Source organism: Streptomyces verrucosisporus, assembly GCF_017114865.1.
GTDB classification, from domain to species: Bacteria; Actinomycetota; Actinomycetes; order Streptomycetales; family Streptomycetaceae; genus Streptomyces; species Streptomyces fenghuangensis.
The window spans coordinates 1-114,791 of record NZ_JADEYH010000010.1; the positions used below are offsets into that span (position 1 = coordinate 1).

Annotated in this window: 95 protein-coding genes, 4 tRNA genes and 2 pseudogenes; 34 read left to right on the top strand and 67 right to left on the bottom strand. The window is 72.5% G+C overall.

Annotated features, from left to right (window positions below; genetic code table 11):
* Nucleotides 1-208: 208 nt before the first annotated feature.
* A pseudogene (locus IQ279_RS28795) lies at nucleotides 209-300 on the top strand (SAM-dependent methyltransferase); the annotation flags it as partial.
* A 332-nt stretch (nucleotides 301-632) separates the two neighbouring features.
* Here IQ279_RS28795 and IQ279_RS13175 read toward each other — a convergent pair.
* Both IQ279_RS13175 and lepA read right to left on the bottom strand, forming a co-directional pair.
* Entirely contained in the window at nucleotides 633-2,522 is a 1,890-nt protein-coding gene (locus IQ279_RS13175; RefSeq protein ID WP_206348730.1) for an AMP-dependent synthetase/ligase, read from the bottom strand.
* Nucleotides 2,523-2,910: 388 nt separating this feature from the next.
* On the bottom strand, nucleotides 2,911-4,788 hold the full coding sequence (lepA, locus tag IQ279_RS13180; protein WP_206348731.1) for a translation elongation factor 4: 1,878 nt from the start codon (nucleotides 4,786-4,788) through the stop codon (nucleotides 2,911-2,913).
* A gap of 221 nt (nucleotides 4,789-5,009) precedes the next feature.
* Here lepA and rpsT point away from each other — a divergent pair, with 221 nt between their 5' ends.
* Complete coding sequence (gene rpsT, locus IQ279_RS13185; RefSeq protein WP_206348732.1) at nucleotides 5,010-5,276, top strand: 30S ribosomal protein S20; 267 nt, start codon at nucleotides 5,010-5,012, stop codon at nucleotides 5,274-5,276.
* A gap of 266 nt (nucleotides 5,277-5,542) precedes the next feature.
* On the opposite strand, the gene holA is transcribed toward rpsT, so the two are convergent.
* On the bottom strand, nucleotides 5,543-6,535 hold the full coding sequence (holA, locus tag IQ279_RS13190) for a DNA polymerase III subunit delta (protein ID WP_206348733.1): 993 nt from the start codon (nucleotides 6,533-6,535) through the stop codon (nucleotides 5,543-5,545).
* Nucleotides 6,536-6,646: 111 nt separating this feature from the next.
* On the opposite strand from holA, the gene IQ279_RS13195 reads away from it, so the two are divergent.
* A complete protein-coding gene (locus IQ279_RS13195) occupies nucleotides 6,647-6,892 on the top strand; it encodes a hypothetical protein (RefSeq protein WP_206348734.1) in 246 nt (81 codons plus the stop codon).
* A gap of 27 nt (nucleotides 6,893-6,919) precedes the next feature.
* On the opposite strand, the pseudogene IQ279_RS13200 reads toward IQ279_RS13195, so the two are convergent.
* Nucleotides 6,920-7,458, bottom strand: a pseudogene (locus IQ279_RS13200) (DinB family protein).
* A 127-nt stretch (nucleotides 7,459-7,585) separates the two neighbouring features.
* Between IQ279_RS13200 and IQ279_RS13205 the strand changes: the two are divergent.
* Entirely contained in the window at nucleotides 7,586-8,056 is a 471-nt protein-coding gene (locus IQ279_RS13205) for a pyridoxamine 5'-phosphate oxidase family protein (protein WP_206348735.1), read from the top strand.
* Between the two features lie 70 nt (nucleotides 8,057-8,126).
* Here IQ279_RS13205 and IQ279_RS13210 read toward each other — a convergent pair whose 3' ends face one another.
* The 4 genes from IQ279_RS13210 to IQ279_RS13225 all read right to left on the bottom strand — a co-directional run bounded on the left by IQ279_RS13210 (nucleotide 8,127) and on the right by IQ279_RS13225 (nucleotide 13,879).
* On the bottom strand, nucleotides 8,127-10,679 hold the full coding sequence (locus IQ279_RS13210; protein ID WP_206348736.1) for a ComEC/Rec2 family competence protein: 2,553 nt from the start codon (nucleotides 10,677-10,679) through the stop codon (nucleotides 8,127-8,129).
* Nucleotides 10,676-11,335: a ComEA family DNA-binding protein gene (locus IQ279_RS13215; RefSeq protein ID WP_307792337.1), complete on the bottom strand. Its 660-nt coding sequence runs from the start codon at nucleotides 11,333-11,335 to the stop codon at nucleotides 10,676-10,678. Before IQ279_RS13215 ends, IQ279_RS13210 begins: the two co-directional genes overlap by 4 nt.
* A gap of 693 nt (nucleotides 11,336-12,028) precedes the next feature.
* The gene (locus tag IQ279_RS13220; RefSeq protein WP_206348738.1) at nucleotides 12,029-12,907 is read right to left on the bottom strand and encodes a DegV family protein; all 879 of its coding nucleotides are present in this window, start codon (nucleotides 12,905-12,907) and stop codon (nucleotides 12,029-12,031) included.
* A 177-nt stretch (nucleotides 12,908-13,084) separates the two neighbouring features.
* A complete protein-coding gene (locus IQ279_RS13225) occupies nucleotides 13,085-13,879 on the bottom strand; it encodes a tetratricopeptide repeat protein (protein ID WP_307792338.1) in 795 nt (264 codons plus the stop codon).
* A 281-nt stretch (nucleotides 13,880-14,160) separates the two neighbouring features.
* Here IQ279_RS13225 and IQ279_RS13230 point away from each other — a divergent pair, with 281 nt between their 5' ends.
* Both IQ279_RS13230 and IQ279_RS13235 read left to right on the top strand, forming a co-directional pair.
* Nucleotides 14,161-15,597 (top strand): FAD-binding oxidoreductase, encoded by a 1,437-nt coding sequence (locus IQ279_RS13230; RefSeq protein ID WP_206348739.1) that lies wholly within the window; start codon nucleotides 14,161-14,163, stop codon nucleotides 15,595-15,597.
* 45 nt (nucleotides 15,598-15,642) lie between these two features.
* A complete protein-coding gene (locus tag IQ279_RS13235; protein ID WP_206348740.1) occupies nucleotides 15,643-16,881 on the top strand; it encodes a (Fe-S)-binding protein in 1,239 nt (412 codons plus the stop codon).
* 70 nt (nucleotides 16,882-16,951) lie between these two features.
* On the opposite strand, the gene leuS is transcribed toward IQ279_RS13235, so the two are convergent.
* Both leuS and IQ279_RS13245 read right to left on the bottom strand, forming a co-directional pair.
* Nucleotides 16,952-19,840 (bottom strand): leucine--tRNA ligase, encoded by a 2,889-nt coding sequence (gene leuS, locus IQ279_RS13240; protein WP_206348741.1) that lies wholly within the window; start codon nucleotides 19,838-19,840, stop codon nucleotides 16,952-16,954.
* A gap of 298 nt (nucleotides 19,841-20,138) precedes the next feature.
* A tRNA-Ala gene (locus tag IQ279_RS13245) sits at nucleotides 20,139-20,211 on the bottom strand.
* Nucleotides 20,212-20,496: 285 nt separating this feature from the next.
* Here IQ279_RS13245 and IQ279_RS13250 point away from each other — a divergent pair.
* Nucleotides 20,497-21,918 carry a glycosyltransferase 87 family protein gene (locus IQ279_RS13250; protein WP_241028072.1) on the top strand — a complete coding sequence of 474 codons (1,422 nt, stop codon included), beginning with the start codon at nucleotides 20,497-20,499 and terminating at the stop codon, nucleotides 21,916-21,918.
* Here IQ279_RS13250 and IQ279_RS13255 read toward each other — a convergent pair.
* The 7 genes from IQ279_RS13255 to IQ279_RS13285 form a co-directional block, all read right to left on the bottom strand.
* Complete coding sequence (locus IQ279_RS13255; protein ID WP_101254268.1) at nucleotides 21,897-22,130, bottom strand: hypothetical protein; 234 nt, start codon at nucleotides 22,128-22,130, stop codon at nucleotides 21,897-21,899. The two genes, IQ279_RS13250 and IQ279_RS13255, sit on opposite strands and share 22 nt — an antisense overlap.
* A gap of 275 nt (nucleotides 22,131-22,405) precedes the next feature.
* Nucleotides 22,406-22,478, bottom strand: a tRNA-Ala gene (locus IQ279_RS13260).
* 177 nt (nucleotides 22,479-22,655) lie between these two features.
* Nucleotides 22,656-23,297: a histidine phosphatase family protein gene (locus IQ279_RS13265; protein WP_372445128.1), complete on the bottom strand. Its 642-nt coding sequence runs from the start codon at nucleotides 23,295-23,297 to the stop codon at nucleotides 22,656-22,658.
* A gap of 8 nt (nucleotides 23,298-23,305) precedes the next feature.
* The gene (rsfS, locus tag IQ279_RS13270; protein ID WP_206348743.1) at nucleotides 23,306-23,731 is read right to left on the bottom strand and encodes a ribosome silencing factor; all 426 of its coding nucleotides are present in this window, start codon (nucleotides 23,729-23,731) and stop codon (nucleotides 23,306-23,308) included.
* Nucleotides 23,732-23,912: 181 nt separating this feature from the next.
* Nucleotides 23,913-25,787 (bottom strand): LCP family protein, encoded by a 1,875-nt coding sequence (locus IQ279_RS13275; protein WP_206348744.1) that lies wholly within the window; start codon nucleotides 25,785-25,787, stop codon nucleotides 23,913-23,915.
* Between the two features lie 13 nt (nucleotides 25,788-25,800).
* Complete coding sequence (gene nadD, locus IQ279_RS13280) at nucleotides 25,801-26,430, bottom strand: nicotinate-nucleotide adenylyltransferase (RefSeq protein WP_206348745.1); 630 nt, start codon at nucleotides 26,428-26,430, stop codon at nucleotides 25,801-25,803.
* A gap of 55 nt (nucleotides 26,431-26,485) precedes the next feature.
* Entirely contained in the window at nucleotides 26,486-26,641 is a 156-nt protein-coding gene (locus tag IQ279_RS13285; protein WP_206348746.1) for a hypothetical protein, read from the bottom strand.
* A gap of 140 nt (nucleotides 26,642-26,781) precedes the next feature.
* On the opposite strand from IQ279_RS13285, the gene IQ279_RS13290 reads away from it, so the two are divergent.
* Nucleotides 26,782-27,888, top strand: coding sequence for a M48 family metallopeptidase (locus IQ279_RS13290; RefSeq protein WP_206348747.1), 1,107 nt, complete (start codon nucleotides 26,782-26,784; stop codon nucleotides 27,886-27,888).
* On the opposite strand, the gene IQ279_RS13295 is transcribed toward IQ279_RS13290, so the two are convergent.
* From IQ279_RS13295 to proB, 5 genes are all read right to left on the bottom strand, one after another.
* Nucleotides 27,866-28,966 (bottom strand): SCO2583 family membrane protein, encoded by a 1,101-nt coding sequence (locus tag IQ279_RS13295; protein WP_206348748.1) that lies wholly within the window; start codon nucleotides 28,964-28,966, stop codon nucleotides 27,866-27,868. The two genes, IQ279_RS13290 and IQ279_RS13295, sit on opposite strands and share 23 nt — an antisense overlap.
* A gap of 113 nt (nucleotides 28,967-29,079) precedes the next feature.
* Nucleotides 29,080-29,787: an SCO2584 family spore wall biosynthesis protein gene (locus IQ279_RS13300; RefSeq protein ID WP_206348749.1), complete on the bottom strand. Its 708-nt coding sequence runs from the start codon at nucleotides 29,785-29,787 to the stop codon at nucleotides 29,080-29,082.
* 114 nt (nucleotides 29,788-29,901) lie between these two features.
* Complete coding sequence (locus IQ279_RS13305) at nucleotides 29,902-31,179, bottom strand: glutamate-5-semialdehyde dehydrogenase (protein ID WP_206348750.1); 1,278 nt, start codon at nucleotides 31,177-31,179, stop codon at nucleotides 29,902-29,904.
* 92 nt (nucleotides 31,180-31,271) lie between these two features.
* The gene (locus tag IQ279_RS13310; RefSeq protein ID WP_206348842.1) at nucleotides 31,272-31,676 is read right to left on the bottom strand and encodes a DUF8830 family protein; all 405 of its coding nucleotides are present in this window, start codon (nucleotides 31,674-31,676) and stop codon (nucleotides 31,272-31,274) included.
* A gap of 265 nt (nucleotides 31,677-31,941) precedes the next feature.
* Nucleotides 31,942-33,060, bottom strand: coding sequence for a glutamate 5-kinase (proB, locus tag IQ279_RS13315; protein WP_206348843.1), 1,119 nt, complete (start codon nucleotides 33,058-33,060; stop codon nucleotides 31,942-31,944).
* A 250-nt stretch (nucleotides 33,061-33,310) separates the two neighbouring features.
* Between proB and IQ279_RS13320 the strand changes: the two genes are divergently transcribed.
* From IQ279_RS13320 to IQ279_RS13330, 3 genes are all read left to right on the top strand, one after another.
* Nucleotides 33,311-34,471 (top strand): acyltransferase family protein, encoded by a 1,161-nt coding sequence (locus tag IQ279_RS13320; RefSeq protein WP_206348844.1) that lies wholly within the window; start codon nucleotides 33,311-33,313, stop codon nucleotides 34,469-34,471.
* Nucleotides 34,472-34,715: 244 nt separating this feature from the next.
* Complete coding sequence (locus tag IQ279_RS13325; protein WP_206348751.1) at nucleotides 34,716-35,897, top strand: CDP-alcohol phosphatidyltransferase family protein; 1,182 nt, start codon at nucleotides 34,716-34,718, stop codon at nucleotides 35,895-35,897.
* A 364-nt stretch (nucleotides 35,898-36,261) separates the two neighbouring features.
* Nucleotides 36,262-38,325, top strand: coding sequence for a CDP-glycerol glycerophosphotransferase family protein (locus IQ279_RS13330; protein ID WP_206348752.1), 2,064 nt, complete (start codon nucleotides 36,262-36,264; stop codon nucleotides 38,323-38,325).
* A gap of 103 nt (nucleotides 38,326-38,428) precedes the next feature.
* Here the strand turns inward: IQ279_RS13330 and obgE are convergent, their stop codons facing one another.
* From obgE to IQ279_RS13365, 7 genes are all read right to left on the bottom strand, one after another.
* The gene (gene obgE, locus IQ279_RS13335; RefSeq protein WP_206348753.1) at nucleotides 38,429-39,874 is read right to left on the bottom strand and encodes a GTPase ObgE; all 1,446 of its coding nucleotides are present in this window, start codon (nucleotides 39,872-39,874) and stop codon (nucleotides 38,429-38,431) included.
* Between the two features lie 229 nt (nucleotides 39,875-40,103).
* Complete coding sequence (rpmA, locus tag IQ279_RS13340; RefSeq protein WP_206348754.1) at nucleotides 40,104-40,361, bottom strand: 50S ribosomal protein L27; 258 nt, start codon at nucleotides 40,359-40,361, stop codon at nucleotides 40,104-40,106.
* A gap of 14 nt (nucleotides 40,362-40,375) precedes the next feature.
* Nucleotides 40,376-40,699, bottom strand: coding sequence for a 50S ribosomal protein L21 (gene rplU / locus IQ279_RS13345; protein ID WP_093654483.1), 324 nt, complete (start codon nucleotides 40,697-40,699; stop codon nucleotides 40,376-40,378).
* Between the two features lie 255 nt (nucleotides 40,700-40,954).
* On the bottom strand, nucleotides 40,955-45,061 hold the full coding sequence (locus IQ279_RS13350) for an Rne/Rng family ribonuclease (RefSeq protein ID WP_443742660.1): 4,107 nt from the start codon (nucleotides 45,059-45,061) through the stop codon (nucleotides 40,955-40,957).
* 252 nt (nucleotides 45,062-45,313) lie between these two features.
* Nucleotides 45,314-46,060 (bottom strand): TIGR03936 family radical SAM-associated protein, encoded by a 747-nt coding sequence (locus IQ279_RS13355; protein ID WP_206348756.1) that lies wholly within the window; start codon nucleotides 46,058-46,060, stop codon nucleotides 45,314-45,316.
* 152 nt (nucleotides 46,061-46,212) lie between these two features.
* A complete protein-coding gene (locus IQ279_RS13360) occupies nucleotides 46,213-46,809 on the bottom strand; it encodes a GNAT family N-acetyltransferase (RefSeq protein WP_206348757.1) in 597 nt (198 codons plus the stop codon).
* 85 nt (nucleotides 46,810-46,894) lie between these two features.
* Nucleotides 46,895-48,067 carry a helix-turn-helix domain-containing protein gene (locus IQ279_RS13365; RefSeq protein ID WP_101254282.1) on the bottom strand — a complete coding sequence of 391 codons (1,173 nt, stop codon included), beginning with the start codon at nucleotides 48,065-48,067 and terminating at the stop codon, nucleotides 46,895-46,897.
* A 757-nt stretch (nucleotides 48,068-48,824) separates the two neighbouring features.
* On the opposite strand from IQ279_RS13365, the gene tgmA reads away from it, so the two are divergent.
* The 4 genes from tgmA (at nucleotide 48,825) to IQ279_RS27985 (ending at nucleotide 51,595) form a co-directional block, all read left to right on the top strand.
* A complete protein-coding gene (gene tgmA, locus IQ279_RS13370) occupies nucleotides 48,825-49,136 on the top strand; it encodes a putative ATP-grasp-modified RiPP (RefSeq protein ID WP_206348758.1) in 312 nt (103 codons plus the stop codon).
* Entirely contained in the window at nucleotides 49,133-50,083 is a 951-nt protein-coding gene (gene tgmB, locus IQ279_RS13375; protein WP_206348759.1) for an ATP-grasp ribosomal peptide maturase, read from the top strand. Before tgmA ends, tgmB begins: the two co-directional genes overlap by 4 nt.
* Complete coding sequence (tgmC, locus tag IQ279_RS13380) at nucleotides 50,080-51,204, top strand: ATP-grasp peptide maturase system methyltransferase (RefSeq protein WP_206348760.1); 1,125 nt, start codon at nucleotides 50,080-50,082, stop codon at nucleotides 51,202-51,204. The genes tgmB and tgmC overlap by 4 nt, the downstream gene beginning before the upstream one ends.
* A gap of 94 nt (nucleotides 51,205-51,298) precedes the next feature.
* Nucleotides 51,299-51,595: a DUF6087 family protein gene (locus tag IQ279_RS27985; protein WP_256462260.1), complete on the top strand. Its 297-nt coding sequence runs from the start codon at nucleotides 51,299-51,301 to the stop codon at nucleotides 51,593-51,595.
* A 274-nt stretch (nucleotides 51,596-51,869) separates the two neighbouring features.
* Here IQ279_RS27985 and IQ279_RS13385 read toward each other — a convergent pair whose 3' ends face one another.
* The 16 genes from IQ279_RS13385 to IQ279_RS13460 all read right to left on the bottom strand — a co-directional run bounded on the left by IQ279_RS13385 (nucleotide 51,870) and on the right by IQ279_RS13460 (nucleotide 70,781).
* Entirely contained in the window at nucleotides 51,870-52,724 is an 855-nt protein-coding gene (locus IQ279_RS13385) for a hypothetical protein (protein ID WP_206348761.1), read from the bottom strand.
* Entirely contained in the window at nucleotides 52,705-53,577 is an 873-nt protein-coding gene (locus IQ279_RS13390; protein WP_307792340.1) for an aldo/keto reductase, read from the bottom strand. Before IQ279_RS13390 ends, IQ279_RS13385 begins: the two co-directional genes overlap by 20 nt.
* 29 nt (nucleotides 53,578-53,606) lie before the next feature.
* Complete coding sequence (locus tag IQ279_RS13395; RefSeq protein ID WP_206348763.1) at nucleotides 53,607-54,794, bottom strand: cupin domain-containing protein; 1,188 nt, start codon at nucleotides 54,792-54,794, stop codon at nucleotides 53,607-53,609.
* A gap of 14 nt (nucleotides 54,795-54,808) precedes the next feature.
* On the bottom strand, nucleotides 54,809-54,946 hold the full coding sequence (locus IQ279_RS13400; protein ID WP_165869562.1) for a hypothetical protein: 138 nt from the start codon (nucleotides 54,944-54,946) through the stop codon (nucleotides 54,809-54,811).
* A 295-nt stretch (nucleotides 54,947-55,241) separates the two neighbouring features.
* A complete protein-coding gene (locus IQ279_RS13405; protein ID WP_307792352.1) occupies nucleotides 55,242-56,090 on the bottom strand; it encodes a helix-turn-helix domain-containing protein in 849 nt (282 codons plus the stop codon).
* Nucleotides 56,072-56,581, bottom strand: a complete 510-nt coding sequence (locus IQ279_RS13410; protein WP_101257424.1) for a DUF6879 family protein — start codon at nucleotides 56,579-56,581, stop codon at nucleotides 56,072-56,074. The genes IQ279_RS13405 and IQ279_RS13410 overlap by 19 nt, the downstream gene beginning before the upstream one ends.
* Before the next feature lie 426 nt (nucleotides 56,582-57,007).
* Nucleotides 57,008-58,936 carry a TIGR03960 family B12-binding radical SAM protein gene (locus IQ279_RS13415; RefSeq protein WP_206348764.1) on the bottom strand — a complete coding sequence of 643 codons (1,929 nt, stop codon included), beginning with the start codon at nucleotides 58,934-58,936 and terminating at the stop codon, nucleotides 57,008-57,010.
* 158 nt (nucleotides 58,937-59,094) lie between these two features.
* Nucleotides 59,095-60,288, bottom strand: coding sequence for a rod shape-determining protein RodA (gene rodA, locus IQ279_RS13420; protein ID WP_206348765.1), 1,194 nt, complete (start codon nucleotides 60,286-60,288; stop codon nucleotides 59,095-59,097).
* Nucleotides 60,285-62,399 (bottom strand): penicillin-binding protein 2, encoded by a 2,115-nt coding sequence (mrdA, locus tag IQ279_RS13425; protein WP_206348766.1) that lies wholly within the window; start codon nucleotides 62,397-62,399, stop codon nucleotides 60,285-60,287. The genes rodA and mrdA overlap by 4 nt, the downstream gene beginning before the upstream one ends.
* Before the next feature lie 34 nt (nucleotides 62,400-62,433).
* Nucleotides 62,434-63,144 carry a rod shape-determining protein MreD gene (gene mreD / locus IQ279_RS13430; protein ID WP_206348767.1) on the bottom strand — a complete coding sequence of 237 codons (711 nt, stop codon included), beginning with the start codon at nucleotides 63,142-63,144 and terminating at the stop codon, nucleotides 62,434-62,436.
* A 9-nt stretch (nucleotides 63,145-63,153) separates the two neighbouring features.
* Nucleotides 63,154-64,161, bottom strand: a complete 1,008-nt coding sequence (gene mreC, locus IQ279_RS13435; RefSeq protein ID WP_206348768.1) for a rod shape-determining protein MreC — start codon at nucleotides 64,159-64,161, stop codon at nucleotides 63,154-63,156.
* Between the two features lie 126 nt (nucleotides 64,162-64,287).
* On the bottom strand, nucleotides 64,288-65,307 hold the full coding sequence (locus tag IQ279_RS13440; RefSeq protein WP_206348846.1) for a rod shape-determining protein: 1,020 nt from the start codon (nucleotides 65,305-65,307) through the stop codon (nucleotides 64,288-64,290).
* Between the two features lie 284 nt (nucleotides 65,308-65,591).
* Nucleotides 65,592-66,005, bottom strand: a complete 414-nt coding sequence (ndk, locus tag IQ279_RS13445) for a nucleoside-diphosphate kinase (protein WP_206348769.1) — start codon at nucleotides 66,003-66,005, stop codon at nucleotides 65,592-65,594.
* Nucleotides 66,006-66,112: 107 nt separating this feature from the next.
* Nucleotides 66,113-66,454 carry a DUF4233 domain-containing protein gene (locus IQ279_RS13450; protein ID WP_206348770.1) on the bottom strand — a complete coding sequence of 114 codons (342 nt, stop codon included), beginning with the start codon at nucleotides 66,452-66,454 and terminating at the stop codon, nucleotides 66,113-66,115.
* A gap of 6 nt (nucleotides 66,455-66,460) precedes the next feature.
* Nucleotides 66,461-68,020: a bifunctional tetrahydrofolate synthase/dihydrofolate synthase gene (gene folC / locus IQ279_RS13455; RefSeq protein WP_206348771.1), complete on the bottom strand. Its 1,560-nt coding sequence runs from the start codon at nucleotides 68,018-68,020 to the stop codon at nucleotides 66,461-66,463.
* A 103-nt stretch (nucleotides 68,021-68,123) separates the two neighbouring features.
* Entirely contained in the window at nucleotides 68,124-70,781 is a 2,658-nt protein-coding gene (locus tag IQ279_RS13460; protein WP_206348772.1) for a valine--tRNA ligase, read from the bottom strand.
* Between the two features lie 132 nt (nucleotides 70,782-70,913).
* Between IQ279_RS13460 and IQ279_RS13465 the strand changes: the two genes are divergently transcribed.
* Both IQ279_RS13465 and IQ279_RS28650 read left to right on the top strand, forming a co-directional pair.
* Complete coding sequence (locus IQ279_RS13465) at nucleotides 70,914-71,576, top strand: hypothetical protein (RefSeq protein ID WP_307792341.1); 663 nt, start codon at nucleotides 70,914-70,916, stop codon at nucleotides 71,574-71,576.
* A gap of 26 nt (nucleotides 71,577-71,602) precedes the next feature.
* Entirely contained in the window at nucleotides 71,603-71,821 is a 219-nt protein-coding gene (locus tag IQ279_RS28650) for a hypothetical protein (RefSeq protein ID WP_307792342.1), read from the top strand.
* A gap of 97 nt (nucleotides 71,822-71,918) precedes the next feature.
* On the opposite strand, the gene clpX is transcribed toward IQ279_RS28650, so the two are convergent.
* The 5 genes from clpX to IQ279_RS13490 all read right to left on the bottom strand — a co-directional run bounded on the left by clpX (nucleotide 71,919) and on the right by IQ279_RS13490 (nucleotide 76,601).
* A complete protein-coding gene (clpX, locus tag IQ279_RS13470) occupies nucleotides 71,919-73,214 on the bottom strand; it encodes an ATP-dependent Clp protease ATP-binding subunit ClpX (protein ID WP_206348773.1) in 1,296 nt (431 codons plus the stop codon).
* A gap of 180 nt (nucleotides 73,215-73,394) precedes the next feature.
* Nucleotides 73,395-74,081, bottom strand: a complete 687-nt coding sequence (locus IQ279_RS13475) for an ATP-dependent Clp protease proteolytic subunit (RefSeq protein ID WP_093654454.1) — start codon at nucleotides 74,079-74,081, stop codon at nucleotides 73,395-73,397.
* A 64-nt stretch (nucleotides 74,082-74,145) separates the two neighbouring features.
* Nucleotides 74,146-74,748 (bottom strand): ATP-dependent Clp protease proteolytic subunit, encoded by a 603-nt coding sequence (locus tag IQ279_RS13480; RefSeq protein ID WP_206348847.1) that lies wholly within the window; start codon nucleotides 74,746-74,748, stop codon nucleotides 74,146-74,148.
* 253 nt (nucleotides 74,749-75,001) lie between these two features.
* Entirely contained in the window at nucleotides 75,002-76,426 is a 1,425-nt protein-coding gene (gene tig / locus IQ279_RS13485) for a trigger factor (protein WP_206348774.1), read from the bottom strand.
* 98 nt (nucleotides 76,427-76,524) lie between these two features.
* Nucleotides 76,525-76,601, bottom strand: a tRNA-Pro gene (locus IQ279_RS13490).
* A gap of 113 nt (nucleotides 76,602-76,714) precedes the next feature.
* Here IQ279_RS13490 and IQ279_RS13495 point away from each other — a divergent pair.
* A tRNA-Gly gene (locus IQ279_RS13495) sits at nucleotides 76,715-76,785 on the top strand.
* Between the two features lie 81 nt (nucleotides 76,786-76,866).
* On the opposite strand, the gene IQ279_RS13500 is transcribed toward IQ279_RS13495, so the two are convergent.
* On the bottom strand, nucleotides 76,867-77,061 hold the full coding sequence (locus IQ279_RS13500; protein WP_206348775.1) for a hypothetical protein: 195 nt from the start codon (nucleotides 77,059-77,061) through the stop codon (nucleotides 76,867-76,869).
* Between the two features lie 502 nt (nucleotides 77,062-77,563).
* On the opposite strand from IQ279_RS13500, the gene IQ279_RS13505 reads away from it, so the two are divergent.
* Nucleotides 77,564-78,793, top strand: coding sequence for an acyltransferase family protein (locus tag IQ279_RS13505; protein ID WP_206348776.1), 1,230 nt, complete (start codon nucleotides 77,564-77,566; stop codon nucleotides 78,791-78,793).
* Nucleotides 78,794-78,809: 16 nt separating this feature from the next.
* On the opposite strand, the gene IQ279_RS13510 is transcribed toward IQ279_RS13505, so the two are convergent.
* Complete coding sequence (locus tag IQ279_RS13510; RefSeq protein WP_206348777.1) at nucleotides 78,810-79,568, bottom strand: endonuclease V; 759 nt, start codon at nucleotides 79,566-79,568, stop codon at nucleotides 78,810-78,812.
* Entirely contained in the window at nucleotides 79,561-80,715 is a 1,155-nt protein-coding gene (locus IQ279_RS13515) for a PP2C family protein-serine/threonine phosphatase (protein ID WP_206348778.1), read from the bottom strand. The genes IQ279_RS13510 and IQ279_RS13515 overlap by 8 nt, the downstream gene beginning before the upstream one ends.
* 114 nt (nucleotides 80,716-80,829) lie before the next feature.
* On the opposite strand from IQ279_RS13515, the gene IQ279_RS13520 reads away from it, so the two are divergent.
* On the top strand, nucleotides 80,830-82,059 hold the full coding sequence (locus IQ279_RS13520) for a GNAT family N-acetyltransferase (RefSeq protein ID WP_206348779.1): 1,230 nt from the start codon (nucleotides 80,830-80,832) through the stop codon (nucleotides 82,057-82,059).
* Nucleotides 82,060-82,106: 47 nt separating this feature from the next.
* Here IQ279_RS13520 and IQ279_RS13525 read toward each other — a convergent pair whose 3' ends face one another.
* The 3 genes from IQ279_RS13525 to IQ279_RS13535 are packed head-to-tail and all read right to left on the bottom strand — an operon-like array spanning nucleotide 82,107 to nucleotide 84,076.
* Nucleotides 82,107-82,943, bottom strand: a complete 837-nt coding sequence (locus IQ279_RS13525) for an Fpg/Nei family DNA glycosylase (protein ID WP_206348780.1) — start codon at nucleotides 82,941-82,943, stop codon at nucleotides 82,107-82,109.
* Nucleotides 82,944-82,952: 9 nt separating this feature from the next.
* A complete protein-coding gene (locus IQ279_RS13530) occupies nucleotides 82,953-83,441 on the bottom strand; it encodes a ribose-5-phosphate isomerase (RefSeq protein WP_206348781.1) in 489 nt (162 codons plus the stop codon).
* Between the two features lie 26 nt (nucleotides 83,442-83,467).
* On the bottom strand, nucleotides 83,468-84,076 hold the full coding sequence (locus IQ279_RS13535) for a biotin transporter BioY (protein ID WP_206348782.1): 609 nt from the start codon (nucleotides 84,074-84,076) through the stop codon (nucleotides 83,468-83,470).
* Nucleotides 84,077-84,390: 314 nt separating this feature from the next.
* Between IQ279_RS13535 and IQ279_RS13540 the strand changes: the two genes are divergently transcribed.
* Entirely contained in the window at nucleotides 84,391-85,827 is a 1,437-nt protein-coding gene (locus IQ279_RS13540; RefSeq protein WP_206348783.1) for an amino acid permease, read from the top strand.
* Nucleotides 85,828-85,944: 117 nt separating this feature from the next.
* Here IQ279_RS13540 and IQ279_RS13545 read toward each other — a convergent pair whose 3' ends face one another.
* Entirely contained in the window at nucleotides 85,945-86,592 is a 648-nt protein-coding gene (locus IQ279_RS13545) for a mycothiol-dependent nitroreductase Rv2466c family protein (RefSeq protein WP_206348784.1), read from the bottom strand.
* A gap of 226 nt (nucleotides 86,593-86,818) precedes the next feature.
* Here IQ279_RS13545 and pepN (IQ279_RS13550) point away from each other — a divergent pair, with 226 nt between their 5' ends.
* Both pepN (IQ279_RS13550) and IQ279_RS13555 read left to right on the top strand, forming a co-directional pair.
* Entirely contained in the window at nucleotides 86,819-89,431 is a 2,613-nt protein-coding gene (gene pepN / locus IQ279_RS13550) for an aminopeptidase N (protein WP_206348785.1), read from the top strand.
* Nucleotides 89,432-89,533: 102 nt separating this feature from the next.
* Complete coding sequence (locus IQ279_RS13555) at nucleotides 89,534-90,610, top strand: hypothetical protein (RefSeq protein ID WP_206348786.1); 1,077 nt, start codon at nucleotides 89,534-89,536, stop codon at nucleotides 90,608-90,610.
* 10 nt (nucleotides 90,611-90,620) lie between these two features.
* On the opposite strand, the gene IQ279_RS13560 is transcribed toward IQ279_RS13555, so the two are convergent.
* From IQ279_RS13560 to pepN (IQ279_RS13570), 3 genes are all read right to left on the bottom strand, one after another.
* Complete coding sequence (locus tag IQ279_RS13560; protein ID WP_206348856.1) at nucleotides 90,621-90,779, bottom strand: hypothetical protein; 159 nt, start codon at nucleotides 90,777-90,779, stop codon at nucleotides 90,621-90,623.
* A gap of 166 nt (nucleotides 90,780-90,945) precedes the next feature.
* Nucleotides 90,946-91,104 (bottom strand): hypothetical protein, encoded by a 159-nt coding sequence (locus IQ279_RS13565; protein WP_206348787.1) that lies wholly within the window; start codon nucleotides 91,102-91,104, stop codon nucleotides 90,946-90,948.
* 243 nt (nucleotides 91,105-91,347) lie between these two features.
* On the bottom strand, nucleotides 91,348-93,927 hold the full coding sequence (gene pepN / locus IQ279_RS13570) for an aminopeptidase N (protein ID WP_206348788.1): 2,580 nt from the start codon (nucleotides 93,925-93,927) through the stop codon (nucleotides 91,348-91,350).
* A gap of 120 nt (nucleotides 93,928-94,047) precedes the next feature.
* On the opposite strand from pepN (IQ279_RS13570), the gene IQ279_RS13575 reads away from it, so the two are divergent.
* From IQ279_RS13575 to IQ279_RS13585, 3 genes are all read left to right on the top strand, one after another.
* A complete protein-coding gene (locus IQ279_RS13575) occupies nucleotides 94,048-94,638 on the top strand; it encodes a DUF1203 domain-containing protein (RefSeq protein ID WP_206348789.1) in 591 nt (196 codons plus the stop codon).
* Nucleotides 94,639-94,669: 31 nt separating this feature from the next.
* Entirely contained in the window at nucleotides 94,670-95,416 is a 747-nt protein-coding gene (locus IQ279_RS13580) for a Clp protease N-terminal domain-containing protein (protein WP_206348790.1), read from the top strand.
* Nucleotides 95,417-95,715: 299 nt separating this feature from the next.
* Nucleotides 95,716-97,431: a TIGR03767 family metallophosphoesterase gene (locus IQ279_RS13585; RefSeq protein ID WP_206348791.1), complete on the top strand. Its 1,716-nt coding sequence runs from the start codon at nucleotides 95,716-95,718 to the stop codon at nucleotides 97,429-97,431.
* Nucleotides 97,432-97,467: 36 nt separating this feature from the next.
* Here IQ279_RS13585 and IQ279_RS13590 read toward each other — a convergent pair whose 3' ends face one another.
* The gene (locus IQ279_RS13590) at nucleotides 97,468-98,115 is read right to left on the bottom strand and encodes a hypothetical protein (RefSeq protein WP_206348792.1); all 648 of its coding nucleotides are present in this window, start codon (nucleotides 98,113-98,115) and stop codon (nucleotides 97,468-97,470) included.
* 211 nt (nucleotides 98,116-98,326) lie between these two features.
* On the opposite strand from IQ279_RS13590, the gene IQ279_RS13595 reads away from it, so the two are divergent.
* Entirely contained in the window at nucleotides 98,327-99,496 is a 1,170-nt protein-coding gene (locus IQ279_RS13595; protein WP_206348793.1) for an endo-1,4-beta-xylanase, read from the top strand.
* A 150-nt stretch (nucleotides 99,497-99,646) separates the two neighbouring features.
* Here IQ279_RS13595 and IQ279_RS13600 read toward each other — a convergent pair whose 3' ends face one another.
* On the bottom strand, nucleotides 99,647-99,907 hold the full coding sequence (locus tag IQ279_RS13600) for a hypothetical protein (protein WP_241028064.1): 261 nt from the start codon (nucleotides 99,905-99,907) through the stop codon (nucleotides 99,647-99,649).
* A 389-nt stretch (nucleotides 99,908-100,296) separates the two neighbouring features.
* Here IQ279_RS13600 and IQ279_RS13605 point away from each other — a divergent pair, with 389 nt between their 5' ends.
* Nucleotides 100,297-101,478, top strand: a complete 1,182-nt coding sequence (locus tag IQ279_RS13605; RefSeq protein ID WP_307792343.1) for a methyltransferase domain-containing protein — start codon at nucleotides 100,297-100,299, stop codon at nucleotides 101,476-101,478.
* An 80-nt stretch (nucleotides 101,479-101,558) separates the two neighbouring features.
* Here IQ279_RS13605 and IQ279_RS13610 read toward each other — a convergent pair whose 3' ends face one another.
* A complete protein-coding gene (locus tag IQ279_RS13610) occupies nucleotides 101,559-102,317 on the bottom strand; it encodes a lytic polysaccharide monooxygenase (protein WP_206348794.1) in 759 nt (252 codons plus the stop codon).
* A gap of 648 nt (nucleotides 102,318-102,965) precedes the next feature.
* On the opposite strand from IQ279_RS13610, the gene IQ279_RS13615 reads away from it, so the two are divergent.
* The 4 genes from IQ279_RS13615 (at nucleotide 102,966) to IQ279_RS13630 (ending at nucleotide 105,858) form a co-directional block, all read left to right on the top strand.
* Complete coding sequence (locus tag IQ279_RS13615) at nucleotides 102,966-103,337, top strand: beta/gamma crystallin domain-containing protein (RefSeq protein WP_206348795.1); 372 nt, start codon at nucleotides 102,966-102,968, stop codon at nucleotides 103,335-103,337.
* Nucleotides 103,338-103,713: 376 nt separating this feature from the next.
* A complete protein-coding gene (locus IQ279_RS13620) occupies nucleotides 103,714-104,658 on the top strand; it encodes a hypothetical protein (protein ID WP_241028065.1) in 945 nt (314 codons plus the stop codon).
* Nucleotides 104,659-104,824: 166 nt separating this feature from the next.
* Nucleotides 104,825-105,673, top strand: a complete 849-nt coding sequence (locus IQ279_RS13625) for a helix-turn-helix domain-containing protein (protein ID WP_206348796.1) — start codon at nucleotides 104,825-104,827, stop codon at nucleotides 105,671-105,673.
* Nucleotides 105,652-105,858 carry a DUF397 domain-containing protein gene (locus tag IQ279_RS13630; protein WP_206348797.1) on the top strand — a complete coding sequence of 69 codons (207 nt, stop codon included), beginning with the start codon at nucleotides 105,652-105,654 and terminating at the stop codon, nucleotides 105,856-105,858. Before IQ279_RS13625 ends, IQ279_RS13630 begins: the two co-directional genes overlap by 22 nt.
* 295 nt (nucleotides 105,859-106,153) lie before the next feature.
* On the opposite strand, the gene IQ279_RS13635 is transcribed toward IQ279_RS13630, so the two are convergent.
* The 3 genes from IQ279_RS13635 to IQ279_RS13645 are packed head-to-tail and all read right to left on the bottom strand — an operon-like array spanning nucleotide 106,154 to nucleotide 109,024.
* Nucleotides 106,154-106,453, bottom strand: a complete 300-nt coding sequence (locus IQ279_RS13635) for a hypothetical protein (RefSeq protein WP_206348798.1) — start codon at nucleotides 106,451-106,453, stop codon at nucleotides 106,154-106,156.
* A gap of 10 nt (nucleotides 106,454-106,463) precedes the next feature.
* Nucleotides 106,464-108,722: a 4-alpha-glucanotransferase gene (gene malQ, locus IQ279_RS13640; protein WP_206348799.1), complete on the bottom strand. Its 2,259-nt coding sequence runs from the start codon at nucleotides 108,720-108,722 to the stop codon at nucleotides 106,464-106,466.
* A 38-nt stretch (nucleotides 108,723-108,760) separates the two neighbouring features.
* Nucleotides 108,761-109,024, bottom strand: a complete 264-nt coding sequence (locus IQ279_RS13645; protein WP_093849159.1) for a hypothetical protein — start codon at nucleotides 109,022-109,024, stop codon at nucleotides 108,761-108,763.
* A gap of 465 nt (nucleotides 109,025-109,489) precedes the next feature.
* On the opposite strand from IQ279_RS13645, the gene IQ279_RS13650 reads away from it, so the two are divergent.
* The gene (locus IQ279_RS13650; protein WP_307792344.1) at nucleotides 109,490-112,717 is read left to right on the top strand and encodes a beta-N-acetylglucosaminidase domain-containing protein; all 3,228 of its coding nucleotides are present in this window, start codon (nucleotides 109,490-109,492) and stop codon (nucleotides 112,715-112,717) included.
* A gap of 53 nt (nucleotides 112,718-112,770) precedes the next feature.
* Here the strand turns inward: IQ279_RS13650 and IQ279_RS13655 are convergent, their stop codons facing one another.
* The gene (locus tag IQ279_RS13655; RefSeq protein ID WP_206348800.1) at nucleotides 112,771-113,316 is read right to left on the bottom strand and encodes an HNH endonuclease; all 546 of its coding nucleotides are present in this window, start codon (nucleotides 113,314-113,316) and stop codon (nucleotides 112,771-112,773) included.
* A gap of 215 nt (nucleotides 113,317-113,531) precedes the next feature.
* Here IQ279_RS13655 and IQ279_RS13660 point away from each other — a divergent pair, with 215 nt between their 5' ends.
* Entirely contained in the window at nucleotides 113,532-114,656 is a 1,125-nt protein-coding gene (locus tag IQ279_RS13660; RefSeq protein WP_241028095.1) for a mechanosensitive ion channel family protein, read from the top strand.
* Nucleotides 114,657-114,791 lie beyond the last annotated feature (135 nt).

The following is a 114,791-nucleotide window of genomic DNA, read 5'->3' on the forward strand; positions in this document are numbered from 1 at the left end:
GGGCGTCCCGCCCAAACGCACGGAGCGGTAACGCACGGCCCTCGTCGGGCTCCCCGCGGGGCTCCCGCCTCCGTGCCACTCAGGCGTCAACTCGCCTTCTCCCGGAGGCAGTCGGATTACGTTGTGCGACGACCGTCGCCGTGGTCCGTGACAGAAGGCCCCTCCCGTGAGCGCCCCCCCGCACGCACCCGAACCGCAGGCGCCACCCGTGATCGACACAACGGTGCCGCACGTGGCGCGGATCTGGAACTACTGGCTGGGGGGAAGGACAACTACGAGGTCGACCGCGCGGTCGGCGACGGCACCGACGTCATTCACGGCGAGCGGTCGGACAGGATCGTGGAGGTGTGGAACTCCTCCGGCAACGCACCGCTCGTCCTGCGCGGCCCCGAGCGGATCGCCTCCCTCGACGGCCTGGAGCCGGTGGAGCCCGGGGTGGTGTCGTGCAACCGCTGGCGGCCCGGCCCCGCGCGGGGAGGCGGGCCCGGGGAGGACGAGGAGGTCGACGCCTTCTGCGGCGTGGGCGCGCAAGCCCTGGGCGCACGGCTCGCCCGAAGCCCGGAGGTGAAGGGCCGGGGACGCCGCACCGCGGGCGCTCCCCGGCCCTTCCGGCCCGTTCCGGGCCCCGGACCTCACGACTCGCGGGCGCCCTCGTACATCTCCTCGATCAGGTGGCCGAACTTCTTCTCCACCGCGGGCCGCTTCAGCTTCAGGCTCGGGGTGAGCTCACCGTGCTCGATGTCCAGATCGCGCGGCAGGATCCGGAACTTCTTGATCGTCTGCCAGCGCTGGAGACCCTCGTTGAGGCGCTGGACGTAGCCGTCGACGAGCTTGTGCACCTCGTCGGAGCCGACGACCTCCGCGTAGCTCCTGCCGCCCATCCCGTGCTCCTCGGCCCAGCCCATGATGGTGGGCTCGTCGAGCGCGATGAGCGCGGTGCAGTAGTTGCGGTCGGCGCCGTGCACCAGGATGTTGGAGACGTAGGGGCAGACCGCCTTGAACTGACCCTCGACCTCGGCCGGGGCGATGTACTTGCCGCCGGATGTCTTGATCAGGTCCTTCTTGCGGTCGGTGATCCGCAGGTAGCCGTCCTCCGACAGCTCGCCGATGTCGCCGGTGTGGAACCAGCCGTCCTCCTCCAGGACCTCGGCGGTCTTCTCCGGCAGCCTGTGGTAACCCTGCATGATGCCGGGGCCGCGCAGCAGGATCTCGCCGTCCTCGGCGATGCGCACCTCGGTGCCGGGCAGCGGCTTGCCGACCGTGCCGGTACGGTACGCCTCGCCGGGGTTGACGAAGCTGGCGGCGCTGGACTCGGTGAGGCCGTAGCCCTCCAGGATGTGGACGCCGGCGCCGGCGAAGAAGTAGCCGATCTCCGGGGCCAGGGCGGCGGAACCCGAGACGCAGGCGCGCAGTCTTCCGCCGAAGGCCTCGCGGAGCTTGGCGTAGACGAGCTTGTCGGCGACCGCGTGCTTCATCCTCAGGCCAGCGGGCGCGGAGGCGGTGCCGGTGCGGCGGAAGTTGTCCTGGGTGACCTTGGCGTACTCGCGTGCGACCCCGGAGGCCCACTTGAAGATCTTGTACTTGGCGCCGCCGCCGGCCCGTGCCTTGGCCGCGACCCCGTTGTAGACCTTCTCGAAGATCCGGGGGACGGCGGCCATGTAGGTGGGCCGCACGACCGGAAGGTTCTCGATGATCTTGTCGACCCGGCCGTCCACGGCGGTGACGTGGCCGACCTCGATCTGGGCCGCGGTGAGCACCTTGCCGAACACGTGCGCCAGCGGCAGCCACAGGTACTGCACGTCGTCGGCGCGGACCAGTTCCGTCGCGGCGATGGCCTTGGCCATGTAGGACCAGGCGTCGTGCGGCAGCCGTACGCCCTTGGGCCGGCCGGTGGTGCCGGAGGTGTAGATCAGGGTGGCGAGCTGGTCGGAGCGCAGGGCGCCGACGGTCTCCTTGACCGCCTCGGGGTGCTCCTCGAGGTACGCCTCACCGCGCTTGCGCAGCTCGTCCAGCGACAGCACCCAGCCCTCCGGGTCGCCCTCGGCGGCCACGGCGCCCTCCGCCTCGATGACGACGACGTGGGCGAGGTCCGGCAGCTCGGCGCGGCGCTCGCGGGCCTTGGCGAGCTGCACGGCGTCCTCGGCGATCAGCACACGGCTCTCGGAGTCGGCGAGGATGTAGGCGGTCTCCTCGGCGTTGGTGCTGGGGTAGACGGTCGTGGTGGCCGCTCCGGCGCACAGCACTCCCAGGTCGCACAGGATCCAGTCGGCCCGGGTGCCCGAGGCGATGGCGACCCGCTCCTCGGGCCTCACCCCCAGGTCCATCAGGCCCGCGGCGATCGCGAAGACCCGCCGCGCGGCCTCGCCCCAGGTGTAGGAGCGCCACTCGTCCGGGCCCTTGCCCGAGGCCGGGGGCACGGGATAGCGGTACGCCTCGCCGTCCGGGGTCGCCTCGATGCGCTCCAGGAAGAGGTTCGCCACCGAGGGCGGACGGTTCTGGATCAGGGACTGGTTGTCGCTCACAACATCCTCCGGGGCCCGCGACGGTGCAGGGGGGTGGCTCCAAGGCTCGGTCCACCGCGAGTACTGGGGTGGGGAAAAGATGGAACGGTTCAGTGCTGTGCGTACTGCTCTGTGCGTATTGAGTGACTCGCGAGTAACAACCGAGCGGGCGATCAGCCTAAGGCGGAAGGTCCCGCCTTGAAAGAGCTTGCACATCGCCTACGTGAAGCCGTGACCTGTGCGATACATACACCACATACACCGCCGCCCGCCCTCGCGCCCGCGCACGGACCCGCACGTGTGAGGGCGCCGGTACGGCCCGCGCGGGCCGTACCGGCGCCCTCACGGACGCTCCGTCCTGCGGCTTCCGCCCACGGACCGGCCCGTGGGCGGGCCCGTGGGGCGGGCCCTACTTCTTGCCCTTGGCGTCGCCGCCGCCGTCGGAGTCCGAGGAGAGCGCGGCGATGAAGGCCTCCTGCGGGACCTCCACCCGGCCCACCACCTTCATGCGCTTCTTGCCCTCCTTCTGCTTCTCCAGCAGCTTCCGCTTGCGGGAGATGTCACCGCCGTAGCACTTGGCGAGCACGTCCTTGCGGATGGCGCGGACGGTCTCGCGGGCGATGACGCGCGAGCCGATGGCGGCCTGGATGGGCACCTCGAACTGCTGCCGGGGGATGAGCTCGCGCAGCTTGGAGGCCATCCTGACCCCGTAGCTGTACGCCTTGTCCTTGTGGACGATCGCGGAGAAGGCGTCCACCTTGTCGCCGTGCAGCAGGATGTCGACCTTGACCAGGTCGGCGGTCTGCTCGCTGGTCGGCTCGTAGTCGAGCGAGGCGTAACCGCGGGTCTTGGACTTGAGCGCGTCGAAGAAGTCGAAGACGATCTCCGCCAGCGGAAGGGTGTAGCGCAGCTCGACGCGGTCCTCGGACAGGTAGTCCATGCCCAGCAGGTTGCCGCGCCTCGACTGGCACAGCTCCATCACGGCGCCGACGAAGTCGTTCGGGGTCAGCACCGTCGCGCGGACGACCGGCTCGTGCACCTGGGCGACCTTGCCCGTCGGGTACTCGCTGGGGTTGGTGACGATGTGCTCGGTGCCGTCCTCCATGTCCACGCGGTAGACCACGTTGGGCGCGGTGGCGATCAGGTCGAGCCCGAACTCGCGCTCCAGACGCTCGCGGATGACCTCCAGGTGCAGCAGGCCGAGGAAGCCCACGCGGAAGCCGAAGCCGAGGGCGGCGGACGTCTCCGGCTCGTAGACCAGCGCGGCGTCGTTGAGCTGGAGCTTGTCCAGGGCGTCGCGCAGCTCGGGGTAGTCCGAGCCGTCCAGCGGGTACAGGCCGGAGAACACCATCGGCTTGGGGTCCTTGTAACCGCCCAGCGCCTCGGTGGCCCCCTTGGAGAACTGGGTGATGGTGTCGCCGACCTTGGACTGGCGCACGTCCTTCACACCGGTGATCAGATAGCCCACCTCGCCGACGGACAGGCCGTCGGAGGGCAGCATCTCGGGGCTGTTGGTGCCGATCTCCAGCAGCTCGTGGGCAGCGCCGGTGGACATCATCTGGATGCGCTCACGCCTGGAGAGCTTGCCGTCGACGACCTTCACATACGTCACGACGCCCCGGTAGGCGTCGTAGACCGAGTCGAAGATCATCGCGCGGGCGGGGGCGTCCGCGACCCCGACCGGGGCCGGGACCTGCCGCACGACCTCGTCCAGCAGCGCGTCGACGCCCTCGCCGGTCTTGGCGGAGACCTTCAGGACCTCCGACGGGTCGCAGCCGATGAGGTGCGCCAGCTCGGCGGCGAACTTCTCCGGCTGGGCGGCCGGGAGGTCGATCTTGTTGAGGACGGGGATGATCGTGAGGTCGTTCTCCATCGCCAGGTAGAGGTTGGCGAGCGTCTGCGCCTCGATGCCCTGGGCGGCGTCGACCAGGAGGATGCACCCCTCGCACGCGGCCAGCGAGCGGGACACCTCGTAGGTGAAGTCGACGTGCCCGGGGGTGTCGATCATGTTGAGGATGTGGGTCGTCCCCTTCGCCTCGCCCTCGGTGGGGGCCCACGGCAGGCGGACCGCCTGGGACTTGATCGTGATGCCGCGCTCGCGCTCGATGTCCATGCGGTCGAGGTACTGGGCGCGCATCTGGCGCTGCTCGACGACACCGGTGAGCTGGAGCATCCGGTCGGCGAGCGTCGACTTGCCGTGGTCGATGTGCGCGATGATGCAGAAGTTGCGGATCAGCGCCGGGTCGGTACGGCTCGGCTCCGGCACGTTCGATGGGGTCGCGGGCACGCAGGGTCCTGTCGGGTCATGGCTCGGATCGGTACGTCTCCCCCATCGTCCCATGAGTGGCGCTTACGGTCCGGTTTGGGAGCCGATCAGGCCTGCTGGTACTCTGACCGACTGTGTCTCAACGCCCTCGCGCGGGGCCCGGCGCGCGGACGGATGCGACGGGACCGCACGGGGAGACGGGGCACGGAATCACACCTCATCACACCCGAGAAGGCTCTTTCGTGGCGAACATCAAGTCCCAGATCAAGCGGATCAAGACCAACGAGAAGGCCCGCCAGCGCAACAAGGCGGTCAAGTCCGAGCTGAAGACCGCGATCCGCCGCACCCGTGAGGCGATCGCCGCCGGTGACGCCGAGAAGGCCGCCGAGGCCGCGCGCCTGGCCGGCAAGAAGCTCGACAAGGCCGCCAACAAGGGCGTGATCCACAAGAACCAGGCCGCCAACAAGAAGTCGGCGCTGGCCCAGAAGGTCTCCGCTCTCAAGGGCTGAAGCCCCCGGGCCGCCGTCTGACGGCCCGCCCCGGCGCCGACACGGAACCCAGCGGACCCTCTCACCGCTCCGTGCCGGCCCACCGCGCCGCACACGGCCTGCGTTCGCCACGCGGGTGCGGCGCACCGAGAAGTCACAGGTCTGGAGCCTGACGCGTACTGCCTGCCGTGATCCCCCACGGCGGGCAGTACGCGTTCCATGCACGCTTCCTGCGCGCCGCTTCCCGCGCACTGCTTGCCCGCGGGCTCCCCTCACACCGCTCCGCCTCAGCGGGAGCGGGCCGCACGGGCGATGGTGATGACGGCCTTCTCCAGGGCGTACTCCGGGTCGTCCCCACCGCCCTTGACCGCCGCGTCGGCCTCGGCCACCGCACGCAGTGCCGCCGACACCCCGGCCGCCGACCAGCCGCGCATCTGCTGGCGGACCCGGTCGATCTTCCACGGCGGCATCCCCAGCTCACGGGCCAGATCGCCGGGACGCATCCCGCGCGGGGCCGACATCAGCCTGCCGATGCCCCGCACCCCCTGGGCCAGGGCGCTGGTCACCAGCACCGGGGCCACACCCGTGGACAGCGACCAGCGCAGCGCCTCCAGCGCCTCGGGCAGCCTGCCCTCCACCGCCCGGTCGGCGATGGTGAAGCTGGACGCCTCGGCGCGCCCGCTGTAGTAGCGGGCCACGACCGCCTCGTCGATGGTGCCCTCGACATCGGCGGTGAGCTGGGAGCAGGCGCCGGCCAGTTCGCGCAGATCGCTGCCGAGGATCTCCACCAGGGCCTGGCAGGCCTCCGGTGTCGCCGAGCGTCCGGCGGCGCGGAACTCGCCGCGCACGAACGCCTGCCGGTCGGCGGGCTTGGTCATCTTCGGGCAGGCGACCTCGCGCGCGCCCGCCTTGCGGGCGGCGTCCAGCAGCCCCTTGCCCTTGGCGCCGCCCGCGTGCACCAGCACCAGGGTGATCTCCTCGGCCGGGGAGCCCAGATACGCCTTGACGTCCTTGACCGTGTCGGCGGCGAGGTCCTGCGCGTCCCGGACGACCACGATCTTCCGCTCGGCGAACAGGGACGGGCTGGTCAGCTCCGCCAGCGTGCCGGGCCGCAGGTCGGCGGGGGCGAGTTCACGCACGTCGGTGTCGGCGTCGGCGGCCCTGGCCGCGTCGATCACCTGGCGCACCGCGCGGTCGAGCAGCAGATCCTCCTGGCCCACCGCGAGCGTGACGGGGGCGAGGGGGTCGTCGGTCGAGGACTTCCTGGTTTTACCGGCCATCGCGCACCAGCATCCCACGAGCCGCCGACAGTCCCGGCCGCGCCGGGGTCGCCGTCGGGGCCGCCGGGACCTGTCCGCGGACCGCTCCGGCGGCTGTCGCACAATGGCGCGGTGGACGACGTACGACACATCCTGGTGCTCCCCGACCGCGACGCCGCACAGGAGGTGGCCGAGGAGGTCGCCGAACGGCTCGGGCTGGCCGAGGAGCCGCGGCCGGTCCGCGAGGCGCTGGCGGGCGAGGACGACGCGGAGGACGCCCAGTGGCTGGTCGTCCTCGACGATCCGGGCGGCGCGTACGACCCGGCCGGACTGGACGCCCTCGCCGCCGAGTACGACGGCTGGCTGGAGCGGGACTGAGGCCGGCGGGTGCGGGCTGGGCGGCCCTCAGTCGCGGGACGCGGCGCGCGGCATCCGGAGCCGGCCGATCTCGGCGGCGTTCTTCATGAGCTCGGAGTTCACCCGGGCCACCGTGTCGGCGACGGTGTACCCGGAGCCGTCCGGCCACGGGAAAGGGGCGGCGGCGTCCAGGTCTGCCCCGGTGAGGCCTTCCAGCACCTCCAGCCAGTGCGTGCGCAGGCCGCGCAGCCACTCGACGGCGGCCTCCCCTCGCCCGGCCAGACGGCATCGCCGCGCCCGCGCGGCGTCCGGCCCCGCGCATGGTCGGCCGCCGTACCCCACCACCAGCCGATGTGCCGGCTCAGCCAGGCGATCGTGGGGACCGGGGACGGGGTCGGGCTCGGTGTCCGCCCAGTCCGGCACCCACTTCCCCTCCGCGTCCGGGCGGACCGTCCAGCACTGCCGGGAGCCGGTTCCCAGAGGAAGTCCCCGGGCTCCAGGCGCTCCAGGCGCTCCAGGCGGTACTCGAACAGTGCCCAGGTCAGGTCGGGCTGCCGGCGCAGCAGGTCGCGTCGGGATGCGGTCACCGTCCGACTCCGGCACACCACGGCCCCGGCCGGAAACGGTTTGTCCGGGCGGTGGGCGGGAGTAGGGCGTGCGGCCCAGGACGTCCGCCCGATGTGCCGGGCCTCGCCGCCGGTTAGCGTCCGGCGCATGACGGCCCCTCACCCGGCTCCGCGTACGGCGGAGCAGCGCAGACGCGATGTCCTGAAGCGGCTGGAGGAGGACGTGGACGTCTGGGTGTCCACGGTGAATCCCGACGCCACCCCCTGTCTCGTGCCTCTGTCCTTCCTCTGGTCCGAAGACACGCTGCTGATCTCCACCCGTGCCTCCCGGCCCACCGTCCGCAACCTGCGGGCGGTGGGCCGGGAGGCACGGGCGCGGGTGGCGCTGGGGCACACGCGGGACGTGGTCCTCATCGACGCCCGCGCCGAGATCCTCGACCCCGGTGAGCTGCCCGGGCGGGAGGCGGACGCGTTCGCCGCGAAGCTGGGCTGGGATCCGCGTGGGAAGTCCGGATGGGTCTACCTCCGGCTGCGGCCGGAGAGGCTGCTGGCCTGGCGCGAGGAGAACGAACTGGCCGGCCGGGAACTGGTGCGCGACGGTCGGTGGCTCACGCGCTGACGGGCCTTCGGTGAGGGAGGCGGAGCGGGGAAACGGCCCTCGCCGCGCCGATGCCCTCCCCAACGCGCCGTCAGCCCGCTGCGACCACCGTGCCGTCCGCGGTGACGGCCAGGGAACCGTGGGTGTCGGTGCGCGCAACGGCGGATCCCAGGGCGTGCAGTCCGGCCAGGACCTTCGGAGACGGGTGGCCGTAAGGGTTGTCCTCCCCGCAGGAGACGAGGGCGACGCGGGGGCGCAGCCGCTCCAGCAGGACCTGGTCCTGGTGGGCCGAGCCGTGGTGGGCCACCTTGAGGACGTCCACCGCGGGCAGGTCGGGGTGTGCCTCCAGCAGGCCGCGCTGCGCCGGGGGTTCGAGGTCTCCGGGGAGGAGGACGGTCAGGCCGGCCGCGCGGACGAGGAGGGTGACGCTGGCGTCGTTGGCGTCCTCGCCCGAGGTGGAGGGTGGTCCGGGTGGCGGCGGCCGGCGGGGCCAGAGCACCTCCCAGGACAGGTCGCCGATCCGGCGCCGCTCCCCCGGCCCCGCCCCGATCACAGGCACTCCCGCGCGGGCCGCATCCCGTCGTACCGCCGCCGCCTGCCCGGCCGGCTCACTCCGGGAGGTGGTCTGGATCGCCCCGACCGCACGGCCCCGCAGCACCCCGGTCAGCCCGGCGACGTGGTCGGCGTGGAAGTGGGTGAGCACCAGCAGGGGGACGGTGGTGACGCCAAGGGTACGCAGGCAGCGGTCCACCGTCTCCGGCTCGGGGCCTGCGTCGACGACCACGGCCGCCCCCTCCCCGGCCGCCAGCGCCAGCGCGTCGCCCTGGCCCACGTCGCAGACCGCCAGCCGCCAGCCCGGCGGCGGCCAGCCGGTGAGCGGGCGGATCAGCGGGGCGGGGCGCAGGACCGCCAGTGCCAGCAGTGCGGCGCAGGCCGCGCACAGCCACCGGTGCCGCGCCAGGTGACGGGCCGCCAGGACCGCCGCCGCGGTGAGGGCGGCCAGCAGCAGTGCGCCGGCCCAGCTGCCGGGCCAGTCGATCTCGGCACCGGGCAGGGAGGCCCCCGCACGGGCGATGGCGGCGACGGCCCCGGTGGGCCAGCCCGCCAGCCGGGCCAGCACCTCGGCGAGCGGCGGTGCGAGGGGCGCGGTGACCAGGGCGGCGAAGCCCAGCACGGTGGCGGGCGCGACCAGGAACTCGGCCAGCATGTTGCACGGGATCGCCACCAGGCTGACGTGGGCCGCGAGGACCGCGACCACGGGCGCGCACACCGCCTGCGCCGCCGCGGCCGCCGCCAGCGCCTCGGCGAGCCTCCCCGGCGTCCCCCGGCGGCGCAGGGCCTCGCTCCAGCGGGGGGCGACGGTGAGCAGCGAGCCGGTGGCCAGGACCGAGAGGATGAAGCCGAAGTCGCGGGCCAGCCACGGGTCGTAGAGCACGAGCAGCAGTACCGCGGCGGCCAGGGCCGGCAGCAGGGACCGCCGCCGTCCGGTGCCGATCGCCACGATGGTGATCAGCCCGCAGGCCGCCGCCCGCAGCACACTGGGCTCGGGGCGGCAGACCACCACGAAGGCGAGGGTGAGCAGCGCCCCGGTGACCGCGGTGGTGCGCAGCGACATCCCCAGCCGGGGCGCCATGCCCCGGCGTTCGGCGCGTACGGCCCTGCCCGGCGGCCCGATGAGAAGCACCAGCAGGATCGCGAGGTTCGCCCCGCTGACCGCCAGCAGATGGAGCATGTCGGCGGCCCGGAAGGCGGCGTCGAGGTCGGCCGGGATGCGCGAGGTGTCGCCGACGACCAGCCCCGGCAGCAGTGCCCGCGCGTCCCCAGGCAGCCCGTCGCTGGCCTCCCGCAGCCCGGAGCGCAGGTCTCCCGCGATGCGCTGGGGAGCCGTCGGCTCCGCGGTCACCGTGGGCGGTCCGCCGGTGCTCACTCTCAGGACGGCGGCGATGTCGCGGCCCCCGGCACCGTCTTGAGGTGGCAGGAGCCGGGCCCGGAGCCGCAGCCGGGTGGTGGGCAGCAGCTCGAGCCATTCCGCCGGCGGTCCGGCCGCCGAGTCCGTACCCCGTACCAGGAGAAGCACCGGCGACCGGGTGGCGGTCACCGTGCCGTCGGCGGTGGTGACGCGCAGGGCCTCGGCCCGCAGTATCACCGTGCCCGCCGTCTGCTCCGAGCCGCGTACGCGGGGCCGGACCACGCGCGGATCGCCGGTGACGGCCACCTCGGCGGTGACGTGCGCGTACTGCCGGGCCGCCGCAGGCAGGGGGCCCCGGTGCAGATCGGCCGCGTGCGCCGCGGCCACCCCGCCGCCGGCTGCGGCGCACACCAGTGTCATGGCGACGGCCGTACGCCCGCCTCCCCGCACCCCGCCCCGGCCCCGGCCCCTGGCCAGGCACGCCGCCGCGCCGAGGAGGCACAGCGCCACGCCCGCGACGGCCGCGCCGCCCGGAGTGCCCAGGGCCAGGGCCGCCGCACCCCAGGCGGCCAGCGCGGGCGGCACCAGCCTCAGGTCGGCCGGGCCATCCTGGCGCGGCTCCGCCGCCCCCAGCCGGCGGCCGGCGGCGGAGTGGACCGCCGACCGGGCCGTCGCGTGAGCCGCCGCACGATCCGTCGTACGGCCCTCCGCGCCCGTCCGCGTGTTCGCGGTCACGGTCCGACCAGCGGCTTCAGCTCGGCGTAGCGGCGTTCCCCGATTCCACTGACCTCGCGGAGCTCCTCGACGGAGGAGAAGCCGCCGTACTCGGTGCGGTGGTCGATGATGCGCTGGGCCATCACGGGCCCGATGCCGGGGAGTGTGTCGAGTTGTTCGGCCGTGGCGGAGTTGAGGCTGACCGGTCCGCCCGCCGCCGCTTCCGCTCCGGCCGCAGCGGGCGGGCCGGGGGCGGCCGCCGCGGTGGGGGGTGCCCCGACGACGATCTGCTCGCCGTCGGCCAGCGGCCGGGCCCGGTTGAGGCCGTGGAGATCGGTGCCCGGCCGGACACCGCCCGCGGCCCGCAGAGCGTCGGCCACCCGTGCGCCGGCCGGCAGCCGGTGGACCCCGGGCCTGCGGACCTCGCCCGCCACGTCCACCAGCAGCGCCCCTCCCCCGGCGCCCGCGCCGAGGGCCGTGCCCGCGGCCGCCGCGGGCGCCGGGGCGGAGGAGTGCGCCGAGGCGGAGGCCGGGGAGGGCACGGGGGTCGAACGGGAGGCCGGCTCCACCGGCGGTGCCTGCACCACCTGCGGGCGACCGCCCCAGAAGTGGTGTACGGCGAAGCCGAGGGCCACGGTCAGGGCCAGGGCGAGGGCGGCCAGCGTGCGCGGTTCCACTCCGCATCGCGTACGCACCCACAGCGGCAGCCTGTCCCGTACGGCCTCCGCCAGCCGTGCGCGCCGGGACGCGTCCACGGGAGCGGGCCCGGGACCTGGACCGGGGCCGGGGCCGGGACCTGCGTCCGGCCCGGTTCCGGAAGCAGGAGCGGGCATGGGCACGGAAGAGGGAGCAGGCGTCGGCGCGCTGCCGGGAACGGGACCGGAGGCGGGAACGGAGCCGGCCTGGCGCGGCGTCGGCGCCCGCTCAGCCGTCCGCCCCTGCGGGTGCACCGCCGCCAGGCGGTCGGCCCGTGCCTGCCGGACCGCGTCGCGCGCGGCCGTGATGGCCTCCGTCCGCGACAGCGGGGCGGGCGTTCCGCCGGTGTCCGGCCCACCCGGTTCCGGCCCCGGCCCGGGCACCGGTTGAGTGCTTCCGAGCAGCGCGTCCGCGCGGGCCCGCAGGGGCGCCGCCTCGGCGGCCCGCCGGATCTCCCGCCGGCGCCCGCGCCGCCCCGCGTACGGGACGGCCGAACCGGGGCCCCGGTGGCGGCCGGGGCCTGCCGCCAGAGGGCGCAGGGGCGGGCGGACAGAAGGGCGGGAGGCGGAGGTACGGGGGGCAGGGGTGCGTGATCGCAGGCGCGGTGGGGTGCTCATGCCGCCGACGGTAGGCAGGAGTTCCCGCCCTGTCCGGCCACGGCTTCTCTCCGTGGACTACCCGCCGGTTGTGGACAACCGCGTCACCTGTCGGAGTGACACCACGACGCCCAGCAGCCCCGGCCCCGTGTGTGCGCCGATGACCGCCCCCACCTCACTGACGTGCAGTTCCCCGAGCCCGGGCAGCCGGGCGCGCAGCCGCTGCGCGAGCTGGTCGGCACGGTCCGCGGCCGACAGGTGGTGGACGGCGACGTCCACCCCGGCGTCCCCCGCCCGCTCCGCCACGATCTCCTCCAGGCGGGCGATGGCCCGGGAGGCGGTGCGGACCTTCTCCAGCATGCCGATACGGCCGTCCTCCAGCTCCAGCAGCGGTTTGACCGCCAGGGCCGAACCCAGCAGGGCCCGGGCCGCGCCGATACGGCCGCCGCGCCGCAGGTACTCCAGGGTGTCCACGTAGAAGAAAGCGGAGGTCCCCTCGGCCCGCTTCCGGGCCGCGGCGACCGTCTCGTCCAGCGTGCCGCCCGCCTCGGCGGCCTCGGTGGCGGCCAGGGCGCAGAAGCCCAGCGCCATCGCCACCATGCCGGTGTCCACCACCCGCACCGGCACGGGTGCCTCCCGCGCGGCGGTCACGGCCGCGTCGTAGGTGCCGGAGAGCTCGGCCGACAGATGGAGGGAGACGATGCCCTCCACCCCCGGCTCCCGCGCGATGGAGCGGTACACCTCGGCGAACACCTGCGGGCCGGGACGGGAGGTGGTGACGGACCGCCTTTTCCGCAGGGCCTCGGCCAGCGATCGGGCGGAGAGCTCAGTGCCCTCCTCCAGCGCCCGGTCGCCCAGCACCACGGTCAGCGGCACCGAGGCGATGCGGTGGTGTTCCAGTGCCACCTGCGGCAGGTAGGCCGTGGAATCGGTGACGATCGCGACATGGCGGGACATGGGGCGGAGATTACCGGGCCTTTCCTCGCCGCGGTGAAGCGAGCGGTGCGCCGCGGTCCGCGGTGCGGCGGCCCGCGGCCCGGAGGTTCACTCAACGGACTTTCGCGGTGGTGCGGTTCGGGTGTTGGGGTCGGGCCCGGCCGCCCGGACGGCCGGCCGGGGCGGACCGTTCCGGGTTCACGAGGCGCTCTGCGGGCGCCCCTTGCCGAAATCCGGTCCGAAGTCCGGGCCGAACTCCTTGGTGAAGTCGGTGCCGAAGTCCGCCGTGTGGTCCTGCGGACCGCCCTTCGGGCCCTCGATGCCCGGTGCCCGCGGGGCCCGCGGGGCCCGCGCTCCGGGGGCGTCCGCCGCGTTCGGGCTCTCCTCCGGACTCTGCGCGTCAAAGGCAGTCCCGGGGGCCGCGGCCCCGGAGGCGCTCCCGGAAGCCGGGTCCGTCCAGTGCCGCAGCGCGCCCGCCTCGATCTCGATCTGCTCGCTCAGCGAGGCCAGTCCGTCCTCGTCGTGCCGCCGTGCCCGGTCCTGTGCGGCGAAGCGCAGCGAGTCGGCGGAGGCGCGGATGCGGCCGGCGCGCTCTCGCGCGTCCGGGAGCCGGGCGGCGATCCGGCCGCGGTCCGGCTCGCGCTCCATCAGCAGCCGCAGCTCGCCGTCGAGCTGGCGGGCGTGCTCTTCGAGCCGGTCGAGCAGGCCGGCCGCCTCGCTCAGCGAGGGGTCGTGCCGGGATCCGGTCTCCAGTGCGCGGCGTGTGCTGTCCAGGGAGCCGCGCAGCTCCAGCCGCACCCGGGCCAGTTCGCCCACCGGGCCCGGCTGGGCGCTGCGGGCCTTGAGCGTGGTCTCCTCCACGGTGCGGCGCACCTGCTGCCCCGTCCGCTCCACGCCGCGCCTGACCGCCCGCACGGTCTTCACCGTGGCGATCGCCCCGAGGACGACGAAGAGCACGAAGAGGAAGGCCAGCAGACCGATGACGAACTCCACAGCTCCCGCTCCCTCGTCGGCCGGTGTGCCGCCGCCCTCCAGCAGCCCGGAGGGGGCGGTCGTCCTCCCAGGGTAAACGTGCGGAGCCGGTCCCGGGTTCCGGCGGGCCCGGAGTGCCCCCCGCATCCGTCCCGTAGGGGGCCCGGCGGTCTCCCGGTCGTTTCCCGGCCGCTTCCCCGGGCACTGCCCGGTCCTCCTCTTCTCCTCGCCTCCTCGCCGCCGTCCGCCCGCTGGTCTACCGTCGGTCCACGCCCGTAGTCGGACTGGATGGTGGTGCGCCGATGCACACGCACGCGGAGACGGGCCCGGCCGGACGCCGGGCCGGGGAACCGGCGGGGAGTCCGCCGGGCGGTCCGGCCGGGGATCTGGCCGCCATCGTGGGGCGTGACCACGTCAGGACCGACGACGGGGCGCTGGCCGCCTACGCCCGCGACGCCACCCCCCTCTTCCACGCGCGGCCGCAGGCCGTGGTGCTGCCCGGCAGCACCGAGGAGGTCGCCGCGGTCCTGCGGTACGCCACCGAGCGGGGCGTACCCGTCGTACCGCGCGGCGCGGGATCCAACCTGTGCGCCGCCACCGTGCCCCTGCGCGGCGGCATCGTCATGGTGCTCACCCGGCTCGACCGGATCCTGGAGGTCAGCCCCGCCGAACTGCTGGCCCGCGTCCAGCCCGGGGTGACCACCGCCGCGCTGGCGGACGCGGCGGCGCGCGAGGGCCTGCTGTACGCCCCCGACCCCGGCAGCCGGACCGTCTCCACCGTCGGCGGCAACGTGGCGACCTGCGCCGGCGGCCTGCGCGGTCTGAAGTACGGCGTCACCCGCAACCATGTGCTCGGCCTGGAGGCCGTCCTGCCCACCGGGGAGGTGATCCGCACCGGCGGCCGGCTGTGGAAGGACGTGGCCGGCTACGACCTCACCCGGCTGCTGACCGGCTCCGAGGGCACCCTCGCGGTGATCACCGAGGCCACCGTGGCCCTGCTGCCCGCTCCCGAGGAGACCGGTACCGGAGTCGCCTACTTCGACTCGCTCGCCGACGCCTCCCGGGCCGTCGCGGCCGTCATCGCCGACGGGATCGTCCCGGCCACGCTGGAGTTCCTCGACCGCAAGTGCGTCTCGGCCGTCGAGGAGTTCGCCGGGCTCGGCCTGCGGCGGGACGCCGGGGCGCTGCTGCTCTTCGGCGACGACGGCTCCGGGCGCACAGTGGCGGGCACCCTCGCCCGTATCGGGGAGGTGTGCGAGGGTTCCGGGGCCCTGGAGGTCACCCTCGCCGAGGACGTCGCCCGTGCCGACGCCCTGCTCGCCGCCCGCCGCTGCTCGCTCCCGGCGCTCTCCCGGCTGGGTTCGCTCACGATCCTGGAGGACGCGACCGTGCCGCGCCACCGGCTCGCCGAGATGGTGGACCGCATCGACGAGGTCGCCGACCGCCACGACCTGCGGATCGCCACCTTCGGGCACGCCGGGGACGGCAACCTCCACCCCACCTGTGTACTCGATCCCGACGACGGTGAGGGGGCCGACCGCGCCCACCGGGCGTTCGCCGAGATCTTCGCGGCCGCCATCGCCCTGGACGGCACCATCACCGGCGAGCACGGAGTGGGCGCCGCCAAGCTGCCCTACCTCGCGGACCGGATCGGGGACGACCAGGTCGCCCTGCTGCGCCGTATCAAGAAGGCCTTCGACCCGGCGGGCATCCTCAACCCGGGAAAGCTCGGATCCTGACTTCCTCCCCGCCCGACGGCGGGGGCGTCCACGGAAGGACTCCCGATGACCGACTCCGCACCCCGTCCCGCGCCCGGCCCCGTCCCCGTACCCGCGCCCGGGCAGGGCGAAGGGCTCGGCGTGTTCGACAGGACGCTGCTCGACCGCTGCATCTCCTGCGGCTTCTGCCTGCCCGCCTGCCCCACCTACGCCCTCACCCGCCAGGAGCCCTCCTCCCCGCGCGGCCGTATCACCCTGATGCGGGCGCTGGAGTCCGGCGACCTCACCCCGGATGACCCCACCCTGGTCGAGGAGTCGTCGTTCTGCCTGGGCTGCCGGGCCTGCGAGCCGGTCTGCCCGGCGGGCGTGGAGTACGGGCAGCTGCTGGAGCAGTGGCGCGACCACCAGTGGCAGGGGCGCGACCGGCCCCTGATCGCCCGCCTGCTGATGGCCGTGGTGTCCCGGTCGTGGCTGCTGCGCCTCCAGGGGCTGGTACGGCGCCACGCCCGGGACCGCCGCCACGCCCGGGACCGCCGCTCCGCCCGGGACCGCCGTCCCGCGCACGGGGAGCGGGGGCAGCCGGTGTCGCTGATGCTGGGCTGCGTCGAGCGCGGGCTGTACCCGTCCGTCTCGCGCGCCGTGCGCGAACTGCGGCCGGAGGTCGCCGTCCCCGCCGGGCAGGGCTGCTGCGGCGCGCTGCACGCCCACAACGGCGACTCCGCCGCCGGGGCCGGGATGGCCCGCGCGCTGGGCGAGCGGCTGCCCGGCACCATCGTGACCACTTCCGGCGGCTGCGCCGCCCATCTCGCCCACCACCTGGGCCGCGACCGGGTCAGGGAGCTGAGCGAGTATCTGGAGCACACCGGTCACCGGCCCCGGGGCCGGGTCACGGTCGGCGGCCGTCCGGCACGGGTCGCCCTCCAGGACTCCTGCCACCTGCGCAACGGCCTGGGCGTGGCCCGCCCGCCGCGCGAACTCATCGCCGCGGTGGCCGACTACGTCGAGCTGCCCGGCGCGGGCGGCTGCTGCGGCGCCGCCGGCACGTACGCGATGCTGCGGCCGGACGACAGCCGGGCCGTGCTGGACCCGAAGCTGGAGGCGCTGCGGAAGCTGGACGTGGACTACGTCGTGGCGGTCAACCCCGGCTGTCTGCGCCAGCTGGGGCAGGGGCTGCGCCGTACGCGCTCCCGGACGAAGGCCGTGCACCTGGCCGAACTGCTCGCCATGGCGGCGCGGTCAAAGCCGGAGACCACGCCGGTGACCGAGCCCGGCCCGGGAACGGGTACCGGACCGGCGGCGGACTGAACGCACACGGCGGCGGGGCCGCGTCATGCGGCCGCGGCCCCGCCGCCGCATGACGCGGGTGCCCCGCAGGTCAGGCGGGGACGACGTTCACCAGCTTCGGCGCCCGCACGATCACCTTGCGGACGCCCGCCCCGCCCAGCGCGCCGACGACCGCCGGCTCGGCCAGCGCCCGCGCCTCCAGGTCGGCCTCGGAGATGTCCGGGGCGACCTCCAGACGTGCCTTGACCTTGCCCCGCACCTGCACGACGCAGGTCACCGTCTCGTCCACCACGTACCGCGGATCGGCCACGGGGAAGTCCTCGTGGACGACGCCGGTGTCGTGGCCCAGCCTGCGCCACAGTTCCTCGGCGATGTGCGGGGCCAGCGGCGCGATCAGCAGCACCAGGTGCTCGGCCACCGAACGCGGTACCTCACTCAGCCGGGTGACGTGGTTGTTCAACTCGGTGATCTTCGCGATGGCGGTGTTGAAGCGCAGGCCCTCCATGTCCTGCCGCACCCCGTCGACCGCCTTGTGCAGCGCGCGCAGGGTCTCCTCGTCCGGCTCGGCGTCGACGACCGTGACCTCGCCCGTCGCCTCGTCGACGACGTTGCGCCACAGCCGCTGCAGCAGCCGGTACTGGCCGACGACCGCGCGGGTGTCCCAGGGGCGGGAGACGTCCAGCGGGCCCATCGCCATCTCGTACAGCCGCAGGGTGTCCGCCCCGTACTCGGCGCAGATCTCGTCCGGGGTTACGGCGTTCTTCAGGGACTTGCCCATCTTGCCCAGCGCCCGGTCGACCTTCTCGCCGTCGTACCAGTAGGCGCCGTCGCGCTCGATCACCTCGGCCGCGGGCACCGCGATGCCGCGGGAGTCGCGGTAGACGTAGGCCTGGATCATGCCCTGGTTGAACAGCTTGTGGAACGGCTCGGCCGAGGAGACGTGACCCAGGTCGTACAGCACCTTGGACCAGAAGCGGGCGTACAGCAGGTGCAGCACGGCGTGTTCGGCGCCGCCGACGTACAGGTCCGCTCCGCCGGTGGGCATCCCCTCGCGCGGGCCCATCCAGTAGCGCTCGATCTCCGGGTCGACCAGCTTCTCGCCGTTGTGCGGGTCCAGGTAGCGCAGCTCGTACCAGCAGGAACCGGCCCAGTTGGGCATGGTGTTGGTCTCGCGGCGGAACCTGCGCGGGCCGAGTCCGTCGCCCAGGTCCAGGGTGACGTTCACCCACTCCTCGTTCCGCGACAGCGGGGTCTCGGGCTCGGTGTCGGCGTCGTCGGGGTCGAAGGTGCGCGGGGAGTAGTCCTCGACCTCGGGCAGTTGCAGCGGCAGCATCGACTCGGGCAGCGCGTGCGCCACTCCGTCCTCGTCGTAGACGATCGGGAACGGCTCGCCCCAGTAGCGCTGGCGGCTGAACAGCCAGTCGCGCAGGCGGTAGTTGACGGTGCCCTCGCCGATGCCGCGCTCGGTCAGCCACTCGGTCGTCCGGGCCTTGGCCTCGGTCACGCCCAGACCGTCCAGCGACACCTCCACACCGGTGGAGTTGACGATGGCGGCGTCGTAGGAGGAGAAGGCGTCGTTCCAGGTGGCCGGGTCGGTGCCGCGGCCGTCGGTCGGCTCGACCACGCAGCGCATGGGCAGTTCGAAGGCGCGGGCGAAGGCGAAGTCGCGGCTGTCGTGCGCGGGGACGGCCATGATCGCGCCGGTGCCGTAGCCCATCAGCACGTAGTCGGCGATGAAGACGGGGATCCGCTCGCCGCCCGCCGGGTTGATGGCGTAGGCGCCGGTGAAGACACCGGTCTTCTCCTTCGCTTCGGCCTGCCGCTCGACTTCCGACTTGGCGGCCGCCCTCTTGCGGTACTCCGAGACCGCCTCGGACGGTGTGGAGTGACCGCCCGTCCACACCTCGCGGGTGCCCTCGGGCCAGGCGTCGGGGACGATCCGGTCCACCAGCTCGTGCTCGGGCGCCAGCACCATGTACGTGACCCCGAACAGCGTGTCCTGACGGGTGGTGAAGACGGTGATCCGCTCGCCGGACGCCTCGCCGCCGGCGCCCTCGACCGGGAACTCGATGCGGGCGCCCTCGCTGCGGCCGATCCAGTTGCGCTGCTGCAGCTTGATCGCCTCTGGCCAGTCCAGTGCGTCCAGGTCACGCAGCAGCCGCTCGGCGTAGGCGGTGATGCGCATGTTCCACTGGCGCAGCTTGGCCTTGAAGACAGGGTAGTTGCCGCGCTCGGAGCGGCCCTCGGCGGTGACTTCCTCGTTGGCCAGGACGGTGCCCAGGCCGGGGCACCAGTTGACCGGCGCGTCGGAGGCGTACGCCAGGCGGTACCCGCCCAGTACGTCGGCCCGCTCGGCCTCGCTCAGCTCACTCCAGGCCCGGCCGTCCGGCGTGGGGCGGGCGCCGGCCTCGAACTGCCCGGCCAGTTCGGAGATCGGCCGGGCCCGGCCGGCCTCCTCGTCGTACCAGGAGTTGAAGATCTGCAGGAAGATCCACTGGGTCCACTTGTAGTAGTCCGGGTCGATCGTGGCGAAGGACCGGCGCTGGTCGTGGCCCAGGCCCAGCCGCCGCAGCTGGACCTTCATGTTCTTGATGTTGGCCTCGGTGGACACCCGCGGGTGGGTGCCGGTCTGCACGGCGTACTGCTCGGCGGGCAGGCCGAAGGCGTCGAAGCCCAGGGTGTGCAGCACGTTGTGGCCCGTCATGCGCAGATAGCGCGCGGTGACGTCCGTGGCGATGTAACCCAGCGGGTGCCCGACGTGCAGCCCCGCGCCCGAGGGGTACGGGAACATGTCCATGATGAAGCGCTTGGGGCGGGCGACGGTCTCCGGATCGCCGGCCAGGTCCCCGGTGGGGTTGGGAGCCTCGTACACCCCGCGCTCGTCCCAGAAGTCCTGCCAGCGCGCCTCGATCTCCGCGGCCAGCGCGGCCGTGTAGCGATGGGGGGCCGCGTTCTCCGCGGCGGCGGTGGTCTCGCTCATCGTCCTCTAAGCTCCATCGGTCGTCGTCTGCCTGCGGAAGGGCTCACGGCCCGGAAACGAAAAGACCCCTCGCACAGGAGGGGACGCCGCGCTGATTCCGACCTCACCGGAACCGGGACCGGAGGGTCGGCGCTGGTTCAGCGCGGCCCGCTAAGCAGAAGGCGTACGGCACGCATGCCGTCAGGGTACCGCAAGGCGCCTTCCCGCTCCCGCGGCCGTCCGGGGCCCGGGCCGTGCTCGGACACGGCCCGGACAGACGGAAGCGGGCCGTCCTACCGGACGGCCCGCTCTCCCACTGTGGAGCTAAGGAGAATTGAACTCCTGACCTCTTGCATGCCATGCAAGCGCTCTACCAACTGAGCTATAGCCCCTTGCTTCCTCCGCTGCGGTCCCCCGCGGCGGCGATGCCTACTGTACACGCCCGTGAGCGCCCTTCGCCAAATCCCATAACGGGTAGGTCACGGCCGTCCGGGTACTGTCGTACTCCCACGCCCGTACACAGCCGCCCGCCGCGTCCGGGCAACCGGCCACGCCCGCGCGCACGTCCACGCACACGGCCGGCCGTGGAAGGTCCCGACCGCCCCGCCCGACCCGACGACCGCCACCGCCACCGCCAGGACCGTCACCCCCAGGACCCGGAGCCGCCCGTGAGTACGCTGCAGTTGACCGCCGACCGCCGGTTCCCCGCGGCGCGGGCGTATCTGCTGAAGCGGTCCACACGGCTCGCCGCGGTGTTCTGCCTGCTCTCCTTCACCGCCTTCCTAACGGCCCAGAGCGCGGCGAACGTCTCCATGATCGACCTGATGGTCTACCGGGCCGAGGGCTGGACGGCCCGGACCGGCGGCGACCTGTACGCGATGCGCGCCACGCACGCCGAACTGCCCATGACGTACCCGCCGTTCGCCGCGCTGCTGTTCATACCCCTGACCCTGGTCGACGTGCCGACGATGCGGCTGCTGGCGACCGGGGCGAACCTCGTCCTGCTGGTCGCCCTGGTCCATCTGTCGCTGCGGCTGACCGGGCGTCCGCTGAACCTTCCCCGCCCGGCCGCCGCCCTGGCTCTGTCGGCGGTCGCCGTCTGGTGCGAGCCGGTGTGGACGACGCTGCGGTACGGCCAGATCAACCTGCTGCTGGCGGTCCTGGTGCTGTGGGACCTGTCCCGGCGCTCCGGTCACCGCTGGGCCGGCGTCGGCATCGGGGTGGCCGCCGGGATCAAACTGACCCCCGCCCTGTTCGCGGTGTTCCTGGCCCTGTGCGGGCTGACGCTGGCCTGGCGGCAGATGCCGCGGAAGCGGCGAGGACCGCTCACCGGCCCCCCGGCGCGGCTGTGGAACCACTGGCTGCGCCGGGCCGCCGTCGCCTCGGGCGCGTTCGCCGGGACGGTCGTCCTGGCGGCGCTGGTACTGCCGCGGGACTCCCGGAACTTCTGGACCGGGGCCGTCTTCTCACCCGAGCGCGTCGGCCGGGTCGAGGACACCGCCAACCAGTCGCTGCGCGGCGCCCTGGCGCGGCTGCTGCACACGGCCGAACCCGGCGCCGGCTGGACGGTGCTCGCCGCCGCGGCGGCCACGGCGGGGCTCGCCGTCGCGGTGGCCGCCGTGCTCGCAGGCCCGCGCCGGCTGCCCTCCGCGCACGCCTGGGCCGCCGTCTGCGTCGCCTGCACCGCGCTGCTGGTCAGCCCCGTCTCCTGGTCGCACCACTGGGTGTGGTGCGTGCCCGCCGTGCTGCTGCTGGGCTCGGAGGCGCTGCGCCGCGGCAGTGCGCGGTGGTGGACGGGCACGGTGCTGGCGGCGCTGCTGTTCTGCTCGTACGCGCTGTGGTGGGTGCCGCACGGCTCGTCCCTGGAGCGGTTCGAACTGCGGCAGAGCGGTGCGCAGATGGCGCTGTCGGCGGTCTATCCGGCGGCCGGCGCGGCGCTGCTCGCCCTCGCCGCCGTCCTGGCGGTACGCGCGCTGCGGCGGCCCGCTCCGTACCCGGGGCCGCCCGGATCCTTCGGCGTCCTCCCCGCTCCCAGGGTCCGTACGGCCTCACGCCCCTGTGCGGGGGCGGACGGCGGTCAGGCCGCCACGAAGGAGTAGAAGCGCTTGAGGGTGCAGTGCTCCTCCAGGAGCCGGCCGTAGATCGGCTCACCCTCCAGCTCGCGGTAGGTCTCGATCGGGTCGCCCTTGATGATCAGCGCCCGCGCGCACTCGGCGCACCAGTACTGGTACGCCGTGTTGACCGGCTCCATGTCGCGGACGATCGGGGTCCCGCTGCCGCACCAGTCGCACTTCCTGCTGTGTGCACCCATCTCCGTCAGTCAACTCCAGCCGTGACCGCAGGCGTGCGCACGTGGGGGACCCCTCCGCTGTCTCTGCCGTCCTCGATGTCTCCGAACGCCCCGGCGGGCTCACGCTGCGCGCGGCGGCCCGTCCGGCGTTCCGATTCTGCCATGCTCCGTCCGCAGGCAGGAGGGCGTGAACGGAGGCGGCGAGGTTCCGCTTTCCCCTCACCCCCTCCGGGCGGCCTCTGCCGGAAAAGCGAAGATCCCGCCCCCCTGGCGGGGGACGGGATCTCTTTCGTCTGTGGAGCTAAGGAGAATCGAACTCCTGACCTCTTGCATGCCATGCAAGCGCTCTACCAACTGAGCTATAGCCCCATCGCTCCGGCTCCGCCGCTTTCACCGCGGTGCCGTGAACGGGAAGAAGCTTAACCGGTGACCTGCCCGAATGCGAAATCCGCCGCCGGCCCGCACCGGGCCTGCCTTCCGGACCGCCTCCGGGCCGGCCTCCGGGCCGGTCTTCGGGCCGGTCTTCGGGCCGGTCTTCGGAGCGCGTCAGACGTCGTCGCCGAGGACCGGCTGGGGGAGCGTTCCGGCGTTGTGCTCCAGCAGCCGCCAGCCGCGCGCCCCCTCGCCCAGGACGGACCAGCAGCAGTTGGTCAGCCCGCCCAGCGACTCCCACGAGCCCGGCTCCAGGCCCAGCAGGCGGCCGATGGTGGTGCGGATCGTTCCGCCGTGGCTGACCACGACCAGGACCCCGCCGTCGGGCAGCTTGTCGGCGTTGCGCTCGACCACCGGCGCCGCGCGGTCGGCCACCTCGGTCTCCAGCTCGCCGCCACCGCGCCGCACGGGCTCGCCGCGCTTCCAGGCGGCGTACTCCTCACCGTGGCGCTCGACGATCTCCTCGTGCGTCAGCCCCTGCCACACGCCCGCGTACGTCTCGCGCAGGCCCTCGTAGCGGGTGACTTCCAGGCCGGTGACCGCGGCCAGCTCGGCGGCGGTGTCCACGGCCCTCTTCAGGTCGGAGGCGATGATCGAGTCCGGTTTGAGCGCCGCGAGCAGCCGCGCGGAGCGGCGGGCCTGCTCCAGGCCCTCCTCGGTCAGCTCGATGTCCGTGGTGCCCTGGAAGCGGCGTTCGAGGTTCCACGCGGTCTGCCCGTGCCGCCACAGCACGATGCGGCGGCCGCGTCCCGCCACGCGCCCGTTCAGCTCGGTTCACCGCCCTCGCCCGCGGCGGCCCCGGCCTCGCCCTTGCCCCGGGTGGCCTTGGCGTCCTCGGGCAGGTCGATCTCCGGGCAGTCCTTCCACAGGCGCTCCAGCGCGTAGAAGACCCGCTCCTCGCTGTGCTGGACGTGCACGACGATGTCGACGAAGTCCAGCAGGACCCAGCGGCCGTCGCGCTCGCCCTCGCGGCGCACCGGCTTGGCGCCCTTCTCCTTCTGCAGCCGTTCCTCGATCTCGTCGACGATCGACTTGACCTGGCGGTCGTTGGGCGCGGAGGCCAGCAGGAAGGCGTCGGTGATGGAGAGCACATCGCTGACGTCGTACGCGACGACATCCTGGGCGAGCTTGTCGGCGGCAGCCTGGGCTGCTGCGTTGATCAGCTCGATGGAGCGGTCCGTGGCGGTCACAGGCAACGCTTTCGGTCGGTGGTCTACAACCCCTCCAGGGTCTCACGATCCGCCGCGGACCGGCTCCGTAGGGCCCGGCGGAAGGCCGGCGGGGCCCGGCGGGGCCTCACCCGCCGGACCACCGGGCTCCCCGCCGGCCTTCCGCCGGTCCGCCGCGCGCTCCCGCCGCTCCACCGCGGCCTCACGACCCCCCGGGCTCGTAGTCCCGGCCCAGCACCACCGTGATGTCGGCGTTCGCCGCACCCTTGCCCTCGGCCACGGCCTTCTTGGACAGACCGAGCGTCCTGGCGACCTCCTCGGCCCTGGCCCTGTCCCCGGCCTCGGAGTAGGTCACGCGGGTGGTGGCCTGCGCGGCGTCCGCGCTGCCGCCGCCGACCACGGTGTAGCCGCCGTTGACCAGTGCCACCCGGGCGTTGTTCGCCGCCTCCTCGTCCCCGGTGGCGTCCTTCAGGCTCACCCGCGGCGTGGCGTTCGGGTCGGTGTTCTTGACCGTGCCGCCCAGCACGTCCTTCACCAGACCCTCGCTGGTGGCGTCGCTGAGCGTGCCGTCCGCCTCCACCGGCAGCAGTTCGGTGCCGTAGGCGTCCTTCTTGGCATATCCGGCCAGCGAGGCGAGGCTGGCTCCGAGCTGTCCGTCGGTCAGGGAGGGGTCGAGGATCTGGGTCAGCGCCCGGACCGTGCCGGTGGCGGTCTTCGGATCGTCGGACATCTTCTCCAGCGTGGCCCGCAGGACCTGCCCGAACCGGGCGAGCTGCTTCGTCTGCGGTTCGCCCGCGGCCCGGTGGGTGGCGTAGGCGACGGCGGCCCTCCCGTCCAGGTCGCGCCCCTTGCCCCGCCGCACCTGCGGATCGTCCCCCTTCTTCGCGCCGGGCACGGTGGTGTCGGCGTCCAGGGAGAGGCCGCCGACCAGATCGACCCAGTTCTCCAGGTAGGGGGTGTCCAGACGCCAGGTGCCCTTGATGTCGGTACCCAGCAGCAGGCCCAGCGCGTCGCGGGTGGCCGCCGCGCCCTCGGCCTCGAAGGACTTGCCCAGCGTCGTCCCCTCCCCCGTGCCGCCGGAGGCGACGACCAGGGAGTTGGGCAGCAGGACGGTGGTGCCCCTGCCCGCGGTCTCGTTGTTGACCAGCAGCGCGGTGGACATCTCCCCGCCGTCGATCTCTCGCAGGTGGACGACGATCACCTTGCGCTTCTGGGCGCCCGCCGCCGCCTCGCCGGCCCCGCCGTCCCCGGAGGTGCCGGGCAGCATCCCCGACCACCAGAGCCAGCCGACGCCGCCGGCCAGCACCACGGCGAGCGCGACGACCAGGGCCACCGCGCGGTTGCGGCCCCGGCGCTTGGCCTCCTCGCGCCGCTCGGTGCGGCTCTCGGAGAACTTCAGCCAGTCGATGACGTCCTCGGACTCCTCGTCCTGTTCCTCGACGAAGGAGAACTCCTCGGTGCGGTACTCGTCGGCGTCCGCGCCGGCGGGGGCGGTGGTGTCGGTGGCGCCGGTGCCACGGTCCGCACCGGGTCCGGTGGGCTCGGCCTGCCCGGCGGGCCGCTCCCCGTACCAGGGCTCCTGGGCCTGCTGCGGGATCCACGTCTGTGTCACCGGATCCTGCCGCCCGGTGGCGAGGGTGTCCCAGTCGCCGTACCGGCCGTCCTGCCCGTCGTATCCGCCGCCGCTGGGTTCGGGAGCGTAAGGGCCCTGGGTGTAGGGGTCCTGGGTGTAGGGGTCCTGGGCGTAGGGGTCCTGGGTGTATCCGGTCCGGGCCCCCCCGGCGTGGGGATCGGCCGCGTCGGGACCGGCGGTGTAGGGGTCGGGGGTGTACGTGCCCGGGTCGTGGGACCCCGTGCCGTACGCGCCGGCGCCGTACGGGTCGTACGCGGACTGCTGCCCCGTCTGGTGCCCCTGTCCGTACGCGGAGCCGTACGAGGGGTCGTAAGGCGTGTCTCCGTGCGGCGCGCCGGTTCCCTGCCCACCGTAGACCGGCCGCCCGTACTCGTCGTAACCGTAGACGTGGCCGCTCGCCTGCGACGGGTCCCCCGGCCCGTACGGGTCCTGTCGGTCGTTCACGACTGCCGCCCCTCTAGCCCTTCGGCGCCCGGCCGTCCCGGTACAGCCTGCGTTTGTTGATGTAGCGGACCACACCGTCCGGCACCAGATACCAGACGGGGTCCCCCTGTGCCACACGTGCGCGGCAGTCCGTCGAGGAGATGGCCAGCGCCGGGACCTCGATCAGGGACACCCCGCCGGCCGGCAGGCCCGGGTCGGCGAGGGCGTGCCCCGGGCGGGTGACCCCGATGAAGTGGGCGAGCGAGAACAGTTCGTCGACGTCGCGCCAGGTAAGGATCTGGGCGAGCGCGTCGGCGCCGGTGATGAAGAACAGGTCGGCCTCGGCGTGCAGCGCCCTGAGGTCCCGCAGGGTGTCGATCGTGTACGTCCGGCCGCCGCGGTCGATGTCGATGCGGCTGACCGAGAACTGCGGGTTGGAGGCCGTGGCGATGACCGTCATCAGGTAGCGGTCCTCGGCCGGCGACACCGCCTTGTGGCTCTTCTGCCACGGCTGCCCGGTCGGTACGAAGACCACCTCGTCCAGGTGGAACCTGGCCGCCACCTCGCTGGCCGCGACCAGGTGCCCGTGGTGGATGGGGTCGAACGTACCGCCCATCACGCCCAGCCGCCGTCTGCCGGCGCCGGACACTATGTGCTCTCCCATGCGTGCCGACCTTAGCCGTCCGGCGCCGATCGCGCCGCCGCCCGGGCCCGCCGCCTCAGCGGTCCCGGTTGAAGCGGGTGGTGATCCACAGCAGCAGGAGCAGCACCCCCAGAGCGCCGAAGCCGGTGGCGTACGGGTTGACGGACGTACCGCCGCCCTCGGCACCGGAGGCCAGGAGGGACAGGGTGTGCGCGGTGTCGGGGAGGGTCATCGTCGGCAGACCTATCGGGTAGGGGCGGAAACTTGAGCACATCGTAAGCGGGGCTGTGTGCTGTGGCGTGTGGCACCCACCACCTAGGCTGTGGTCCGACAAGGGGGACGGGCCCACACCAGACCCGTAGGGGGCGGACCATGACAGACGGCAACGGCACCACCGAGCATCTTCCCGGCCGCAGCAGGCGGCGCTTCCCGGGGATCTCCTCCCGGGCGTACGAGCACCCCGCGGACCGCTCCGCGCTGGTGGCCCTGCGCAAGCTGAGCGGCTTCGACACGGTCTTCAAGACGCTGAGCGGGCTGCTGCCCGAGCGCAGCCTGCGCCTGCTGTTCCTGTCGGACTCCGTCCGGGTGGACGACGCGCAGTTCACCCACCTGTACGCCATGCTGCGCGACGCCTGCTACATCCTGGACCTGGAGAAGGTCCCGGCGATGTACGTCACGCAGGACCCGAAGCCCAACGCCATGTGCATCGGCCTGGACGAGCCGGTCATCGTGGTGACCACCGGGCTGGTCGAGCTGCTGGACGAGGAGGAGATGCGGGCGGTGATCGGCCACGAGGTCGGCCACGCCCTGTCGGGCCACGCGGTCTACCGGACGATCCTGCTGTTCCTGACCGGCCTGGCCGTCAAGGTGGCGTGGATCCCGCTGGGCAACGTGGCGATCATGGCGCTCGTGACGGCCCTGCGCGAGTGGTTCCGCAAGTCGGAGCTGTCGGCGGACCGGGCCGGACTGCTGGTCGGCCAGGACCTCCAGGCGTCGATGCGCGGCCTGATGAAGATCGCCGGCGGCAACCACCTGCACGAGATGAACGTCGACGCCTTCCTGAAGCAGGCCGACGAGTACGAGTCCTCCGGCGATCTGCGCGACTCGGTGCTGAAGATCCTCAACGTGCTGCCGCGCAGCCACCCCTTCACCACCGTGCGCGCCGCGGAGCTGCGCAAGTGGGCCGCGAGCCGCGACCACCAGCGGATCATGGAAGGCCACTACGACCGGCGCGAGGACGACAAGGACACCTCGGTCCACGACTCGTTCCGGCAGTCCGCGAGCCACTATTCCGACACCGTGCGCACCAGCAAGGACCCGCTCATGGGCCTGCTGCGGGACCTGGGCGACGGCGCCGGGGACCTGGGCGGGAAGCTGCGCGACCGCTTCTCCGGACGCGGCACGGGCGGAACGGGCGGAACGGGCGGCGGCGCGGACCGAAAGGGCGGCGAGGGCGCTACGGGCGCGGCAGGGAGCTAGGGTCCAGCGTCCCGCACACCGGGCTGTCGCCGCCGTCGCGCACGTACGGGTCGGTGCCGGCCGGGTGGTCGGCACCGGCGCTCTGCCCGGCCGTCAGCGGGCGCAGGGCGTCGTGGGCCGGGGCCGCGCAGGACATCGGCCCGGCCCGCACCTCGCTGCGCTCCACCGTCAGATGCTGATCGCGCAGGTCCTCGCGGTCGAAGCGCAGCCGCAGTTCGCGCCGGACCGTGAAGAGCGAGGCGGCCTCCCCGCCCGGCCGGCCGTCAGCCGCCCGCTCACCGCTCGCCCCGGCGGGGCGGACGGCGTAGACGAAGACGTGGTCGGTGACGATCTCCAGCGCGTCGGCCTCCGTCTCGCGGACCTGCATCGTGCCGCGGACGCGCACCCCCTCGCCGGCGAACTCCGTGTGCCCGGGGGCGAAGCGCACCAGCCAGCCGGTCGCCGCGTGGTGGCCGTCGGCCGCGGGCCGCTTGATGCTGCGGTCGAACTGCGCGTGCTGGTCCGGGTCGATCAGTATCCGCACCGGCCGCGCGGTCTCGCCGCTCAGCACCTCGGGGTTGAGGGAGCTCTCGACCACGTACTCCTTGGCGACGGCCAGCGCGGCGAGCACCTGGCTGTCGGCGAAGTGCGCGGTGGAGCGGACCGGGGGCAGCGTCACTCCGGCGGCCCCGGTGTAGAACTCCGCCGCCGGGCTGCGTTCGAGCAGCCGTGCCGGCCGCCCGCCGGGCACCCTGCTCTCCCCGCCCGGCGAGAGCGGGACGACCGTACTGCTTATAACCCGCGGCCCCGGCCTGCTCACGGACTGCTGTTGCTGCTGGGTGCGGATCCCCGCGTGGACCACGGCACCGAAGGCGAACACGATCAGCACCGCCAGGACCAGGCCCCGCCACGGCCTGCCGCGCAGCGGCCGGGGCGGGAGGGGGCGTACGGGGTGTTCGCGGTCGGCCAGCCGCTCCCGCGCGGAGAACTCCTGGAGACGGGCAGCCCTGACGAACGACTCGTCGAAGACGGTGGAGCGGTACTCGTCGTCGCCGCCCCCGGAGAAGCCCCGGGGCGGTGGTTCTCCAGGCCCGGTCATACCCCCAGAGTAGATCCGGCAAAAGTCGCCAAACCCGCCCTCTGTCTCCGATTCAGGGAAAAGTCGGGCAGAGTACGCCGGGCGGCCTACCCGGCCCGACCGGCGGGCGGACGTTATGCCCGGCCGCCGAGCGAGGACGTGCTGTAGTGACCGGAAAGGGAGGGCAGCGCGCCGGACCGGCCGGCCGGTGGCGGGGCGTCGACCCCGCTGGTCGCCGGCGGTGGCTCCGGCGGGGTCTGCTGCCGCTGGTCGGAGGCGCCCCGGTGGACGGCGGCGAAGGCCATCGCGACGATGCCGACGCCCATCACCACGGCGAGCACCCAGGCGACCGGCCGCTGCCAGCGGACGTGGCCGCGGTAGGGGCGCGGCGGGTGCCCGTGGAGGCCGCTTCGGCCCTCGGCCTCATCGGTGTAGGCGGCGTACCCGGCGTCCTCCGGGTACTCGGCGTCCTCCACGTACTCCAGGTGGTCGAGGCGGTCGGCGAACTCCAGCCGGCCGTAGCGGTACCGGCCGTGGTGGTCGCCGCCGTCCTCCGCCCCCGCGTCGCGGTCACCGCCGTGGTCGTGTTCGGCGCTCTCCGGATCGTCCCGCCACGGCCCGTAGCCGTACTGGTCGTCGTGCGCGAGGGCCGCCTCGGTCTCGGAGGGGGACTGGGCGGCGGCGAGCGTGCGTTCGGCGGCGGTGGGCTCGTGGATCAGGGCGGCACGTACGAAGGACTCGTCGAACACCACGGAGGCGAACACGTCGTCCGCCGCCGCGTGGTCGCGGTCGTCGGGCTCCTCACCGCTCTGGTGCGGCTGGCCCCCCACATCCTCCGGCACGGAACAAGCGTAGACCGGCCGGAGGACTTTGGGCAGGGAGAACGGTGATTCGTCTGCTTCGCGCCCCCGGCGCTCCCCACGGGAGTGCGCCGGGGGCGCGGAGGGGCGGCGGGCTCAGTCGCGCACGTGCCCCTCGCCGGTGACCACGTACTTCGTCGAGGTCAGCTCCGGCAGGCCCATGGGGCCGCGGGCGTGCAGCTTCTGCGTGGAGATGCCGATCTCGGCGCCGAAGCCGAACTGGCCGCCGTCGGTGAAGCGGGTGGAGGCGTTGACCATGACCGCGGTGGAGTCCACCAGCGACACGAAGCGGCGGGCGGCCGAGGTGTCGGAGGTGACGATCGCCTCGGTGTGGCCGGAGGTCCAGCGGCGGATGTGCTCCACCGCCGCGTCCAGGGAGGGCACCACGGCGGCGGCGATGTCGTAGGAGAGGTACTCGGTGGCCCAGTCCTCCTCCGTGGCGGGCACCACGTCCACGCCGCCCGCCTCGCCCGCCTTCGCCCAGACCCCGTCGCCGTGGACGGTCACCCCGGCCTTCTCCAGCGCGGCCAGGGCGCGCGGCAGGAAGGCGTCGGCGACGCCGGAGTGCACCAGCACGGTCTCGGCGGCGTTGCAGACGCTGGGGCGCTGCGCCTTGGAGTTGACCAGGATCTCCACGGCCATGTCGAGGTCGGCGTGCTCGTCGACGTAGACGTGGCAGTTGCCGGTGCCGGTCTCGATGACCGGGACGGTGGACTCCTCCACGACCGCCTTGATCAGGGAGGCGCCGCCGCGCGGGATCAGCACGTCCACCAGACCGCGGGCGCGCATCAGCTCCTTGACGCTGTCGCGGCTCTCTCCGGGCACGAGCTGGACGGCGTCGGCCGGGAGCCCGGCGGAGGCCACGGCGTCGCGCAGCACGGCGGCCAGGGCGGTGTTGGAGGAGTACGCGGAGGACGAGCCGCGCAGCAGCACCGCGTTGCCGGCCTTCAGACAGAGCACGGCCGCGTCCACGGTGACGTTGGGCCGGGCCTCGTAGATGATGCCGACCACGCCGAGCGGCACCCGCACCTGGCGCAGCTCCAGGCCGTTGGGGAGCGTGGAGCCGCGCACCACCTCGCCCACCGGGTCGGGCAGGGCCACCACGTCCCGCACGTCGGAGGCGATGGCGGCGATCCGCTCGGGGGTGAGGGTGAGCCGGTCGACGATGGAGTCGGCCGTCCCGGCGGCGCGGGCCCTGTCCACGTCGGCTGCGTTGGCCTCGACGATCTCGCCGGTGCGGGCCACCAGGGCGTCGGCGATCGCGAGCAGCGCGCCGTCGCGCGCGGTGCGCTGCAGCGGGGCGAGCGCGGCGGCCGCCTCCTTGGCACGGCGGGCGGTGTCGGTCACGGGCGAGGTCTGCGATGCGCTGCTCATGCTCCCAGCGTAGCCAGGGCGGGCGGCGTCCATCCGGAGTTCCGCAGTGCGAGACGGGTGGTGCGCCCGTCCAGCCGCCGGGCGGGACGGGGTCAGAAGGGGTGGACGCCGACTGGGATGGCGGGGTGCGGGCCGTAGCCCTCCGCCACCCGCTGGTGGTACGTCTCCCGGCCGATGACCTCCAGCCCGACGATCTCCCACGGCGGCAGCTTCGCCGACGCCCGGTGCTCGCCCCACAACCGCAGCGCCACGGCCGCGGCGTCGTGGAGGTCGCGGGCCTCCTCCCAGTAGCGGATCTCGGCGTGGTCGTTGGCGTACCGGCCGGCCAGCAGGAAGGGGTGGTCGTGGGCGAGGCGCTCCAGCGCCCGTCTGACGTCCCGCAGCGGCGCCTCGGCCCCGGAGACGCTGAGGGTGACGTGCCACAGGCGCGAGGCGCCGTCGGAGCGGCCCTCCTCCCCGCCGCGGCGGGCACCCGGCTGTGCCGGGCCGCTCCGCAGGGGGCTCCCCGCCCCGTCGTCTCGCTGGGGGTACCCCAAGTCGACGCTGGTCAGTCGTCTCACCGGCGGCCTCCCGTGTGGTGCCGAACTCATGGGAACGCGTTTGTGCGGCTGCGCTGTCGCGACCGCCTCCCGGAACGCCGTCCCGGCGCGGCCCTCCCACAGAAGTTGACCAGTACTCGAGCCGCCGTGTGGCGGTTTTCGGGAAGCTGTCCGTTGAAAGGCTGACCCGAAGGCTCCGTCTAAGGTGCCGCCGAAGGTGCCCTCAGTGGCGCAGCAGGACCAGATCGTCGCGGTGGACGACCTCCCTCTCGTACGCGGGTCCGAGCTCGCGGGCCAGATCGCGGGTGGAGCGGCCGATCAGCCGGGGGATCTCGCGCGCGTCGAAGTTGACCAGCCCGCGGGCGACGGCCCGCCCGGCGGCGTCCCGCAGCTCCACCGGGTCGCCTGCGGAGAACTCGCCCTCCACTCCGGCCAGCCCCGCGGGCAGCAGCGAGGTGCGCCGCTCCACCACGGCCCGCACCGCGCCGTCGTCCAGCACCAGCGCGCCGCGCGGGGCGGAGGCGTGGGCCAGCCACAACAGCCGGCCGGCGGAGCGGCGGCCGGTGCGGTGGAAGTAGGTGCCCACGGGCCGCCCGGCGAGGGCGTCGGCGGCGCGGGTGGCGGAGGTGAGCACCACGGGGACGCCCGCCCCGGCGGCGATACGGGCCGCCTCGACCTTGGTGACCATGCCCCCGGTTCCGACCCCGGCCTTCCCGGCGCTGCCGATCTCCACCCCGTCCAGGTCGTGCGGTCCGCGCACCTCCCCGATGAGGGAGGTGCCGGGGGAGGCCGGGTTGCCGTCGTAGAGGCCGTCCACGTCGGAGAGCAGCACCAGCAGCTCGGCGCGGACGAGATGGGCGACCAGCGCGGCCAGGCGGTCGTTGTCGCCGAAGCGGATCTCGTCGGTGGCGACGGTGTCGTTCTCGTTGACGATCGGCACCGTGCCCATGGCCAGGAGCTGGTCCAGGGTGCGGTAGGCGTTGCGGTAGTGCGCGCGGCGGCTGGTGTCGTCCGAGGTCAGCAGCACCTGGCCCACGCGCCGGCCGTAGCGGGCGAAGGAGGCGGTGTAGCGGGCCACCAGCAGTCCCTGGCCGACGCTGGCGGCGGCCTGCTGGCGGGCGAGGTCTCGGGGGCGCTTGTCCAGTCCCAGCGGCGCCAGTCCGGCGGCGATGGCGCCGGAGGAGACCAGCACGATCTCCTTGCTGTCCTCGTCCTCCGGTGCGCCGAGGTGCCGGGCCACCACGTCCACCAGCGCGTCCACCCGGTCGGCGTCCAGCCCGCCGGCGGCGGTGGTCAGCGAGGACGACCCGATCTTCACCACGATCCTGCGGGCGTCTCGCACATCCCGCCGAAGGTCCTGCTCTGCCGCTGCCACCTGCGCCGTCCCCTGGGTGTGATCTCTCGTCCGGTCGCTGTGCAATCTACGCGAGCCCCCACCCGCCCCACCCGCCCGTTCCGACGGCCGGACGGCGTGCCTGGCGGGCGCGGCGGGGACCGGGCGGCGTTTGCGCTCCACCGGGAGCCGCCGGAGACTGACGGACGTCCTCTCACCAGATCATCTGACATATCCGTTCCGTCACCCGGAGGGAAGGATCCCCGTGAGCCAGGTCTCCCCCGCCCCCGCAGCCTCCCCAGGCACTCCCGGTAGCCCGGACACCCCGACCGCCTCCGGTGCCCCGAACCCCCTGGGCGCGGAGGGAGGCGGACGCCCCCAGGAGCGCGACGCGTTCTTCGACAACGCCAAGTTCCTGGCCATCGTGCTGGTCGTCGTCGGGCACTCCTGGGAGGGGCTGCGCGACGGCAGCCGGGTCGTGGCGGCGGGTTACCTGCTGCTGTACGCCTTCCACATGCCCGCCTTCACCATCGTCTCGGGCCACTTCTCACGGAGCTTCTCCTTCCGGCCTCGCCAGATCCGGCGGCTGGTCACCGGAGTGGTCGTGCCGTACGTCGTCTTCGAGACCGCGCTCAACCTGTTCCGCGCCTGGAACACCGGTGAGGAACTGAGGATCACCCTGCTGTACCCCTGGTACCTGACCTGGTTCCTCATGGCACTGTTCATCTGGCGGCTGACCGCTCCCCTGTGGCGTGCGCTGCGGCACCCCTTCACCGTGTCGGTCGTCCTGGCCGCCTTCGCCACGGCCTCCCCGGACATCGGCGGCGACCTGGCCCTGCAGCGGGTGCTCCAGTACCTGCCGTTCTTCGTGCTGGGCCTGCGTCTGGAGCGGCGCCACTTCGAGGCGCTGCGGGGGCGGCGGATGCGGTTGCTCGCGCCGGCCGTCCTCGCCCTGGGCGCCCTGGCGGCCTACTGGGCCGTGCCCCGGATGAACCCGGACTGGTTCTACCACCGCTACGCGGCCCAGGAGCTCGGCGCTCCCGGCTGGGTCGGGGTGCTGATGACGCTGGGCATGCTCGGCTGCTCCCTGCTGCTGAGCGCCGCCTTCCTGAGCCTGACGCCCTCCCGCCACACCTGGTTCACGGCGCTGGGGGCCGGGACGCTGTACGCGTACCTGCTGCACGGTTTCCTGGCCAAGGGTGCTCACTACTGGGGCTGGTACGAGGGCGGCTTCGTGAACAGCCCGGCGGGCTTCCTGCTCGTCACGGCCGCCGCGGCCGCGGTGGCGGTGGCCCTGACCACGCCCCCGGTGGTCAGGGCCTTCCGCTGGGTCATGGAGCCGCGTCTGGAGTGGTTCTTCGCGCCCGAGCGGCCGTCGCAGGCGGAGCGGGAGCGACGTACCGCGCCCCCCGGCGCCTGAACCGGGGTCTCCTCTCGGCCGTCCGGCGAACATGTGGCCGAAATCGAGAGCAACCATCCGGTCATCCCATGTGTCTTAACTTCGGGTTCAGATGGATTGCATCCGCAAGTCACCCAATCTGCGGGCTGCGTACACTCTGCGCGCCCTGTGAGGGTTGCGTGGAAGATCCGGGTGTGCGGCTCCTCAGCCGCACACCCGGCCGAGGCCCCACTCCCCGACCGGCTACGAGGATTACCTACCTGACATGGACATACCCCCCCTTTCCGAAGTGCGCCGCCTCACCGAGAAGAAGCGTGACGCCTGGTGGACGGTGCTGCTCGTCGACCCCGTGGCCACGCCCCTGGTCCGGTGGACGGCGAAGTGGACCAGGGTGACGCCGAACCAGATCACCTGGGGGGCGCTCTTCCTCGGCCTCGCCGCCGCCGCCTGCTTTGCGCGCGGCGACTGGAAGTGGCTGCTGATCGGGGCCGGGCTCTACCACCTGAGCTTCATCCTGGACTGCATGGACGGCAAGCTCGCCCGGCTCACGGGCAAGGGCTCGGAGTTCGGCGGCTGGCTGGACTACGTGTTCGACCGGGTGCGGGTGCTGGTCTGCGCCGTCGCCCTCATGGGCGGCCAGTACTCCCGCACCGGGGAGGTGGCGTACGTCTGGCTGGCCCTCGTCGTGGTCTTCCTGGACGCCCTGCGCTATCTGGACGCGCTCCAGATCTTCAAGGTGCGCCACAGCATGCGCAAGAAGATCAGGGCCCGCGCCAAGGCCAGCCGCCGGGCGGCGAGGGCACTGATGACCGCCGAGGAGCTGGAGCGGGACCGCGAGCGCGAGCAGCGCGAACGGGAACGGGAGCAGGACCGGGAGAACGACGGCGACGAGGAGCAGGGGATCGCCTTCATGGAGGACCTTCTCCGTGAGAACCCGACGGCCGACCTCGGTGACGACCCCCGGCAGGACGGCCCGGACGCCGGGGCCGAGGGCGGTGCGCAGGCCCGGCCGCAGGAGAAGAAGGTCATCGACCTGCACGTGGAGTTCAAGAGCCGTTTCCCCTGGTACGGCCGCTTCCGCACCTTCCTGCTGCGGCACCGCGTCCGCACCCACCTGGTGAGCGGCATCGAGTTCCAGATGGCCGTCTTCATCGTGGGGCCGGTCCTCGGCGCGATCATGTCGGTGACCATCGCGGCGGGCGCCCTGCTGATGGTCTTCGAGCTCGCGATCATCTACAAGCTGCTGCTGTCCACCAGGGACTTCGAGCGCACCCTGGCCTCCTACCCGGTCCCCGAGGTTCCGGAAGTTCCCGAGGCCGCCCCGCAGGCCGCTCCCGAGGCCGTGTCCGGCGCCACCGCGGGCACCTCCGCCGGGATCCCGGCCCAGCCCGGCGGCCCGGCCGGGGAGAGCCTGCCCTCCCGCGACGGAGCCTCCGCGGGACGCTAGGCAGGCGGGGCACGCACGCCACCGGGCGGGGCGGCGGACGGAGGCGAGATCTTCCGTTCACCGCCCCGCCCGGCGTTGCGCGAGGGCACCGCGCGAGGACACCGCCGCGGTGACCGTAGGATGAGCGCCGCAAACGCATCACCGAGTGGTCGTCGAACACTCCGTCGCATGCCGATCGCCGTTGGGGAGCGGTGCCGGGAGGCCCGGAAGGCAGGGGGTGGGCGGTAGGCGAGACGACACGTATGACGTCCCTTCCTGGAGCGTGACCTGCCTGATGTCCGCCTCGTTCCCAGTCCTGAGGCTTTTCCGCAGCAAGAAGCGGTCCGAGAGAGGTGCCGCCCGGCCCGCCCCTCCGAGTTTCTCGGTGAAACGCGCTCTTGCCCTCTCCGTGCTGCTGGGCGCGGCCTTCCTCGCGCAGGCGCTGGGCGCGCTGCTGGCGGACCGCGCCCTGTTCGTGGCGGGCTCGTCCGTCGGCCTCGTGCTCGACCTGTACCTGGTGCACCGGCAGCCCTGGCTGGTCACCGCGCTGGGCAGGCTGCGCTTCGACGTCACCACCCGCCAGCTGCTGCGTGACGCGCTGATCGTCGTCGGCCTGGTCCGGCTGCCGGGCATCGACCCGCTGGAGGAGCAGCCCCTGGCCCTGGCCCTGCTGGCCGGCTACCTCCTGCACTTCTGCTGCCAGGCGGTCTCGCTGCTGATCAGGCGCCGGCGCACCCTGCCCTTCGTCACCCGCAACATCGACGCCTCCGCCCTGCGGCTGTCCTCCGCGCCGCCGCGGCTGCTGGCCCGCCAGCCCAGCCGCCGGCTGCTGTACTTCGCCCTGCCCGCCACGGCCGGCCTGATGGCCTCGGCACTGACCACCGAAGCCCTGTGGGGCCTGCTGGGCGTGGGCCTCACCCTGGTGCTCCACCTGGGCGGCATACTGCGCCTGGCCTCCTGGCTGCGGCCGGGCGCGCAGCCCGTGAACGAGCAGCAGGCGCTGGAGTGGCTGGACCGCTGGCTGGCCGAATACCGGCCGACGGTGGCGATGTACTTCTCCGGCGGCGCCGCCTCCGCCTACCAGGCCAACATGTGGCTGGGCACGCTCTCCGAGCTGGAGGCCAGGCCGCTGATCGTGCTGCGCGAGCGGTTCATGGTGCAGAAGATCGACGCGACCGACGTGCCCGTCGTGTGCATCCCCAAGGTCGCCCATCTCATGCGGCTGGAGCACTCCTCGCTCAAGATGATGCTGCACCCGGCGAACTCCGGTAAGACCTCGCAGGTGCTGCGCATCCCCTCGATCAAGCACGCCTTCATCAACCACGGCGAGAGCGACAAGCTCTCCAGCTGCAACCCCTACGCCAAGGCCTACGACGAGGTGTGGGTCGCGGGCCGGGCCGCACGGGACCGCTACCGGCTCGCCGACATCGGCGTCGACGACCGCGATGTGGTGGAGGTCGGCCGCCCGCAGCTCGCGCCGATCCGCCCGTACGCCGGGCCCCCGGCCGCGGACGGCTCCGTCACGGTGCTGTACGCGCCCACCTGGGAGGGCTGGACCGACGACCCGGGCAACACCTCCGTCATCCTGGCCGGCGAGAACATCGTCCGCGCCCTGCTGGCGGATCCGAAGGTGCGGCTGCTGTACAAGCCCCACCCGATGACCGGTTCGGTGGACCCGCGCGCGGCCCGCGCCAACGAGCGCATCCAGCGGATGATCGCCGAGGCCAACGCCCGGCGCTCCGGTCCGCGCCCCGGCCCGGAGGCCGCCGCCGAGCTGGCCCGCCGCACCGCCGAGCTGGACGAGCTGACCAGCACGGCGTTCCGGCCGAGCGCGGACGAGATGGAGCGGATGCTGCTCCAGTCCACCCCGAAGGGGGACCGGGAGGCGGCGGTGGCGGCCGCGACGGCCGCCTGGGATGAGGCCTACTGGGCGTCCTCCCCCGACTGGGAGCACCTGGTCGTCACCGGGCCTCGCCCCGCCCTGTACGCCTGCTTCAACCGGTCCGACCTGCTGATCAGCGACGTCTCCAGCGTGGTGTCGGACTGGCTGGCCAGTGAGAAGCCGTACGCGGTCGCCAACACCAGCGGTCTGGCGGAGGAGGAGTTCAGGGCCGGTCTGCCGACCGTGCGGGCGGCCACGATCCTCACGCCCGACGCAGCCGGCGTGCCCGCCCTGCTGGACTCCGTCCGGGACCCGTCCCGGGACACCATGGCACGGGCCCGTGCCGAGCTGAAGACGCACCTGCTGGGGCCGGCCGACCCGCCGTCGATCGTCCGCTTCGACCGGGCGGTCGCGGCGCTGTGCGCCAAGGCGGACAGGCGCCGCGAGCTGATGGCCCTGCGCACCGACGACGCCCCGGCGCCGCGGGTGGCCGCCGAGGCGGCGGAGGCGGCCGAGGCCGGTCAGGAGAGCGACCACAGCGACTCGGAGAACTCCCTCACCACCTGAGACATCCGGCCCGCGAGCCGCGAAGCGGCGGTGGCCCCGCGCTCCTCCCGAGACGAGAGGGTGCGGGGCCACCGCCGCTTCCGGCGTCCGTGCCGCGCCGCGACTACTGCTCCTCGAAGGGGTCGAAGCCCTCGTACGCGCGCAGGGCCTCGTCGCGCTCCGCGTCACGGTCGCGGCGGCGCTGGGCGGCCGGGCGGATGGTGTCCATGCGGTGGTCCTCGCCGCGGCGGCCGAGCATCTCCGCGCCCGCGGCCACCGAGGGCTCCCAGTCGAAGACGACCGCGTTCTCCTCCGGTCCGATGGCCACGCCGTCGCCCTCGCGGGCGCCCGCCTTCATCAGCTCGTCCTCGACCCCGAGGCGGTTGAGCCGGTCGGCGAGGTAGCCGACGGCCTCGTCGTTGCTGAAGTCGGTCTGGCGCACCCAGCGCTCCGGCTTCTCGCCTCGCACCCGGAAGAAGCCGTCGCCCTCCTGGGTGACGGTGAAGCCGGCGTCGTCCACGGCCTGAGGGCGGATGACGATACGGGTCGCCTCCTCCTTCGGCCTGGCCGCGCGCGCCTCCTCCACGATCCCCGCCAGCGCGAAGGACAGCTCCTTGAGTCCCTTGCGGCTGACGGCCGAGACCTCGAAGACCGGGTAGCCGCGCGCCTCCAGGTCGGGGCGGATGATGTCGGCCAGGTCCTGGCCGTCGGGGATGTCCACCTTGTTGAGCACCACCACGCGCGGCCTGCCGTCCAGACCGCCGTACTGGGCCAGCTCGGCCTCGATGGCGTCGAGATCGGTCACCGGGTCGCGCTCGGACTCCAGCGTCGCGCAGTCCAGCACGTGGACCAGGACCTCGCAGCGCTCGACGTGGCGCAGGAACTCCAGTCCCAGCCCCTTGCCCTGGCTGGCGCCGGGGATCAGGCCGGGCACGTCGGCGATGGTGTAGACGGTGGCGCCGGCCGTCACCACGCCCAGGTTGGGCACCAGGGTGGTGAAGGGGTAGTCGGCGATCTTCGGCTTGGCCGCGGAGAGGACGGAGATCAGGGAGGACTTGCCCGCCGACGGGTAGCCGACCAGGGCCACGTCCGCCACCGTCTTCAGCTCCAGGACGATGTCGCGGGTCTCCCCCGGCTCGCCCAGCAGCGCGAAGCCCGGCGCCTTGCGGCGGGCCGAGGCCAGCGCGGCGTTGCCCAGGCCGCCGCGGCCGCCGCGTCCGGCGACGAAGGTGGTGCCCTGGCCGACGAGGTCGGCCAGCACGTTGCCCCGCCGGTCCAGGACGACCGTGCCGTCCGGGACGGGCAGCACCAGGTCACTGCCCTCCGCGCCCGAGCGGTTGCCGCCCTCGCCGGGCTTGCCGTTGGTCGCCCGGCGGTGCGGGGTGTGGTGGTACTCCAGCAGCGTGGTCACGGACTGGTCGACGATGAGGACCACGTCCCCGCCCCGGCCGCCGTTGCCGCCGTCCGGGCCGCCCAGCGGCTTGAACTTCTCACGGTGGACGGAGGCACAGCCGTGGCCTCCGTTACCCGCGGCGACGTGCAACTCGACGCGGTCCACGAAGGTGGTCATGACGGGTGCCTCCAGGCTGGTGTTCTAGGGGTGTGCGGGTGTGCGGGTGTGCGGGTCTGCTGATCGGGGGCGGCGCCGCGTGCCGGTGCGGCGGCACGGCGCCCGCGCGGGCCGCCTTCGTACAACGCGCCGAGGGCGGAGCCGCTTCCCCGTCCGTACGCGCGGGGCACGTACGGACGGGAGGCGGTCCGCCCTCGGAGGGTGCTGCGGGTCGTACCGGAGCCGGTGGTTACTCGGCGACCGGGACGATGTTCACGACCTTGCGGCCACGAGCGGTGCCGAACTGCACCGCGCCGGCGGCCAGCGCGAACAGGGTGTCGTCGCCGCCGCGGCCCACGCCGGAGCCCGGGTGGAAGTGGGTGCCGCGCTGGCGGACCAGGATCTCGCCCGCGTTGACGACCTGACCGCCGAAGCGCTTCACGCCGAGCCGCTGGGCGTTGGAGTCACGACCGTTCCGAGTGGACGATGCGCCCTTCTTGTGTGCCATCTCTCCTCAGTCCCTTACTTCGTCGCCGGGGCGTCGATGCCGGTGATCTTCAGCGCGGTGTGCAGCTGACGGTGACCGATCCGCTTGCGGTAGCCGGTCTTGTTCTTGTACTTCATGATGTCGATCTTGGCACCCTTGTGGTGGTCCACGACCTCGGCGTGGACCTTCACGCCGGCCAGGACCCACGGGTCGCTGGTGACCGCGTCGCCATCGACGATGAGCAGGGTCGAGAGCTCGACGCTGTCGCCGACCTTGCTGGTGGAGATACGGTCAACCTCAATGACGTCGCCGACGGACACCTTCTGCTGGCGGCCGCCGGTGCGCACGATCGCGTACACGCGGAACTCTCTCTCGCTCGTGGGTGGGGCCCCTGATGCCAGCCGCTCGCCACGGGCCGGGCCCGTGCGGATCCGAGTGGATTGAGCGGCCTCTCCTCGCGCTCACGCGACACCTCGCGGAGTGCGTGGAGGGATTTGCTCAGGAGCCTGGCGTGTCCATCGACACGCCGCGACGGTCAAGGTTACGGGGCTTTGTCGCGGGGGGTCAAACCGGCCCCGGGCGCCGGTGGGCGTCCGGGGCCGGTCCTTCCCGCGTCAGTCCTCGGCCGGGGCCGAGACGGACGGCGGGTTCTGCTGCTCGGCCGCCGCGGTCCTGCGGGCGGCCGTCTTCTTGGCGGCGGTCTTGGAGGCCGCCGTCTTGCTCGCGGCCTTCTTCGCCGTCGTCTTCTTGGCCGCCGACGCCGAGGTCTTCTTGGCGGCCGTCTTCTTCGCCGTCGTCTTCTTGGCGGCGGTCTTGGAGGCCGCCGTCTTGGCGGTGGTCTTCTTCGCCGTGGACGCGGTCTTCTTGGCGGCGGCCTTCTTCGCCGTCTTGCGGGCCGTCTTCTTCGCCGGGGCGGCCTCCTCGGCGGGAGCCTCCGCCACCGGCTCCGAGGGGGTCTCCCCCGGGACCTCGCTCGGCGCCTCGGCGACCGGCTCCTCCACTGAGGGCACGGGCTCGGCGGAGGGGACGGCGGGCTCGGCTGACGGGACGGCGGGCTCGGTGATCTCGGCCGTCTCCGGAGATCCGGCCGGGGCCGCCGCACGGCGCACCACACGACGGCGGGGACGGGCCGGCGCAGCGGCCTCGGGGGCGGGCTCCGCCGCCGCCTCGGCCGGCTCCTCCGCGGGCACCCGCGGCACCTCCTCGGCCGCCGGAACCACCGTCACCGCGGCCTCCACCTCGGCAACCGCCTTCGGCGGACCCGCCGGAGCCGACACCTTGCGCGCACCACGGCGCCGGGTACGCGGCGCGGCCTCCGCCTCGGCGGCCGGCTCGGACACGGCGGCCTCGGCCGGCTCCTCCGCCGGCACCCGCGGCACCTCCTCGGCCGCCGGAACCACCGTCACCGCGGCCTCCACCTCGGCAACCGCCTTCGGCGGACCCGCCGGAGCCGACACCTTGCGTCCTCCTGTGCGCCGCCGCCTGCGACCGCGCCGGGCGGCCTCCTCTGCCTCGGCGGCGCTGCTGTACAGCTCCTCGTCCGGGACGAACGCCGGTTCCGGCAGCGCCGCCGGTGCGGCGGCCTCCGCAGCCACCTCGGCGGGCGTCTCGGCCGCCGGCTCTTCCACGGAGGGCGCGGGGACCTCGGCCGGCTTCTCTGCGGCGGGGGCCTCGACGGGGACCTCGGGCTGCTGGGCCGCGGCCTTGCCCTTCTTCCTGCCGCGCTTGCCGCCACCGCCGCCGCCCTGGGTCTGCACCTGGTCCATGTGGACGACCAGGCCTCGGCCGTTGCAGTGCACACAGGTCTCGGAGAAGGACTCCAGCAGCCCCTGGCCGACCCGCTTGCGCGTCATCTGGACCAGACCCAGCGAGGTGACCTCGGCCACCTGGTGCTTGGTGCGGTCGCGGCCCAGGCACTCCAGCAGGCGCCGCATCACCAGGTCGCGGTTGGACTCCAGCACCATGTCGATGAAGTCGATCACGATGATGCCGCCGAGATCGCGCAGCCTGAGCTGGCGCACGATCTCCTCAGCCGCCTCAAGGTTGTTCCTGGTGACCGTCTCCTCCAGGTTGCCGCCCTGGCCGGTGAACTTGCCGGTGTTGACGTCGACCACGACCATCGCCTCGGTGCGGTCGATGACCAACGATCCGCCGCTGGGCAGCCAGACCTTGCGGTCCAGCGCCTTCATCAGCTGCTCGTCGATGCGGTAGGTGGCGAAGACGTCCACCTCGGAGGTCCAGCGCTGGAGCCGGTCGGCGAGGTCCGGCGCGACGTGCGAGACGTATCCGTGGATCGTCTCCCACGCCTGGTCGCCGCTGATGACGACCTTGGAGAAGTCCTCGTTGAAGATGTCGCGGACGACCCGGACGGTCATGTCCGGCTCGCCGTAGAGCAGCGTCGGAGCGCCGCCCTTGCGGGCCTTCTTCTGGATCTCCTCCCACTGCGCCTGGAGCCGCTCGACGTCGCGGCGCAGCTCGTCCTCGCTGGCGCCCTCGGCCGCCGTACGGACGATGACGCCCGCGTCCTCGGGGACGATCCGCTTGAGGATCTGCTTGAGCCGGGCCCGCTCGGTGTCCGGCAGCTTGCGGCTGATGCCGGTCATCGAGCCCTCGGGCACGTAGACCAGGTAGCGGCCTGGGAGGGAGACCTGGCTGGTCAGCCGGGCGCCCTTGTGGCCGATCGGGTCCTTGGTCACCTGGACCAGGACGGACTGGCCGGACTTGAGCGCGGTCTCGATCCGGCGCGGACCACCGGACAGGCCCAGCGCCTCGAAGTTCACCTCACCGGCGTACAGGACGGCGTTGCGCCCCTTGCCGATGTCGACGAAGGCGGCCTCCATCGACGGCAGGACGTTCTGGACCTTGCCCAGGTAGACGTTGCCGACGTAGCTGGTGGCCTGCTCCTTGTTGACGAAGTGCTCGACGAGGACGCCGTCCTCCAGCACCCCGATCTGGGTGCGCTCGCCGCTCTGGCGGACGACCATGACGCGCTCGACGGCCTCGCGGCGGGCCAGGAACTCGGCCTCGGTGATGATCGGGACACGGCGGCGGCCCTGCTCACGGCCCTCCCGGCGGCGCTGCTTCTTGGCCTCCAGACGGGTGGAGCCCTTGATGGACTGCACGCCGTCGGCACTCTCGGAGGGCTCGTCCTTCTTCTTCCGCGGCTCGCGCACCTTGACGACCGTGCGCTCCGGGTCGTCCGGGGCCGCCTCGGCGGCCTGGGGCTCGGCCTCGCCGCTGCGGCGGCGGCGCCGGCGACGGCGGCGCGAGGTGCTGCTGGAGCCCTGGTACTCCTCGGTGCCCTCGTCCCGCTCCTCGTCCTCCCGGCCGCCACCGTCGGCCGCTGCCCCACTCTCCCCGGTGCTCTCGCGGGTCCCGTCGCCCTCCTCGCTCTCGCCGGCGTCCTCGGAGGTCTCGGCGTCGGAGCCGCGACGGCGGCGGCGTCCGCCGCGGCGACGGCGGCGCGAGGGACGCTCCTCGCCCTCGCCGGCCTCGCCCCGGCCGTAGGTCTCCTCGTCCTCCTCGCCGCCCTCCTCGGCGGCGGGCCCGGCCCCGGTCTCCGCGGCCTCACCGGCCTCGGCGGCGGGCTGCTCGTCCCGCTCCTCCTGCTCGGCGGGCTCGCCGCTCCTGCGGCGGCGGCGACGGCGACGGGCAGCGGCGCGCTCCTCGCGCTCGGCCTCCGCGGTGCCGCCGGCCTCGGTCCCGTACTCCTCGGAGGCCTCCGGCTCCTCCTCGTCGGACTCGGCGGCGGCGGCCGCGGTCTCGGGGGTCTGGAAGACCGGCTCGGCGAACACGGGCGCCTGGAACACCGCCACCGGCGCCGTCGGCGGCTTCCTGCGGGAGCGCCGGGAAGGGGCGGGCTCGGCCTCGGCGGGCTCTGCGGCCTCCTTCGGCGTCCCGGCCTGCACGGGCTTCTCGGCCTCCGCGGCCTCGGCCGCCCGCACCTTCGCGGACTTCCGGGTCCGCGCGGGCTTCTCCGCCTCGGCGGGGGCCCCGGCCGAGACCTCCGCCGGCACCCGGGCCGGCTCCCCGGCGGCGGGCTTCTCCTGTGCGGTCTCCTGCTGGGCGGCCTCCTGCCGGTCGGCCTTCTCGGCGGTCCTGCGGGTGCGCCGCCGGGTACGGGCGGGCGCCTGCTGCTCCTCGGCGGCCGGTTCCGCGGCCTCCGCGACGGGCTCCTGCTGCTCCGCGCCCTGCGCGGCCGCCTGCGGCGGGCCCGCGGGGGCGGAGGCACGGCGGGTGGCACGGCGGCGCGTACGCGCCGGGGCCGGCTGCTCCTCGGTCGCCGCGGGCTCGGAGGCACCGGCCGGCTCGGGCGTCCCGGCGGCGGGCTCGGATCCTGCGCCGGCCGGCTCGGCGGACACCACCGTCTCGGCCGCCTGCGGCGGGCCCGCCGGGGCGGAGGCACGGCGGACGGCGCGGCGCCGGGGCCGCGCGGGCGCGGCCTGCGCCTCGGCTACGGGTTCGGCGGCGGGCTCGGGCTCGCCGGCCTGCGCCGACGCGTCCCCGGCCGGTACGGCGGTGGCCGCCGTGGTGACGACCTCCGGCTCGGCCGAGGCCGCCGCGGGCGGCCCCGCCGGGCGGGACACGGCGCGGCGGCGCCGGCGAGGCGGCAGCGTGTCGCCGGGGCCGCCCTGCCCGGCCTCCGCCTCCGTTCCGGTCACGGCGGGGGCTGCGGGTGTGGTGTCGGTGTTCTCCGCGGGTGTGGACTCCGCGGATTCCATGGGCTCGCGCATGCGGGCGGTTCTCCCGTTCACGCTCCCGGGCGCCGTGCCTCGATCCGGCCGGGCTCCGCGTGATGTGCGCGGGCCGCTGTCCGGGGCGCGGGCGCCGCACGGGAGCTGTCGTCTCGCTCGCCGGTTCCGTGCCGTCGGGCCCGGACACGGCGAAAGTCTGCTGGTGGATGCGCCTGCCTGACGGCCGGACCCGGGTGGCTCCCTGGTGCCTCGCACATCGGCGGCGCGGCGGCGTCGGCCTTACGCGGTGCCGTCCGGCACCGTCGCGGCGGGGGTTGCGTCGCGGTCGGGCGCAAGCGGATCGGTCACCGTGCCGGTCTCCTCATCGAGCGGCCCCTGCGCCAGCCTGGTCACCGCTGCGGGGACCGGCGGCGCCAGGTCGGCCGTAGCTCGGAGGCCGGACAGGACGTCGTCGGGTCGTACGGCAGGTGTCAGATGCCGTACCACCAGGCGCAGTATCGCACAGGGACCCTCACCGGGCCTATCGGACCCGGCCGGTGCGGCCTCCAGCGAGGCCACGGCGGCACGTGCGTCGAAGGTACGCACGCCCTTCTTGGTCTGCCTGCTGACCTCGACCGAGTCCGCCACGAGGAAGACCTCCGCCGCCTTGCGGGCCTCCTCCGGCTCCACTCCGTCGAGCCGCAGCTCCCAGCGGGAGGCCGTCAGACGGTCGGCGAAGCCGCTGGTGTGCGCCTCCACCGCGTCGACGACGTCGAGTCCGTCGGGCAGCGAATCGTCCAGCAGCCGCCGCAGCACCTCCGGGTCGCGCCGCTCGGTGAGGGCGATCTCCAGGTACTCGGCCTCGCTGCCCGTGCCGGTCGGCGCCGCGTTCGCGTACGAGACCTTCGGGTGCGGGGTGAAGCCCGCGGAGTACGCCATGGGCACCTCGGCCCGGCGCAGCGCCCGCTCGAAAGCGCGCTGGAAGTCGCGGTGGCTGGTGAACCGGAGGCGGCCGCGTTTGGTGTAACGCAGGCGGATGCGCTGCACCGCGGGTGCGGGCGGCGGGCCTTCGGGCTGTCGCTTGCCCAGGATCCTTCTCCTTGCTGCGGGGTGGCGCGACGAGCGCCCCTCGGTCGAACACTGGCGGCCGGGCCGTCCCCGCCGGTGCGGGGCCGGTAGGCCCGTACCTACCCACCAGCCTACTCGCCGGCGGCTCCGCCCTCTCCCGGACCGGCCCCGCGCACCTGCGGTGCGGCCGGTCCCGTGGCGACCCAGTACCGCAGTTTCTTCCCCCGCCGGTCCTCGAAGACACCCCCGCACTTCTCGATGACACGGCGGGAGGCGGTGTTGGTGTCGTCGCAGGTGACCAGCACCGGGTCGATGCCGAGGGAGCGGACGACGGGCAGGGCGGCGCGCAGCATCGCGGTGGCGTGGCCGCGGCGGCGGGCGGAGGCTCGGACGTCGTAGCCGATGTGGCCGCCGTAGTCGAGCAGGAAGCCGTTGAGTCTGTGCCGGATGGCGATACGGCCGAGGTAGGTGTCGCCTTCCACCCACCACAGGGTGGTGCACGGGACGTGGCCCTCGGGGCGCGGGCCGTCCTCGTCGGCGTCGGCGCGGACGGCGGCGGCGTACTCGGCGAAGACCTCCGGGTCCTCCCAGCGCCCGCCGTAGCGGCGGATGTCGCGGCCGACCATCGAGTTGTCCTGCGGCCCGCCGCGGCCCTCGGCCTCGAACTCCTTCATGGCCTCCACGAAGGAGGCGTGGACGCGCGGGTCGGGGAGGATCAGCTCGGGCATGCGGCCAGTGTGTCAGCGCGCCCCGCCCCCGGCCAGCGGATACCCCTGGCCGGGCCTTCCCGCCGTTGCGGCCCGTCATCCGCTGTCAGAGGCGGATGCCGGCCCTCTTCGCCAGAGTGTTGATCCTCGGGTTGCTCCGCCGGTGCAGGGATACGAGCACCCTGCTCAGTTCCTGACTGGTGGGGTGGACCTTCGCCATCTGCGGCACGACGCTCCAGGCCGCCATGAGGGAGTCCACCGCCCCGTCCCGGTCCTTCAGGGCCAGTTTCGCCCTGGCGATGTTCATGTGGAGCGGGCCGATGCGGGTCGCGGGCAGCGAGTACCCGTTGCGGAGGTACCTCTCTGCGTCCTCCAGCGCCTCGGCGTTCCTCTTCAGGTCCACCCGGGTCGCCACCACATGGGTGACCGTGTTCTCCGGACCGAAGTGCACGCCCTGCACGTCGACATCGGTGCCGACGGCCTCCGCGGCCTTTAGTGCGGCCTTGATGTGCCGCTCGGCGGTCCGGTCGTCCCGCAGCCGGCCCGCCAGCGTCATCCCCCTGAGGTGCAGCAACCCCAGAGCCAGGTGGCGCGGCCTGCCCCGCATGGTGGATTCGGCGAGCACGACAGCCTGGTCCACCAGGGCCAGCCCTCCGGCGAAGTCGCCGCCGTTGAGGAAGGTTCCGGCCTCGTCACGGGCCGCCACGGCGCGGGTCAGGGCGTTCGCCCGCTCCGCGGCCTGCCCCTGCCTGGTGACCGCCAGCTCCGCGAGTGTCATCCAGCGGTGCCGGGCCGCCAGCCAGTAGACCGCGCTGTACACGTCGGCGACCTTCGCCCAGTCCTCGGGCAGTCCTGTGCCGTGGGCGTGGTCCTGCACTCGCCGCAGCAGGCCGGGCAGGGCCCGGGTCACGGCGGAGAGGTCGGCGTCACCGCGCAGACGGAACAGCTCGGCGAGATCCCGCTCGATCCGGTCACCCTGGACCGGCTCACCGGTCGGGAGGTCGAAGCGCCGCATGACGCTCCGCAGCTCTTTCAGCCGGTCCTCGTCGCCGGCCCGTACCGGAGCCTGCCCCAGCAGCTCGTCCAGCGTGATCCCGAAGGCGTTCGCGAGCGCCGCTCCCATGCTCTGGGTGAGCGGCCGGTCGCCTCGCTCGATCTTCCCGAGCATCGACTTCGACATACCGGCCCTGGCGGCGAGCTGGTCTTGCAGCCAACCCCGCCGCAGACGCAGAACCTTGACGTTCGCGCCGGGCCCGGGCGTGGTGATCTCCGCACTCATGCGCCATGTCTTCCTGGTCGGTTGTTCCGGTCTCCATGCTCTCAGGGGCTTCTACCCGTGCCTTGGGTTGTGCACTTCTTGTGCACCTTCACAACACGCATCTGTCGTTGACTGATTACGGAAAGCGACAACAGGCGACGAACGGCAAGCTGGGGGCCTACATGATGACGATCTCGGTATACCGGGTGTCCGCTGACGGCAGGCGACGGACGGTCAAGCGTACGCACACGGTAAAGCCGGTCGACCAACCTCCGAAGACGGACCGCTGGCCCCCGTGCCAGTGCCTCCGGTGCCGAAGGGGAAGCCTGTGCCCCGTCCCGCCCACCGCGTAGTGAGTGCCTTCAGCCCTCTGCCGGGAGCGGCGCCGCACCCTCCGAGCGGCCGTCCGTGCCCAGCGCAGGCGGACGAAAGGCGCGTATGGACTACAGGCATGTGCTGGTTGTACTGCCGGCGCTCGCACATTCCCGTGATCTGGCTCGGGCCTGTGACCTCTTCTGGGATACAGGCGCCGTTCTACGGATGCCGTGAGTGCATCGCCGAACTGGACCACATGGTCTGGGCCTATGTGGAAGCGAAGGACCGCCTCTGATCTCCCGCCTCCCTGGCACGTAGGCCGCCACCAACCCCACGGCAAAGGCTGATTGCCACAGAGGCGGGGTTCCACCCCGCTCCGGGCGCGCCCGGTTGATGTACAGGTCGAGCGCGACCCGGGCGGGTTCGCCCGAACATCACTGCGAAACCCACTATGGAGGACAACGTGTTCAATCACTCGGATCGGCTCCCGACCGGTTCGCCGGTACCCCAGGGGCATGCAACCGCCGTTCCGTGGGGCGTTCGGAGGATGGCCCCGTACCCGGCCTTGGCGCCCGGCTACGCGCGAGCCGAGATCGACCCCACGACGCAGACCGCCCGCTACTTCGACCACAGCGGGCAGGTCATGGAGATGCCCGGACATGGCACCAGCACCGGCACGAACCCGGCCACGAACACCGGCAACCCGTCGGACGGCTCCGGGCCCGGTGGCTCCGGTGGCGGTGACCAGGACACCGGGAACGACAGCGACCAGTGATCAATGACGGCCCGGTGCTGGTCGTCACCATGATCGACGACCCTACGGCCGACCTGGTGATCAACGAGCTGCACGACCGGGGCACCCCGGTCGTGCGGCTCGACTCCGGGGACTTCCCCGCCACCTTGTCGGTCGCAGCAACCATCACCGAAGAGGGCATCAGTGGAACCCTGGTCACCTCGACCCGCGCCGCAGACCTCTCCCGCGTCCGCTCCCTCTACTACCGGCGTCCTTCGGGCTTCGCCTTCCCGCACCTCAATGAGCAGGACGCTCGATTCGCCGTCACACAGGCCCGTTACGGACTCGGCGGCGTCCTCGCGTCCCTGCCCGGCTGTCTGTATGTCAACCACCCCCACCGCATCGGAGACGCCGAGTTCAAGCCCTCGGGGCTCGTCGCTGCGGCGCAGTGCGGCTTCAAGGTCCCCAACACGATGGTCACCTCTGACCCCGAAGCGGCGAAGAGGTTCGTCAAGGACCACGGCCCTGCCATCTACAAGCCCCTGTCCACTCCGCTGTACCGCGTGGACGGGGCGTCCTGCACCGTGGAGGTCGGGGAAGTCACCGCCGACCAGTTGGACGGACAGGTGGCCGGCACCGCCCATCTCTTCCAGAGTCGCGTGGACAAGGTCGCCGATGTTCGGGTGACGGTGATCGGGGACCGGATCTTTCCCGTCCGTATCGACTCCGGCCTTCTGGACTGGCGAACGGACTACGGCAAACTCTCCTACCGCGTCGTCAAGCCCCCGGACGGCATCGAAGCCGCGCTCAGGCGCTACCTCGCTTACTTCGGGCTGGTATTCGGCGCATTCGACTTCGCCCTTGACCGCCACGGTGCATGGTGGTTTCTGGAGTGCAATCCGTCCGGCCAATGGGCCTGGCTGGAGCCGCCTACCGGGCTGCCCATGGTCTCTGCCATGGCCGACCTACTGGAGCGTCATCCGCGATGACCACCGACAAGATCCTTCGCGAAGCACTGGCCGACCACATCACGGCCAGCGGCGATCTTCGTTCACCGGAGTGGCGTCAAGCCGTCCTCGGCATTCCACGGCACGAGTTTCTGCGCGGAGGCTTCTTCCGGCGCACGGACGAAGGGGGCCGTACAGGCTGGGAGCCGGTTGGGCCGAAAGATCCGGCCTGGCTGCCGGCCTGCTACTCCGACGACTCTCTGGTGACCCAGGTCGCCGGAACCGTCATGCCGGCCGACATCGAAGGCCGGATCTACCGACAGCCGACCAGTTCGAGCACCTTGCCCGGTCTCGTGGTCCGGATGCTGGAGGAACTGGACGTCGGCGACGGCATGAGTGTCCTGGAGGTCGGCACAGGGACGGGATACTCCACGGCGTTGCTCTGTCACCGCCTGGGCGACGAGCTGGTGACCTCTGTCGAAGTGGACGCGGAGATTTCAGGCCGCGCCCGAGCCGCCCTGGGGCGGGTCGGCCACTTCCCCGGTCTTGTCGTGGGTGACGGTCTCAAGGGACACCCCGAGGGCGCTCCCTATGACCGGCTGATCGCCACCTGTGGCGTTCTGCACATTCCTGCCGAATGGATCGCACAGGTGAGGCCGGGCGGGCAGATCCTCGCCACGGTGGGCGGCTGGCTCTACTCCTCGGAGCTGGCACGCCTCACCGTGCGGCAGGACGGCACAGCGACGGGACGCCTGCTGGGCGGTGCCGTCTCCTTCATGCTCGCCCGCCCACAGGTCCCGCCACCGCTGGGAGTCCTGCCCGACATGAGCGAGGGAGAGGAGCGGGAAACCCACCTGGCGGACGACCCCCTGGAGGACTGGACAGCACGGTTCGTCGCGCAGCTCGCCGCCCCTCGTGCCCAGCGATTCCGTCTGACACAGGACGGAGGCGACCTGGACATCCTTCTGGACGTGGACGCCGGAGCCTGGGCCGCACTGCGGAGGGAGAGCGAACGGCGGCTCGTCCGGCAGGGTGGCCCCGACCGGCTGTGGGACCGGATCGAAGACCATCTGAGCCGATGGCACAGGGACGGAGCACCGACTCTGGACCGGTTCCTGATCACCGCATCACCCGAAGGCCAGGAGATCACCTGGACCACCTGACGGCAGCGATCAAGCTCCCGTCCCGCGTACGGTCGAAGCGGTCGGCGCTCCCCCGCGCCGGCCGCTCCGGTGCTGAAGCGACAGGAACAAACAGATGCCCGACGAAGAACCACTGTCCGACTACATGGCTCGCCGCGAAGCCCGAATCGGCCGAATGCGCATCGTGCACGCCTACGGCCCCCGACGCGGCGAACATGTGGATCCCGGCCAGCCGAGGTTGGTCGAGCGGTGGAACGGGTCATCGTGGGAGTTCTTCACGATGGCCGACAACCTGACTCATGCCCGCAGGATCGTCCGGCCTCCCACCGAGCAGGTATCCCGGGGAGAGACCCCTGAGCCTCCTGCCAACCCCCTGGCTCCCGGACGCGGCCGACACCGTAAGCCACGATGAGCGAGGACCGGCACGTCGGTGGTCGCTCCAAGGGCATGCACACCGAAGAGATCCGGCAGTCGCGGGAACTCGTAACCGAGGACAGAAGCTACGGCGCCATCACCCAGGCGCTGTGAGTGGTGCGGACGACCGTCTACCGGGCGCTCACGGGCACGGCAGGGTGATCATCGGACGATCCCGGACAGCGCCTGAGGGGCGCACAGGAGCACGGAAGCCGAAAATCAGGGCCCGGCGCGAGGAGATGCGCCGGGGCCTCGGCAACAGGGTGAGCCCTTCAGCCGGCGACTTCGGAGTGCACCGGGACGGGTGGGCGCACTCCGGTGAGAGCTTCCGCGCGGGCGGCAAGCCGGGGGGCGAGATCGGGGTACCAGCCACGGGCTACGGCTTGCAGCATCTCCGCCAGGGCCGTGAGCTCCCCGATCCGGCCGGCGGGAGTGTCGAGGACCGGCGCGAACTCCTCGCGGATGCGGGCGGCCACGCCAGGAACGAGCAGGCTGTTGGCGTGGAGGAGCCCCGCGTCGTAGCCGAACGGCACCAGACCCCACCGCTCCCAGTCCAGCAAGGTGAGAGGTACGGCGGTGAGGTTGCCCCAGTGCAGATCACCGTGACCGGTCACCCGCTTCACCTCGGCGGGGGCCGGGACTCCGAGGAACTGCGGGAAGGCTCGTTCGATCCACACGTCCCGAACGGTCATCCTCACACCCTCCGCTTCAGTGAGCAGGGCAAGGGCTTGGCGAAGGTCCGCCCACCACTCGTCGGGCAGCCCGGGATCATGGTCGATGTCGGCTCGATCCGGGGACACCACGGGTTGCGTGAGGTAGTCCAGGACTTCCGCCTCGAAGGCCCATTCCCTGTCAGTCCAGTCGTGCACCTCGTACAGGCGGGGGCGGGGGACGCCGTCAGGCACCAGTTCAGAGGCGCCGACGATGCCTTCCCCTCGCTTCCTGCCCGCGTTCCTCTTCGCCGTCCGGCTCACCCTCAGCCACCGGTCTCCCGCTCGGCGTCCGAGGGTGACACCGAGGAAGCCCCACGACGGCGGCCCCGTGCAGGTGAGGCCGAGTTCCTTGGCCGCCCGGTCGTGGGCGGCCTCCATCAGGGCCCGCACCTCCTCATTCACCGGCGAGTTCATCCGTCACCTTCCTGAGTTCCCGGGCCGTCAGCGGCGCGGCCAGAGCCTTGGCCACATCGTCCCAGTGCTCGCGGGTGCTCGCGGAGGTGAGGACGACATCGAGACCAGGGCACGAGCCAGCGGCCAGCAGGGCAGCGGCTGCGGCCGACAGGCCGGGGCGGATGAGGTTCACCAGTTCGGGTGTCACGGCGTCGAGGAGTTCGCCTCCGTGCAGGGGAGCGGAGCCGAAGGTGATCAGCCCCGCGTCCTTCGCCTGTACCAGTGGTCCGCCACCGTTCAGGGCCTGTGTGATCGGGGCATCCATGATCAGGCTGACGGGTATCTGCAAGCCCGTGAAGTGGTGCTCGGCGGAACCGGCCGCCTGCTGGGCGAGCGTGAGCAACTCGGGCACGCTGAGCGCTCCGGAGGTCAGGCCCGACCAGGTGGCGACGCCGTACCCGCCGATCCTGCCCGCATGGGCGAACTCTTCCAGCGCCGTGAAGGCTTCCCGTACACGCCCGTGCAGAACGGCACGGTCAAGGCCGTGCCCGTGGTGCTCGGGGTTGTGCACGAACACAAGGTCCACGCGCCCGAGCGCGGCCAAGGATCGCTCCGTCTGCCAGCGGACGAAGTGCCGTTCAAGGCTGTGCCTACTGGCCGCCTCTTCTCGGGTGAGCACGCCCTCGGTCAGGGCGGTGCGGCCTTGCTCCGCCGTGAAGAACCCCGTCTTCGTGGCTACCCGCACGGTCGGGTACTCCCCGAGAACCAGGCGCAGTTCCTCATGCGCCCGGCCATAGGCGTAGTTGGGTGCCGTGTCCACCCATGGGCTACCGGCAGCCAGGGCGGTGCGTGCCGCCTGGCTGACGGCACGCACGCGGTATGTCCCCAGGGAGAGTACGGCGGTCACAGCGCCGTACCCACGACTGCGACGGCATGGCCGTCAATGAGGACGGAGAGCAGTTCGGCTACGTCCTTGGCCTCCAGTCCCGCGGAGTCGGCGAGTTCGCCGAGCGTGGTCGGCTGGTTGGTCAGCAGCGCGCCCAGCGCGGGCGCGGCGGGTTCGGCGAATTCCCAAGCGGTACCGGCTGCCGAGAAGGTGACCGTGCCCTGTGCCGGGTTCGCCGTCAGGCGGCCTCTCGGAGCGGTGAGCTTCACCGTGATCTCCCGTAGTGCGGGGAGCCCGCCCACATACGGCAGGGACGGGATCGCGTGGCCCCGGTCGGTCGTGTCGATCGACTCCGCCCACCGTTCCACGAGCTGCGGGTCCGCCATCATGTCGGCCACCTCGCGGCGTACCGCGTCAATGAAGTCCGACCGTTCCGTCGGCGAGCCGAAGCGCGGAATGTCCCTGCGCAGCGCGAGGGACGCCCGGAGCTGATCGACGACCCACAGCATCAGGTCGGCACCCGTGTGCGGGACCATACCGAACGTGAGGTGAAGGGATTCCGTCCCCTGGTCGGCGGTGACCGCGTGCCACCAGCCGCGTGGCAGATAGAGCACGTCCCCCGGGGACAGGACGAGGTCCGCCACCGGCTCGCCCTCCGGCTCCTTTGGCGGCTCTACATCCCGGAAAGTGGGCGCCTCACGGGTCGCCCCCCACAGACGCCACCGCTTCGAGCCGTGCAACTGGACCACGACGACATCATGGTCGTCCCAGTGCCGACCGAAGCCCTCCCGCTCGGTCCACGAGGCGTACACGTTGACCTGCACAGAAGTCCCGAGGAAGCGTTCCAGCCCCTCGGCAGCCGCCCCCACAGCGGGGTGGATCTTCTCTACCGCATCGAGGACCAGCGATGCCCCATCCCTGAGCTGCGCGTGGAAGTCGGACGGCTGGATACGGGACCAGGTGACCGCGCGGCGGTTCGTGGTCGGGATCGCGTAGCGGTGCAGCGGGACCATCTCGCCATCCGCCGACAGGCGCAGCCGGGGCGGCTCCAGCCGCTGCGTGGCGATGATCCGGTTCAGGTCGTCCCAGGAGAACAGGCCCGCCCCGTCAGCGATCCTGGGGAAGTGCGCGTAGGAGCGGTGGTACGTCCGGGCGAGGAACGCGTCCCCGCCCAGACGCCCCGCCCACGAGGCTGCGTCAAGCAACGTGGGCGCTCCCGTCAGTCGTTGCCGTCGGAACGGCCACTGCTGATGTCCGACTCCTGCTCGGCGCGGGTGCGCGCGGCCACGATCTTCCGCTTCGCGATGAGCAGTCCACCCCCCGCGGGGGTGGCCAAGACGGTGCTCTGCTTATCCATCGGCTTACCTCTCTTCTCGGGACTCCCGCCGGGAATCAGGCGGGAAGCTCGGGATGCGGGTGGTTCGGGAACTCCACTCCGGCGTTCGTCACCACCGGCGCTTCGCCCCTGTCACGGCTGCCCGACACTGCTGGACCAGCGCCGCGCACATGTCACACCCGGCGCGGGTTCCGGCTGGAAAGGGGAAGTACCGGATACGCGGGCTCGGATTTCGCCATCATCCTTTTCACTCGCGCGACTGCCCCCGCCTGCGCTCTGTTGCGTCACCCATCCTCGGGGGTCTGGCGGGGCAGTCCTACCCTCTTTCCCGTTGAGGCAAGAAATCGTCTCGGATGCCCTCGACGAGACAGCGCATGTCGTCCCCGTGGAGCGCCACAGCGGAGAAGCGGCCGAAGGTCTCGATGTACGTCTGGATGTCTCTGGGTTCACGCGTGGTGATCTCCGAGTGGAACGTCTCGACGATCACAAGCCGGTCATCGTGGATGCTGAAGCACGTCATGGGGAAGTCGGGCATCCGGCCAGTCAGCGGCACGACGCCGATGCTCACGTTGGGAAGCCGGGAGAGGGACACGACCCGATCCAGTTGGGTAGCCATGACAGCCGGCTCGCAGACCAGCCATCGCAGGACGTGTTCGCAGATGACGAAGTGGAACGATCGGCCGTCCTCGTACAGCGTCGCCTGCCGCTCCAGTCTGGCGGCCACCGTTCGATTCCTGGTCTCCTCCGGCAACGCGGGTGGCAGGGAGAACACCGCTGTGGCGTATTCCGGCGTCTGGAGGAGTCCGGGAATGAGCTGTCCCTGAAACAGCCTGAGCAGAGACGTGCTGCTTTCAATGGCCTTGATGGTGTTCTGGTGTTTCCATGGCCCCATGCGGCGCAGCAGGCGCCATGCTGTCGCCTCCGTAGCCTCTACTCTGGCAGTCGCGAGGAAATTTTCCTTCACCTCACCCGAGACGTCGAGCGCCGAAAGGATCAGATCGACGTCCTGGACGGTGGGAAGAACCCTGCCGTTCTCGATTCTCGAGAGTTTCCCTGCGGACATGGAAGCCCTGCGGGCCACAGAATCACCGGTCAGTCCCGATGCGTCCCGCAGCGCCCGCAGGGCTTTCCCGATCGAGTCCGTGGTCAGTGGTGCCGCTCCCAGTAGGAAGCGAACGGCACGGCGTGGGTGAGTGCCGCGTCGCGGTAACCCCGGTACTCCATGAGTCGATCAGCGGGCAGCGGCTCACCACCGATGAACTTGCCTTCGGGCGTGTAGTGCATCCGGTACACGGCGCGGTCGTCGAAGAGCCAGAAGTCGTGATCGGGGAGGCCCGTCACTTCCCGCTCGGCAAGATCGATGATCCCGATGGATTCGCCCGCCTTGATGTTTCCGGGGTACGCGGCCAATTCGTACCGGAGGTAGTCCGTCAGCGGGGAACGCAGGACGTGCACGCGCGACACGCTCTTGCCCTTGTCCGTCATCGAGCGCACCCACGGATTGTCGTCCCAGTCCGGCCCCATGTCCTCGCCCGCGAGGAACCTCTCGATCTCTTCGCGCTCCTCGTCGACGTCGTAGACCGCGAGAGTCTCCAACCGGAAGGCCGTACGCTCGAAGGTCTCGAAGAGACGGCCGAACTCATCACCCTCGAGCACCGAAATACTCCTCAAGAACCGCAGCCGGGATCGTGACGGCAGTCTCTCCCTCGGGCAGATCGAGCTGCGCCAGCCGCTCAGGGTCCGTGATCACGTACCCCTGTACCACGTAGTTTCCGCCATCGTCCGTACCCCACAGCGTCGGACACGTGCCGTTCTTGCAGTTCGGGTCTCCCGACAACTTCCGCAGCGGTGCGCCCACAGCCTCCCCCTCACATCGACAGCCGGTCTCCCGAGTGATGCTTCCGACCTTCGGGCAGCGGGGTCAAGATCCCTGGCTTTCCAGAACGGGAAAGCCTCTCGTCCGTGCGGGAACCGCACCCCACGACGAGTGGCATGCGGCCAGTGTGTCAGCGCGCCCCGCCCCCGGCCAGCGGATACCCCTGGCCGGGGGCGGGGCGCGGTGCCCGCGCGGCGGGCGGCGGGCTACTTGTTGACGACCGTCAGCGGGAGCAGCTTCTTGCCCGTCGGGCCGATCTGGATGGAGGTGTCCATCGCCGGGCACACGCCGCAGTCGAAGCAGGGGGTCCAGCGGCAGTCCTCGACCTCGGTCTCGTCGAGGGCGTCCTGCCAGTCCTCCCACAGCCAGTCCTTGTCCAGGCCGGAGTCGAGGTGGTCCCAGGGCAGGACCTCCTCGTAGGTGCGCTCACGCGTGGTGTACCAGTGGACGTCCACGCCGTGGGGGGCCAGCGCGCGCTCGGCGCACTCCATCCACAGATCGTAGGAGAAGTGCTCGCGCCAGCCGTCGAAGCGGCCGCCGGCCTCGTAGACGGCGCGGATGACGTCGCCGACGCGCCGGTCGCCGCGCGAGAGCAGGCCCTCGACGATGCCGGGCTTGCCGTCGTGGTAGCGGAAGCCGATGGAGCGGCCGTAGCGCTTGTCGGCGCGGATCCTCTCGCGCAGCTTCTCCAGGCGGGCGTCGGTCTCCTCGGCCGACAGCTGCGGCGCCCACTGGAAGGGGGTGTGGGGCTTGGGCACGAAACCGCCGATGGAGACGGTGCAGCGGATGTCGTTGGAGCCGGAGACCTCGCGGCCCTTGGAGATGACCTTGGCGGCCATGTCGGCGATCTGGAGGACGTCGTCGTCGGTCTCGGTGGGCAGGCCGCACATGAAGTACAGCTTCACCTGGCGCCAGCCGTTGCCGTAGGCGGTGGCGACGGTGCGGATCAGGTCGTCCTCGGAGACCATCTTGTTGATGACCTTGCGGATGCGCTCGCTGCCGCCCTCGGGGGCGAAGGTCAGGCCCGAGCGGCGGCCGTTGCGGGTCAGCTCGTTGGCCAGGTCGATGTTGAAGGCGTCGACCCGGGTGGAGGGCAGCGACAGGCCGATCCTGTCCTCCTCGTAGCGGTCGGCCAGGCCCTTGGCCACGTCGCCGATCTCGCTGTGGTCGGCCGAGGACAGCGACAGCAGGCCGACCTCCTCGAAGCCGGTGTTCTTCAGGCCCTTCTCCACCATCTCGCCGATGCCGGTGATGGAGCGCTCGCGCACCGGGCGGGTGATCATGCCGGCCTGGCAGAAGCGGCAGCCGCGGGTGCAGCCGCGGAAGATCTCCACGCTCATCCGCTCGTGGACGGTCTCGGCCAGCGGCACCAGGGGCTGCTTGGGGTAGGGCCACTCGTCGAGGTCCATCACGGTGTGCTTGGACACCCGCCACGGCACGCCGGAACGGCCCGGCACGACGCGGGCGATACGGCCGTCGGGCAGGTACTCCACGTCGTAGAAGCCGGGGACGTACACGCCGCCGGTCCTCGCCAGGCGCAGCAGCAGCTCCTCGCGGCCGCCGGGGCGGCCCTCGGCCTTCCAGGCCCGGGTGATCTCGGTGATCTCCAGCACGGCCTGCTCGCCGTCGCCGATGACCGCGCAGTCGATGTAGTCGGCGATCGGCTCGGGATTGAAGGCGGCGTGGCCGCCGGCGACGACCACGGGGTGGTCCGCGGTGCGGTCCTCCGCCCGAAGCGGGATGCCGGCCAGGTCCAGGGCGGTGAGCAGATTGGTGTAGCCCAGCTCGGTGGAGAAGGAGACGCCGAACAGGTCGAAGGCCCCGACCGGGCGGTGGGCGTCCACCGTGAACTGCGGGACCCGGTGCTCGCGCATGAGCTTCTCCAGGTCCGGCCAGACGCTGTAGGTGCGCTCGGCGAGCACGCCCTCGCGCTCGTTGAGGACCTCGTAGAGGATCATGACGCCCTGGTTGGGCAGGCCGACCTCGTAGGCGTCGGGGTACATCAGGGCCCAGCGGACATCGCAGGCGTCCCAGTCCTTGACGGTGGAGTTCAGCTCTCCGCCGACGTACTGGATCGGCTTCTGGACGTGCGGGAGGAGGGCCTCCAGGCGCGGGAAGACCGACTCGACAGGCATGGGTGGTGTCCTCGAATGCTGGGGTTCGCTGGATTCGCTGGGTTCTCGGGTGACGGTCCGCGCGTACGGCGGACGGGAGTGACCATCCAGCGTAACGCCTGCCGGGACGGGCCCCGGACCCCACGTACCGGCGGGGTCCGGTACGCGGGGCCCGGGGCTCAGGCGGAGACCGGGCGCTGCACCCGGATCGACTGGAGCAGCCCGATGGCGATCCAGACCGCGAACATCGAGGTGCCGCCGTAGCTGACGAAGGGCAGCGGCAGACCTGCGACGGGCATGATGCCCATGGTCATCCCCATGTTCTCGAAGGACTGGAAGGCGAACCAGGCGATGATCCCGGCGGCGACGATCGTGCCGTACAGCTCGGTCGTCTCCAGCGCGATGCGGCAGGCGCGCCACAGCACCACGCTCACCAGGAGGATGATCAGGCCCGCGCCGAGGAAGCCCAGCTCCTCGCCCGCGACGGTGAAGACGAAGTCGGTCTGCTGCTCGGGGACGAACCGCCCGGTGGTCTGGCTGCCCTCGAACAGTCCCTTTCCGTAGAGGCCGCCCGAGCCGATGGCGATCCTGGCCTGGTTGGTGTTGTAGCCGGCGCCGGACGGGTCGAGCGCGGGGTTGGCGAAGGCCGCGAAGCGGTTGATCTGGTACTCGTCGAGCACGCCGAGCTGCCAGACCAGGACGGCGCCGATGCCGCCCGTGGCCAGCAGGCCGATGATCCAGCGGTTGGATGCGCCGGAGGCCAGCAGCGCTCCCAGCACGATCACGACCAGCACCATCACCGAGCCCATGTCGGGCATCAGCATGACGATCCCGATCGGCACGGCGGCCAGCGCGAGGGCCTGCACCACCGTGCGGTGGTCGGGGTGGAGCCGGTCGCCGGCGTCCACCTGGGCGGCGAGCAGCATCGCCATGCCCAGGATGATGGTGATCTTGGCGAACTCGGCGGGCTGGAGCGACAGGCCGGCGCCCAGGTCCAGCCAGGCGCGCTGGCCGTTGATCGTCGCGCCGAGCGGGGTGAGCACGAGCAGTGTGAGCAGCACCGACAGCACGTACAGCACCGGGACGGCGCCGCGCAGCCTGCGGTGGCCGAGCCAGACGGTGCCCACGGACAGCGCCACGCCGATGGCGAGGCTGATCAGATGACGCCACAGGAAGTGCTGGGGGTCGCCCTCGTTCAGCTCGGTGCGGTTGCGGGTGGCGGACCACACCAGCAGGGAGCCGATGACGGACAGCGCCACGCAGGCCAGCAGCAGGGTCCAGTCGAGGCGGCGCAGGACGGAGTCGCGGGCCGTCAGCCTGCTCCAGGCGGAGCGCTCCTGCCAGGGCCGCCCGGTGTAGGAGTGGGTGCTCACGGCTTGAAGCCCTTCTGGCGCAGGGCCTCGATGGTGCCGTCCGGGTTGATCTCGGGAAGCTTCTTCTGCGGCTTGGGCAGCAGAGCCTTCTTCCTGTCGATCTTCCCGCCCTCGCCGACGCCGTACAGCGCGTCGTAGATCGCGCGCACCGCGGGGCCGGAGGCACCGGAGCCGGTGCCGCCCTGGGAGATCGTCATGACGATCGTGTATTCCTCGGTGTAGGTCGCGAACCACGAGGTGGTCTGCTTGCCGTGGACCTCGGCCGTACCGGTCTTGGCGTGCATGGGGATCTCCTTCTGCGGCCAGCCGGTGTCGGCGAAGCGCCAGGCGGCGGTGCCGCGGGTGGCCACACCCTCCAGCGCCTTGTCGGTCTGGCGCAGGGTCTTGGCGTCCATCGGCAGCCTGCCGCGCTTCTTCGGCTCGATCTCCTCGACGGTCTTGCCGTCGGGGCTGATGACGGCCTTGCCGACGGTGGGCTCGTACATGGTGCCGCCGTTGCTCAGGGCCGCGTAGATGGCCGCCATCTGAATGGGCGTCACCAGTGTGTCGCCCTGCCCGATGGAGTAGTTGACGCTGTCGCCGGCGCGCAGTTTGTTGCCCTCCAGGCAGTTCTCGTACGCGATCTTCTCGACGTAGTCCCCGTCCTTCTTGCCGTACTTGCACCAGGCGTCCTTGTTGGCCTCCCAGTACTCCCGCTTCCACTTCCGGTCGGGGACGCGGCCGGTGACCTCGTTGGGCAGGTCGATCCCGGTGCGCTTGCCGAGGCCGAACTCGTGGGCCATCTTGTAGAACCAGTCGTCGGGGTTCTTCTTGGGGTCGGCCCCGCCGTCCTTCTTCCACTCCTGGTGTGCCAGGGCGTAGTAGACGGTGTCGCAGGAGACCTCCAGCGCGCGGCCGAGGTCGATCATGCCGTGGTTCTGGGACTCGAAGTTCTTGAAGACCTGCCCGCCGATGCTGTACGAGGAGGGGCAGTTGTAGCGTCCGTCGAACTCGTAGCCGGCCTTGACGGCCGCGGCGGTCGGGATCACCTTGAAGATCGAGCCGGGCGCGGCCTGCCCCTGGATGGCCCGGTTGAGCAGCGGGTGGTTGGACTTCTTGCCGGTCAGCCTGGCGTAGTCCTTGGCTGAGATGCCGCCGACCCAGGCGTTGGGGTCGTAGTCCGGCGCGGAGGCCATCGCCACGATCCGGCCCGTTTTGGACTCCATCACCACGACCGCGCCCGCGTCCGCCTCGTAGTTGCGGTTGGTGTTGTGGTCGTGCTGCTTGCGCGCCTCCTTCATCGCCTTGACCAGTTCCTTCTCGGCGATGGCCTGGACGCGTGCGTCGATGCTGGTGACGAGGGAGGAGCCGGGCTCGCCCTTGTCGTTCTCGGCCTCGCCGATGACGCGTCCGAGGTTGTCCACCTTGTAGCGCGTCACGCCCGCGTCGCCGCGCAGCGCCGCGTCGTACTGGCGTTCCAGGCCGGAGCGGCCGATCTGGTCGGAGCTGAGCAGCGGGGAGCCGGTGTCCTTGGTCTTCGCGATCTCCTCGTCGGTGACGGGTGAGAGGTAGCCGAGGACCTGGGAGGTCTGCGCGCCGTACGGGGCCGGGTAGCGGCGGACGGCGACGGGTTCGGCGGTGATGCCGGGGAAGTCCTCCTGGCGCTCGCGGATCTGGAGGGCCTGCTGCGTGGTGGCCTCGTCGGTCACCGGGATCGGCTGGTAGGGCGAGCCGTTCCAGCAGGGCTGCGGGGTCTCGGCGTCGCACAGGCGGATCTTGTCGGAGACCTCCTTGTACGCCATGCCCAGGACGCCGGCGAGCCGGGTGAGGACGGCCTCGCCGCCGTCGTCCATCTTCATCAGCTCGGTGCGGCTGGCGGAGACCACCAGCCGGGTCTCGTTGTCGGCCAGCGGCACGCCGCGCGCGTCGAGGATGGCGCCGCGCACGGCGGGCTGGACGACCTGCTGCACATGGTTGCCCGCGGCCTTCTCGGCGTACTCCTCGCCGTTGCGGACCTGGAGGTACCACAGCCGCCCGCCGAGGGTGAGCATCAGGGAGAAGACCAGGATCTGGATGGCGACCAGCCGGATGGTGACCCGGGGGGTGCGCCCGGTCTCGGGAATGTTGCTCACTGCGTCTCCGTCGCAATCACAGTCGCCGCCGCCGTCACAGTCGCTTGACGCCCTTGATCCGCCCCGTTCCGTTCCTGGGGACCCGGGCCGTCAGGCCGCCGCGCCGGGCGGCTCCCGCCCGGCCGGCCCGGCCGCCGAGGCGGCCTGTGCGGCCGCGCAGCCCGCCGAGCCCTCCGGGGCCGAGCAGTCCGCCATAGGTGCGGGCACCGTCGCCGGCGCTGCCGGCCGTGTCGGCGAGCGGATCGTGCGCGGTGCGGCGGGCCAGCGCCATCACCACCGGGACGGTGAAGGGCGCGAGCAGCAGGTCGTAGAGGGTGGCCGTGGTCAGCAGCAGGCCCAGGCCCACGTGGCGGGCCGCGGTGTCGCCGACCAGCGCGCCGACGCCGGCGTAGAGCAGGGTGGAGGAGAGCGCGGCGCCGGCCACGACGAGCATCGGGACGGTGGCCGAGCGGTGCTGGCCGTTCTCCGGCTTGGTCAGGCCGGCGGCGTAGCCGACGACGCACAGCACCAGGGCGTAGCGGCCCACGGCGTGGTCGGCGGGCGGCGCGAGGTCGGCCAGCAGACCGGCCGCGAAGCCGACCAGGGCTCCGCCGGTGTGGCCGTAGACCAGCGCCAGGCCGAGGACGGTCAGCAGCAGCAGGTCGGGGACGGCGCCAGGCAGCTGGAGCCTGGCCAGCACGCTGACCTGGACCACCAGGGCGACGACGACGAGCGCGGTCGAGAGCAGGATCCGGTTGGGGTGCATCGTTATCGGTCAGCTCCTGGAAGGGCTGGGGGCGGCGCCCCCGGAGGGAGCGGCGTCCGCGGAGGGGGCGGTGCTCGCCGGGGGGCCGGCGGCGGACGCCCCGGCGGCGGCCGAGGGATCGGCGGTCACCGTGACCGTCGGGGCGGGCCGGTCCTTCGGCTTGGGCGGGAGGACCGCGTCGCGCGGGTCGGTTCGCGGCGGCTTGACGACGACTCCGACGATGTCGAGCTTGGTGAAGCCGACGTACGGCCGCACACGCACCGTCCGGGTGAGGCCGCCGCTGTGCGGGTCGACCCGGATGACCTCGCCCACCGGCACGCCGGGCACGAACGGGCGGTCGTTGCTGGAGCCGAAGGTGACCAGGCGGTCGCCCTTCTTCACCCTGGCCTTGCTGTTGAGGAGCTGGACTGTCAGCGCGCTGTCGCCGCGGCCGCCCGCGAAGCCGAGTTCGCCGGTGCCCTCCATCCGGGTGCCGACGGTGAAGTCGGGGTCGTTGGCCAGGAGCACGGTGGAGGTGCCCGGTCCGACGGTGGTGACCCGGCCGACGAGTCCGTCGCCGTTTATCACGGTCATGTCGCGCCTGATGCCGTCGTCGCGGCCGACGTCGATGGTGACGGTCCAGGAGAAGCCCTGGGCGGCGCCGATCCCGACGACCTGGGCGGCCTTGATGCCGTACTGCCCAGCGCCCGCGGTCCTCAGCAGCTCGTCGAGTTGCCCGGCCCGGGCGCTGTCGCGGTCGGAGGCGGCGAGCCTCTGCTTCAGTTCGGCGTTCTCCTGCTCCAGTACGCTGATCCGGTCGTGGCGCTCGCCGGAGTCCCGTACGGCCGCGATGGCGTTGCCGACGGGGTCGACGGCGGTGGCGACGCCGCTCTCCACCGGGCCCAGGACGGACGCGGTCACCTGCCGCGCCCCGTCCAGCGGCGACCGCTCACCGCCTCGGATGTCCACCGTGATCAGTGCGAACGCGATGGCGACCAGCAGAACGAGCAGCAGCCGGCTCTCTCGTGTATCCCTCACGTGCGACGGCCGTGCCTTCCCTTGTTGGACTTGTCTGACCGTGATGCCGCTCCGGTTCCCGGGGCGCTCACCGCCTTGTGGCCGCCGGCCGGGCGGCGGTGCGGCGGGGGCCGCCCCGTCCCGGCGTCACCGCCGCGGCTGGGCGTCGAGCACCTGCTGGAGCGCCTCGAACTCCTCGACGCACTTGCCCGAGCCCAGTGCCACCGAGTCCAGCGGGTCCTCGGCGATGTGGATGGGCATGCCCGTCTCGCGCCGCAGCCGCTCGTCCAGGCCGCGCAGCAGGGCGCCGCCGCCGGTGAGGACGATGCCGCGGTCCATGATGTCGCCGGAGAGCTCGGGCGGGCACTTGTCGAGGGTGGTCTTGACCGCGTCCACGATGGAGTTGACGGGCTCCTCGATCGCCTTGCGGACCTCGGATGCCGAGATGACCACGGTCTTGGGCAGCCCGCTGACCAGGTCGCGGCCGCGGATCTCGGTGTGCTCGTCGTCCTCCAGGTCGTACGCCGAGCCGATCGTGATCTTGATGCTCTCGGCCGTGCGCTCGCCCAGCAGGAGGCTGTACTCCTTCTTGATGTGCTGGATGATCGCGTTGTCCAGCTCGTCGCCCGCCACCCGGATGGACTGCGCTGTGACGATCCCGCCGAGCGAGATCACGGCCACCTCGGTGGTGCCGCCGCCGATGTCGACGACCATGTTGCCCGTCGCCTCATGGACCGGCAGCCCCGAGCCGATGGCGGCCGCCATGGGCTCCTCGATGATGTGCACCTGACGGGCGCCGGCCTGCGTGGAGGCCTCGATGACCGCGCGTCGCTCGACACCGGTGATACCGGAGGGGACGCACACGACCACCCGGGGACGCGCGAGGTAACGCCGCTTGTGGATCTTGAGAATGAAGTAGCGGAGCATCCGCTCGGTGATCTCGAAGTCCGCGATCACCCCGTCCTTGAGGGGGCGGACCGCCACGATGTTGCCCGGGGTGCGGCCGATCATCTTCTTCGCCTCGGCGCCGACCGCGAGGATCCCGCCGGTGTTGGTGTTGATGGCGACGACCGATGGCTCGTTGAGGACGATCCCGCGACCCCTGACGTACACCAGCGTGTTGGCGGTCCCGAGGTCGACAGCCATGTCACGGCCGATGAACGACATGTTGTTCGCCATGAGGATACGTCAGGCCTTCCGACTGGAGCGATGTGAGGGGAGGACGACAGCGTGCGCTGCGGGGCCCGGAGAAGTTTCCATCGTAGTCGCGCTCCTTCGAACGCGGTGAGAGGGTTCCTCCTCCGTCATTGTCGGCGGAACGCGGTTCATCCCCGTATGTGGTGACGTCGCGTCCGGGTGATTCGTTCCCCCGAGTGGAGGGCGAATCCACATGGGGCGATCGAATTCCATCGATCGCCCCAGGTCAAGAGGTTCGCACTTATGACGTGCCGTCAGGAGCGGGAGGGGAAGAAGATCTTCAGCTCCCGTTCGGCGGACTCCTCGGAGTCCGAGGCGTGGACAAGGTTCTCACGCACGATCGTTCCGAAATCCCCCCGGATGGAGCCGGGCGCTGCGGCGATCGGGTCGGTCGGGCCGGCCAGGGCGCGCACTCCCTCGATCACCCTCTCGCCCTCCACGACCATCGCGACGGACGGGCCGGAGGCCATGAACTCCAGCAGCGGCTCGTAGAACGGGCGGCCGACGTGCTCGGCGTAGTGCCGCCCCAGGGTGGCGCGGTCCAGCGTGCGCAGCTCCATCGCGCTGATCGTCCAGCCGGCCTTGCGTTCGATGCGCCCGACGATCTCGCCGATCAGGCCCCGCCTGACCGCGTCGGGCTTGAGGAGGACGAGGGTGCGCTGGCTCATGGTCGGCTGCTCCTTGGGGCTTTCGCGTGAGGTACGGGCTTTCACAAGTGCTCAGAGGCTACAGGGAGCCCTCCCGCGCCCCGGCGGCACCCGTCGCGCGGCGCAGGTCAGGCGGCGCCGGCTCCCGCGGCCCTCCGGGTCTTCGCCTCGTCGATCACCCGGCCGAAGTGGATCGACGCCCACCACAGCCCGGCGAAGAGCGCGCCGAGGAAGAACATCGCCGGGACGACGAAACCGGAGGCGATCAGGCCGGCCTGCAGCGCCCAGCCGAGCTGGAGCGCGCCGGGCCGGCCGAGCATCCCGCACAGCAGCAGGCACAGGGCCATCGCCGTGCCGCCGACGGCCCACACCGTCCCCGCGGGCAACTCCCCCAGCCGCACCGCCACCAGGGAGGCGAAGCCGATGACGAGGAACTCGCCGACGAGCGTGGACGCGCAGAGCGTACGCACCGTGTGTCACCTGTCCTTTCCGAGCAGCAGCCGGGCCTCGCCGACAGTGAGGACCGAGCCGGTGACCAGTACGCCCGCACCGGCGTACTCGCCCTCCTCCTCGGCCAGGGTGATGGCCGCCTCCAGCGCGTCGTCCAGCCGGGGCTCGACCTGGATCCGCTCCTCGCCGAAGACCTCCACGGCCAGTGCGGCGAGTTCGTCCACGTCCATGGCACGGGGGGTGGAGTTGCGGGTGAGCACGACCTCGGCGAAGACCGGCTCGAACGCCTCCAGCAGCCCCTTGACGTCCTTCTCGGCGCTGGGGGCGACCACGCCGACCAGACGGCTGAAGCCGAACGCCTCGGTGACCGCGGCGGCCGTCGCCTGGGCGCCCGCGGGGTTGTGCGCGGCGTCCAGCACCACCGTGGGACTGCGGCGCACCACCTCCAGCCGCCCGGGGGAGGCCACGGCGGCGAAGGCGGTGCGGACCGTGTCGATGTCCAGGGCGCGGGCGTGCCGGGAGCCGATACCGAAGAACGCCTCGACGGCCGCCAGCGCCACGGCGGCGTTGTGCGCCATGTGGGCGCCGTGCAGCGGCAGGAAGACCTCCGGGTACTCCCCGCCCAGACCGCGCAGCGTCAGCAGCTGCCCGCCGACGGCGACCTCACGGGAGACGACGCCGAACTCCAGGCCCTCGCGGGCGACGGTGGCGTCCATCTCCACGGCCTTGCGCAGTACGACCGAGGCGGCCTCGACCGGCTGCTGGGCGAGCACGACGGTGGCGTCCCGCTTGACGATGCCGGACTTCTCCCCCGCGATCTCCTCGGGCGTCTCCCCCAGTCGGTCGGTGTGGTCCAGGGCGATCGGGGTGAAGACGGCGACGGACGCGTCGATCACGTTGGTGGCGTCCCAGCTCCCGCCCATGCCGACCTCGACGACCGCCACGTCCACCGGCGCGTCGGCGAAGGCCGCGTACGCCATGCCCGTCACGACCTCGAAGAACGACAGCCGGTGCTCCTGGGCGGCGTCCACCATCCCCACGTACGGCCGCAGGTCCTCGTACGTCTCGATGAACCGCTCGGCGGAGATCGGCGCACCGTCCAGGCTGATCCGCTCGGTCATGGCCTGCACGTGCGGGCTGCTGTAGCGGCCGGTGCGCAGGTCGAAGGCGCCCAGCAGGGCCTCGATCATCCGAGCGGTGGTGGTCTTGCCGTTGGTGCCGGTGATGTGAATGGAGGGGTAGGAGCGCTGCGGCTCGCCGAGCACGTCCATCAGCGCGGCGATCCGCGTCAGGGACGGCTCCAGCCTCGTCTCGGGCCACCGCCCCACCAGCTCGGTCTCCACCGCCCGCAGCGCCCGGTCCAGCTCCGGGTCCTCGGGCCGGGTCGGCAGCTCGCCGCCTCCGGCCGGACCGGCCTGGGTGCGCAGGGTGCGGCTGCCGGCCTCGATCACGGCGAGATCGGGGTCGCGGTCGGTCTCGGCGTCGATGATCTCGTCGAACCGCTCCAGGGGGTCGCCGTGCTCCCCCTCCTGACCGGAGGCGTCGCCGGGGCCTTCGTGCGGGTCGTTCGGGGGCTGCTCACTCACCGTTTCAGTGTACGGAGACGGCGGTGGTCGCCGCGCCCGGGCCGGGCGCGGCGACCACCGCCGTCTCTCGTCGTACTCGTCGTTCTACCCGCCCGCGGGCTTTCTAGACCTGCGGCAGCGCCTCCAGCTGGGCGGAGATCCGGGCGATGTCCGCCTCGGCCTGCTCCCTGCGGGCGCGGATCCCGTCGACCACGTGGTCGGGGGCCTTGGCCAGGAAGCCCTCGTTGCCGAGCTTGGCCGTGGTCTGCGCCAGCTCCTTCTCGGCCGCCGCCAGGTCCTTGGCCAGACGCTTGCGCTCGGCGGCGAAGTCGATCGCTCCGGACAGGTCCAGCTCCACCTTCGCGCCCGCCACCGGCAGGGACGCGGTGGCCCGGAAGTCCTCGCCGGCAGGCTGCAGACGCAGCAGGGAGCGGATGGCCGCCTCGTGGACGGCGAGACCGGTGCCTTCCAGGGTGAGACGGGCCGGGACGCGCTGGCCGGGCTGGAGCCCCTGGTCGGCGCGGAAGCGGCGGACCTCGGTGATCACCTGCTGGAGCGTGGCGATCTCCTGCTCGGCCGCCGTGTCGCGGAAGCCGGAGTCGGAGGGCCAGTCCGCGATCACCACGGACTCCCCGCCCGTCAGCGTCGTCCACAGCGTCTCGGTGACGAACGGCATCACCGGGTGGAGCAGCCGCAGCGTGGTGTCCAGGACCTCGCCCAGGACCCGGGCGGATGCGCGGGCCGCGCCGCCGCCCGCGGCGAAGGTGGTCTTGGACAGCTCGACGTACCAGTCGAAGACCTCGTCCCAGGCGAAGTGGTAGAGGAGGTCGGAGAGCTTGGCGAACTGGTAGTCGTCGTAGTACGCGTCCACCTCGGCCACGACCGTGTTCAGCCGGGAGAGGATCCAGCGGTCGGTGGACGACAGCTCCTCGGGCGCGGGCAGGCCGCCCTCGACCGTGGCGCCGTTCATCAGCGCGAAACGGGTGGCGTTCCAGACCTTGTTGGCGAAGTTTCGGGACGCCTGGACCCAGTCCTCGCCGATGGGGACGTCGACACCGGGGTTGGCGCCGCGCGCGAGCGTGAAGCGGACGGCGTCGGACCCGTACCTGTCCATCCAGTCCAGCGGGTTGACGACGTTGCCGAACGCCTTCGACATCTTCTTGCCGTGCTCGTCGCGGACCATGCCGTGAAGCACGATCTCGCTGAACGGCGGGGTGCCGTCCATCGCATAGAGACCGAACATCATCATCCGGGCGACCCAGAAGAACAGGATGTCGTAGCCGGTGACCAGGGCGGAGTTCGGATAGAACTTCTCCAGGCTCTCTGTCCGCTCGGGCCACCCGAGGGTGGAGAAGGGCCACAGGCCGGAGGAGAACCAGGTGTCCAGGACGTCTGTCTCCTGGTGCCAGCCCTCGCCGGCCGGGGGCTCCTCGTCCGGGCCGACGCAGACGGTCTCGCCGTCCGGGCCGTACCAGATCGGGATGCGGTGGCCCCACCACAGCTGGCGGGAGATGCACCAGTCGTGGAGGTTGTCGACCCAGCCGAAGTAGCGGGACTCCATCTCCTTGGGGTGGATGGCGACCCGGCCGTCGCGCACCGCGGCGCCGGCGGCCTGCGCCAGCGGGCCGACCTTCACCCACCACTGCATCGACAGCCGCGGCTCGATGGTCGTCTTGCACCGCGAGCAGTGGCCGACGGAGTGGACGTAGGGGCGCTTCTCGGCGACGATGCGCCCCTCGGCGCGCAGCGCGCCGACGACCGCCGAGCGCGCCTCCAGCCGGTCCAGGCCCTGGAACGGGCCGTGGGCGGTGATGATCGCGTGCTCGTCCATGACCGTGATGCTCGGCAGGTCGTGGCGGCGGCCGATCTCGAAGTCGTTCGGGTCGTGCGCCGGGGTGACCTTGACGGCGCCCGTGCCGAACCCGGGGTCCACGTGCTCGTCGGCGACGACCGGGATACGCCGCCCGGTGAGCGGCAGTTCGATCTCGGTGCCGACGAGGTGGGCGTAGCGCTCGTCGTCGGGGTGGACGGCCACGGCGGTGTCGCCGAGCATCGTCTCGGCGCGGGTGGTGGCCACGACGATGGAGTCCGGGTCCTCGGGGCCTGCGCCGTATCGGATCGAGACCAGCTCGCCGTCCTGGTCGGCGTACTCCACCTCGATGTCGGAGATGGCCGTCAGACAACGCGGGCACCAGTTGATGATCCGCTCGGCGCGGTAGATCAGCTCGTCGTCGTAGAGCCGCTTGAAGATCGTCTGGACGGCGCGGGAGAGCCCCTCGTCCATGGTGAAGCGCTCACGCGACCAGGCGACGCCGTCACCCAGCCGCCGCATCTGGCCGGAGATCTGGCCGCCGGACTCCGACTTCCACTGCCACACCCGCTCCACGAACGCCTCGCGGCCCAGATCGTGGCGGGACTTGCCCTCCTTGGCCAGCTCGCGTTCGACGACGTTCTGGGTGGCGATGCCGGCGTGGTCCATGCCGGGCTGCCACAGCGTCTCGTGGCCCTGCATCCGCTTGCGGCGGGTGAGGGCGTCGATCAGCGTGTGCTCGAAGGCATGGCCCAGGTGCAGGCTGCCGGTGACGTTGGGCGGCGGGATGACGATCGTGTACGGCGGCTTGTCGCTCTTCGCGTCCGCCTCGAAGTAACCGCGCTCTACCCAGCGCTCGTACAGCTTCTCCTCCACCTCGGCCGGGACGTACTGGGTCGGCAGGTCGGCATGGGCGCTGTTCGACGGCTCCGCCCCCGCGGGGGTCGGGCTCTGCTGAGTGTTCTCGGTCACGACGGCCAGTGTACGGGCGGCCGTGCGGCGGTCTCGAACCGGTTTGGGGGTCCGGGTGACGGGGGAGCGCCGGGGTTCGCCAGGATGGGACCGCTCATCGATGAACGTGTCCGATCAAGGGGGAGCCCCAGCGTGAGTCACAACCAGCCTCCGCCGCAGCCCGGTCCCGGTCCGTACGGCCAGCAGTCCCCGCAGCAGCCGTACGGCGGCGGCCCTCAGCCGGGGCACGGCTACCCACAGCAGCCGGGTCAGCCCCAGCCGGGCTTCCCCCAGCAGCAGGGCTGGGGACAGCCGGGCTACCCGCCGCCCGGCGGCTACATGCCCCCGCCCCCGCCGGGCGGCGGCAAGGGGAAGGCGATCGGTGCCCTGGTGGCCGTCCTCGCGGTCGTCGGCCTGGCGGTGGGCGGCTACTTCGTCTTCTCCGGCGGCGGCAGCGACATCGCCGACGACGGCAGGCGGTACAAGCTGACCACGCCCGCGACGGTCCTGGACGGCGAGTACAGGAAGGACCCGAAGCAGACTGACGAGGGCCCGCTGGGACCGGAGAATCTCGAGGAAACGGAGGCACTCGGGGTGAGCGACCCCAAGAGTGCCTCTGCCACCTACGTCTCCGGAGACGATCCCCTGTCCCAGAAGCTTCTGAGCTTCAGCGGGGTCTGGGGCGAGATCAAGGACCCCGAGGCCGTCATCGATGCCGTGTTCGCGAAAGCGGAGGAGTCGGCCCGGGAGGAATCCGGCCTGGGCGAGGACGGGAACGCCGGGACCGCGGAACTGGTCGGTGAACCCAGTGGGTGACTCCCCCGGGGCTGAAGGACGCCGTCATGAAGTGCCAGGAGATGAAACTTTCCGGTGATGGCACATCCGGGCTGAGCGGTGGCTCCATCAGCATGCCTTTCTGCATCTGGGGCGACCACAGCACGCTCGGCTACGTGGCCCTGAACGACATGGCCACATTCACGACGGGTAAGAACTTCTCCCTCGACGAAACCGCCGAAGCCGCGTCGAAGCTCCGCAACGACGTGCTCGTCGAGATCGGGTAGTCCGCACGGGCCCGCTCCCTAACGGAGGCGGGGGCCGCCCGGAGTCCGGGCGGCCCCCGCCGCATGCCGCCTGTCGCGCGTCCGCGCGGTGCGCCGCTCAGGCGCTCTTCTCGCGCGGCCCCTGCCCCTGGTCCCGCTCGCCGCGGGAGCGGGGCACCAGTGTGGGGTTGACGTTGGAGTGGACGACGTCCTCGGTGATCACCACACGCGCCACGTCCTTGCGCGAGGGCACCTCGTACATCACCGACATCAGGACCTCCTCCATGATCGCGCGCAGACCGCGCGCCCCGGTCCCGCGCAGGATCGCCTGGTCGGCGATGGCCTCCAGCGCCGGGCGGTCGAAGTCCAGCTCCACACCGTCGAGCTCGAAGAGCCGCTGGTACTGCTTGACCAGCGCGTTGCGCGGCTCGACCAGGATCTTCAGCAGGGCCTCGCGGTCGAGGTTGTGGACGGAGGTGATGACCGGCAGGCGGCCGATGAACTCCGGGATCATGCCGAACTTGACCAGATCCTCGGGCATGACGTCCTCGAACTGGTTGCTGGCCTCGATCTCGCGCTTGGAACGGATCGTGGCGCCGAAGCCGATGCCCTTGGCTCCCGCCCGGGACTCGATGATCTTCTCCAGCCCGGCGAAGGCGCCGCCCACGATGAACAGCACGTTCGTGGTGTCGATCTGGATGAACTCCTGGTGGGGGTGTTTGCGCCCGCCCTGCGGCGGCACGGAGGCGGTGGTGCCCTCCAGGATCTTCAGCAGCGCCTGCTGCACGCCCTCGCCCGAGACGTCGCGGGTGATCGACGGGTTCTCGCTCTTGCGGGCGACCTTGTCGATCTCGTCGATGTAGATGATCCCGGTCTCGGCCTTCTTCACGTCGTAGTCGGCGGCCTGGATCAGCTTCAGCAGGATGTTCTCGACGTCCTCGCCCACGTAGCCGGCCTCGGTCAGGGCGGTGGCGTCGGCGATGGCGAAGGGGACGTTCAGCATCCGGGCGAGGGTCTGCGCCAGCAGCGTCTTGCCGGACCCGGTGGGGCCCAGCAGGAGGATGTTGGACTTGGCCAGCTCGATGCCGTCGTCACGGCCCTGCGGGCCGCCGTTCTCCCCGGCCTGCACCCGCTTGTAGTGGTTGTAGACGGCGACGGAGAGGGCCTTCTTGGCGGCCTCCTGGCCGACGACGTACCCCTCGAGGAACTCGTAGATCTCACGCGGCTTGGGCAGTTCGTCCCAGCGCATCTCGGAGGTGTCGGCGAGCTCTTCCTCGATGATCTCGTTGCAGAGGTCGATGCACTCGTCGCAGATGTAGACGCCCGGCCCCGCGATGAGCTTCTTCACCTGCTTCTGGCTCTTGCCGCAGAACGAGCACTTGAGCAGATCGCCGCCGTCACCGATGCGTGCCACGAGGTGCTTCTCCTTCGCCTGGGATCCGTCGAGTTCCACGAACCCGGGTGCTTGCTCTGGGCCTTGACGGGGGCGGCCCCCGGACCCCCTATGACGGTACCTTGCCCGGCCCCCTGAATGGGCCCCCCTCGGACCGACTCGACCCGAGGGGGGCGGAAATGTTCGGGGGAATCCGCGGGCTCAGCCCAGCCCCACCGAGGTCTTGCGGGTGGAGATGATCTGGTCGATCAGGCCGTACTCCAGCGACTCCTCGGCGGTGAGGATCTTGTCGCGCTCGATGTCCTGGCTGATCTGCTCGATCGGCTTGTTGGAGTGCTTGGCCAGCATCTCCTCCAGCTGGGTGCGCATCCGCTGCACCTCGTTGGCGGCGATCTCCAGGTCGGAGACCTGGCCGCGGCCGGTCTCGCTGTAGGGCTGGTGGATCAGGATCCGCGCGTTGGGCAGCGCCATCCGCTTGCCGGGGGTGCCGGCGGCGAGCAGCACGGCCGCGGCGGAGGCCGCCTGGCCCATGCAGACGGTCTGGATGTCCGGCTTGACGAACTGCATCGTGTCGTAGATGGCCGTCAGCGCCGTGAAGGAGCCGCCGGGGCTGTTGATGTAGACCGAGATGTCGCGGTCGGGGTCCATCGACTCCAGGCACAGCAGCTGCGCCATGACGTCGTTGGCGGAGGCGTCGTCGATCTGCACGCCGAGGAAGATCACGCGCTCCTCGAAGAGCTTGGCGTACGGGTCGTACTCCCGCACACCCTGCGAGGTGCGCTCCACGAAACGCGGAACGACGTAGCGGGACTCGGCCGACGGCCCGGTGTAGCGGGCCTCGAGGCGGTCGTGGATCCCGGCCCCGGGGAAGCTGTGCTGACTGTTCATGTGGCTGTACACCGTTCTGGAGAGATGGACTGGCTGCGGTGTCGAGCTGCGGGACGTCAGGCGCTCACGCGCCCGTACCGCCGCCGCCCGGAAGCTGCGTGGCGGAGCCGTAGACCTCGTCGATCAGGCCGTACTCCTTGGCCTCCTGGGCGGTGAACCAGCGGTCGCGGTCGGCGTCGCGGGTCCACTGCTCCTCGCTCTGGCCGGTGTGCAGCGCGGACAGCTTGGTCATCTTCTTCTTGGTGCGCAGCAGCTGCTCGGCGTGGATCTTGATGTCCGAGGCCGAGCCCGCCAGGCCGGCGGAGGGCTGGTGGATGAGGATCTCCGCGTTCGGCAGGGCGAAGCGCTTGCCGGGGGTGCCGGCGCTCAGCAGGAACTGGCCCATGGAGGCGGCCAGGCCCATGGCGATGGTCACCACGTCGTTCTTGATGTACTGCATGGTGTCGTAGATCGCCATGCCGGCCGTGATCGAGCCGCCCGGGCTGTTGATGTAGAGGTAGATGTCCTTGTCCGGGTCAGCGGCCAGGAGGAGCAGCTGAGCGGTGATCTTGTTGGCGATGTCGTCGTCGACCGGCTGGCCGAGGAAGATGATCCGCTCGTTGAGCAGCCGGTTGTAGACCTGGTCGCCGAGGCCACCGATGGTCGGCTCGGTGGCGGCGGAAGGCATCGGAAGCGTCACGTGTCCACCTGCTCGTATACGGACGGCCGCGTCTGCCGCAGGGCCGTCTCTGGGGTCTTCGTCTGTACTTGGACCCTAACGCGCGGGTCCGACTGCGCCATCCCGGTCCGAGAACTGTTCGCTGTTAGCGCAGGGAGCGTTCCCGCAGGTGGAATCGGCGTGTTCCGCCGTACGCGAACGGGCCCGCACGCGGTGTCGCGCGCGGGCCCGTTCGGCCGGTCGTGGGGCGTGGCCCCTCCGGTCAGCCCTCGGACTTCTCGCCGCTCTGCCCGGCGGACCCGGCGGAGGCGTCACCGGCGGACTCGCCGGACTCGGCAGCGGCGCCGGCGGACTCGCCGGACTGCTCCTCGTCCTCCTCGTCCTCCATGGAGACGGTCTCGCCGTTGGTGTCGGTGACCTTGGCGGCCTCGACGACGACCGCGAGGGCCTTGCCGCGGGCGACCTCGCCGACGAGCATCGGCACCTGGCCGCCCTCGACGACGGCCTGGGCGAACTGGTCGGGGCTCATGCCGGAGGACTGGGCACGCCGCATGAGGTGCTCGGTGAGCTCCTCCTGGTTGACGTTCAGCTTCTCCTTGTTGACCAGCTCGTCGAGGATGAACTGGGTCCGGATGCCCTTCTCCGCCTGCTCCTTGAGCTCGTTCTCGAACTCCTCCTCGGACTTCTCCTGCATCTTCAGGTAGGCCGCGAGGTCCATGCCGAGCTGCGAGAGCTGGTGGTTGACCAGGTTGTGCTTGCGGGTGTTGATCTCGTCCTGGAGGAGCTTCTCCGGGACCGGGACCTCGACCAGGGAGATCAGCTCGTCGAGCACCTTCTCCTGGGCCTGGGTGGCCTGGTCGTACTTCTTCATCCGCTCCAGGCGCTTGCGGCTGTCGGCCCGCAGCTCCTCGAGGGTGTCGAACTCACTGGCCATCTGGGCGAAGTCGTCGTCCAGCTCGGGCAGTTCGCGGGCGGAGACGGAGGTGACGTCCACCTTGACCTCGGCCTCGCGGCCCGCGGCGGAGCCGCCCTTGAGCTCGGAGGTGAAGGTGGCGGAACCGCCGGCCTCCAGGCCGGTGACGGCCTCGTCGATGCCGTCCAGCAGCTCGCCGGAGCCGATGGTGTAGTCGATGCCCTCGGCGACGCCGTCCTCCAGGACCTCGCCGTCGACGCTGGCCTCCAGATCGATCTTGACGACGTCGCCCTCGGCGGCGGCGCGCTCGACGGCGGTGGTGGAGGCGAAGCGCTCGCGGAGCTGCTCGACCGACTTGTCCACGTCCTCGTCGGTGACCTCGACGGCGTCGACGGTGACCTCGATGCCGGAGTAGTCCGGGATCTCGATGGAGGGGCGGACGTCCACCTCGGCGGTGAACGCGAGGAGCTCGTTGTCCTTGAGCTCGGTGATGTCGACCTCGGGCTGGCCGAGCGGGCTCAGCTCACCCTCCTCGACGGCGTCCTGGTAGAGCTTGGGAAGCGCGTCGTTGACGGCCTCCTCCAGGACCGCGCCCCGGCCGAACCGCTGGTCGATCACCCGGGCGGGAACCTTGCCCTTGCGGAAGCCGGGCACGGTGACCTGCTGGTTGATCTTCTTGTACGCCGCGTCGAGGCTGGGCTTGAGCTCCTCGAAGGGCACCTCGACAGTGAGCCGAACCCGGGTGGGGTTCAGGTTCTCCACGGCGCTCTTCACGGTCGGTCTCCTTGGGGGCTGACTGCTGGGACTTCGTACTTCTTGTGGGGCGCCCCGCACGCAGACACGACACAGACAGGCGCGTCTTTCATAGTACGTGGTCGGGGTGGCCGGATTCGAACCGACGGCCTTCCGCTCCCAAAGCGGACGCGCTACCAAGCTGCGCCACACCCCGTCCGTGCGACACGTAGAGTACATGCCGTACGATGCGGAGCGTGCCGCACACGGTTCACGGTCGGCCGGTCGCAGTCTGTATGATCTGCCTGCCCCGTGAACGACGGCGGCGTTGCGGGCGTAGCTCAATGGTAGAGCCCCAGTCTTCCAAACTGGCTACGCGGGTTCGATTCCCGTCGCCCGCTCCGACGGAGAACGGCCCGGTCCTCGGCGAGGACCGGGCCGTTCTCCGTTTCCGGTTTCCGCACCCGTTTTCCGGGCGCGGCTCAGAAAGTGATCTGGTTGATCGACTCGGCGAGCGAGTCGAGGAAGCGGTTGATCGACGGGGCGATGCCCGTGGAAGCCAGGAAGAAGCCGAAGAGGATCGCGACGATCGCGGGCCCCGCCTTCAGCGAGCCGCTGCGCATGAGAACGACCATGATGATCGCCATGAGCAGCACCACAGACAGTGAAATAGCCACAACTGATCACACCCTCGATCGCAACGCCTCTGCGCCGGCAACGCCGGCCCGGGGACCCTCCACCGCGCCCCCGGCGTGACCATCGTGCCACCAACTGCCGTGTCAGTGGAGGCAGGTGGAGGATCGGCGGGCCCCGGGCGTGTCAGCGCGCCTGCCCACCGGAGCGCCCCACCGGCGCCGGCCGGGCCGGCGGCGGTGGGCACCGGTGTTTCGGATCGGATCTTCCGAGAACATTCCCAATAACTTCACCGCTGGAATTGAGCGGTGCCGCGGGCCGCGCCGGACGGGGAAACTCCTCCGAGGGAAAGAGGAGCACACACCCGGGCGACAAGTCCGGAATGAACGGAATGAAAGGGCGAACGAATGGAACTTAACGGACATTCCCCGGAAGAGGTCTCCGGTCGCGGACCGTCCGGGAGGCGCCGGTCGCAATTCCCCGTTCCGGGGGTGGGGAGACCTCCTCGGATTTACCTCCGGATGGGTCCCCGCTAAGGTGCGGAAGATGTTCCAAGTCGGTCATGAGCGTTCCCCGCTCCCTCCCGCCAGGCCCGACGTGGCCGTACCGTCCGCGCCGTCCGCGCCGGAGATCTCCCGGCCCGGGCCGGGAGGCGGAGCGGGAGGAGCCAAGCAGCGGGACGCCTTCTTCGACAACGCCAAGTTCCTGGCGATCGCGCTGGTCGTGGTGGGGCACGCCTGGCGGCCGGTGATCGACGACTCGCGGGCGGTGCTGGCGGCCTACAACTTCGTGTACGCCTTCCACATGCCGGCCTTCATCATCGTCTCCGGCTACTTCTCCCGCAGCTTCGACATGCGCCCGAGCCGGGTGCGGCGGCTGGTGACCGGCGTACTGGTGCCGTATCTGATCTTCGAGACCGCCTACAGCCTGTTCAGGAAGGCGGCGGACTCCCCGGAGCACCCCATAAGCCTGCTCGATCCCTGGTACCTGACCTGGTTCCTGATCGCGCTGTTCGTGTGGCGGCTGACGACGCCCGTCTGGAAGGCGCTGCGCCGGCCTCTGCCGGTGGCCCTGGGCATCGCCCTGCTGGCCTCCGTGTCGCCCGACATCGGCAACGACCTGGACCTCCAGCGGGTGCTGCAACTGCTGCCGTTCTTCGTCCTCGGCCTCTGCCTGCGCCCCGAGCACTTCGAGCGCGTACGGCGGCGCGGGGTGCGGCTGCTGAGCGTCCCCGTGGCCGCCGCGGCGCTGGTCTTCGCCTACTGGTCGGGGCCCCGGATGAACTTCGAGTGGTTCTACCACAACAGCAGCGGCCAGGAACTCGGGGTGCCCTGGTGGATCGGCATCGCCATGAACCTGGCGATGTTCGCCTGCTCGCTGGTGCTGGCCGTCTGCTTCTTCGCCTGGGTGCCCCGGCGCCACATGTGGTTCACCGCGCTGGGCGCGGGGACGCTGTACGCCTACCTGCTGCACGGTTTCCTGGTGCAGGCCTCACGGATCTTCGGGTGGTACGACGAGTTCCCGTGGATCACCACACCGGCCGGCATCGTCGCGCTGACGATCGGCGCCGCGGCCCTGGCGGCGCTGCTGTGCGGCTCGCCGGTGCGGCGGACGTTCCGGTTCGCGATGGAGCCCAGGATGGACTGGATCTTCAGGCGCGACGCCGCCGAGACGGCCCGGCGGCGCTCCGCCGTCCCGGACGGGTCGGCGGACCCGGCGAACCCGTCCGGGACGGCGGTGCCGTCCGGGACAGCCGGGACGTCCGGCTCGCGCTGACCGTCCGTCCGGGACCTCACCGCTCCGCGGCGCCGTACGGCTCCCGCAGGCCCTGCCCGATCTCCCTCAGGACCCTGCGGCTGAGTCCGTCGGCGCCGCGCGTCGTCTCCGGCAGCCGGTATCGCGGGGTCAGGCGCAGGGTGTGGGCGCAGGCGTGGTCCAGTCCGATCCCGTGCCCGGCGGAGACGAAGACCGGCCGGACACCGGGCCGGGTGCGCAGCGCGCGGCCCACGGTCTCGGCCGGGGTGGAGCTCCGGTCCAGCAGCGGCGAGGTGTCGCCCCGCCGCGCTCCCGGCTCGGCGTGGTCGAAGACGAAGGGCGACTTGGCGACCCCGAAGCACGGCAGTCCGGTCAGCACACCCAGATGCACCGCCAGTCCGGCCCGCCGGGGGTGCGCGTAGCCGTAGCCGTCGCAGACCACCAGGTCGGGTGGTGTGCCGAGCTTCTCCAGCGCGGCCAGCACCGGCGGCAGTTCGCGGAAGGCCAGCAGGCCCGGGATGTACGGGAAGCGGCTGCGGCCGGTGTGGACGGCCTCCTCCAGGACCTCCAGGCTCTCTCCGTCCAGCACCACGGCCGCCGCGACCAGCAGGTCGCTGCCCTCGTCGTAGGTGACGTCGACCCCGGCGATCCGGCGCGCCTGCCCCGGCGCCGGTCCCGGGCCCACCGGGTCGGCCGCGGCCCGGATGCGCTCCTGCTCGGCCACCGCCTCCGCCTCGGTGGCCGGCCACCGGGACCCGCCGGCCGTGCCGACCGCGCCCGCCGTGCCGTCAGTCACGGCGGATCAGCAGCAGGGCCCGGTCGTCGTTGACGTCGCGGGCGACGGCCTCGATCAGATGCCAGGCCGCCCCCTCGAAGCCGGCGACGACGTAGCGGTCGGCCTCCCCCGTCAGCCGGTCCATGCCCTCGCTCAGCTCCCTCTCGGCGGTCTCCACCAGGCCGTCGGTGAAGAGCATCAGAACGTCGCCCGGGCGAAGGCTGCCCTTGACCGGGTCGAACCGGGCGCCGTCGTAGACGCCCAGGAGCGGTCCGTCGGCGTTCTTCTCCTCCCAGCGACCGCTGCCCGCGCTGAGCTGGAGGGCCGGCACGTGGCCCGCGGAGAACAACTCGTAGTCGCCGTTGTCGAGGTCGAGGACGAGATGGACGGAGGTCGCGAAGCCCTCCTGCCAGTCCTGGCGCAACAGGTAGTCGTTGGCGGCCGGGAGGAAGGCGTGCGGGGGCAGGGAGCCCAGCAGCCCGCCGAAGGCGCCGGACAGCAGCAGCGCGCGGGAGCCCGCGTCCATGCCCTTGCCGGAGACGTCGGTGAGGACGGCCTCCAGGGTGCGGCGGTCGGGCCCGGTGAGGGTGGCGACGACGAAGTCGCCGGAGAAGGACTGCCCGCCCGCCGGGCGCAGCGCCATCTCCCGGTGCCAGCCCGCGGGCAGCTTCGGCAGCTTGCTCTGGACGCGGATGCGTTCGCGCAGGTCGAACAGCATGGTGTTGCCGCGCCGCCAGGGAACGCCGACCCGGCTGCGGAACTGGGCGATCAGCAGCCCGGAGAGCCCGACCGCGCCCACCACCAGGACCGTCCCCGGTGTGACACGGCCGGGCCCGGCCGTGTACGGGCCGAGCACGGTGGCCTCCACCAGCAGGGCGCCGGCCGCGGCGGCGTACAGGACCAGCAGACTGGCCGGGCGCAGCAGCAGACCGCCCGCGATGACCGGCAGCACCAGGCTCTCGGGCGCGAACCACAGCGGCTCGGCGGCGGTGGCGTAGGCGAGGGCGGGGACGGTGGCGAGCAGGGCGACGAAGGCGATCCAGTCGGACCCCTCGCCGCGGAAGTAGTCGACCGCGGAACGGCGCAGGACGGTGCGGGCCCGGTGGACGGCCTTGCGGGCCTGGTACAACCGGGGCGCGGGAAGGGTCTTGCCCGTGCGACCTGCCATGTCAGGGACTTTATCCACCCGTTCGGGGGTCCGTCGATTCCCGGCATGGGAGGGCCTGAAACAGTGTTCGATAACCAGTCGCCCAGCTCACGCCTCCCTGATAGGGATGGGCGCATGACGAGTACGGATCTGCGGACGCTGCGGCCCGAGGAGTGGGACGACTGGTACGGGAAGCTCGAACTCGCCTTCGGGGAGTCCGAGCCACCCGAGGCCCGGGCGCTGTGGCGGGAGCTGACGGAGTTCGAACGGTCGGTCGCCGTCCGGGACGGGGAGGAGATCGTCGGTACGGCCGGCACGCTCTCCTTCCGCATGTCGGTGCCCGGCGGAGCGATCGTGCCCACCGGCGGCCTGTCGATGGTCAGCGTGGCCGCCACGCACCGGCGGCGCGGCATCCTGACCGCCATGATGCGGCGGCAGCTGGACGACGTACGGGCGGCCGGGGAGCCGCTGGCGGTGCTGACCGCCTCGGAGCCGGCGATCTACGGTCGCTTCGGGTACGGCGTCGCCGCCCGCCATACGCGCGCGCGGATCGACACGGCCCGGGTGCGCCTGGAGGTGCCGCCGGGTGCGGACGGGGTCCGGCTGCGGAACGCCGATCCGGTCGCGGCGCTGGGGGAGTGCGAGGCGCTGTACGCCCGCCGGGTGCCTTCCCGGCCCGGCATGCTGGAGCGGCGCCCGGGCTGGGAGCGGCAGGGGGTGCTGGATCCCGAGGCCTGGCGGGAGGGCGCCTCGGCGCTGCGCTGTGTGCTGGCCGAGGCGGACGGCGGGCTGCGGGGATACGCCCGCTACTCCGTCAAGCCCCAGTGGGATGCGGCCGGGCCGAACGGCACTGTGGTGGTGCACGATCTGGAGGCACTGGATCCGGCGGCGTACGCGGCGCTGTGGCGCTTCCTGTTCGGGATCGACCTGACCTCGGCGGTGGAGGCGAGGTCCCGTCCGGTGGACGATCCGCTGTTCCATCTGGTCAGTGACATACGGCGGTGCGGGCTCAATCCGCGCGATCTGCTGCATCTGCGTCCGGTGGAGGTGGGCGCGGCGCTGGCGGCCCGCCGCTACGCGGCGCCGGTGGACGTGGTGCTGAAGGTGGAGGACGCCTTCTGCCCCTGGAACACGGGGCGGTGGCGGCTGACCGGCGACGCCTCGGGAGCCTCCTGCGAGCGCACCGGCGACGCGGCCGAACTCTTCCTTGGAGCAAGGGAGTTGGGCGAGATCTATCTGGGCGGTACGTCCCTGGTCGCGCTGGCGGGCGCCGGGCGGGTGCGGGAGCTGCGTCCCGGGGCGCTGGCCGGGGCCGCGACCGCGTTCTCCTGGCCCGTCGCTCCGTGGCTGCCGCACGGCTTCTGACGGCTCGGTCTCCGGGCCCCGGAGACCGGCGGCCCCCCGGCGGCGGATCAGGGCTTCTGACAGCCGGGGCACCAGAACAGGTTGCGGGCGGCGAGCGGGGCGGTGCGGATCTCCTCGCCGCAGATGTGGCAGGGCATCCCGGCCCGGCGGTAGACGTACACCTCGCCTCCGTGGTCGTCCACGCGCGGCGGGCGTCCCATGGCCTCGGGAGTGTGTTCGGGACGTACGGTGTCGATGCGGTTGTTCCGCACGCCGTCGCGCATCAGTCCGGCCAGATCCGCCCAGACCGCCTCCCATTCGGCGCGGGTGAGGTCCCTGCCCGTCCGGTAGGGGTCGATGTTGTGCCGGAAGAGGACCTCGGCGCGGTAGACGTTGCCGACGCCCGCGACGGTCTTCTGGTCCATCAGCAGCGCGGCGACCGTGGTGCGGCTGCGGGAGATCCGGGCCCAGGCCCGCTCGGGGTCGGCGTCGGGGCGCAGCGGGTCGGGGCCCAGGCGGCCGGTGACCGCGTCCTTCTCCGCCGCTGTGAGCAGTTCGCAGGTGTTGGGGCCGCGCAGGTCGGCGTAGGCCGAGGGCGCTTCCGCCGCGGCCAGGCGCAGGCGTATCTGCCCGACGGGTGCGGGGGGCGCTCCCTCGCCGAGGGCGAAGGAGCCGTACAGGCCCAGGTGGATGTGGATCCATTCGCCGTCGGCCTCCCCCGGGGCGTGGGGGAAGCCGAGGAAGAGGTGCTTGCCGTGGGCGTCGGCGCCGCCCATCGTCCGGCCGTCGACGAGGGCGGCTCCGCCCTCGAAGCGGCCCTGGGGGCTGGAGGCGTGCACGGGCCGGCCGCCGAACCTGTCGTCGAGGTCGGCGGCCAGCCGGTGGATGGTGTGGCCTTCCGGCACGGGTGCGGTTCAGTCCTGCCGGGGGTGGTGGGCGGGGACGGGCGGAAGGTTCCCGGTCCGCTCGTACGACGAGAGCATGTCGATGCGGCGGATGTGCCGCTCGTCGCCGGAGAACGGGGTGTCGAGGAAGGCCTGCACGAAGGAGACGGCCTCCTCGGTGGTGTGCATCCGGGCGCCGACGCTGATCACGTTGGCGTCGTTGTGCTCACGGCCCAGCCTGGCGGTCTCCACGCTCCACGCCAGCGCGGCCCGCACCCCCTTGACCTTGTTGGCGGCGATGGCCTCGCCGTTGCCCGAGCCGCCGATGACGATGCCCAGGGAGTCCTCGTCGTCGGCCGTCTGCTCCGCGGCGCGCAGGCAGAAGGGCGGGTAGTCGTCGGCCGCGTCGTAGATGTGGGGGCCGCAGTCGACGGGCTCGTGCCCGGCCTCCTTCAGCCACTGGACGAGGTGGTTCTTCAGTTCGTAGCCGGCATGGTCGGAGCCGAGGTACACGCGCATGGGACGGAAGTCTATTCGGGGCCGGGTCAGGACTTGCGCCCGACCAGCTTCCAGGCCGCGGGGAGGGCTCCCATGGCCAGGGCCGCCTTGAGCGCGTCACCGATCAGGAAGGGCACCAGACCGGCGGCGACGGCCTGGCCGGCGGACATGCCCGTGGCCAGCGCCAGGTAGGGGACGCCGACGGCGTAGATGATCGCGGTGCCCACGGCCATGGTCCCGGCGGTGCGCAGTGCGCCGCGGTCACCGCCTCGGCGGGCCAGGGCACCCACGGCGACGGCTGCCAGCAGCATGCCGATGATGTAGCCGAAGGAGGGCATCGCGGCACCGGAGGCGCCCTCGGCGAACCACGGCATCCCGGCCACGCCCGCGGCGGCGTACAGGCCCATGGAGGCCAGGGCGCGGCGGGGTCCCAGGCCGGCGCCGAGCAGCAGGGCGGCGAAGGTCTGGCCGGTGACGGGGACGGGCGAGCCCGGCACGGGGACCGCGAGCTGCGCGGCCACCCCGGTGAGCGCGGCGCCGCCCAGGACCAGCGCCACGTCGCGCAGGCGGGCGCGGGCGGCGGTGGAGGCGGGCAGGACGTCGGCGAGGACGGCGCCCGGGCGGACGGTGGCTGTGGTGGTGGCAGAGGTGCTCATCACGGCTCCGGTCTCGTGAGGACTTCGGGGGACGCCCCGACGTTAACCGACGTCAGCCCCGGCGCCCCCGTGAGATTGGCGACAAAGAAGGGCAGGTCCAGCTTGTGGGAGGCGGCTGGAGGGCGCCTGGAGCGGAGCGCGCCCACCGGCGTGCGCCGCCGGTGGGCACACAGGGTGACCAAGATGTCCGGATAACGGACAGGGAGGCGGAGGACGTTGCCGCCGACCGGGTCGGACACCCACACTGACCGAGGCGGAGCCGACTGTTCCGCTTCCCCCTCCTCCCCCCCGACCCCCTGGACGGCACCCTCCCCATGTCCGGCACGCCCGATGTGAAGACCACCGCCTCCCCCCACCCGAAGGCGGACGGCACCGAGCCCTCCGCCCTCTCCCACGGCCTCAAGCAGCGCCATCTGTCGATGATCGCCCTCGGCGGCGTGATCGGCGCCGGTCTCTTCGTCGGCTCCGGTGCGGGCATCGCCGCCGCGGGCCCGTCCATCGTCCTGGCCTACGCCGCCTCCGGGCTGCTGGTGATGCTGGTGATGCGGATGCTCGGCGAGATGTCCGCCGCCCACCCCGCCTCCGGCTCCTTCTCCGTGCACGCCGAGCGCGCGATCGGCCCGTGGGCCGGCTTCACCGCCGGGTGGATCTTCTGGGTGCTGCTGTGCGTGGCCGTCGCCGTGGAGGCGCTGGGCGCGGCGACGATCATGACGGGCTGGCTGCCGGGCACCCCGCAGTGGCTGTGGGTGGCCGTCTTCATGGCGGCGTTCACCGGCAGCAACCTGCTGGCCGTGCGGAACTTCGGCGAGTACGAGTTCTGGTTCGCCGCACTGAAGGTCGCCGCGATCGTCCTGTTCATCGTCCTGGGCCTCGTGGCCGCCTCGGGCCTGTTGCCCTCCACCCCCTCCCCCGGCCTGGACAACCTCACCGGGCAGGGCGGCTTCCTGCCCAACGGCGCGGAGGGCCTGGTCGTCGGCCTGCTGGCCTCGGTCTTCGCCTACGGCGGGCTGGAGACGGTGACCATCGCCGCGGCCGAGTCGAAGGACCCGGTGCGGGGTGTGGCCAGGGCCGTGCGCACGGCCATGTGGCGCATCGCCGTCTTCTACGTCGGCTCGATCGCGGTGATCGTCACGCTGATCCCCTGGGACGACGACTCGGTGCTCTCCGGCCCGTACGCCGCCGTGCTGGACCACATCGGCGTCCCGGCCGCCGCCGAGGTCATGAACGTGGTGGTGCTGGTCGCCCTGCTGTCGGCCATGAACGCCAACATCTACGGCGCCTCGCGGATGGCGTACTCCCTGGTCGCCCGGGGCGAGGGCCCGGCCTTCCTGGGGCGGGTCGGCGGCGGGGTGCCTCGCCGGACGGTGCTGGCCTCGGCCGCCTTCGGGTTCTTCGCCGTGCTGCTGAGCTTCCGGTGGCCCGACACCGTCTTCGCCTGGCTGCTGAACATGGTGGGCGCCGCCGTGCTGGTGGTGTGGGGCTTCATCGCCGTCTCCCAGCTCATCACCCGCCGCAGGCTGGAGCGTCAGGCACCGGAGCGGCTGGTGGTGCGCATGTGGCTGTTCCCCGCGCTGACCTGGCTGTCGCTGGCGGGGGTGGCCGCGGTGCTGCTGCTGATGCTGCGCGAGGGCGACACCCGCACCCAGCTCGCCTTCACCGCCGGACTCACCCTGGCCCTGTCCGCGGCCGGGCTGGTGCGGCAGCGGCGGGCCGCCGCGAGGGCGGGCGCCGAGGCGGCGCGCGGACGGTAGCCACCGAGCCTCCGTGCGCCCCGGCGCGCGGGATCCCCGTCGCGCCGGGCCCCGCCGCTCCCGTACCGCCCGTGGACGGGAAGCATGGCCGCCGGGACGGGGCGCGGGCACGAGGGATCAGTCGAACCTCGGGTCCTCCGTGCGGGTCCGCTTCAGCTCGAAGAAGCCGGGGGTGGAGGCGACCATCAGCGTGCCGTCCCACAGCCGGGCCGCGGCCTCGCCCTTGGGCGCCGGGGTGACGACCGGGCCGAAGAACGCGGTCTGCTTCCCGTCCGCACCCGGTACGGCGATCACCGGGGTGCCGACCTCCTGGCCGACCAGGCTGATGCCCTCCTCGTGCGAGGCGCGCAGCCGCTCGTCGTGGACGTCCGTGTCGGCCGCGTCCGCCAGCTCCCCGGGAAGACCGGCCTCCTTCAGCGCGTCCACGATCGTGGCGCGCTCGTTGGGCAGACCCCGGTTGTGGAAGCGGGTGCCCATGGCGGTGTAGAGCGGGCCGAGCACCTCGGGTCCGTGCTTCTGCTCGGCGGCGATGAGCACGCGCACCGGGCCCCAGCCGGCCCGGATCAGATCGACGTACCGCTGCGGCAGCTCGTCCAGCCGGTTCTCGTTGAGCACCGACAGGCTCATCACGTGCCAGCGCACCTCGACCGGGCGGACCTTCTCCACCTCCAGCATCCAGCGGGAGGTCATCCAGGCCCACGGGCAGATGGGGTCGAACCAGAAGTCGGCCGGAGTCCTGCTCGCGGTCTCGGACGTCTGGGGCATGCGGATCTCCTCGTCGTACGGATGGTGCGGGTCCTCTCCCCGCCGGCGCGCACGGACGGCGGCCGTCGTGCGGACGGCCGCCGGGGTGCTTGACGGGAACGCCCGGGGCCCGCGCGCTGATTCCCGCGCGGCCGTCCGACCGACCGGTCGACCGGCTGCGCACAGGCTGGGGGCCGCATGAAATCCTGGCCCTTCGTTGTGAGACGCGAGACGAGGGAGTCACGCCGTGCCCGGTGAGAATCTGACCCGTGACGAGGCCCGGGAGCGCGCCCGGCTGCTGACCGTGGACGGGTACGACGTCGCGCTCGACCTGAGCTCCGCGGTCGGGCCCCACCCCGGGGACGGCCCGCGCACCTTCCGCTCCACCACCACCGTCCGCTTCCGCTGCTCCGAGCCGGGCGCCTCGACCTTCGCCGACCTGCTGGCCCCGGCGGTCGCCTCGGTGACGCTCAACGGCCGCGAGCTGAACGTGGACGAGGTCTTCGACGGCACGCGTGTCGCGCTGGACTCCCTGGAGGCCGAGAACACCCTGACCGTGGACGCCTGGTGCGCGTACAGCCGCACCGGCGAGGGGATGCACCACTTCCTCGACCCCGAGGACGGGGAGACCTACCTCTACACCCAGTACGAACCGGCCGACGCCCGCCGGGTGTTCGCGAACTTCGAGCAGCCCGACCTCAAGGCGCCCTTCACCTTCACCGTCACCGCCCCCGAACGGTGGACGGTGCTGAGCAACGGCGCGCGCACCGGCGAGCCGGAGCCGGCCGGGGACGGCGCGGCCGTCTGGCGCTTCGAGCCGACAAAGCCCATCTCGACGTACATCACCACCGTCGTGGCCGGCCCCTACCACCACGTCACCGACGTCTACCGGCGCGAGCTGCCCGGCGGCGGGGAACTGGTGATCCCGCTGGGCGCGCTGTGCCGCCGGGGGCTGGCCCGCCACTTCGACGCCGAGGAGATCTTCACCGTCACCAAGCAGGGCCTGGACTTCTTCCACGACCACTTCGACTACCCGTACCCGTTCGGCAAGTACGACCAGGCGTTCGTGCCCGAGTACAACCTCGGCGCGATGGAGAACCCGGGCTGTGTGACCTTCCGCGAGGAGTTCGTCTTCCGCGGCAAGGTGACCGACGCCTCCTACGAGGGACGGGCCAACGTCATCCTGCACGAGATGGCGCACATGTGGTTCGGCGACCTGGTCACCATGGAGTGGTGGGACGACCTGTGGCTCAAGGAGTCCTTCGCCGACTTCATGGGCTCCTTCTCGATGGTGGAGGCCACCCGCTTCACCGACGGCTGGATCACCTTCGCCAACCGCCGCAAGTCCTGGGCGTACCGCGCCGACCAGCTGCCCTCCACCCACCCGATCACCGCCGACATCCGTGACCTGGAGGACGCCAAGCTCAACTTCGACGGCATCACCTACGCCAAGGGCGCCTCCGTCCTCAAGCAGCTCGTGGCGTACGTGGGGCGCGACGCCTTCCTGGAGGGCGCGCGGCGGTACTTCAAGCGCCACGAGTGGGGCAACACGCGACTGGAGCACCTGCTGTCGGTGCTGGAGGAGACCTCCGGACGCGACATGGGCGAGTGGGCGCGGGCCTGGCTGCAGACCGCCGGGGTCAACTCCCTCACCCCGCAGGCTGCCTACGACTCCGCGGGCCGGATCACCGAGCTGGCGGTCGTCCAGGAGGCGGCCGAGGAGTATCCGGTGCTGCGCCCGCACCGGGTGGCGGTCGGCCTGTACCGGCGGCGGACCGCGGGGGGCGCGCTGGAGCGCTACGCCCGCGCGGAGGTGGACGTCACCGGCGTGCGGACGGTCGTGGAGGAGCTGGCGGGCGCCGAGCGCCCCGAGCTGATCCTCGTCAACGACGACGACCTGACGTACTGCAAGGTCCGCTTCGACGAGGTGTCCCTGGACACCCTCCGCTCCCACCTGGGCTCGGTCACCGACAACCTGGCCCGCGCGCTGTGCTGGTCGGCCCTGTGGAACCTCACGCGCGACGCGCTGATGCCCGCCCGCGACTTCCTCGACCTGGTGCTGCGCTTCGGCGGCCGGGAGTCCGACATCGGCGTGGTGCAGATGCTGCACGCCTGGGCGCGCACCGCCCTGGTGCACTACGTCGCGCCCGAGTGGCGCGAGGAGGGCGCGCGGCTGCTCGCCCAGGGCGCGCTGCGGCATCTGCGGCAGGCCGAGCCGGGCGGCGACCACCAGCTCGCGTGGGCGCGGTTCTTCGCCGCCGTCGCGCACGACGAGCACGACCTCCAGGTGCTGGACAGGCTGCTGGAGGGCACGGGCCGGATCGACGGGCTGGAGGTCGACCAGGAGCTGCGCTGGGCCTTCCTGGAGACGCTGGCCTCCCAGGGCCTGGCCGACGAGGGGCGGCTGGCGGCCGAGCTGGTCCGCGACGACACCGCCTCCGGCAAGCGGCACCAGGTGCGCTGCCTGGCCGCGCGGCCGTCGGCCGAGGTCAAGGCGCGGGCGTGGACGGATGTGGTGGACTGCGACCACCTGTCCAACGCGCTGGTGGAGGCGACCATCTCGGGCTTCGACCAGCCGGGGCAGCGGGAGCTGCTGGCGCCGTACGCGCCGCGGTACTTCGAGGCGATCGAGCGGGTGTGGGCCGAGCGCTCCATCGAGATCGGCATGTCGGTCGTGCGAGGCCTGTTCCCCGTGCTCCAGGACGGCCCGGCCGTGCTGGAGCGGACGGACGCCTGGCTGGCCGCGCACGAGGGGGCCGCTCCCGCGCTGCGGCGCCTGGTGCTGGAGGCCCGCGACGACACGGCGCGGGCGCTGCGGGCGCAGCGCCGCGACGCGGCCGCCCATGCGGCGGGGAGCTGATCGGCAGTCGAACGTCCGTACTTTAGGACGGGCTTGTCCGCATTCGTCGACGGGTGCGTAACAGGGGTTGGCGGGCGGAACGCGGATGGGAATCGCGGGGACATGAGCCATGAGACCCCCGTGTCACCCCGCCCCGTCCGCCGTCTGTCGCACGTACGCCACCGGGTGGTGACGGCCCGCACGCTGCGCGAGAGCGGCGTGTCGGCCGCCGCCGCCGGCGAGCGCTGCCGGCCGGGCGGCCCCTGGCGGATGCCGTTGCCCGGCGTCTACCTGCTGCACCCCGGACCGCCGACCGGCGAGGAGCGGCTGCACGCGGTGCTGCTGTACGCGGAGGGGGCGGAACGCGTGCCCGGGCAGGCCTCCCCCGGTCCCGCCGACCGCGCCGCCGACCGCGAGGCACAGTCGGTGATCACCGGGCCGGCCGCGCTCGCCCTGCACGGCTTCTCCTCCACGCCCCCGCTGTCCGCCCTGGAGCACATCGACGTGCTGGTGCCGCACACCCGGCGGCTGCGTCCGGCCGGCTGCGCCCGCGTGGTGCGCACCCGTCGCCTGCCCGTGCCCGAGGAGATCACCGGCCTGCCCGTGGCCCCGGTGCCCCGCGCCCTGGCCGACACCGCCGCCCGGACCGGTGACGCGGTGGCGATGTGCCGGATGCTGACCGAGGCGGTGCGCGGCGGCCACTGCGAGGCGCGGGCCGTTCTCCGCGAGCTGGCCCTGGCCCGGCTGCTGGGCCGCCCGCACCTGGCGGACGCCGTGGACGCGCTGCTGACCGAGAGCCGGTCGGTGGCCGAGAGCCTGCTGTACGGCCTGGTCCGCGCCCACGGCCTGCCCGAGCCCTGCTGGAACGTCGACCTCCGGCTGCCCGGCGGTCCCCACCTCGGCGGGGTGGACGCCTACTGGCCGGGGCAGGCCGTGGCCGTCGAGATCGACGTCCGCGACGCCACGGGCGTGCGGGGCGCCACGGGCGTGCGGGGCGTCACGGGCGTGCGGGGCGGCGCCCGTCCTCCGGCGTACGCCCGCAAGCGCGAGCGGCTGCGGTGTCAGGGCGTCACGGTCGTCCACGTCACCGCGGCCGCGCTCCGTGACCGCCCCGCGCAGCAGGCCGCCGTGGTCCGCACCGCCCTGATGACCGCTCCGGAGCGCGGGCCGATCCCGTACGTGGAGGTCCTGCCGCGGTGAGCCCCGGCCCTCAGGCGCCGGAGGCCTCCCGCTCCTCCTCCCGGGACACCGCGGCCCGGGAGGCGGGGGCGGCAGGGGGGTCCTCGCGGTGCAGGAAGGTGTCGAGCAGGTCCCCGACGGGGTGGCCCGCCTCCGGGGGGTGGCGCAGGGAGACGGCCGATGCCGCCATACGTCTGGCCGGGATCCACCGGGCGCCCCTGCTGCTGGTGGCCGTACTGCCCGCGCACGTGGACGACCGGGCCGCCGAGCAGGCGGGCGCCGCCGTCCTGGCCAGGGTGCTGCCCCGCCTCGGACGGGCCGGCCTGGGCCACATCCCCGCCGCCCACCGCCTGCCCTCACACCGCGGCACGCGGCTGCGGGCCGCTGCCGGGGTGGTCGCCCTGGCCCGCCGGAGCGGCTGCGACGCGGTGGTCGCCGCCCGTACGGGCCCCGCCGGCGTCGACGCCGCCGCGCTGCGGGAGGCCGCCGCCCTCCACGGCGGCCCGCCGGTGCACACCGCGGCTCCCGCGCCCTGGACCCCCTGCGCCGCACCCCGCCGGCCCCGCCGAGGGCGGAAGGAGCCAGCCCCCGGGGCGGGAGCAGGGCCGGGGGCGATGGAGACGCGGCCGGACGGGGTGCCGCGCGGCGCGGCACCCCGTCCGGCTGAGAGGCCCGGGAAGCGCCGGGAAGCGCCGAAGGGGGCGGTGCCCGCGCACTGGTGGCGCGGGCACCGCCCCCTTCACCGGGGCCCCGGAGCGTCAGACGGCCGCCGCCGCGTCCGCCGCCCGCGCCTTCAGCGCCCGCTCGACCCCCGCGCGCGACTCGGTCACCAGGCGGCGCAGGGCCGCGCCGGGCCCGGCCGACTCCAGCCAGGCGTCCGTGGCCCGCAGCGTCTCCTCGGAGACCTGGAGGGCCGGGTAGAGGCCGACGGCGATCTGCTGGGCCATCTCGTGGCTGCGCGACTCCCACACCTCCTTGAGCACCTCGAAGTACTTCGCGGTGTACGGGGCGAGCAGCTCGCGCTGGTCGGTCTGGACGAAGCCGCCGATGACCGACTCCTGCATGGCGTTGGGCAGCTTGTCGGACTCCACGACCGAGGCCCACGCCTCGGCCTTGGCCTCCCGCGTCGGCCGGGCCGCCCGTGCCGCCGCCGCGTGCCGCTCGCCGGCCGAGGTGCGGTCGCGCTCCAGCTCGGCCTCGATGGCGGCCTCGTCCGCGCGCCCGGTGGCCGCGAGACGGTGGAGCAGAGCCCAGCGCAGCTCGGTGTCCACCGTCAGGCCCTCGATCTCCTCGCCGCCGTCCAGCAGTCCGGCGACCAGGCCGAGCTGCTCGTCGGTGCGGGCGGTGGCGGCCAGCGCCCGCGCCCAGGCGAGCTGGTGGTCGCTGCCGGGCCCGGCCGTGCGCAGCCGCTCCAGCGCGGCCTCGGACCAGCGCAGCAGCCCGGTCTCGCGCCAGCTCGGGGCGGCGTACAGGTCCAGGGCCAGCTTGACCTGCCGCTGGAGGGACTGGACGACGCCGATGTCGGACTCCTTGCCGATGCCGGAGAGCACCAGCTCCAGGTAGTCGCGGGCGGCCATCTCGCCGTCGCGGGTCATGTCCCAGGCCGAGGCCCAGCACAGGGCGCGCGGCAGTGACTCGGTGAAGTCGCCCAGGTGGCCGGTGACGGTGGCCAGGGACGCCTCGTCGAGCCGGACCTTGGCGTAGGACAGGTCGTCGTCGTTGAGCAGGATTACCGCCGGGCGGCGGGTGCCGGCCAGTTCGGGCACCTCGGTGCGCTCGCCGTCCGCGTCCAGCTCGATCCGGCCGGTGCGCACCAGCTTGCCGTCCTCCAGCTCGTAGGAGCCGACGGCGATGCGGTGCGGGCGCAGCAGCGGCTCGCCCTTGGCGCCCGCCGGCAGGGCCGGGGCCTCCTGGCGCACGGCGAAGGAGGTGATGACGCCGCCTTCGTCCACCTCGATCTCCGGGCGCAGGACGTTGATGCCTGCCGTCTCCAGCCACGCCTTCGACCAGGTCTTCAGATCCCGGCCGGAGGTCTCCTCCAGGGCGGTGAGCAGGTCGGTCAGGCGGGTGTTGCCCCAGGCGTGCCGCTTGAAGTACGTCTGCACGCCGCGGAAGAAGGCGTCCTGGCCGACGTAGGCCACCAGCTGCTTGAGAACGGAGGCGCCCTTGGCGTAGGTGATGCCGTCGAAGTTGACCAGGACGTCGTCCAGGTCGCGGATCTCGGCCATGATCGGGTGCGTGGAGGGGAGCTGGTCCTGGCGGTAGGCCCAGGTCTTCATGGAGTTGGCGAAGGTCGTCCACGCGTGCGGCCAGCGGCTGCCGGGGGCGGCGGCCTGGCAGGCGATGGAGGTGTAGGTGGCGAACGACTCGTTCAGCCACAGGTCGTTCCACCACTCCATGGTGACCAGGTCGCCGAACCACATGTGGGCCAGCTCGTGCAGGATCGTCTCGGCACGCACCTCGTAGGCGGCGTCCGTCACCTTGGAGCGGAAGACGTACTGGTCGCGGATGGTGACGGCGCCCGCGTTCTCCATCGCGCCCGCGTTGAACTCGGGGACGAAGAGCTGGTCGTACTTGGCGAAGGGGTAGGGGTGGTCGAACTTCTCCTCGAACCAGTCGAAGCCCTGGCGGGTGACCTCGAAGATGGCGTCCGCGTCCAGGTGCTCGGCCAGTGAGGGGCGGCAGTAGACGCCCAGCGGGACGCTGCGGCCCTTGCCGTCCTCCCAGCTGCTGTGCACCGAGTGGTACGGACCGGCGATCAGCGCGGTGATGTAGGAGGAGATGCGCGGGGTCGGTTCGAAGCGCCAGACGTTCCCGGCCTGCCCCCCGGCCTTCGGGGTGGGCGAGTTGGAGATCACCGTCCAGCCTTCGGGAGCGGTGACGGTGAAGGCGAAGGACGCCTTGAGGTCGGGCTGCTCGAAGCAGGCGAAGACCCGGCGGGCGTCGGGCACCTCGAACTGCGTGTAGAGGTACGCCTGGTCGTCGACGGGGTCGACGAAGCGGTGCAGGCCCTCGCCGGTGTTGGTGTAGGCGCAGTCGGCGACGACCCGCAGCTCGTTGCGTCCGGCGGCCAGGCCGGGCAGGGCGATGCGCGAGTCGGCGAAGGCCTCGGCGGGGTCGAGGGACTCACCGTTGAGGACGATCTCGTGCACGGCCGGGGCCACCAGGTCGATGAAGCTATCCCGGGCCTCGTGCGCGTCGAACCTCACCGTGGTGGCCGAGCGGAAGGTTCCCCCCTCCTGCGCGCCGGAGAGGTCGAGCTCGATCTCGTACGAGTCCACCTCGAGCAGACGGGCCCGCTCCCGCGCCTCTTCGCGCGTGAGGTTCGTACCAGGCACCTGCGTCATCTCCTTCGTGCGTCCGGATTTCGGGCTCCGGCCATCCTCGCACGCCCGCTCCGGGGAACGTGATGACCTTTTCCCGCCGGTACCTGCGGTGATGCGGAGCGACAGTGGGGCATGACGACCTGCGGAACTCCCCTCGAAGCCCCTGTCCGGCCACCCCGCCACACCCCTCTGCCCATACCCCCGTCCGTACTGGAGCGGCTGCGCGCGGAGGACGACGCCGGACGCCCGGCGCTGCCGTTCGCCGACGGCGGGGGCGGCGCCCCGCTGCGCTGCTGCCTGCGGCTCTCCCGGCCCGGCGAGCGGATCGCCCTGGTGACGTACGCGCCGCTGCGGCGGTGGGCGGCCCACGCGGGGGCGGACCCGGGCGCGTACGACGAGCAGGGCCCGGTGTTCGTCCACGCCGCCGAGTGCGGCGGGCCCGGTCCCCGGGAAGCGCGCGGCTACCCGTTCGCGCGGCCGGGGGTACGGCGGGTGCTGCGCCGCTACGACGCCCGCGGGCGCATCGCCGGAGGACTGCTGGTCGAGCTGCCCGGGGGTCCGGGGGCGGACGTCACCGCCGTCCTCGACGCCGCGCTGGACGAGGCGTTCGCCGATCCGGGGACGGCGCTGGTCCACGTCCGGGCGGTGGAGTACGGCTGCTTCCAGTTCGAGGTGCGCGGGCCCGCGGAGACACCTGGCCGAAAATCGTCAACCCGAGGTTGACGATCCGATGCCGTCAACTTACGGTTGACGCATGGAGAATCCGACGCCCGTCACGGGCACCGTCCGCCTCGACGACCTGATCGAGGGCATCAAGCAGACCGAGTCCGACGTCCTGCGGCAGCTTTCCACCGCGGTCCTCACCGCGGAGCACCTCGGCGAGGTGGCCGACCACCTGATCGGCCACTTCGTGGACCAGGCCCGGCGCTCGGGCGCCTCCTGGACCGACATCGGCCGGAGCATGGGCATCACCAAGCAGGCCGCCCAGAAGCGCTTCGTCCCCAAGGGCTCCGCGCCGGATCTCGACCCCGCCCAGGGGTTCGGCCGGTTCACCCCCCGCGCCCGGAACGCCGTGGTGGCGGCGCAGAACGAGGCCCGGGCCGCGGGCCACGCCGAGATCCGGCCCGGGCATCTGGGCCTGGGCCTGCTGAGCGAGCCGGACGGGCTCGCCGCGAAGGCGTTCACCGCACAGGGAGTGACGGCGGAGGCGGTCCGGGAGGCCCTCACCGCGGCGCTCCCGCAGGCGGCCGGCGAGGCGCCCGAGCTCGTCCCGTTCGACGCGGGGGCGAAGAAGGCGCTGGAGCTCACCTTCCGCGAGGCGCTGCGGCTGGGCCACAACCACGTCGGCACCGAACACGTCCTGCTGGCGCTGCTGGAGTTGGAGGACGGCGACGGCCCGCTGAGCGGCCTGGGCGTCACCAAGACGGCAGCCGAGGCGTACGTCGCCGAGGCACTGGCCGCGTTCGCGGCCGCGCAGGGCGGCTCGCGGACACAGGAGTGAGCCGGGGGCGTGGGGCGGGGGCGTGGGGCGGGGGCGTGGGGCGGGGGCGTGGGGCGGGGGCGTGGGGCGGGGGCGTGGGGCGGGGGCGGGGAGGCCGGGAGGTGAACTCCCGGCCTCCCCGGTTAACGCACGGCCTGCGGGACATGACGGACGCGGTCCCCGGTGATCCATGAGCCCTGTTCGGCGCCCTGCGTTCGCACACCGTTGGAACGCGGGTCACCGCGGCTGCCGACGATCCCCGGTGGGTGGGGGAACGCCCCGCCCCAAGGCGCCGCGTTCGCATCCGGGGAGAGACACCCATGTCCCGCAGCAACCAGCCCGACCGCCGCTCCACGCCCCACCGCGCCCTCGACCGCCGCACCCTGCTCGCCGCCGCCGGAGCCGCCGCGATCGCCACCGGGGCGGGGGTGGCCCTCGGCGGGGGCGGGGAGCCGGCCGACGCCGCCGCGCCCACCGCGGCACCGCCCACGCCGTCCGCACCGTCCTCCCCCTCGCCCTCCGCCCCGGCCGCCCCCTCCCCCGCCGGGACCACGCTGGAGAGCACCGCCGCGCCGCGCGGCGCGGGCGGCTACCGGCGGCTGGGCGAGGGGCGCGGCTGGGAGCGGGTCGTACGGGAGGACCTGGCCGCCGCGGGCAGGGCGCGCGAGGACCGGCGCACCGCACTGGCCTGTTTCGTCCACCTCACCGACGCCCATGTCACGGACGTGCAGCATCCGTTGCGTTTCGAGTACATGCGCTCCGGGAAGCTCGGCGCCTGGCGCCCGCAGGAGGCGCTGTCGGTGCACGGCCTGGTCTCGATGGTCGAGCGGATCAACTCGCTGCGCGGCGGCCCGGCCACCGGCGCGCCGCTCGGCTTCGCGATCACCACCGGGGACAACACCGACAACAACTGCCGTGCCGAGGCCGAGTGGTTCCTCACCGCGATGAGCGGCGGCCGCATCACCCCCAACACCGGCGACCCGCTGCGCTACGAGGGCGTGCAGAACTCCGGGCTCCCCCTGTACTGGCACCCGGAGGGCGGGGCGGAGGACACCGACCGGGCGCGGTACGGCTTCCCCCGCGTCGACGGCTTCCTCGACGCCGCGGTCCGGCGGCTCACCAGCCCCGGCCTGGCCATCCCCTGGTACTCCACCGTCGGCAACCACGACGACCTCCACGGCGGCCACTTCGCGGGCGGCGCGCACTTCACCGACCTGGCCACCGGGGAGCGCAAACTCTACGAGCTGCCCGAGGCGGAGGCCGCCGCGCTCCACAGATCGGTGCGAGGGGGCCGCGACACCCGGGGCGCCGCGCTGAGGGAACTGCTGCGCGCCCACTCCCGGAGGATGCGCACCGTCACCCCCGACCCCTCCCGCGCGCCCCTCACCACCCGGGAGTACGCCGCGGCGCACCTGGACCCGGCGTACGCCGGCCCCGGCCCGGCCGGCCACGGCTACACCCGGGCCGCTCTGGAGGAGGGGCGGCTGTACTACTCCTTCCGCGTCGCCGACGGCGTGCTCGGCGTCAGCCTGGACACCACCAACCCGGACGGTGACTACCGGGGTCATATCGGCGCCGCCCAACTGAGCTGGCTGGAACGTGAGTTGATCCGCCACGGCGACGACCTCGTGCTGGTCTTCAGCCACCACTACAGCGAGTCCGTCACCGTCGGCGGCGCGGAGCTGACCGCGCTGCTGGGGCGGCACGCCAATGTGGCCGCCTGGATCAACGGGCACAGCCACCGCAACCGGATCGTGCCGCGCGGCCACTACTGGGAGATCACCACCGCCTCGCACGTGGACCACCCGCAGCTGGCCCGCGTCGTCGAGCTGACGGACAACGGCGACGGCACCCTGTCCCTCTTCACCACCTGCGTCGAGTCCGCGGCCCCCTACGCCGCCGACCCCGGCGACCTCTCCCCCGCCGGGCTGGCCTCGCTCTACCGCGAGCTGGCCTTCAACGCCCCGGGCCGCAGCACGTCCCTGACCGGCGGGGCGGGCGACCGCAACACGGAACTGCTGCTGCGGCAGCGCTGAGGGGGCGGCGGGGAGCGCGGCGGCGGTACGGCCGGGTCAGCCTCTCCGGCGCTCCGGCCCCGGCCCGGGTTCCCGCTCCGGCTCCGGCGGTCTCCAGGGGCGGGCGCCGGCCAGGAAGCCGGGACGGCGCGCGGTGGGCGGCAGCGGCCCGAGCGTCCTGCCGCCGGGCAGCCGGATTCCGGTGGTCAGCAGCGCCGCCAGGGTCCGTGTCAGCGTCGTACCGCAGCCGCGCCACGGGTCGTCACCGCGCCGGGCGGCCCCGGCGTCGAACACGACGACCGGCCACCGGTCGGGGTCGCCAAACGCCCCGGTGTCCCAGAGCAGCCTGACGCCCTCCCGCGTCTCGCCCCAGGCGAGCAGCCCGCCGGGATCGGGGTGGAACGGCGGCGGCTCCCTCCGCAGGGCCCGGCGGGAGGAGATGCGGCACTCCCGGTGGGTCTCCCACAGCCAGTCCCCGTACTCGTAACCGCCCTCCCGCTCGCACGGCGTGTGCAGCCACAGCCGCCCGCCGATCTCCAGTGGTCCGAGGGCGGAGACCAGCGCCCTGTAGTCGGCCGGCAGCCTCAGCCCCAGCCGGCTCCCGACCGCGTCCCAGTCGACGGGGACGGGCTCGGGCGCGGCGGGCCGGCCGGAGTCCGTCGACGGCGGGAGCGTGAGCCGTGCGATGAGCGAGGACAGGTCCATGGCGAGGCATGTTCGCATGTCACGCCGACAGCCGCGCGACCCGGGGGCGGCGGTGGACCGGAGTACGCGGCGACCTCGGCGAACGCGCCGCCGAACGCGGTGGTGCACGGGTATTGACGGTCTGGCCGAAGGGCCCTTAGCGTCCCTGAACCAAGCGTCCGGAAACTTTCCGGAAACTTCGAAAAGGCCGACCGAAAATGGGAGCCCTCCGATGAGACCCGTTCGCATCGCCACCGCCGCGCTCACCGCGGCCGCACTGTCCCTGCCCCTGGTGGTGACCTCGGCCACGGCCGCCCCGCCCGCCGACCGGGAGGCCGCACCGCACTCCAACGCCAAGTTCGACCGGCTGCGCGAGGCCGCTTCCGAGGGGTTCTACGTGGGCACCGCCGTGGCGGGCGGCGGCCACCACCTCGAGCAGGACTACCCGGACCCGTTCACCCACGACCGGAAGTACCGGAAGATCCTGGGTCAGCAGTTCAACTCGGTCTCCCCCGAGAACCAGATGAAGTGGGAGTTCCTCCGCCCCGACCGGGACACCTACGACTTCGAGGCGGCCGACGCCATCGTCGGGTTCGCCGAGCGCCACCGGCAGGTCGTGCGCGGCCACACGCTGCTGTGGCACAGCCAGAACCCCCAGTGGCTGGAGCAGGGCGACTTCTCGAAGGAGGAGCTGCGCGAGATCCTGCGCGAGCACATCGCCACCGTCGTCGGCCGCTACAAGGGCAGGATCCAGCAGTGGGACGTGGCCAACGAGATCTTCGACGACCAGGGCAACCTGCGCACCCAGGACAACATCTGGATCCGTGAGCTCGGGCCCGGGATCATCGCCGACGCCTTCCGCTGGGCCCACGAGGCCGACCCGGAGGCGAAGCTGTTCTTCAACGACTACAACGTGGAGAGCGACAACGCCAAGAGCGACGCCTACTACGAGCTCAGCCAGGAACTGCTCGCGCAGGGCGTGCCGCTGCACGGCTTCTCCGTCCAGGGGCACCTGAGCATGCGCTACGGCTTCCCGGGCGACCTCCGGCAGAACCTGCAGCGGTTCGACGACCTCGGCCTGGAGACGGCCGTCACCGAGCTGGACGTCCGCATGGACCTGCCCGAGAGCGGCGAGCCCACCCCCGCGCAGCAGAAGCAGCAGGCCGACTGGTACCAGCGGGTGCTGGAGGCGTGCCTGGCGGTCCAGGAGTGCAACTCCTTCACCATCTGGGGCTTCACCGACAAGTACTCCTGGGTGCCGGTGTTCTTCGAGGGCGAGGGCTCGGCGACGGTCATGACCGAGGACTTCAAGCGCAAGCCCGCCTTCCACGCCCTGAAGTCCTCCCTGAAGGAGGCCAGGTGGGAGCAGTGGAAGGAGGACCGGGGCTGGAAGCGCCGCTGAGCGCTTCCGCCCGCGGCGGGTGACCCGATGAGCCCCGCCCCCACCGGGCCCGCCACCGCCCCTTACCGGGCGGTGGCGGGCCCGGCCCGCTTCCGGCTCACAGCCGCCCACCCCACCCCCACCCCGCACCGGATACGGGACGGGCCGGTGTCACCGGTCCGCCGCCCTCTCCAGGGCGGCGGACAGGGCGCGGGCGGTCTCCAGGTTGCAGCGCCCCAACTCCACCAGCGGGCGCGGGTCGACGGTCCGGGTGCAGGACGCCAGGCCGATACCGAGGGAGGGCAGGGTGATCCCGTTCCCGGCCAGGGCCGCGTGGAGTTCGACCACCGCCTCGGTGGAGGCGCTGATCGCCTCGGTGACCGGATCGCGGCCCGCCGCGTCGGCGGGCGGGACGGTGGGGAGGTCGTACATGAGCGTGGTGCCTTCCGTGCGTCGTGTCGCCGATCACATTCGGCTCAGCGCACAGCGTGACGCGCCGCGTTGGCGGTCCGCCAGGGGAACCAGCTCGGCAGCCGCACTGCACAGTCCCGCGAAACCGCAGGCGAAAGGCGTCGGTACAGAGGCCGGCAATCCACCACCCAACTCCCGCACCGTTGACCTGAGTCACCTTCCCGGCACACTGGGTGACCTCTAGCGTCTCCTTCCGTAACCCACCCACGACGAACGGAAGGACCGTCCATGGCAGACGGCACGAGGAGCAAGCACGCCGGAAAGCCGGCCCCGATCAGGCCGTGAAACCCGCCGCCCCAACCGCCCTCCCCCGACGGCGGCCCCGCCAAGCCCAAGCGGCGGTGAACGCGGTGACGAGTACGACGGGCGCGGCGGAAGCGGCAGGCACGGCGGACACGACGCGGCGGCGGTGGCACGAGTCCCGCCGGCGCCTACTGGACGCCGTCTCGGCCTCCGGCGCCCTCACCCCCGACTGGCGGCCGTCCTTCGAGGCGGTACCGCGCCACCTCTTCCTGCCGGAACGGGTCTGGCGGTACGGCGCGGACGGATACATTCCCGTCCACCGCGCCGGGGAGCCCGAGGCCTGGTGGGAACTCGCCTACGCGGACGAGCCGGTCGTCACCCAGCTCGACGAGGGTGCGGCCGGCGGCCCCGGCGAGGCCACCTCCTCCAGCTCCATGCCGTCGCTCGTCGCGCGGATGCTGGCGGAGCTGGAGGTGGGTCGCGGTGGTGAGCGCGTTCTGGAGGTCGGCACGGGCACCGGCTGGAACGCCGCCCTGCTCGTCCACCGCCTCGGCGACGCCCGGGTGGTGACCGTCGAGGTGGATCCGGCCCTGGCCGAACGGGCGAGGCACGCGCTGGCCTCGGTCGGCCGCGCTCCCCGGGTGGTGTGGGGCGACGGCGTGTCCGGGTGGGCGCGCGGCGCGCCGTACGACCGGGTACTGGCGACGTGCTCGGTACTGCGCGTACCGGGGGCGTGGGTGGCGCAGACCGCGCCCGGCGGGCGAATCGTCGCGCCCCTGCACCGGGATGTGTGGTCCGGGGGCCTGGTCTCCCTGACCGTCCAGGACGGCGGCCTGGCACGGGGGAGGTTCACCGGTTCGGCGTGGTTCATGCCGCTGCGCACCGACCGGCTGCCCGCCCCGGCGGTGGACTCCGCCACCGGCCGCTCCTCCACCACCGGCCTGGACCCGGCCCGGGTCACCGAACCTGGCTTCTGCGCCTGGGCGTTCGCCCGCCTGCCGGACATCACCATGACCTACACCGACGAGGACGGCGGCGCCCGGCGCGTCTGGCTGACCGGCCGCGACGGCTCGGCCGCGACCGCGGCCGAGGACGGCCGGGCCGGGGACGGCGGCGGCCTCTTCGAGGTCTGGCAGTGCGGTCCGGCCTCCCTGTGGGACCGGGTGGAGGCCGCCTGGGGTGCGTACGAGGCCGAAGGCCGCCCTGAGCAGGGCGAGTTCGGCCTGACGGTCACCCGCGACGGCCGCCAGGAGGTCTGGCTGCGCGACCCGGCGCACGTCATCGGCTGACGACGCGGCGGGAACGCGGCCGGGCCGGCGCACGCCCCAGCGGGCGCGCGCCGGCCCGGCCGCGTCATGCGGTCACCGGATCACCCGGCCGCGCAGGCTCCGAGGTCCTCCCAGACGCCCCACTCGCCGACGGTGCCGGGCTCCTCGCCCCGCGTCCACCACTTGGCACGCCAGGTGTGTCCGTCGTGCGTGACGGTGTCGCCGGCGGTGTAGACGTTCCCGGTGCCCCAGGCCGGCGAGGCGCAGGCGCCCGGCTCGCCGTCGCCACCGCCGTCGCCACCGCCGTCACCACCGCCGTCACCACCGCCGTCACCACCGCCCGTGCCGCCGATGTTGACGTCGATGCAGGCGTAGAAGGCGTTGGCGGTGTCCGCCACGTTCCACACGGCGAGCACCTTCTGGCGGCCGGTGAGGCCGTCGAAGTTCACCTGGTGGCTGACCTGCGAGGGCGGCTGCACACCCTTGCCGTCGAACTCGGCGATCTTCCGGTCGCCGATGAAGTACTGCCAGGTGTCGGTGGAGTGGCGCGCCGTCAGGCTCCAGGTGAAGGTGTGCGAGGAGCCGACCGGCGTGACCCGCCAGGCCTTGCTGTCGTCGTCGAGCTCGGCGAACTGCTCGTTGCCGCCACTGCAGCTCTTGAGCCCCTTCGGCCCCTCCACGCTCTGCGGCTCGTACGAGATCTGACCGCAGTCGACGACGCCCTCGGCGCACTGGTCCTGGCGGCTGCCGGGGTCGGTGACCCAGCCGTGTGCGTTGGCCGTGCCCGCCGGAAGGCTGACGGCGAGCAGGGGGGCGACCATCGCGCCGAGCGCAAGGGCCACTCGCTTCTTCGTGTTCATGCCATTCCACTTTCTTCGGTGTCGTCGAGGCCGCCGCCCGGAAGCCCGGCGCGACCGGGTGGGGTACGGCTCTTACGCCGCGCCGGTCGCGCCGCCCCGCCGGATGGCGCGGGTACGCGGACGCACCGGATGCCGCGAGAGGCGTCCACGCCCACGCACCGTGCCCTCACACGGACAACGCCGTGGGGGGTGAGGGCAGGGTTCGAGCTGAGGTCTAGACCTCATGTGTTCAGGTCTAGACCTTAGCGACGGACCGTTCTCGGTCAAGGGGTTGGACGCGGCGAACCGCCGGACAACTCGGCGCCCGGCCAACGGCCTTGGCCCGGGCTCGACCTGCGGCACACCCCTCCTGCGCCCGTCTCGACCGATCGGCACCCCCTCCCCCATTCCGCCCGCGCGGCATCGCCCGACGGAAAACCGCGCACATTAACGCATCGCGAGAAACAACATGTTACGAATCCCGTTAACCGGTTTTCCACTCCACCCTCCCGAACTGGAAAAACCGACTCCGACCAGTTCAAACGTGTCGCACATCACACCGTTCTCACAGGTTCTCGCGAATGCGTCGATCTGGCCGGTAATCGCTTTCCCGGGAAAGGGCGCGCATGTGACGGTGGAATCTCCGAACCCGTCCACAGGAGGAAAACAATGAGGCTCTCCGTACGTCGTTCCCTCGGTGTCGTGGCGGTCGCCGCGGCCGCGCTGGCCGCCACGGCCGTACCCGCCACGGCCGCCACGACCACCGCCAACGGGACGCTGATCAACCGTACGGACTGCAACGAGAACAGCTACCTCGAGATCCACAACAACAACGGCCGCGACACCCTCTGCTTCGCCAACGCCGGCACGATGCCCGTCGCCATCTACGGCGTGAACTGGGTCGAGTCCGGGAACAACGTCGCGACCCTCCAGTTCCAGCGCAGCCTGAGCAACCCGACGCTCGAGACCGTCACCCTTCAGAAGTGGAGCTCGTGGAACCCCGGCCACATCCACAAGGTCATATCGATCAGGATCCACTGAGGCCGGAAAACCGCCGGACACCCTGCGGGGAACCTGTGTTCACCGAATTGCCTCCGGCTCTTCGCTGAACCGTCCACGCCCCGGCACCGAGGCTGAGGACGCATTCCCGCGGTAGCGGCGGACGAGGCTCCTGGCGGGCGGGTCGTCGAACAAGGCCGACCTTCCCGGCCAGGAGCCTCCCGCGCCCGTCCGCCCACCGGCGACCGGTCCGCCCCCGCGTCCCCTCGGCCGCCCCTGCCGGTGGCATCGGCCGGCGGCGGCCGAGCGCGAGGGGCTGCGTCTGGAGGGCCTGGAGCTGCTGCGCACCGCCACCGTACGCGGCCCCGCCCGCGCCCTGGCCGTCCTGCACCTCACCGTCACCCGGCCCCTGCTGCCGGTGCTTCGGGCCATCGGCCACCGTCACCCGGCCGACCCCGACCCCCTCACCGGCCCCCTCGACCCCGGACGCCTGCTCGGGGAGACGGCCGAAGTCCGCGACACCACCGGCACGTTCGCCATCGCCCGCCCCTACACCGTCGCCTTCCTCACGCCCGGCCCCGGTCACGCCCCGGCCCTGCGTCCCAGTCCGCAGACGCCCGTCCCACCCGGCGCCGACCGCTGGCTGTGGCAGCTCGCCTCGCGGTCCGTCCCCGCCGACTATCCCCTCGCCCCCGAGACCGCCGCCGAGGAACTGAGCCGGGCGGTACGGATCTCCGCCGACTGGAGTGCCCTGGTCCTGCGCCACGGCACCGCCTTCCTCGGCCACCGGACCGACCCCGGCGGAGGCGACTTCTACGCCTTCGCCGCCCTCCACGCCCGCACCGTCTACCTCGACGCCCTGCTGCTCGGCTCCCTCCAGCGCGACCACATCGACGAGCTGACCGACGAACTCTCCGCCGTCTTCGACGACGGCTCCCGCCTGGCCACCCGTGTCGCCGCCCTGGAGCGGAACATCGCGCGCTTCCGCAGCACCTACTGGCGCCAGCACCTCACCGCCCACGGCCCCGCCAACGGCCTGCTGCTCGCCTTCCAGAACCAGCACCGGCTGCCGGAGCGCTTCACCGAGATCCTGGCCGAGGCCGCCGACTACAGCCGGCTCGTCCAGACCCAGGAGAGTCAGCAGATCAGCGGCGCGCTCGGCGTGCTGACCATCCTCGGCCTGCCGCTGGGCACCGCACTGGGCATCCTCCAGGTACTCGGCGACGACTCCCCCGCGCACCTGCTGGCCGCGCTGGGGCTGTCGGTGGTGGTGACGGCCGCCGCGCTCACCACCCGCTACGGCCGCCTGGTCCTCTCCTCGCTGCGCGGCGGCCCCGGCTCCCGGCGCCGCCGGCGCCGCTGACCTCGGGCGGCTCCGGCCCACACTTCTCCTGTTGGGCAAGGCCGTGGGATCGGCGAACACCTTCGGGGGAATCATTCGCCGAACACGCCGTTCCGGTCACTCTGTGTGCTTGCGTGGAACGGAAGTTCAAGCCCGCATGCCCGTTCCGTGACAGGGGGAGCCCGCCATGACCGAGCCCAGGCAACTCGACCCGTACGCCTCGCCCAAGACCTTCTACGGCGCGGAACTGCGCCGTCTGCGCGAGGCGGCCGGACTCACCCAGTCCCAGCTCGGCGAGCGCGCCTTCTGCTCGGGCACGTACGTCGGCCAGTTCGAGACGGCCGTGCGCCGCCCGCAGCAGGACACCTCGAAACTGTTCGACGAGATCCTCGGCACCGGCGAACACCTGCAACGCCTGTGCCGACTGGCCCGGGAGAACAAGTACCCGGACTACTTCGCCGACGCGGCGGAGCTGGAGCAGATGGCGACGGAGATCAGCGAGTACGCGCCCATGCTGGTGCCGGGCCTGTTGCAGGTTGAGATCTACACACGGGCCATCACTCTCGCGGCACTCCCCCTCGCTTCGGAGGAGGAGGTGGAGAAGCTGGTTCGGGCTCGTATGGATCGGCAGTACCTTCTCAACCAGTCAACTGCGCCACAGTTGTGGGCGGTCCTCCACGAGACAGTGCTCCGGATCCCGATGGGAGGACCGACAGTCATGCATGAACAGCTCATCCATATCGCCCAACTGGCGCACTCCCACCGGATCATGGTGCAGGTTCTTCCGTTCACCGCTGCGGCGCACGCACTCTTGAACGGCATGGCGTCCCTGATGACCTTCCGCGACGCACCGCCTGTCGTCTACACAGAGAGCGCTGGCACCGGCCAGCTCATCGACGAACCGGTCATGGTGGAGCGATCCCAGAAGTCATACGATCTCGTCAGGGCCGCTTCGCTGCCTCCTATGGCGTCCCTGGACCTGATCGAATCGGTGGCCGAGGAGTACACGACATCATGCGCACCGCATACGACCTGAATACCGCTGTCTGGCGCAAGTCGTCCTACAGCGACGGCACCGGCGGGAGCTGCGTCGAGGTCGCCGACGGCTTCCCCGGCGTCATACCCGTCCGCGACAGCAAGGCCCCCGAGAGGCCCGCACTGGTCTTCCCGGACGCCGGCTGGTCCGCCTTCGTGACGGCGGTCAAGGACAGAGTGCTCTGACAGCCCGCGGCCATCCCGGTCACCGGCGGGGTGGGACGGCCAGCGGCCTTCCCGGGTTGGACGGCGACGGCGCGATGGTGGACGAGGAGGGGCGCGTCTACGAGCAGGTCCGCGTGACGATCCCCACCGCGCGTGCCCACGTGCCGGCCGCCGCCGGGGCCCTGACCGTCCGGGATCCGTGCTACTGCGGCGGCGGCTTCCGGTGGTCCGGCCGGGTCCGAAAGTGTCACCGGCCTCCGGCCGTCCGCTCTTGCGGGCAGGGCCGGCCGGAGGCAGGGTCCGGGGCGACCGCGGGTCAGCCCTGGTTGGGCTCCTGGCGGCCGGCGACCTGACCGCTCTTGCGGGCGGACTTGTCGCCGACCATCACCAGCGCGGCGATGATCACGAACAGGGCGATGGGCGCCACGACGTACAGGCCGAGGGTCTCGACCACGCTCAGGCCGGTGCCCGGGTCGTCGCCGTCGTCGCGGTAGAGGGCGAGTGCGGAGGGGGAGGCGACCAGCAGCGTCAGCGCGGTGAGGGCGGTGACGAATCCGGCGCGCACGGCGGCGCCGGCGCTCCTGACGTTCTCGTTGACCTTGACCTTGTTGTCCACGGAGTCAACGCTAGCGAACGTCTCCGGTCGTCACGCGTCCAGGGTGGTCTTCGGGCTCGGCGTGGCTCGCCCGGTACCGCCCCGAGTACCGCCCTCCGTGCTGCCCGGGAGCCGGTATACGGCGCTCGCGCGGCCCGTGCAGCTCCTCGTACACCGTCTCCAGCAGGTCGCGCATCCGGGGCGAGGTGACCAGCTCCTCCAGGGTGACGGGCCTGCCGTCGCCGTCGGCGACGGGAAGCCGCCAGTTGGGGTACTGGTCCCAGGTGCCCGGCACGTTCTGCGGGCGCCGGTCGCCGACGCCGTCGGGCAGCCAGACGCCGACCATCTTGGCGGGGGTGCGGGCCAGGAAGCGGTACAGACCCCTGATCTCGCTCTCCTCCTCGCCCGGTCCTTCCGGCAGCAGGTCCAGACGGGTCAGATGGGAGATCCACTCGGCGGTCTCCATGGCGTCCCGGGCCTGCTCCTCGGCGAGCGGGCCGGACAGCAGACCGAGGCCGTCGCGCAGCGCGACGTGGTCGCCGCTGAGGCGGGCGGCGGTGCTGGGCAGGTCGTGGGTGGTGGCGGTGGCCAGGCAGTCGACTCGCCAGTCCCGCGGCTCCAGTGGCTGGGGGACCTCGTGGTTGGGGGTGCGGATGTGGTCGTAGTCGCGCTCGAACCACAGCACGGAGGTGCCCAGCACGCCGCGCCCGGCCAGTTCCCCGCGCACGCCCGGCTCGACGGTGCCCAGGTCCTCGCCGACGACGACCGCACCGGCGCGGTACGCCTCCAGGGCGAGCACGCCGAGCATGGCCTCGGCGTCGTAGCGCACGTACGCGCCCTCCGTGGGCGGACGGCCCTCGGGGATCCACCACAGCCGGAACAGGCCCATCACATGGTCGATGCGCAGGCCGCCGGTGTGCCGCAGCAGTCCGCGCAGCAGCGCGCGGTAGGGGGCGTAGCCGGAGGCGGCCAGCGCGCCCGGGTTCCAGGGCGGCAGGCCCCAGTCCTGGCCGTGGGGGCTGAAGGCGTCCGGCGGGGCGCCGATGGACATGCCGGTGGCCAGGAAGTCCTTCAGCGCCCAGGCCTCGGCTCCGGAGGGGTGGACGCCGAGCGCCAGGTCGTGCACCAGGCCGATGGACATGCCCGCGTCGCGGGCGGTGCGCTGGGCGCGTGCGAGCTGGGCGTCGGTGAGCCAGGCCAGCCAGGTGTGGAAGTCCACCCGGTCCAGCAGTTCGCCGCGGACGCGGGCGGTGGCGGCCGAGCGGGGATCGTCCAGGCCGGCGGGCCAGGAGCGCCAGTCCGGTCCGTGGAGCTCGGCGAGGGCGCACCAGACGGCGTGGTCCTCCAGGGCCTGGCCCTGCTCGGCGAGGAAGTCGCAGTACGCGACGTGGCGGCCGGGCCCGAGGGGGACGGTGCGCACCAGCTCCAGGGCGCGGCGCTTGAGCGACCACACCGCGTCGCGGTCGATCATCCCGTCCTTGGCGAGGGTGGCCTCGCGCAGTTCGGCGGCCTGGGCCAGCAGCTCGTCCGCCTTCGCGCGGGCCTCGCCGCGCAGGTAGGCGTACTCGGAGATCTCCTCGATCCGCAGGTGGACCGGGTCGGCGAAGCGCCGCGACGAGGGGCGGTAGGGGGAGGGGTCCACCCTCTCGCCCTCGGCGGCGGGCACGGCCGAGTGCAGGGGGTTGAGCTGGATGAAGTCGGCTCCGGTCGCCCGCCCGGACCAGGCGGCGAGGTCTGCGAGGTCGGCCAGGTCTCCCATGCCCCACGAGCGCGAGGACAGCAGCGAGTAGAGCTGGATGAGCAGGCCGAAGGAGCGGTCCCGCACGGCGGGGAAGCGGTCCGGGGCGACGATCAGGACGGCGCTCGCGGTGCGGCCGTCGGGGGCCTCGGCGTGGAGGGTGTGGCAGCCCAGGGGGAGCCGCTCGCCGTCGGCGTCCGGGTCCGCTCCCCAGTCCAGGGTGCGTCCGTCCTCCGTCTCGACCCTCAGTGCGGTGCCGTCGGGGAGTGGAGGGACGCCGCCGCGGACGACGGGCGCGGAGGCGGCGGGCGGGGAGGAGTCGCCTCGGGAGGGGGCACGTACGACGACGGTGGGGGGCAGCAGCCGGGCCGCCTCCTCGCGCGCGTGGCGCGCCAGGGCGTCGCGTACGGCGTCCGGGGTGGAGGCGTCGACGCCCAGTGCGGCGAGCACTTCGACGATCGTGTCGTCGGGCACCCGGATCGTACGGCCCGGGGCCGGGTCGTAGGAGGTGCAGACTCCGTGTGCCGCGGCCAGTCGCGCCAGTCGGCTCATGGGAACTTCCTCCGCTCTCCCCCTGGGCTCACCCGGGTCTAGATCTCCGCGGAATCCGTTCCGTATCCCACCCCGGCCGGTTCGCTGGTCAGCGGGAGCTCGGCGGCCAGCGGCGGCTCACTGGTGAGCGGGGCGGCGTCGGCGAGTGGTGGTTCGCTGGTCAGCGGTGTCTCGGCGTAGTCCCAGGAGCAGGAGCCGTCCAGGCCGGAGTCGGGGTCGGAGACTCCGGACAGGTCGATCGGCTCCTGCCCCTGTTTGGGAAACAGGGGGAGGGGGGTGAGGAGTTCAGCGGACGCGGCCACGGGGGCCTCCGTTCGTTGCTGTCGGTCGGACATCAGGGCCCTACCCACTGAGGCGGAGCCCAGACACTTTCGGCGGGACAAACGTGAGATGGCTCACAGCCCCGTCGCCGATGATTTCGCGGTTCGATGCGCCTGTCAGCGTAGGGCATTCGAGCAAAGCGGGCATCTTGGCCAAGATTTACCGCCCCTTCGCGGGGCGGCCGCGCGGTAGGGCTTCGGGCCAGCCGCGTCCGAGGGCGCCCGACGGCGTCGGACGATGGCCGGCCTCGTCCGCACCGGTCGACAAACCGGGCGCTTCGGCCCCTGTCGTTGACACCTTCACCACGTCGGTGATGGGCTCGTTACCTATCGGTGGGTCCACTGCCCGGCCGGAGAGCCGCGGCCGCCCCGGTCGGGGCGGGGCCGGGCGGAGGAACGAGCCGGGAGACGGGTCGGTGAACGGGTCGAGAGGGGCCTGAGGAACACGTGAACCACGCGACGCATGGCCGCGCCGTGCGCCGGACCGGTGCGACGGCACTGGTCGCGGCCGTCCTCGGCGGACTGCTCGGCGGCGCACCGGCCGCGCACTCGGCGCCACCGCGGGACCAGGCGGCCGAGGAGCCCGCGCGGGACGCCGCGGGCTCCGACGACCGCGTCCGCCTGGACGGCGCCCCCGGCGTGTGGCCGCGCCCACAGTCCCTGCGCACACGCGGCCCGGCCGTGCCCGTCGGGCAGGAGGTGCTGCTCGTCGCCGACGGGGACGCCGACCCGTACGCCCTCGACACCCTCCGCGACGTCCTGCGCGCGGCCGGGGCGCGCGAGGTGCGCACCGTACGCCCCGGGGAGGAGAAGCGCGCCAACGGGCTGGTGGTGCGCGCCGGCGACCGGGCCGCCGAGCGGGCGCTGCGCGTCCTGGGCGCGCCCGAGCGCGGCGACCTGCCCCCGGGCGGTTACCGGCTGGCGGCCGGGCGGGCGGACGGCGTGGACGGCCCGGGCGGCACGGTGGCGCTGGCGGGCGTCGGCCCGGACGGGCTCTTCCACGCCGCGCAGACGCTGCGGCAGCTGGTGACCACCGGCGAGGGCGGGGCGCGGATCACCGGGGCCGTCGTGCGCGACTGGCCCGCCTCGCCGGTGCGCGGCACCACGGAGGGCTTCTACGGCGAGGCCTGGCCGCACCGCGAGCGGCTGGCCCACCTGGACTTCATGGGCCGCACCAAGCAGAACCGCTATCTGTACGCCCCCGGGGACGACGCCTTCCGCCAGTCGCGCTGGCGCGAGCCCTACCCCGCCGAGCGGCGTGCGCGGTTCCGCGAGCTCGCCGAGCGCGCCCGGCGCAATCACGTGGTGCTCGGCTGGGCCGTCTCGCCGGGGCAGTCGATGTGCCTGGCCTCCGAGGGCGACCGCAGGGCCCTGCTGCGCAAGATCGACGCCATGGCGGCCCTGGGGGTGCGGGCGTTCCAGCTCCGCTTCGAGGACGCCGGCTACACCGAGTGGCACTGCGACGCCGACGCCGAGCGCTACGGCACGGGGCCCCAGGCCGCGGCCACCGCCCACGCGGAGCTGGCCAACGAGGTGGCGGCGCATCTGGCGAAGCGGTACGGCTTCGGGCGCGACGCGGTGCCGCTGTCGGTGCTGCCGACGGAGTTCTACCAGGACGGTCCCACCGAGTACCGCGGCACGCTGGCGAGGAAGCTGGACGCGGACGTGGAGGTGGCCTGGACGGGAGTGGGGGTCGTGCCCGCCGCCATCACCGGCGGTGAGCTGGCCCGGGCCCGCACCGTCTTCCGCCACCCGCTGGTCACCATGGACAACTACCCGGTCAACGACTACGCCGGCGACCGCGTCTTCCTCGGCCCCTACACCGGCCGGGAGCCGGCCGTCGCCAACCGCTCGGCGGCGCTGCTGGCCAACGCGATGGAGCAGGCGACGGCCTCCCGCCTGCCGCTGTTCACCGTCGCCGACTACGCCTGGAACCCGCGCGGCTACCGGCCGCGGGAGTCCTGGAAGGCGGCCGTCGAGGACCTGGCCGCGACGGGCGGCGGGGAGAGGGGGGCCGGGCGCTCCGGGGAAAGGGCCCGCGAGGCACTGCACGCCCTGGCCGCCAACAACTCCTCCTCGGTGCTCGACGAGGAGGAGTCCGCCTACCTCGTCCCGCTGCTCGACGCCTTCTGGAAGGCCCGCGCGGGCGAGGACGACGCGGAGTTCGCCGCCGCGTCCGACCGGCTGCGCGACGCCTTCGCCGTGCTGCGCGAGTCCCCGGAGAACCTGGCCGGGGTCGCCGGCGGCGCCCTGAGCGAGGAGATGCGCCCCTGGGTGCGGCAGCTGGCGCGCTACGGGCGGGCCGGCCGGTACGCGCTGGACATGCTGGCCGCCCAGCGGCGCGGGGACGGCGCCGGGGCGTGGGAGGCGCGGCTGGAGCTCCAGCGGCTGCGCGCCGAGACCCGCGAGAGCGGGGTGACGGTCGGCGAGGACGTGCTGCCCGCCTTCGTGGACCGGGCGCTGAAGGCCGCCGACGACTGGTCCGGCGCGAGCGGCGGGGCGCAGAGGAAGGCCGGGCGCTCCGGGGAGCGGGTGCGCGGCGGTCCCGCGCCGCTGCCCGGATCCCCGCCGGAGCACGCCGCCGACGGCGACCCCGCAACCGCCTTCCGCGCCGCCGAGGAGCCCGCCCCCGGAGGCGGCGAAGGGGACGGCAGCGGTGACGAGCTGGTGCTGCGGCTGCCCCGGGAACGCTCCCTGGCGGCCGTCACCGTCCAGTCCGAGCCGGGCGAGGGCACCCGCGCCGCCGTCGAGGCCCATGTGCCGGGCGAGGGCTGGAGGCGGCTGGGCACGCTCTCCGAGAAGGGCTGGACGGAGGTGGACACCGGCGGTCTTCGGGTGGACGCCGTACGGCTGGCCTGGCAGGACGGTTCGAAGGCGCCGGTGATCCACGAGCTGACGCCCTGGTACTCGGACTCCCCCGGCGCCGGGCTGGAGCTCTCCCGCGAGGAGGCCAACGCCGTCATCGGCGGCGAGCCCGCCGCCGTCGGTGCCCGGCTGACCGGTCACCGGCCCACCGATGTGCGCGGCAGGCTGACCGTACGGGCGCCGGAGGGCTTCACGGTGCGGGCGCCGCGCCGGGTCACGCTCCGGCGCGGTGTGCCGGCGGCCCCGCGGATCGAGATCACCGCCGGGAAGGACGTGCGGCCGGGCACGTACCGCGTCCCGGTCACCCTCACCGCCGAGGGCGAGAGCCTGCGGCGGACGCTGACGGTGCGCGCCTACCCGCCCACCGGCGGGCCGGACCTGGCCCGGGGCGCGAAGGCCGGCTCCTCGGCCGACGAGACCGAGGACTTCCCCGCCTCGGCGGCCGCCGACGGCGATCCGGACACCCGCTGGTCCTCCCCCGCGAAGGACGGCCAGTGGCTGCGGTTGGAGCTGGACCGCCCGGCCCGGATCGGCGAGGTGCGGCTGCACTGGCAGGACGCGTACGCCTCCCGCTACCGCGTCCAGGTCTCCGCCGACGGCAGGCGGTGGAGCACGGCCGCGACCGTCCGCGACGGGCGGGGCGGCCGGGAGACGGTGCGGATGGACACCCCCGCGGACACCCGCTACGTACGGATCGTGGCCGACGAGCGGGCGACCCGGTTCGGCGTCTCGCTGTGGTCCGTGGAGGCGTACGCCGTGCGGGAGCCGGAGCGGGAGAAGGAGCGGAGGCCGGAGCAGGAGCGGGAGTAGGGACGCACCGGATACGGGGCCGTCACCGGCCCCGTACGGAGAACGCCCGGGTCTCAGGCGGGTGTCGTCGTTCTGCCTTCGATCCGGGCGAGGGCGTCGTCCGCGCCGTAGGGCCGCAGATACGGCAGCCAGCGCGGGTCCCGGTGCCCCGTTCCGATGATCCTCCAGGCCAGGCCGCTGGGCGGGGCGGGCTGGTGGCGCAGGTGCCAGCCCAGCTCCGCCACGTGGCGGTCGGCCTTGACGTGGTTGCAGCGGCGGCAGGCCGCCACGACGTTCTCCCAGGAGTGCTGCCCGCCGCGGCTGCGCGGTACGACGTGGTCGACGCTGGTCGCGACGCCACCGCAGTACGCGCACCTGCCGCCGTCGCGGGCGAACAGGGCGCGGCGGGTGAGCGGCACCGTGCCCCGGAAGGGCACGCGCACGAAGCGTTTGAGGCGGACGACGCTGGGGGCGGGTATTGCCTGGGTCGCGCTGTGCATGAGGGCGCCGGAGTCCTCCAGGCTGATCGCCTTGCCGTTGAGGACGAGTATGAGCGCGCGGCGGAGCGGTACGACGCCGAGCGGCTCGTACGACGCGTTGAGGACCAGGACGTGCGGCACGGTGCCTCCTTGTACGTCGGCGGCGCGTGGCTCGCGCCGGGACGATCTCCCCCAGTGTGTCCCGCGCCCCGGTGGCGGCGCCACCACGATCGCGTAACGCGCTGAGCGTGTTTTCGACCACACGTTGTTCCTCCCCCGCCCGGTGCCGCCGCTACCCCGGGTGACGCGGCCTGTTCGCCGGGGTGTCCCCCGTTAGTGTGTTGTGGGTGGATTCAATGGACGAGGCGCACAGGACCGCCACCGACACCGCGGGCTGGATAGAGGAGAACTGGGGGACCTGGCTCGCCATCGGGCTGCGCATCGCGCTGATCCTGGCGATCGCCGTCGTGCTGCGCTCGGTGGTCAGACGGGCCATCACCCGGCTGATCGCCCGGATGAACCGCAACGCCGAGGCCGAGGCCAGCGGCAACGCGCTGCGCGGCCTGCTGGTCAACGCCGAGCGGCGGCGCCAGCGCACGGAGGCCATCGGCTCGGTGCTGCGCAGCGTCACCACCTTCGTGATCATGGGGACGGCGCTGCTGATCGTGCTGTCCACCCTCGGCATCGACCTGGCCCCGCTGCTGGCCAGTGCCGGTGTGGCGGGCGTGGCGATCGGCTTCGGCGCGCGCAATCTGGTCACTGACGTGCTGACCGGGATGTTCGTGCTGCTGGAGGACCAGTACGGGGTCGGCGACCGCATCGACGCGGGCGAGGCCACCGGCACCGTCCTGGAGATCGGGCTGCGGGTGACCAAGCTGCGCGGCGACGACGGCGAGATCTGGTACGTGCGCAACGGCGAGATCAAGCGGGTCGGCAACCTCAGCCAGGGCTGGGCGACGGCCGCCCTGGACGTGGAGGTCCGCTCCGACGAGGACCTGGAGGAGGTCCGTTCGGCGATCGCCGCGGCCGGTGAGGGGATGTCGACGTCCGCGCCGTGGGACGAGGTCCTGTGGGCGCCGGTGGAGGTGCTGGGCCTGAACTCGGTGACGCTGGACACCATGGTCGTCCGGGTCTCGGCCAAGACGATGCCGGGCAAGGCGCTGCCGGTGGAGCGCGAGCTGCGCTGGCGCGTCAAGCGGGCGCTGGACGCGCGGGGCATCCGGATGGTGGACGAGGAGTCGCTGGCGGCCCTGCGGAAGCTGGACGAGGAGCTGGGGGCGCCGCCGCGCGGGCGGGGCTCCGGCCGGGTCCTGTTGGAGAAGGGTCCCGCGAAGGGGGCGGTGAGGGGGCCGGACGCCGCGAAGGAGGCGGTGGACCCGGTGAAGGACGCCCTGGCGAGGGATCCGGGCAGGGAGAGGGCCGGAGCCCTGGTGAAGGAGCCGAGGGACCTCGGGCGGAACTCCGGCGGGCCGCGCCGGTAGGACGCGGAGGACGCGTGGGGAGCCGCGCGGAGAACAGCGGAGAACAGGCGGGGAGCGGTACGAAGGCCCGCCTCCGGTACGTCCGTTGACGCCGGCCGGAGGCGGGCCCTAGTGTCCCGGCCAGAAGACAGGAAA

Excerpts from the sequence above, each read along its gene's own strand:
- holA (WP_206348733.1), bottom strand. The coding sequence starts at position 6,535 with ATGGCCGGTAAAACCAGGAAGTCCTCGACCGACGACCCCCTCGCCCCC.
- IQ279_RS13205 (WP_206348735.1), top strand. The coding sequence starts at position 7,586 with ATGACGGCCCCTCACCCGGCTCCGCGTACGGCGGAGCAGCGCAGACGC.
- IQ279_RS13220 (WP_206348738.1), bottom strand. The coding sequence starts at position 12,907 with ATGTCCCGCCATGTCGCGATCGTCACCGATTCCACGGCCTACCTGCCG.
- IQ279_RS13230 (WP_206348739.1), top strand. The coding sequence starts at position 14,161 with ATGCACACGCACGCGGAGACGGGCCCGGCCGGACGCCGGGCCGGGGAA.
- IQ279_RS13235 (WP_206348740.1), top strand. The coding sequence starts at position 15,643 with ATGACCGACTCCGCACCCCGTCCCGCGCCCGGCCCCGTCCCCGTACCC.
- leuS (WP_206348741.1), bottom strand. The coding sequence starts at position 19,840 with ATGAGCGAGACCACCGCCGCCGCGGAGAACGCGGCCCCCCATCGCTAC.
- IQ279_RS13255 (WP_101254268.1), bottom strand. The coding sequence starts at position 22,130 with ATGGGTGCACACAGCAGGAAGTGCGACTGGTGCGGCAGCGGGACCCCG.
- nadD (WP_206348745.1), bottom strand. The coding sequence starts at position 26,430 with ATGGGAGAGCACATAGTGTCCGGCGCCGGCAGACGGCGGCTGGGCGTG.
- IQ279_RS13285 (WP_206348746.1), bottom strand. The coding sequence starts at position 26,641 with ATGACCCTCCCCGACACCGCGCACACCCTGTCCCTCCTGGCCTCCGGT.
- IQ279_RS13290 (WP_206348747.1), top strand. The coding sequence starts at position 26,782 with ATGACAGACGGCAACGGCACCACCGAGCATCTTCCCGGCCGCAGCAGG.
- IQ279_RS13295 (WP_206348748.1), bottom strand. The coding sequence starts at position 28,966 with ATGACCGGGCCTGGAGAACCACCGCCCCGGGGCTTCTCCGGGGGCGGC.
- IQ279_RS13305 (WP_206348750.1), bottom strand. The coding sequence starts at position 31,179 with ATGAGCAGCGCATCGCAGACCTCGCCCGTGACCGACACCGCCCGCCGT.
- IQ279_RS13325 (WP_206348751.1), top strand. The coding sequence starts at position 34,716 with ATGGACATACCCCCCCTTTCCGAAGTGCGCCGCCTCACCGAGAAGAAG.
- obgE (WP_206348753.1), bottom strand. The coding sequence starts at position 39,874 with ATGACCACCTTCGTGGACCGCGTCGAGTTGCACGTCGCCGCGGGTAAC.
- rpmA (WP_206348754.1), bottom strand. The coding sequence starts at position 40,361 with ATGGCACACAAGAAGGGCGCATCGTCCACTCGGAACGGTCGTGACTCC.
- IQ279_RS13350 (WP_443742660.1), bottom strand. The coding sequence starts at position 45,061 with ATGGAATCCGCGGAGTCCACACCCGCGGAGAACACCGACACCACACCC.
- IQ279_RS13360 (WP_206348757.1), bottom strand. The coding sequence starts at position 46,809 with ATGCCCGAGCTGATCCTCCCCGACCCGCGCGTCCACGCCTCCTTCGTG.
- IQ279_RS13365 (WP_101254282.1), bottom strand. The coding sequence starts at position 48,067 with ATGAGTGCGGAGATCACCACGCCCGGGCCCGGCGCGAACGTCAAGGTT.
- tgmC (WP_206348760.1), top strand. The coding sequence starts at position 50,080 with ATGACCACCGACAAGATCCTTCGCGAAGCACTGGCCGACCACATCACG.
- IQ279_RS27985 (WP_256462260.1), top strand. The coding sequence starts at position 51,299 with ATGCCCGACGAAGAACCACTGTCCGACTACATGGCTCGCCGCGAAGCC.
- IQ279_RS13385 (WP_206348761.1), bottom strand. The coding sequence starts at position 52,724 with ATGAACTCGCCGGTGAATGAGGAGGTGCGGGCCCTGATGGAGGCCGCC.
- IQ279_RS13400 (WP_165869562.1), bottom strand. The coding sequence starts at position 54,946 with ATGGATAAGCAGAGCACCGTCTTGGCCACCCCCGCGGGGGGTGGACTG.
- IQ279_RS13415 (WP_206348764.1), bottom strand. The coding sequence starts at position 58,936 with ATGCCTGTCGAGTCGGTCTTCCCGCGCCTGGAGGCCCTCCTCCCGCAC.
- mreD (WP_206348767.1), bottom strand. The coding sequence starts at position 63,144 with ATGCACCCCAACCGGATCCTGCTCTCGACCGCGCTCGTCGTCGTCGCC.
- IQ279_RS13440 (WP_206348846.1), bottom strand. The coding sequence starts at position 65,307 with ATGTCGTTCATCGGCCGTGACATGGCTGTCGACCTCGGGACCGCCAAC.
- ndk (WP_206348769.1), bottom strand. The coding sequence starts at position 66,005 with ATGAGCCAGCGCACCCTCGTCCTCCTCAAGCCCGACGCGGTCAGGCGG.
- IQ279_RS28650 (WP_307792342.1), top strand. The coding sequence starts at position 71,603 with ATGAAGTGCCAGGAGATGAAACTTTCCGGTGATGGCACATCCGGGCTG.
- IQ279_RS13475 (WP_093654454.1), bottom strand. The coding sequence starts at position 74,081 with ATGAACAGTCAGCACAGCTTCCCCGGGGCCGGGATCCACGACCGCCTC.
- IQ279_RS13480 (WP_206348847.1), bottom strand. The coding sequence starts at position 74,748 with ATGCCTTCCGCCGCCACCGAGCCGACCATCGGTGGCCTCGGCGACCAG.
- IQ279_RS13505 (WP_206348776.1), top strand. The coding sequence starts at position 77,564 with ATGTTCCAAGTCGGTCATGAGCGTTCCCCGCTCCCTCCCGCCAGGCCC.
- IQ279_RS13515 (WP_206348778.1), bottom strand. The coding sequence starts at position 80,715 with ATGGCAGGTCGCACGGGCAAGACCCTTCCCGCGCCCCGGTTGTACCAG.
- IQ279_RS13520 (WP_206348779.1), top strand. The coding sequence starts at position 80,830 with ATGACGAGTACGGATCTGCGGACGCTGCGGCCCGAGGAGTGGGACGAC.
- IQ279_RS13530 (WP_206348781.1), bottom strand. The coding sequence starts at position 83,441 with ATGCGCGTGTACCTCGGCTCCGACCATGCCGGCTACGAACTGAAGAAC.
- IQ279_RS13535 (WP_206348782.1), bottom strand. The coding sequence starts at position 84,076 with ATGAGCACCTCTGCCACCACCACAGCCACCGTCCGCCCGGGCGCCGTC.
- IQ279_RS13540 (WP_206348783.1), top strand. The coding sequence starts at position 84,391 with ATGTCCGGCACGCCCGATGTGAAGACCACCGCCTCCCCCCACCCGAAG.
- IQ279_RS13545 (WP_206348784.1), bottom strand. The coding sequence starts at position 86,592 with ATGCCCCAGACGTCCGAGACCGCGAGCAGGACTCCGGCCGACTTCTGG.
- IQ279_RS13555 (WP_206348786.1), top strand. The coding sequence starts at position 89,534 with ATGAGCCATGAGACCCCCGTGTCACCCCGCCCCGTCCGCCGTCTGTCG.
- IQ279_RS13560 (WP_206348856.1), bottom strand. The coding sequence starts at position 90,779 with ATGGCGGCATCGGCCGTCTCCCTGCGCCACCCCCCGGAGGCGGGCCAC.
- IQ279_RS13575 (WP_206348789.1), top strand. The coding sequence starts at position 94,048 with ATGACGACCTGCGGAACTCCCCTCGAAGCCCCTGTCCGGCCACCCCGC.
- IQ279_RS13580 (WP_206348790.1), top strand. The coding sequence starts at position 94,670 with ATGGAGAATCCGACGCCCGTCACGGGCACCGTCCGCCTCGACGACCTG.
- IQ279_RS13585 (WP_206348791.1), top strand. The coding sequence starts at position 95,716 with ATGTCCCGCAGCAACCAGCCCGACCGCCGCTCCACGCCCCACCGCGCC.
- IQ279_RS13590 (WP_206348792.1), bottom strand. The coding sequence starts at position 98,115 with ATGGACCTGTCCTCGCTCATCGCACGGCTCACGCTCCCGCCGTCGACG.
- IQ279_RS13595 (WP_206348793.1), top strand. The coding sequence starts at position 98,327 with ATGAGACCCGTTCGCATCGCCACCGCCGCGCTCACCGCGGCCGCACTG.
- IQ279_RS13600 (WP_241028064.1), bottom strand. The coding sequence starts at position 99,907 with ATGTACGACCTCCCCACCGTCCCGCCCGCCGACGCGGCGGGCCGCGAT.
- IQ279_RS13610 (WP_206348794.1), bottom strand. The coding sequence starts at position 102,317 with ATGAACACGAAGAAGCGAGTGGCCCTTGCGCTCGGCGCGATGGTCGCC.
- IQ279_RS13615 (WP_206348795.1), top strand. The coding sequence starts at position 102,966 with ATGAGGCTCTCCGTACGTCGTTCCCTCGGTGTCGTGGCGGTCGCCGCG.
- IQ279_RS13625 (WP_206348796.1), top strand. The coding sequence starts at position 104,825 with ATGACCGAGCCCAGGCAACTCGACCCGTACGCCTCGCCCAAGACCTTC.
- IQ279_RS13630 (WP_206348797.1), top strand. The coding sequence starts at position 105,652 with ATGCGCACCGCATACGACCTGAATACCGCTGTCTGGCGCAAGTCGTCC.
- malQ (WP_206348799.1), bottom strand. The coding sequence starts at position 108,722 with ATGAGCCGACTGGCGCGACTGGCCGCGGCACACGGAGTCTGCACCTCC.
- IQ279_RS13660 (WP_241028095.1), top strand. The coding sequence starts at position 113,532 with ATGGACGAGGCGCACAGGACCGCCACCGACACCGCGGGCTGGATAGAG.